The organism is Pseudoduganella sp. R-34 (genome assembly GCF_049904655.1).
In the GTDB taxonomy this organism is placed as follows: Bacteria; Pseudomonadota; Gammaproteobacteria; order Burkholderiales; family Burkholderiaceae_D; genus Rugamonas.
Window position 1 is genome coordinate 5,204,427 of record NZ_CP184572.1, and the last position, 114,439, is coordinate 5,318,865.

A 114,439-nucleotide genomic window follows, 5' to 3' on the forward strand; every position below is an offset into this window, starting at 1 on the left:
GCGGCTTGATGTACAGGCCGACACGGTAGCCGCCTTGCAGCAGGATCGATTCCAGCATGGCGCAGGTCGAGCCCTTGCCGTTGGTGCCGGCCACCATGATGACCGGGCACTTGAAGGCAAGCGCCATGCGTTCCTTGACGGCGCGCACGCGGTCCAGGCCCATGTTGATGACGGTTTCGGCATGGCGCGACTCGATCAGCGCAAGCCATTCAGGGAGGGTATTCGGGAGATTGGACATTATCGCCAGGGAGGGATTTTTGGGCGCGCAGCGCAGGAGGCTGCGCGCGCCGGTGATACTTAAAACTCGACGTAAAGCTTAGGCCAGCACTTCCGCGGCCTGGTTCTGCATCAGCGCCAGCAGGCGTGCGATTTCTTCGCGCATCTGGCGGCGGTCCACGATCATGTCGATCGCGCCCTTGGTCAGCAGGAACTCGGAACGCTGGAAGCCTTCCGGCAGCTTTTCACGCACGGTATTCTCGATCACGCGCGGGCCGGCAAAGCCGATCAGCGCCTTCGGCTCGGCCATCACCACGTCGCCCATGAAGGCGAACGATGCCGACACGCCGCCCATGGTCGGGTCGGTCAGCACGGAGATGAACGGCAGCTTCTTCTCGGCCAGCTTGGTCAGCATGGCAGTGGTTTTTGCCATCTGCATCAGCGACAGCAGGCCTTCCTGCATACGTGCGCCGCCGGTGGCGGTCACGCAGATGAACGGCACCTTCTGCTCCAGCGCCACCTGGGCCGCGCGGGCAAAGCGTTCGCCCACCACGGAACCCATGGAGCCGCCCATGAATTCGAATTCGAAGCAAGCCACCACAACCGGCAGGCTCATGATCGAGCCGCCCATCGCGATCAGGGCGTCGGTTTCACCGGTGGCTTCCATCGCCTGCTTCAGGCGATCAGGGTATTTCTTGCTGTCCTTGAACTTCAGCGTATCGACCGGCAGGGTCTCCTGGCCGATTTCATAACGGCCGCCGGCGTCCAGCAGTGCATCCAGGCGCTCGCGGGCGCGGATACGCATGTGGTGGTCGCACTTGGGGCAGACGTGCAGGTTCGACTCGAGGTCGGTACGGTACAGCACTGCCTCGCAGGATGGGCATTTCACCCACAGGCCTTCAGGCATTGTCTTGCGAGCGGCAGCTTCCGAGCGCTGGATGCGCGGTGGCAGCAATTTTTCCAACCAGCTCATAAATTTCTCCTCTTGCACTAACTTAGGCCGGAAGTGTAGCCGGTTCTGCCTGTCCTGTCGAACAAAACAGGCAGAACATTGCTCTCAAATCAACGGTTTTCGTCGAGTGCCTGGCGAATGCCGGAAACGAACGATCGTACTGATTTTGCAGCATTTTCCGGGCCGGCCGCTTCGATTTCCTGGATGATGCGGCTGCCGATCACCACCGCATCGGCCACCGAAGCCACAGCCTTGGCCGTGGCGCCGTCGCGGATGCCGAAACCGACGCCCAACGGCAGCTGGACGTGCTTGCGGATCATGTCCAGCCGGCGCGCCACGTCTTCGGTATCGATATGGCCGGCGCCGGTGACGCCCTTCAGCGACACATAGTACGTGAAACCGCTGCCGACGCGCGCCACTTGCTGCACGCGCTGCTCGGTCGACGTCGGGGCCAGCAGGAAGATCAGGTCCTGCCCTGCCGCGCGCATCTTGGCGGCGAATTCCTCGCATTCTTCCGGGGGGTAATCGACCACGATCGCGCCATCGGCACCGGCGGCGCGGCTGGCGTCGATGTAGGCGTCGGCGCCGAGGCGCTCGATCGGGTTGGCGTAGCCCATCAGGACGACTGGGGTGGTCGTGTTGGTTTTGCGGAATTCGCGCACGAAGTCGAAGCAGTCGCGGATGCCGACGCCGTTGGCCAGCGCACGCTCGCAGGCGCGCTGGATCACGGGACCTTCGGCCATCGGGTCGGAGAATGGGATGCCGAGTTCGAGAATGTCGGCGCCACCCTCGACCAGGGCGTGCATCAGTTCCACGGTTTTGCCGGGCTGCGGGTCGCCTGCGGTGATGAAGGTGACCAGGGCTTTCTTGTTTTGCGCTTTCAGGGCGGCGAAGGTTTGTGCGATACGAGTCATGTTTTTTCCTTTCAAACCGGTAAGGCAGTGTCTGACCCACGGGGTCAGACACTGGTACGCGGCGGTCGCTGGCCAGGTGCCTGACCCTGCGGGTCAGGCACCGGTTTACCGGTTTTAGAACTGCAGGCCGGCGCGCTGGGCGACGGTGTGCATATCCTTGTCCCCCCGGCCCGACAGGTTGGCCAGGATGATCTTGTCCTTCGTCAGTGTCGCCGCCAGCTTGGCCGCATAGGCCAGCGCATGCGAAGACTCCAGCGCAGGAATGATCCCCTCGATATGGCAGCAATCATGGAAAGCCTGCAGCGCCTCATCATCGGTGATCGACACATACTGCGCACGTCCCGAATCCTTCAGGTAGGAGTGCTCAGGGCCCACGCCCGGATAATCCAGGCCCGCCGACACCGAGTGCGTCTCGATAATCTGCCCGCCCTCGTCCTGCAGCAGGTAAGTGCGGTTGCCGTGCAAAACGCCCGGATAGCCGGCCGTCAGCGAAGCAGCGTGCTTGCCGGTGTCCAGCCCCTCGCCTGCCGCCTCCACGCCCACCAGCGCCGTCGCAGCCTGGTCGATATAAGGATAGAAAATACCCATCGCATTCGAGCCGCCGCCGATGCAGGCCACCACATAATCCGGCTGGCGCCCGGTCATCTCAGGCATCTGCTGCAGGCACTCCTCGCCGATCACGGACTGGAAGTCGCGCACCATCATCGGATACGGATGCGGACCCGCCACCGTGCCGATGATGTAGAAAGTGTTTTCAATATTGGTGACCCAGTCGCGCATCGCCTCGTTTAGCGCATCTTTCAGGGTCTTGGAGCCGGATTCCACCGGCACCACGGTCGCGCCCAGGAGCTTCATGCGATACACGTTCTGCGCCTGGCGTTTCACGTCCTCGCTGCCCATGTACACGACGCATTCCAGGCCGAAGCGCGCGCAGATGGTGGCGGTAGCCACGCCATGCTGCCCGGCGCCGGTTTCGGCGATGATGCGCGGCTTGCCCATGCGCTTGGCCAACAAGGCCTGGCCGATCACGTTGTTGATCTTGTGCGCGCCGGTGTGGTTCAGGTCTTCGCGCTTGAAGAAGATCTGCGCGCCGCCCAGTTGCTCGGACCAGCGCTTGGCGTGATACACAGGCGATGGACGGCCGACGAAGTGCTTCAGCTCATAGCGGAACTCTTCAAGGAACAGTTCGTCCTTGCTGTAGCGGTCATAGGCTTCGCGCAGTTCGGCCAGCGCGTAGCTCAGGGTTTCGGCAACGAAGGAGCCGCCGTAAGGGCCGAAATGGCCGGTGGCGTCAGGCAGGTGGTAAGACGAGGCGTGGAACAGGTGCGCAGGAGGCGCATCAACCGGGGTTTTCATGGTGCGGATCTTTCTCAATAGTGGCATCTGCTGCCCGCACGCCGCGGATGAAGTCCGCGATCAGGCGAGCATCTTTGATACCCTTGGCGCGCTCGACGCCACTTGAGACGTCAACCGCGTAAGGGCGAACGCTGGCCACTGCGCCAGTCACATTTTGCACGCTCAAGCCACCACTCAAAACGGCCCGATGCGCGAGATCTTTTGGGATTAGGGACCAATCGAAAACCTTTCCTGCGCCGCCATATGCATCCACGAAGGTGTCGAGCAGGAGGCCCGAGAACAAGCCACTGGATGCGCGGCAAAGTTGCTCATATTCTAGCAGCTCAGCGCCGCTTGTGTCGGGTTTGACGCGGAAGACACGCACAAATGCCCTGCCCGCCGCACGCGCCGCTTGCGCGCACTGCTCCGCGGTCTCATCGCCATGGAATTGCAAAAGTGACACTGGCGCGACTGCCACGGTGTCAGCCACCTGCTGCGCCGTGTGATTGACGAACAGGCCGACCGGCGTCACGAAGGGCGGCAGCAGCGCAATCAACTCGGCCGCGCGGGCGGGCGCCACATAGCGCGGGCTCTTCTCGTAAAACACAAAACCCACCGCATCGGCGCCTGCAGCGACAGCTGCCTGGACGTCTTCTTCGCGGGTCAGGCCGCAGATCTTGATGCGCGTGCGTGGCATGTGTGAATTTCCTCAGAAAGCAGGCAGGATGCTGGGCTCCTCGTACGGCAAGCCCCATTTTGCGTCGTATTCGATCCGGGACAGGTACAGCCCGTCCGGCATGAAGGTCGGCGCCGCCTTGGTGCGGTCCTTCCCTTCCAGCAGTTCTCCCATCCAGTCGGTATTTTCCCGTCCCTGGCCAACGTAGACCAGCGAGCCGACCAGGTTGCGCACCATATGGTGCAGGAAGGCGTTGGCGCGCAGCGTGAACAGGATCATGTCGCCGTGGCGCTCGATCTCGATCATCTGCATTTCCTTGACCGGCGTTTTGGCCTGGCACATGGAGGCGCGGAAGGCCGTGAAGTCGTGGGTGCCGATCAGCGGCTTGACGGCTTCGCGCATGCGCTCCACGTCCAGCTTCCAGTGGGTGAAGCCGGCGCGGCCTGCCAGCAGCGGCGAACGCACCTGGTGGTTGTACAGCAGGTAATGATAAGTACGGGACCGGGCGCTGAAGCGCGAATGGAATTCCTGCTCCGGCGTCGGCGCTTCCGGCAGGTAGCGCGCCCAGCGCACGCCGATCGATTCGGGCAGGAAGGCATTGATGCCGCGCACCCAGGCGTGTTCGGCGCGATCGAGTTCGGTGTCGAAATGCACCACCTGGTTCAAGGCGTGCACGCCGGCGTCGGTGCGGCCGGCGCAGGTTGTGCCCAGCCTGACGCAGGCGAAACGCTCGATGGCTTCCTCCAGCTTGTTCTGCACGGTCTGGCCGTGCGGCTGGATCTGGTAGCCAAGCCAGTCGGCGCCGTTGTACTGAACCCCTAATGCAATGCGTTTCAAAATAAAAAATGCCCGGTCAGATTGATCTGTGACCGGGCATTATACGGCGAATCAGGGATTAGCCGAGCTGGGCGCGCATTGCCGAAGCACGGGAGACCTGGTCGTCGCTGCCGCCGCGGATCACTTCATCCAGCAGCTCGCGGGCGCCTTCCTTGTCGCCGATTTCCTGGTAAGCCACAGCCAGGTCCAGCTTGGTGTCCATTTCCATGTGGAGGGCGGACATTTCTTCCTCGTTCTTCGGTGCCTCGGCCACTTGGGCCGCGCCGCCGAGATCAAGGTCGATGCCGGACAGGTCGAAGTCCGCTGCTGCCGGCGCCGGTGCCGCGGCAGGTGCGGCTTCCATTGGCAGGTCCAGCGCAAAGTCGGCCACCGACAGCGGTGCTTCTTCCACCGGCGCTGCTGCTGGCGCGCTTGCCGCAGGCAGCGAAAAGTCCATGCTGCTCAGGTCTGCCAGCGGATCGGCTGCCGGTGCCGCCGGCTTGGACTCGCTTGGCAGGTCCAGGTTGAAGTCCATGCCGATATCGGCCATCGCATCAGGCACTGGGGCTGCTTCCACCGTTTCCACCTTGGCAGCCGGGGTATCCAGGCCCAGGTCGAAAGACAGGTCCTGTACTTCTTCCGCAGCCGGGACAGGCGCCGGCGCAGCTTCAGCCACGACTGGCGCCGCAGGTGCAGGCTCGTCGAAGCTCAGGCCACCGAGGTCGAAGTCCAGGGTGTTGCTGTCGGCAGCTTTCGGGCTTGGTTTGGATTCTTCAGCCAGGGACGGCAGCGCACCTGCGTCGCGGTCCAGGTCAAAGTCCATCACGCTGGCAGCAGCCGGTGCGGCGTCCTGGCTCAGGTCCAGGTCCAGGCCATCGGCAGCAGTTTTGGCTGGTGCAGCGGGCTCAGCAAACATCGCAGCGAAGTCGTTGAGCTCATTCGACTCGCTGGCTACGAAAGGGGCTGCACCGGCGGCAGCGGCGGCGCCGCCCATGCCGGCAGCGGCCTTGGCTTGCGCTGCACTGACGTACAGTGGATTGTCAGGATCGATGCTGACACCCAGCGCAGCAGCTTGCGCCCACTCATCGCCCACGCCTTTGGTCATCGAGTACAGCTCGCTGGCCTGGGTTTCGAAGGAACGTGCATCCTTGCGGCCGGCATAGATTTCCAGCAGCTTCAGGCGCACTGGGTGGCGTTCCGGATGGACGCGCAGCGCCTCCTTCAGGATTTCCTCTGCCTGGGCATCGCGGCCGTAAGCGATGTACACATCGGCTTCCGCCACCGGATCGACTTCATTGGTATCGAGCTGGCTGGCCGAAGGTGCGAAGTTGGAGTTGAACACGCTGTTGCTGGTGTCCACGCTCTGGCCGCCGGTTTCGGCGAACAGCGAGTGCGCGGTGGTGCCAGGATCGCCCAGCACGCTGGCTGCTTCCGTATTCGGCAGCGCCAGTTCTTCGGCAGCTTTGCGGCGGCGGACCACCATCAGCGCTGCGATGCCCAGCAGCGCAGCAACGCCGGCGCCGATCACCTTAATGTTCTCCATGATCATGTCGACCAGGCCCGGCTCGACCTTCGCAGGAGGAGGCGCAGCTACGGAACGCTTCGGCTTGGCTGGCTTCTCTGGTGCGGCTTCCGCCGGCGCCGAGGCTTCCGGAGCCGGTGCCGTAGCTGCTGGAACTGGAGCCGGGGCTGGAGCGGATGCAGCAGGCGCAGGCGTCGGTTCGGACAGCTTGACAGCCGGGCTGGCAGCCGGTGCCGCGGCCGCCGGCGCAGGGGCTGGAGCGGGTGCCGGCGCGCTGGCCTTCGCTTGCGCGCTGGCGGCTGCCTTGCTCTTCACCTCCATCAGCTTCTCGAGATTGTTGACGTTCTTTTCCAGCTCCTTCACGCGGGCGCTGGCGTCCGCCATCTGGCGGTCCTTGGCGATCTTGTCTTCCACCGCGCCGGTCTTGCCTGGCTTGCTGGAAGTTTCGCCTGCCTTGGACAGTTTCAGCTGGTCTTTCGACTCGGTGACGGCAGTCGGGCGTTCCTTGACCTGGGCGGTGATCTTGCCGGTCTGGCTTTGCTGGGATTCCGCTTCCTTGGACGGAGTCGCCGCAGCCACCTGGCCTGCCAGCTTGGAGCGGTAGGCGTTGAAGTCGGCAGCATGCGCCACCACCACGCCGTGGGCTTCGCCCTGGCTGGTGCCCTTGACGGTGCTGGCATCCGGCACGGACAGGATGGTGCCGGACTTCAGGCGGTTCATGTTGGAGCCGTTGAACGCATCCGGATTGGCGCGGTACAGCGCAACCAGCATCATGTCCAGCGACACGTCGGCCGGTTTCAGGCGGCCGGCGATCTTGCCCAGCGTATCGCCCTTCTTGACTTGATAGCTGTCAGCGGCACCGTCCTGGGCGGCAGCGGCGCGCGGCGCAGCGGCCGGCTCCGGTGCACGCGACGGGGCGGCCGCTGCCGACGGCGCGGCGCTTGGCGCAGCTGCTTGGGCCGGTGCTGCAGCAGCAGGCGCGGCCGCAGGGGCCGCTGCCGGCTTGGCGGCAGGACGCGAACGCTGCGCCGCCACTTGCGCCGAATTGGTCGTGCGCAGGTCGGCCGGGTCCAGCAGGAAGGTGTACTCGCGTACCAGGCGACCGTTAGTCCAGGTCAATTCCAGCAGCATGTCAACGAAAGGCTCGTTGATCGGCTGGGACGAAGTAATGCGGATAAATTGGCGCGAGCCACGGGCTTCGACCTCGAAGCGCAGGCTGAGCAATGCCGAATTGAAGTCGATATTGGCGGCACGGAAGGCATCCACCGAGGCCAGCTTGGCCACCAGTTCGGATGCTTCTTCAGGGGTAACGGCAGTCAATTCGATTTCGGCGCGCAGCGGCTGCCCCAGCGAGGAGAGCACAGTGAGCTTGCCAAGGCCTGCTGCGTTGACGGAAATAGGTGCGAGCACTGCACCGCTGAGCATGGCAGCGGTCAGTGTTTTCAACGCGAACGAAGCGACCTTGGAAGGTTTTTGAACAGGCATAGTGAGCGACGAAAAATGGTTAACGTGGAAACAAAGTTACTTTTCCAGAGGTCTCAACATAACATCATGCTTTGGAGCATGCAAGCATTGTCCCACTATTCTTCCTTTAAAGGAACTATTCTGTTTCGTTCATGCCGAAAATATTCCTTCGCCCAAAGAAAAAGCCGGAATTTCCTTTGAAATCCGGCTTTTAGAAAATACTGTTTAACTTGTTTATTATTCAGTAGTTATTAGCTGATTAATAACAGTTTATTTATCCAATACGATGCGCAGCATGCGGCGCAGCGGCTCGGCCGCGCCCCACAGCAGCTGGTCGCCCACCGTGAAGGCCGACAGGTAGTCGCCGCCCATCGACATCTTGCGCACGCGGCCGACCGGGATCGTCAGGCTGCCGGTGACGGCGGCCGGGGTCAGTTCCTTGACCGAGGCCTCGCGGGTGTTCGGCACGAACTTCACCCACTGGTTGTCCTTGGCGATGATGTCGTTGATCTCGTCCAGCGGCACATCCTTGCGCAGCTTGATGGTCAGCGCCTGGCTGTGGCAGCGCATGGCGCCGATGCGCACGCACAGGCCGTCGACCGGGATCGCGGAGGCGGAGAAGCCTTCGCCGCGGCCCAGGATCTTGTTGGTCTCGGCGCCGCCCTTCCACTCTTCCTTCGACTGGCCGTTGCCCAGGTCCTTGTCGATCCACGGGATCAGGTTGCCGCCCAGCGGCACGCCGAACTGCTTGGTTTCTTCCGGCGACAGGCCGTGCTGGGTGGCCAGCACCTGCTTGTCGATTTCCAGGATGGCGGAAGCCGGGTTGTCCAGCAGGTGCTTGACGGAGGCGTTGATGGTGCCGTACTGGGTCAGCAGCTCGCGCATGTGCTGGGCGCCGCCACCCGATGCCGCCTGGTAGGTCATGGAGGTCATCCACTCCACCAGGTCCTGCTTGAACAGGCCGCCCAGGCCCATCAGCATGCAGGACACGGTGCAGTTGCCGCCGATGAAGTTCTTCACGCCCTTGGCCATCGCGTCCTTGATCACGTTCAGGTTGACCGGATCGAGCACGATCACAGCGTCCTTGTCCATGCGCAGGGTCGACGCGGCGTCGATCCAGTAGCCGTTCCAGCCCGCTGCGCGCAGCTTCGGGAATACCTCGGTGGTGTAGTCGCCGCCCTGGCAGGAGATGATGATCTCGCAGCGTTTCAGTTCGTCGATGTTGGTGGCGTCCTTCAGGGTAGTCTCGTTCTTCGCCATCTTCGGCGCAGCGCCGCCGGTGTTCGAAGTGGAGAAGAATACCGGCTCGATATGGGCAAAGTCGCCCTCTTCCTGCATGCGCTGCATCAGGACCGAACCGACCATGCCGCGCCAACCAACCAGACCTACGAGTTTCATTTTGCTTTCCTTTGGGGTTAATTCGTTTCAATTCTAAACCGGTACCCCGGTGTCTGACCCTGCGGGTCGGACACTGGTTTACCGGTTCTAGAGCGCCGCCACCACCGCATCGCCCATCTGCTCGGTGCCCACCTTGTTGGTGCCCTCTTCGTAGATGTCAGGCGTGCGCAGGCCTTGGGCCAGCACCTTCTTGACTGCGTTTTCGATGCGGTCGGCCTGCTCCGCGCGATTCAGGGAGTAGCGCAGCATCATGGCGGCCGACAGGATCGTGGCCAGCGGGTTGGCGACGCCCTTGCCCGCGATATCGGGAGCCGAGCCGTGCGATGGTTCATACAGGCCCTTGTTGTTGGCGTCCAGCGAAGCCGATGGCAGCATGCCGATCGAGCCGGTCAGCATGGCCGCGGCGTCGGAGAGGATGTCGCCGAACATATTGCCGGTGACGATGACGTCGAATTTCTTCGGCGCTCGCACCAGCTGCATGGCGGCGTTGTCGACGTACATATGGTCCAGCGCCACGTCCGGGTATTCCTTGTGCACGTCGGTGACGATGTCCTTCCAGAACTGGAAGGTCTCCAGCACGTTGGCCTTGTCGACCGAAGTCAGGCGCTTGGCGCGCTTTTGCGCCGCCTGGAACGCCACGTGGGCGATGCGGCGGATCTCGCCTTCCGCATAGCGCATGGTGTCGAAGCCTTCGCGCTGGCCCTTGAACGGGCCGTCCGGGCATTCGCGCACGCCGCGCGGCTGGCCGAAGTAGATGTCGCCGGTCAGTTCGCGCACGATCAGGATGTCCAGGCCCGACACCACTTCCGGCTTGAGCGTCGAAGCGCCGGCCAGTTCAGGGTACAGGATGGCAGGGCGCAGGTTGCCGAACAGGCCGAGGTTCTTGCGCAGGCCCAGGATCGCCTGCTCCGGGCGCAGCTGACGCTCCAGCGTGTCGTACTTCCAGTCGCCGACGGCGCCGAACAGCACGGCGTCGGCCGCCTTGGCCAGCGCCAGGGTGTCTTCCGGCAGCGGGTGGCCCTTGGCTTCGTAGCCGGCGCCGCCCACCGGCGCGGTTTCCATCTCAAACTTTTCGTCGAGCGCGTTCAGGACCTTGACGGCCTGGCTGACGATTTCCGGGCCGATGCCATCGCCCGGCAGGATTGCGATTTTCATTATTCGATCTTCTGTTAGATAACGTTGGCCAGCCAGGGCTGGCTTGCAAGACGGCGCTCCTCGAACGCGCGGATCTCGTCGGCATGGCGCAGGGTCAGGCCGATATCGTCGAGACCATTCATCAGGCAGTATTTGCGGAAGGCGTCGATCTCGAAGGGATAGGAGACGGAGCCGTTGCTGGTGCCGACACGCTGCTGTTCAAGGTCCACTACCAGGCGGTAACCCGGGAAGGCCTTGACTTCGTTGAACAGATGATCGATCTGCGCTTCAGTGAGGACGACCGGCAGCAGGCCGTTCTTGAAGCAGTTGTTGAAGAAGATGTCCGCAAAGCTTGGCGCGAGGATGGCGCGGAAACCGTACTGGTCGAGCGCCCACGGCGCGTGTTCGCGCGAGGAGCCGCAGCCGAAGTTCTTGCGGGTCAAAAGAATCGAGGCGCCCTGGTAGCGCGGCTGGTTCAGCACGAAGTCCGGGTTGAGCGGGCGTTTGCTGTTGTCCATGCCCGGTTCGCCGTGGTCCAGGTAGCGCCACTCGTCAAACAGGTTGGGGCCGAAGCCGGTGCGATGGATCGACTTCAGGAATTGTTTCGGGATGATCGCGTCGGTATCGACGTTGGCGCGGTCAAGGGGTGCAACTAGACCTTCGTAGACGGTAAATTTTTCCATGATTCTCAACGAGGTGGCGACAGCGGGCCGGCATGCTCGGCGCAGCCCGCAGTGCGGCGGTTATTTACTGCCCGCGCCTTCCATTTTCTGGCCGACTTTCTGGACATCCTTGCCGAAGCCTGCAACGGTATTGCAACCGGTCAGGGCGAAGGCGGTGATAGCAATGGCGATGGCGAATAGTTTCTTCATGATGTGTCTCTGGCAGGTTATGGTTAGCGGATGGATCGAACATCCACAAAATGGCCGGCGATACCGGCAGCCGCCGCCATGGCGGGAGACACCAGGTGGGTGCGTCCGCCCTGGCCTTGACGGCCTTCAAAGTTACGATTGGAAGTGGACGCGCAGCGCTCGCCCGGATCGAGGCGGTCGGCGTTCATGGCCAGGCACATTGAGCAACCCGGCTCGCGCCACTCAAAGCCGGCGGCCTTGAAGATCGCATCCAGGCCTTCACGTTCGGCCTGCTCTTTCACCAGGCCGGAACCCGGCACCACCATCGCCAGCTTCACGTTGGAGGCGCGCTGCTTGCCGCGCACGACAGCAGCGGCGGCACGCAGGTCTTCGATGCGCGAGTTGGTGCAGGAGCCGATGAACACCTTGTCGATGCGGATGTCTTCGATGCGGGTGTTAGGCGTCAGGTTCATGTACACCAGGGCCTTTTCCATGGCGTCGCGCTTGACCGGGTCTTTTTCCTGGTCAGGATCGGGTACGCGGCCGTCGATTGAAGTCACCTGCTCCGGCGAAGTGCCCCAGGTCACCTGCGGCAGGATCTGGGCCGCATCCAGCGTCACCACGAAGTCGAACTTGGCGCCCGGGTCGGAATGCAGGGTGCGCCAATAGGCCACCGCCTGTTCCCATTGCGGACCTACCGGCGAATAAGGACGGCCCTTGACGTAGTTGATGGTGGTCTCGTCGACAGCGACCATGCCGGCGCGCGCGCCCGCCTCGATCGCCATGTTGCAGACGGTCATGCGGCCTTCCATCGACAGCGAGCGGATCGCCGAGCCGGCGAATTCGATCGCATAGCCGGTGCCGCCCGCAGTGCCGATCTTGCCGATCACGGCCAGCACGATGTCCTTGGCGGTCACGCCGGCCGGCAGCACGCCGTCGACCTGCACCAGCATGGACTTGGACTTCTTGGCCAGCAGGGTCTGGGTCGCCAGCACGTGCTCCACTTCCGAGGTGCCGATGCCGTGCGCCAGCGCGCCGAACGCGCCGTGGGTCGACGTGTGCGAGTCGCCGCACACCACGGTCATGCCCGGCAGGGTCGCGCCCTGCTCCGGCCCGATGACGTGCACGATGCCCTGGCGCTTGTCGTTCATGTTGAAATAGGTCATGCCGACCGACCTGGTGTTCTTGTCCAGGGTTTCCACCTGCAGGCGCGAGACCGGGTCTTCGATGCCGTGCGAACGGTCCGTGGTCGGAACGTTATGGTCGGCCACGGCCAGGTTGGCCGACAGGCGCCATGGCTGGCGGCCGGCGTCGCGCAAGCCGTCGAATGCCTGCGGGCTGGTCACTTCGTGGACCAGGTGGCGGTCGATGTACAGGAGGGCGGTGCCGTCTTCCTCAGTGCGTACTACGTGGGATTCCCAGAGTTTGTCGTAAAGCGTTTTCATGATGCTGCCGTAATAGGTGATCCGTTTGATTATGCCATATTTTGTGCAATGCAAAACCCGGCTGTTTTCCGCCTTGTGAGCAATCCAACGTAGATTTCGAGCGATGGCGCCAAATAAAAAAAGCCCGCAGCCCCTTTTTGGGAGGCTGCAGGCTTGTGTTTTCTTTATTTTTCGAAGGAGGCTTTAGGCCGCCATTCGTACACTTCCCCTGCAACCGTCCATCAGGAACGATAGGCCAACCACTAGGACCAGGTCGCCCTCCGCGGAACGCGCGGTACCGGTAATGCCGTCCACCGACAGCGCGGTCATCGGTTTGATGACCAGGTCGGCAGTGCCGTCCACGGCCGCTACGGCCAGGATGTATGGCTGCGGCGAGTTGATGACGATGCCCACGCGCTCCGAGCACGGCTCGTAGCCCAGCGCACCGGCCAGCGAACGCACCGGCAGCGGACGGCCCTGGTCCTTGAGGACTGGCGCGCCGCCCACTTCCATGAATACTTCCGGCAGTTCGACCACGCGCTCGACCACCGCCATCGGCAGCGCCAGCAGCGCGCCCGAGGTAGAGACCAGCATGGTCGGCACGATCGACAGCTCGATCGGCAGGCGGATGGCGAACTTGGTGCCCTTGCCCAGTTGCGATTCGATGTGGATGGCGCCACGGTTCTTTTCCACGGCGGTCTTGACCACGTCCATGCCGACGCCGCGGCCGGACACTGAGGACGCCACTTCCTTGGTCGAAAAGCCCGGCAGGAACACCAGCTGGTAGGACTCGTCGTCCGACAGGTTGGCGCTTGGCGAGATCAGCCCCTTTTCCGCTGCCTTGCGGCGCAGCGCCACCGGGTCCATGCCCTTGCCGTCGTCCTGCAGCACGATCATGACGGAGTTGGCCTCCTGCCACGCCTTCAGGGAGATGTAGGCTTTCGGCGGCTTGCCGATGGCCATGCGGGCGTCAGGCGCTTCCACGCCGTGGTCCAGCGCGTTGCGCAGCATGTGCACCAGCGGGTCGTACAGGCTGTCCACCACTACGCGGTCCACCTCGGTTTCCGCGCCTTCGATGGTCAGCTCGACTTCCTTGCCCAGGTCCTTCGCCAGTTCGCGCACCAGGCGCGGGAATTTCTGGAACAAGCGGCCGACCGGCTGCATGCGGGTCGCCAGCGTGGCGCGCTGCAGTTCGGTGGAATAGCGCGAAGCGCGTTCCAGCGTCTCGGTCAGGGCCGACATCAGGGTCGCAGCCTGGCCTTCGAATTTGAATTGCTGCAGGCGCTCCAGCAACACGGCTGCCTGGTTGGCGGCCTGCACCGACTCGCCGGCCACTTCGAGCAGCGCGTCGAGCTTGACGGCGTCGATACGGATCGATTCTTCCTTGGCCGGCGCGCTGGTCGGCTTGGCTTCGCCGGCCGGACGTTCGCGCACTTCCGGCGCCGCAGCGGGCGTGGCGGCCGGCGCACCGGCTGCGGCGTGGGCCGCAGCCACGCCTTCGGCACGCGCATCGACAGCAGGCCGCACGTAGGTGCCAGGTGGCACCACGGCTTCGTACATGCCTTCCCAGTCAAGGCCATCGGCCGACGGCGCGGCAGCTGGCGCAGCGCCCGGTGCGGCGGCGGCAGGGGCAGCCGCGGGAGCGGCGGCAACCGGCGCGGCGGCCGGCTTGGCCTTGCCCGCAGCGGAGCTGGCCTTGCCCTCGATCGCATCCTTCAGGATCGCTTCCAGGTCGGCCGGCATCGGCGCCAGCTGGTCCGGCGCGGTGCCGTTATTCAGGTCGGTCAGCTGGTCGGCCACGAAGCCGGAAGCCTGCAGCGCCGCTTCGATCGACAGCGGCGTGACCGGCGCAGCGCCGGTGCGCAGCGCATCGAACAGGTTCTCGGTCAGGTGGCAGGCCGACACCAGCGCCCCCAGGTTCATGAAGCCCGCGCCGCCCTTGATGGTGTGGAACGAGCGGAAAACTGCGTTCAGCGTTTCCTTGTTGTCGGGGTCACGTTCGAGGCGCAGCAAGTGCTCTTCGACGTTGACGGCCAAGTCCATGGCCTCGACAACGAACTCCTTGAGCATATCGTCCATTAGAACCCCAGGTCGGCAAGCAGGTCATCGACGCTGTCCTGATTCAGGGCTTCCGATGGGACGGATGGACCCGACATCAGCGACACCTCTTTCTGCGCAATCTTCTCGCGCACATCGGCCGGCGCATTGTCCTTCAACAGTTGCGCCAGCTCGGACTCGACCTTCTTGGTGATGGCGACGACCTTCTTGATCAACTGGCCGGTGATGTCCTGGAAGTCCTGGGCCATCATGATTTCCAGCAGGCGGGCTTTCTCCGCCTCCGTTGCTTGCGCTACCTTGCTGGCAAAAGCGCGCGAATCGCCCGCCAGGGCCTTGAAGTCCTCAATGCTCAGCTTGCCTGCGAACAGGTCGGCCCAGCGGTCTTCCATTTCCTTGGCCTGCTTGGACAGTACTTCCTGCGCCGGCATGCCGTCGTCCAGGGTATTCAAGACCTTGTTGGCAGCCTGCTCGGTCAGCGAGGCGACATATTCCAGGCGGTCCTGCGCGTCCACGATCTGGGTCGACGCTTCAGTCAGGGCCTTGTCGTAGCCCAGTTCACGCAGCGAGTCGTGCAGCAGGCGCACAATGCCGCCCAGGCGCTCGAACATGCCCTCGGCGTGCTCGCCGCCTTCCGCGGGCGTCTCGCCCGCCGGGGCCGGGGCCGCTGCCGGCGCTGCGGCAGGGGCTGCCGCTTTGCTGGACGCTGCTACGGAATCAAACAGGCTTTCCAGGTCATCAGAATCGCCCGACTCGGATGCCGCAGCGGCCGGAGCCGGCGCTGGAGCAGGTGCAGGCGCATTGGCCCGTTGCGCGGATACTTCCTCAAATAATGCATCGAAATCATCAGCGGCGTCGGTCATAATTCCTGCTTCTCCATTACGTTTCAAATTGCCAAAACATTGTCAAATTTAACGCTCGGCAATAAATTGGGTTCTCTCGCGAGTGTAACAGGGGCAGCCCCCACAGTTCAATCTCTTAGGTGAAGCCGGATGGCCCTCCAAGTGTACTGTTGTATTTGCGGATCGTGTGAAATACACGCTGCAAGCCCCTGAAATAACGGGAATTTGCGCCATCTGCGATGTTCTCGTGACAGTTTCTTGATAATTATCAACTCTTTACAGCAGAACAATACTGGCAAACGGGGCTACAATGAAGGCAGGAACTGGCTCTTTTAAATAGTTAAAGGAGGCTGAGATATGTATCGGAAAATCCTGATTACGACGGACGGCTCGGCCGTTTCCAGCAAGACCGCTTGCGCCGGGGTCGAATTTGCCCAGCAGCTCGGGGCGGAAGTGCTGGCCCTGTTCGTGGCACCGGAATACCAGTACCCGATTTACGTGGAGATCATCCCGCCCAGCTATCCGAGCGAGGAAGAGTACCGGGCGGCAATGCAGCGCGCCGGCAATGAGCATGTTCAGTCTATCCTCGAGTCTTGCGCGAAAAAAGGCGTGCGGGCGGAAGGCATGACAGCTTTTGCCGAAAGTGCTGCACTGAAGATCGTGGACGTGGCCAACCAGTGCGGCTGCGACCTGATCTTCATCGGTTCGCATGGCCGCAGCGGCTGGGGTCACCTGCTGCTGGGCAGCGTGACCAACAAGGTGCTGTCCCATACCAAGATCCCGGTGCTGGTGCACCGGCTGATCAAAGACCCGCGCCCGGCCTGAACGGCCTGGCGTTACGACGCGCTCCGGCCTGCCGGGCTGGGGCGTGAAGACCAGTATTGCTAACTATTGAGGAACCATGATTCGAATTGTCATTGCCGACGACCACACCATCATGCGCGAAGGGCTCAAGCGCATTCTTGACGGGGCACCCGACATCGACATCGTAGGCGAAGCCATCGACGGCTTCGAAGTCCTCACCCACATCCGCCAGGGCGGCTTCGACCTGCTGCTGCTCGACCTGTCCATGCCAGGGCGCAGCGGCGTTGACCTGATCCGCCAGATCCGCAGCGAATCGCCCAAGCTTGCCATCCTCATCCTCACCATGCACGAGGAAGAGCAGTACGCGGTGCGCGCCATCCGCGCCGGCGCCCAAGGCTACCTGACCAAGGAAAGCGCCGGCACCCAGCTGGTGGGCGCCATCCGCAAGGTTGCCTCTGGCCGGCCCTATATCTCCACCGAAGTGGCCGAGCAACTGGCGCTGAATATCATGCAGCCAGCCGAAACCCTGCTGCACAAACAGCTTTCCGACCGCGAGTTCGAGGTGTTTTCGCTACTGGTGTCGGGAAAATCCATCACTGAAATCGCCAACGGCCTGCATTTGAGCGTCAAGACCGTGAGCACCCACAAGACCCGCATCATGCAGAAGATGGGCATGGCTTCGCTCTCAGAAATGGTTCAGTACGCAGTGGCGCACAAGCTGCTGACCCCGTTCAAGGCATGATTGACAAGGTTGATTTTAGGATAATTCCTACATCGCCCCACTACCCTCCTACGGGTATATTCAGCAACGACTGATATTTTTCCCACATTCACGTTGGCATACTGAAACCATTCCGTTTGGGAACCAGGAGATCAGCATGCTCTCAACGCAACCCGTGTCCCATGAGGCCGGCCGTCAGCGGCAAGGCCGTTTGTGGTCCAACCTGAAAGAAGTGTGCGAACTGCTGCACTTGCCGCCGGTATCGCTCAATTCTGAAGAGCTGCTGTTCCAGCATGTGCAGTTCAAGACCGGCCAGCGCGTGCATACGATTGGCCAGCCGTTCGACATGCTGTACGTGGTGAATTCCGGCTTCATGAAAACGGTGCTGATTGACGAGTTCGGCAACGAGCAGGTGCTGGCCTTCCCGATGAAGGGCGACCTGATGGGCGTAGACGGCATCCACAGCAAGACTTACGCCTCGGAGGCGGTGGCGCTGTCGGACTGCGACCTGATCCTGCTGCCGTTCAAGAAGCTGACCACGCTGGGCCGCACCCACGTGGAGTTGGAGAATTTGATGTACGGCGTGATGAGCCGCGAACTGGTGCGCGAGCAAGCCATGATCGGCATGCTGGGCGCCCTGAGCGCGGAGGCGCGGGTGGCGCGCTTCCTGGTCACGCTATCGGAAAAGTTTTCGCAGATGGGTTATTCGAGCAAGCTGTTCAACCTGCGCATGACGCGCCATGAGATCGGCAGCTACCTCGGATTGACGCTGGAAACGGTCAGCCGCACCCTGTCAGCCTTCAACGAGATCGGGCTGATCAGCGTGGACCAGCGCACCATCGGCATCAAGGATGTCGACGCCCTGAAATCGCTGCGTCGCCTGCCGCCATCGCGCACGCGCAGCAAGCTGCCGTCGCGCGCCAAAGCCGCCGCCAGCGAAGCTGCCGTGCCGCTGCTGGCGACTTTGTAAAGAGTACTACTCACCCAGCTTTGGCCCGCTTCGGCGGGCCTCTTTTTTTCTTCAATAATTTATTTGACAAGCTTTGCCGACCTGAGCATAATGCAAATGCGAATCATTCTTATCTGAGGAAAAATAACAATGTCTACTGCCACTATCGACGCCCCCAAACCCAAGGCTGCTGTCGCCCCTGCCGCGCAGCAGCCGACCCAGCCCCTGCGCCGCTACACCACCGCCGGCCTGATGGAAGATCAGCGCGAAATCGAAATTGAACATGCCGGCCGCATCTACCGTCTTCGCATCACGCAGTTGAACAAGCTGATCCTGACTGCCTGAAGCTTACCCTCCCCAATCGCCAGCCAGCCGTCACACGCGGCAGCCAGCCACCCCTGAAACTTTGGAGTGAATCATGGCTATCGACCGCAACGACCCGATCTTCACGCACAGCGCCGCTGCCCGGCAGCCGGAACTGATGCTGTCCGCCGTGCTGCACCTGATGTCCCACTATACGGCCAACGCCGCCGACAATGGCGGCTGCGTCAAGCTGGCATCGGTCATCGAGCGCCACCTGAAAGCGCTGGCGGCGCTGCCGGACCTCTCGCCCGTGCTGCGCGCCACCTGCCAGCAACTGTGCGAACAGTGGGGCGCCGTGGTCGAACATGCCCGTCCTCCGCAGGAACGCGCCAATTTCCTGGCGCGCCTGATCGGCCGCCCCCGCCCTGCCCCGCTGGCGGCCTGAGGGCCATCATGTGCGACAAGCACGACACTCCAGCCGCCAAGGCCGCGGCGGCCGAACCGGCGCGCCGCCGCCGCATCTGGGACCTGCCCCACACCTGCCACTGCCCCCTGGTCGGCGTCGGCCTGCCGCTTGGCGTGCTGCGCAAGATCGTCACCAAGGCAGTCGGCGGCAAGGTGCTGGCCGACGACTATGAAGTCCACGTTGGCGCCGTCAGCGAATGCAGCAACCGCAACCGCCTGTCCGAAGCCGTGCAGAAGGAATTGGAACGCCGCTATGCAGTGGTGATCCAGCGCTTCCGCCACGCCCGCGACACAGCGGCCCTGGAAGCGTTGTGGGAAGCTGCGGTCGCCAGCGGCGACGTGCCGGGCCCGTTCTGGGCCGGCCTGAGCCACCCGCACTGCACGCTCGAACTGCAGGAACACATGTGCCGCGACCTGCACATGATCCAGCACCAGGCCGGCGCCGCCACGCGCGCCGACATCAGCCGCCTGCAGGCGCTTGAACAATCGAATGCCGCGCTGGAGCGCGAACTGGCACGCCAGCAGCAGCGCAGCGCCACCTGGCAAGCCGAGCGCCACGCCGAACAGGAAGCCCATGCAGCCGCCATGATGCAGCTGCGCGCGCAACTGGTAGGCCGCGACAGCGTGCTCGCCTCGCTGCGCCAGCAACTGGAAGAACTGCACGCCACCGTTCCCGGCCTCGCCACGCGCGAACGCCTGGCGCGCCAACTGGCCGACACCGAGCAACGCGTGCATGACTTGCGCGCCGAAGCCGCCGCCGCCCGCGCCGAAGCCAGCGCCCTGGAACGCCAGCTCAGCGAAGCACGCGCCGCCTTGGCCGCAGCCGCGGCGCAATCATCGCCCGCCATGCCGGCAGCCGCCACCGCCGCAACGGGCGGGCCGGCTGTCCGTGCGGGCACCACCTCGCAACGCATCACGCTGCACGGACTGCTGGCCGAGCGCGTGCTGTGCGTAGGCGGCCGCGCCGGCAATGTGGCCGGCTACCGCAGCGTGATCGAAGAAGCCGGCGCCGAATTCCTGCACCACGACGGCGGCCTGGAAGACAACGTCGCCCGCCTCGAGACCAGCATGGCCGCAGCCGACCTGGTGATCTGCCAGACCGCCTGCATCAGCCACAGCGCCTACTGGCGCGTGAAAGACTTCTGCAAGCGGCACCAGAAGCGCTGCATCTTCGTCGACAACCCCAGCGTCACCACCCTCCAGCGCGCGCTGGAACCACAATAAAAGTCGGGGTCAGGTCTGGCAATCCGCCATTCCGCTGCGCGGAATGGCGGATTGCCAGACCTGACCCCGACTTTTAAAAAGAAACGCCCCGGCGCTTGCGCGCACGGGGCGTTTTGCTACTTGCTACTGAGGGCGGCGATTAGAAGGTGTAATTGCCGGTCAGGTAGAAGGTGCGGCCCATTGGGTCGGCGTAGCGTGGGTCGAAGCCAACCTGGTGGCCCGAGGAGTTACGCAGGGACAGCGGTGGGTTGCGGTCGGCCAGGTTCTTGATGCCGGCGCGCAGCGCCAGTTGCTTGTTGACAGCCCACTTGCCTTGCCAGTCGAAGGTCAGGTGCGACGGCACGTGGATGCGCACATCTTCGGAGGCGTTGGTACCCAGGTTCCACACAGTGGTCTTGGCATCGGTGTAGCCGTTGCGGTAGTTGGCGATGATCGAGTTGCTGAACGCGCCGGTTTCCAGGGTGTTGGTCCAACGTACAACGTGGCGGAACGACACGGCATTGTTGATGCCGAAGAAGTTCATGCTGTTGGTCCACTGATCGTCAGTGCCTGGCTTGGTGTAGTCAGACTTGATCAGGTAGGTGCCTGCCAGGGTCGACGAGAAGCGACCGAAACCGAAGTTGTGGCGGCCGGTCATGTCCCAGTCGATACCCTGGTTGTGGGTCTTGCCGATGTTGATCGACAGGCGCTGGAAGGCGTAGGACGTCTTGCCGCTTGCCACTTCGGTGAAGGTGGTGAACAGCTGCGGGTAGTCCGCGCCACCGTTGGCAAATGCCAGTTGCTCCGATACCGACGATACGGCGTCGCGAATCTTCACGTCCCACAGGTCGGCGCCGGCGGAGAACCAGTTTGCTGGCTCGACGCGGAAACCAACGGTGAACTGCTTCGACTTCTCAGGCTTCAGGTTCACGTTGCCACCCGACATAACCGGGTATTGCTCCAGGGCGCCAGATTTGCACAGGCTGCTGTTGCCTTGCACGTTCGGGCAAGCATACTTGGACGCGGTCACGCCTGCCGGCACCAGCGGCTGGCCGATGTTCAGCATGTCAGGTGCCTTGAAGCCGGTACCGTAGGAAGCGCGCACCACGGTGATGGAGTTCGGCTGCCAACGGGTGCTCAGCTTGTAGGTTACAGCCGATTCCTTCTTGCCCATCTCGGTGCCGGTTACGCCATTGTCGATCGCGGTGTAGGCGTCGTAACGCACGGCGCCGGTCACTTCAAAGGACTTCACCACTGGCACCAGCAACTCGGTGAACAGACCGTAGGTCTTGCGGGTCATGTCGTAAGTCGCAGGGCTGCTCAGGTTGTAGATCAGACCATTCTTGGCAGCATCGCTCGGGGTTTGCTCGTAGTGGTAGCGACGCAGGTCACCGCCCAGTGCGATCGAGCTGGAGCCGCCGCCCAGGCCCAGGTCGAACAGCTCGCGCGATGCGCGGCCATCGATGCCGGTCATGGTGGTCGATGCATTGCGGATCGCGCCGCGGTAGGTCGAACCATCGATCAGCGCGCGGGTAGCGTCGCTTACCGGGCCCAGCGGTGCGAACGGATCGAGGGAACCGTTGGCCATCATGCTGCGGAACTCTTTGTTCAGTTGGTAGCCGCCAACATAGCGCTCTTCGTACTTATTGCGCGACCAGGTCAGGCCACTGCTGAAGTTCCAGGCGCCGATGTCGCCTTCCAGGCCGGTCACAAAGTGCTGGGTGTCGGTCACGGTCTGGCTATCGCGGGTGCCCCAGTCGAAGCTGCGGTAGGTCGCGTTCACTGGCGAGACGCCCGGCTTGGTCACCGCCAGGTTGGCTTGCTGGGCTGGGGTCAGGAAAGGCTGTACGTAGTTGGTGTAGAACGCCGAACTGACTGGCACCGAAATCGGCATGGCGTTAGGCGCGATACGTGCGGTCAGGTCGAAGCGGCCAATGACGGTTTCAGCGAACAGGTTGACGTTGTCGGTCAGCTTGAAGGTGGCGTTACCGAAGAAGGTGTCGCGCTTGCTTTGCGGGACGATTTCAACGGTCGAACCGGAGTCGAAGCCGCAAGTCTGCTGGTTGGTCGGCACCACCACGTTCATTGGTGCGCACTTGCCGTTCTTCAGCAGGTATGGGTTGAAGGTGGTGCTGGTCTTGTCGTTGAAGTCGACGGTGACGTTGCCCGGCACAGCGGAGCTGCTGGTGCGGTCCATGACGTAGCTGTTGCCGTTGTAATTGAACGGAACGAACGAGGTCTTGGCGAATTCACGCTCGGTTGCGCGCAGCTGGGTGCGCTCGTCGTGGCGGTAGGTACCCATCAGGGCCAGGCGGCCACCCAGCAGGTCGTTGCTGCCGAAAGTGATCGCGGCATCAGTCTGGCGACCGGAGCTGCTTTCGAACGGCTGGGAGAAGTTGGCTTCCAGGTTTACGCCATTGAAGTTCTTCTTCATGATGAAGTTGATCACGCCGGCGATCGCGTCGGAACCGTACAGTGCGGATGCGCCGTCGGTCAGGATCTCAACGCGCTCGATCGCGCTCATCGGGATGGCGTTCAGGTTGACGGTCGAGCCATCATTTTGCGGAGCAATGCGGCGACCGTTCAGCAGGACCAGGGTGTAGCTCTCGCCGATATCGTGGATGGACGCGGAGACGCGGCCACCGGAGTTGGAGCCGGCAGCAGTTGCTTCAATGGAGAAGCCCTGCATTGCTGGCAGGGCCTGGATCAGTTCGGCAACGGTGTTGGCGCCGGTCTTCTTGATCGTTTCGGCGGACAGGCGCTGCACTGGCAGTGCGCCTTCGACGGCGATACGCTTGATCGCGGAACCGGTGATTTCAACGCGCTGCATTGGCGCTTCTTGCGCGGCGGCGTGGCCGGCAGCAATCAGGGCCAGGGCGGACATTGCCAGGCGCACGGAACGCACACCGACTTTTTCTTGGAAAGCCATTCTCTACTCCTTCGGGTTTCTAAAAACGTTCGAATGAGCAAAGTTTCTTTTTTGCATTTTGCTCACCGACCGCGGATTATGGGGGGAGCAAACAAGCAATTTCATGCCGGAGTATTACATTTCTAAAAGTTAAAGGGAAAATTCGCAAGATAGCGAAAGTATCGGAATTAAATTTGCCAAAAAACTGTGCAAATGTAGTTTTAACACAACAACACTAGAATCTTATTCAATCCAAATGGATTTCTATCAACCAGAACTTGCAACATCCGAGAAAGGTGTGCTTGTAATGAATTGTACTGATACTTAATTGAAATGTATTTATACTTGACTGAAAGAAAAAAACGCCCCGACGCTGACGCGCGCGGGGCGTTTTTGCAACTGCCTGGCTGACTTAGAAGGTATAGCCGCCGGTCAGGTAGAAAGTACGGCCCAGCGGATCGGCGTAGCGTGGGTCGAAGCCAACCTGGTGGCCGGACGAAGCGCGCAGCGAGAACGGTGGGTTGCGGTCGGCGATGTTCTTGATGCCGGCGCGCAGCAGCACGTTGCTGTTGACCTTCCACTTGCCCTGCCAGTCGAAGGTCAGGTGCGACGGTACGTGCACGCGGAAAGTTTCCAGCTGGTTGGTGGCAACGTTGCGGCTGGTCGCTTCGGCGTCGGTGTAGCCGTTGCGGTAGTTGGCCACCAGCGAGTTGGAGAACGCGCCGGTATCGAGGGTGGTCGACAGGCGGACGATGTGGCGGAACGACACGGCATCGTTGACGCCAAAGTAGTTCATGCTGTTCACCCAGTCGTTGTCCGTACCTGGCTTGGTGTAGTCGGACTTGATCAGGTAAGTGCCGTTCAGGGTGGTGGTCAGCTTACCGAACGAGAAGTTGTGGCGATAAGTGGTGTCCCAGTCGATACCCTGGTTGTGGGTCTTGCCGATGTTGATCGACAGGGTCTTCTTGGCCCAGTAGGTCTGGCCGTTGCCCGGATCGACGAAAGTGGTGAACAGTTCGCGGTACTTGACCGGATCGCCGAAGATCAGCGCTTCCGACACGCTCGACACGGCGTCGCGGATCTTCACATCCCACAGGTCAGCCTGCACCGAGAAGTTGCTGGTCGGTTCGAAACGGAAGCCGATGGTGAACTGCTTGGACTTCTCTGGCTTCAGGTTTTCGTTACCGCCGGACAGCACGTTGTACTGGCGCTTGCCCACCTGGCAGTAGTCCGCATTCTCGGCCTTCAGATTGGCAGGGCAGTCCCACGAGTTGGAGGTGAAGCCGGCCGACACCAGCGGCTGGCCGATATCGAGCATGGAAGGAGCCTTGAAGCCGGTGCCGTACGAACCGCGCATCAGGAACGATGGCGTAGGCTGCCAGCGCGCCGACACCTTGTAAGTGGTGGACGATTCCTTTTTGCCCATGTCGCGGTTAGCCAGGTTGTTCTTGACTGCTTCGAAGGTATCGTAGCGTGCGGCGCCGTTCACCTCGAGGCCCTTGATCACTGGCACGTTAACTTCGCCGAATACGCCGTAGTTGTTACGCTCCATGTCGTAGGCTGGCGATGCGCTGAAGCCGAAGATGTCCGAGCTGGTGGCGTGCGGGGTCTGCTGGTAGTGGTAGTTGCGGTAGTCGCCGCCCAGTGCAATCTGCGCGGCGCCCGCTGGCAACTGGAACAGTTCGTGCGAAGCTTTCGCATCGATGCCCTTCAGGGTGGTCGAGGCATCGCGGATCGAACCGTTGAACACCGAGTTGGAGATCAGCTGCTTGGTCGCATCGGATTGGCCGCCAATGCCCAGGAACGGGTCGAACTGGTTCTTGGCCAGCATGTCGCGGAATTCGGTGTTCTTGACGTAGCCGCCAACATAGCGCTCATCGATAGCGTTCCGGGACCAGGTCAGGCCGGTGCCGAAGCCCCAGGAACCGATTTCGCCTTCAGCGCCGAGCACCAGGTTCTTGGACGTGGTGATGGTTTCGCTGTCGCGGGTGCCCCAGTCGTAGGTACGGTAGCTGGCGGTCACGCTCTTGATATCGGTATCTTGCGCAGCGGTGATATATGGACGTACGTAGGTGTTGTACAGCGGCGAGCCCTTGGCGATCGAGACCGAAGCGGTGTTCGGCGCGATGCGCGCGGTGAGGTCCAGGCGCGAGTATGCCGCTTCCACGAATACATTGATCTTGTCGGTGGCTTTCACGGTAGCCTTGCCGAAGAAGCTGTCGCGGCTGTTTTCAGGCACGATCTCGATGGTTTGCACGAAATCGAAACCGCAGTTCTGCACCAGGGCGGTATTGCTCAACGAGAGCTGGTTCATGGCGGCGCACTGGCCGTTTTTCTTCTGGTACGGGTTAAAGCCGATTGGCGCGGCGCCGGACTTGAAGGTGGCCGACACGTTGGCAGGGATGGCTGCCGGGCTGGTGCGGTCGTAGATATAGCTGTTGCCATTCCAGTTGAACGGCACGTAGGCGGTGTCGGCGAAATCGCGGTCCAGCGCGCGCACCTGCTTGGTTTCGTCCTTGCGGTAGGTCAGCAGCACATTGTAGCGGTCCGAATCCAGGTCGCCCATGCCGTAGGTCAGGTTGAAATTGCTGGTGCGGCCTGCGCTCGATTGGGTGGGCTGGCTGTGGGTGGCTTCGATATTGAAGCCCTGGTAGTTCTTCTTCAGGTTGAAGTTGATGACGCCGGCAATCGCGTCGGAGCCGTACAGGGCGGACGCGCCGTCAGTCAGGATGTCGACGCTCTCAACCGCGCTCATTGGGATGGCGTTCAGGTTGATGGTCGAGCCGGAACCTTGCGGGGCAATGCGGCGGCCGTTCAGCAGTACCAGGGTGTAGCTGGCGCCAATATCGTGGATCGAAGCGGTCACGTTGCCGCCGGAATTGGTGCCTGCTGCAATGGCGGCAACCTGGAAGCCCTGCATGGCGGGCAGTGCCTGGATCAGGTCGGCGACGTTGGCCGCGCCGGATTTGGCGATCTGCTCGGCGTTCAGGCGCTGTACTGGCAGCGAGCCTTCCGCATTGATACGCTTGATGGCGGAACCGGTGATCTCAACGCGCTGGATTGGCGTTTCCTGCGCAATGGCAGCGCCAGCGGCAAACACGGCCAGGGCCGACAAGGCCAGGCGTACCGAGCGCACGCCAATTTTCTCCTGGAAAAACATTCCCTACTCCCCTTTTGTTTATGGATGAACAGACTTCACTTTGAAAGTCGGCTCGGGAATTATGAGAGCTAAGCTGTTACCAAGAATTCATACTTGTTACAAGTTTGAAATATTGAGAGAAAATTTGAAGCACCGATCGATCGTCCGAATTTAATTCGACAAAATCAAAGCCCTTCGTTGTTTGGACGCGACAGTAAAAAATTATTAATTAATAGACATCACGCCGATAGCGGCCGGAACTTGCCATTTGAACCACAACTGTTTCCGTTAATATCTCGCGCAGGGCACGATCCACGCCGGCCGCCATGCCTTCCAGGCTACCGCACACGTAGATTGCCGCGCCCTCGTCCACCCAGGCGCGCACGGTGGCGGCGTGCCTCAGCAGCAGGTCCTGCACGTACTCCTTGCCAAGCGGGCCGCGCGACCAGGCCAGGTCCAGGCGCGGCAGCATGCCTTCATGCTGCCAAGCGTCCAGTTCATCGTGGTAGAAGGCGTCATGCGCCGGGTCGCGTTCGCCAAACAGCAGCCAGTTGCGCGACTGGCCGGCCGCGGCACGCGCCTTCAGGTGGCCCCGCAGTCCGGCGATGCCGCTGCCATTGCCGATCAGGATCAGCGGGCGCGCGGCATTTGCCTCGAGCCGGAAACGGCGGTGCTCGCGCAGGCGCAGGCGCACCATGGCGCCCGCCTCGGCCTGCTGCGTCAGCCAGCCCGAGGCCAGGCCGTGGCTGCCGTCGCCATGGCGGTGCAGGCGCACCAGCAGGTGCACCCTGCCATCGGGCGGGATAGAGGCGATCGAATATTCGCGCGGGCGATCGGGATCGGCTGGCGCCGCGACCTGCACCAGGTCGCCCGATTGCCAGGCCGGCAGCGGCTGGCCTGGCATCGGCTCCAGTTCAAGGTGGTAGATCGGCGCACCGGCGCTGCCAGGATTAAGCTGGCGCCGCTCGGCCAGGCGCCATTCCGCGAAATCGGGCGCATCCCAGTCCGGCGCATCGCTGGTGCCTGCCAGGTGGCTCAATTGCTGGCGCCAGGCCGCGATGGCGGGCGCGGCGCTGCGGTCGACTTCGATGCGCGGGAACAGCGCTTGCGCGCCGCGTTCCGCCAGCCAGGCGTCGAGCGCGCGGCCGAAGCCGCAAAAGCTGCCATAGGCGCTGTCGCCCAGCGCCAGCACGGCGTAATGCATGCGCCCCAGCTGGAGGTCGCTGCGCGCCATCAGGCGCTGTGCAAAGCGCGCTGCGGCGTCGGGCGGATCGCCTTCGCCGTAGGTCGACGCCAGGAACAGCACGCGTTCGGCCGCCTGCAGCGTCGCCGCGTCGAGTTCGTCGAAGGCGCACAACTGGTTCGCAATGCCGGCCACGCGCAGGGTTTCGCTGGTCTGGCGCGCCAGCAGCTCGGCATTGCCGGTCTGGCTGGCGTAGGCCACCAGCCAGGGCGAGTCGCCCGCCGCCGCGCGCGCAGCCTGCGTAGCAGCGCGGGCGCGCCGCGCGCGCAGCCAGGGCAGCAGGCATACCAGGCCATAGCCGGCAATCATGGCGGCTGTCAGGCCGAGGCGGGTCGGGTCGTTCGTCAGGATCATTCTTCTTCAAGCATTTTCTGGAAGCGGCTGCTGAGGATTTCGCGCAGCCCCTTCCGTTCGCGCAGCAGGAAGCGCGCGGCCAGGCCCCTGCGTTCTGCCAGTGCCAGCCCTTGTTCAGGGCCAAGCACCGTCAGCGCGGTGGACCAGGCATCGGCGGCCATCGCGCTTTCGTGCACCACCGTGACCGAAGCCAGCGCATTGGAGATCGGCATGCCGTTGCGCGGATCGATGGTATGCGGTCGCCGCTCGGCATCCTGCATGAAATACTTGCGGTAGTCGCCGGAGGTGGCGACGGCCAGCCCATGCAGCGCGACGGCGATTTCACCCGCGCGGCTGGCGCCTGGCGCCGGCGGTTCTTCCAGCGCTACCCACCAGGGCTGGCCATCGGGCTTGAAGCCGGCGCCGCGCAGCTCGCCGCCGACTTCAACCAGATAGTGGCGGCAGCCCTGGGCTTCGAGGTATTGCGCCAGCCTGTCCACGCCGAAGCCCTTGGCCACTGCCGACAAATCAAGCTGCACCCCGCCGGGCTGGAAGGCGCGCTTGCGCGCGGCATCCAGTTCCACCGTGCGACCCGCCATGCCGGCGCGCACGGTCGCCACATCGCGTGCACTGGGCGGCACGAAACCGGCTTCGTCATGGCGGCCGGTCGGGCCGAAGCCCCACAGGTTCACCAGCAGGCCGGCGCAGGGATCGCAGGCGCCCCCGGTCTCGCGCGCAACCTCGAGCGCGTATTTCAGCACTTCGAAAAAGCCGGCTGGCAGCACATGCCAGGTACAGGCGCCGGCGCGGTTGAAGCGGCCCAGGTCGGAGGCCGGATCCCAATGGCTCATCTCGCGCACCACCTGGTCCAGCTGCTCCTGCAAGCCGGACTGCAGGCCGGCGGCCCGCAGCGGCACGCCGGCGGCCATGGCGCCAGGCGTCAGCGCTACCCGCGCCGACCAAGTGGTCCCCATGCTGGCGCCGCCGAAATCGACGATGCCCGCCCCCGCCGGCGCTGGCTCGGCGGAGATGGTGGGCGGCAGCAGTACCCGGCGCACCTGCTTACTGCGGCAGTACTTCCACCGTCGCTGCGTAAGTCACGCGGCGCGGCGGCATCTGGCGCGGCCCCGGCTGCTGGCCGGCTTGCGGCGCGGCGGCTGCAGGCCAGCTGCTGGACACCAGGTACATGCCCGCTTCCGGAATCTTGAAGCTGATCTCGCCCTTGGCATCGGTCGCCATGCGGATCTCGCCCAGCGTGCCGCGATAGCGCACGCCACCCGGAATCAGGCTGAAGGCCTGGTTGGCCGCCGGCTTGCCGTCCAGCAGGAAGCGCCAGGTGGCCTGCTCGCCCGCGCGCATATCGTTCGGGTGCGTCACCGGCACCAGTTCCAGGCCAACGCCGCTCGGCTTGAACACCGCTTCATCGGTCTTGTTGGCGCTGACGAAGGTCTCCAGCCGGCTGGCTGTGCGCGACACATTGAGTTCTTCCGCATTGGCCGGCACGTTGGCCGCCAGTTCCGCCTCGGAACCGCGCCAGCGCTTCATTTCGCCATTGACCTTCCAGCTCGCCATGACAGACTGGCTCACCAGCGCGATCTTGTAAGTGCCCGGCTTGGCCATCTTCACATCGAAGGTGGAACGCAGGCGGCCGGTCAGCGCGTTCAGCATCTCAACCTTGGCGCCATCAGGGCCGGTAATCGAAATGCCGTCGAGCTTCAGCGGCTGGTGGTCGACGTCGAACAGGCCTTCGGAAATCGCGGCGTCCACGGTCACCCAAGGCTCCTTGGAATCAACCAGGGAAGACGAAGGCAGCAGCCACGGCTTGTGCGCCTGTGCACTGAAAGCGGCGCCGGCCAGTGCCAGCGCGATCAGGGATTTGCTCAGCTTCATGGCGGCTCCTTATGGTTTGACTTGCACGGTCACGTCGCCCAGTTCTTCCTTGCCCTTGGCGGAGAAGGACTGCGCCGACTTGGGCGGCCATGCCACCGGCACTTTCACCAGCTCGCGGCCGCCCGCTTCGCGCGCAGCTTCCACCACCAGCTGGTAATTGCCGGCCGGGAGCTTGTTCAACGCATCTTTCGCGACCGGGAAGCTCAGCGAAACTTCGCCCGGTGCGCGGGTGGCGCCGCTCACGCCATCCATCGGCATTTCGACGTCGCGGCCCACCTTGCGCCACCACTGGCGCATATCCTTCAGCCACTTGGTACCGGCATTGTCCTTCTTCTTCACGTCGTACAGCACGGCCAGGTTGGTCACGACCTTCTGGTCCGCGTTCTCCAGCCAGGCCGCCACATATGGGCGGTGGTATTCAGCGACGTTCAGTTGCGGGAGTTCGAATTTCAGCGTCAGGTCGGCCGCCATCGCGGACGCGCTCACCAGCGGCAAGCCGACGGCGATGGAATAGCGAAGTTTCATACAGAGGTCCTTAATGAATGTAGAGCAAAGCGATAACACAGGGAATAACGACACCCAGGCCAACCATCGGCCAGGTGAACGGCCGCTTGGCCGCGTGGAATTTCAGGATCAGCAAACCGGTAATGCAGAACACCAGGCAGGCCGCCGCAAAGATATCGATGAACCAGTTCCAGGCCGCACCGGTATTGCGGCCCTTGTGGACGTCGTTCAACCACGAAATCCAGCCGCGGTCCGTGTTTTCGAATTCCGCAGCGCCATCCTCCAGGCCGATGCGCACCCAGGCATCGCCGCCCGCCTTCGGCATCGGCAGGTAAACTTCGTCGGCCGACCATTCGGCCTCGCGCCCGCCGGCCTTGATGGACCACGTTTCGCGCAGCCAGCGCTCGCCCGCTTCCGGCAACGGCGCTTTTTCGCCGTCGTGCTTTTCGGCGAAGGCATGCAGTTCGCCGACCAGGGAGTCTGGCGCCGTGGCCTGCTTGCGCACCACAGACGGCTTGGCCTCGATCTGGCTGGCGTGATTCAGGGTGATGCCGGTGATCGCAAACAGGAACATGCCGAGCAGGCACATGGCCGAACTGACCCAATGCCATTCGTGCAGGAGTTTGAGCCAAACTGCGCGCTTGGCCTGGATTTCTGGACTGCCCAAGTTGTTACTTTCCATAAGTGAATACCGGATGATAATGCACCGGGCTTGCCAATGCAATTGAGAATCGTTATCATTTACATTGCTTTACATACCCGCTATCGCCAGCCACCTCCAGTTTGACGGATGCAGCCAGCCGCCAAACATCAACTGCATCAAATCTGGAGAGAATTTTGACCATCCGTAGCCGCAAGCACACGCTGGCCGCCCAGCCGCTGCTGAACCAATCCCTGCTCGCCATGGCCGCCATCGGCCTGCCCCTGTCCGTCCAGGCCCAGGCACAAGAAAAGACCATGGCCGAAGTCAAGGTCGAAGCCGCCGCCGACGTCGCATACAAGGCCGACCGCGCGTCTTCGCCAAAACTGACTGCCCCGCTGGTGGACACCCCGCAAACCATTACCGTCATCAAGAAGGAATTGCTGCAGGAGCAAGGCGCTGCGTCCGTGATGGAAGCACTCCAGAACACGCCGGGCATTACCCTGCAACTGGGCGAAAACGGCAACACCAGTGCCGGCGATACCTTCCAGATGCGCGGCTTCTCGGCCCAGTCCTCGATCTTCGTCGACGGCATCCGCGACCTGGGCGCCGTCTCGCGCGACGCCTTCAACCTGGAACAGGTGGAAGTGGTGAAGGGCCCGGCCGGCGCCGACATCGGCCGCGGTGCGGCCGCCGGCTATATCAACCTGGTCTCCAAGACGCCGGTACGCGAGGATGCCGTTTCCGGCACCGTCGCCTTCACCCAGGGCGGCGTCAAGCGCCTGACCGCCGACGTGCAGCGCGCCTTCGGCAGCAGCGGCGCCTTCCGCCTGAACCTGATGGGTTCCGACGGCTCGCAAAAAGGCAGCCGCGCACTGGACCGTGAAAGCCACGGCATCGCGCCTTCCGTCGCCTGGGGCCTGGGCATGCCAACCCGCCTCTACCTGTACTCGCAGCACATCCGCCAGGACAACGTACCTGACGGCGCGATCCCGAGCGTGGGCATGGCCGGCTTCTACAATGGCACCTATCCATGGCTGGCGAAAGCGCAGCGCGTCGACCGCAACAACTGGTACGGCCTGGATGGCGACTATGAGGATGTGAAGGCCGACATGGTGACCGCCAAAGTCGAACACGACCTGACGCCGAAGACCAAGCTGACCAACACCACCCGCTATGGAAAATCCAAAATGGACCGCATCCTGAGCGGCGTGAACGCCGTCACGGCGCTGGATCCGGCCAACCCGGCCAGCTGGACCGTCGCACGCACGCGCCAGAGCGTGCTGCAGGAAAACCGTATCCTGGCCAATACCACCAACATCGTGTCGGAGTTCGATGCCTTCGGCGTGCAGCACACCATCTCGACCGGTCTCGAGTTGCTGAACGAAGAACAGTTCACCCCGACCCGCGTCGGCCTCGGCACCGCCAGCGCTGCCAACCTGTACAACCCGAACCCGAAAGATCCGCTGACCGGCTTCGCTCCTTATCTGAACGGCGCGTTCAGCAAAGGCGAAACCACCACCGTCGGCGCCTACCTGTTCGACACCATCAAGCTGAACGAACAATGGCTGGTGAACGCAGGCCTGCGCTACGAGCGCTACGACACGGAGACCAATAGCGCCACCGTGACCGCGCCAAGCACCGTGCCGGTCGCCGCCCACCTGGAAAAGTCCGGCAACCTGAGCAGCTACAAGACCGGCCTGGTCTACAAGCCAACGGCCGATGGCAGCATCTACCTGGCCTATGCCAACTCGAAGACCCCGCCGGGCAGCGCCAACCTTTCGCTGGCGGCCCAGGGCACGAACGCCAACATCAACAGCGCTGCCCTGAAGCCGCAAACCACGACCAACGTGGAACTGGGTACCAAGTGGGACGTGATCCAGAAGCAGCTGGCCCTGACCGCCACCCTCTACCGCACCACCAACAAGGATGAAATCCCGGTCAAGATCGATGAAGTGACCAACACCTGGGGCCAGTTGGGCAAGCGCCAGGTGCAAGGCGTGGAGCTGGGCGCCGTCGGCCAGGTTACCAAGGCCTGGAGCGTGATCGCCGGCGTCGCTTTCATGGACACCGAGATCAAGGAAAGCAATACCGGCGCCGGCAACAATGGCCTGGGCGCGGCAACTCGCTGGTCGCCGAAAAAGACCGCTACCCTGTGGACCAACTACAAGCTGAACGACAAGCTGAGCTTGGGCGGCGGCGCGCGCTACACCGGTACCCAGTACCGCCTGGTCGATCCGACCGGCGACGCGGCCAAGACCAATATGCCGTCGATGCCATCCTACACCGTAGTCGATGCCATGGCGGCCTACCAGCTGTCGAAGAACGTGTCGCTGCAGCTGAACGTGTACAACGTGTTCGACAAGTTCTACCTCTCCAGCCTGAACAACGGCGGCTCACGCTTTGTGATCGGTGCCCCGCGTATTGCCAAGGCGACCGCATCCTTCCAGTTCTAAGGATCGCGGCAAAAAGAAAGGCGGGCTCGCAGCCCGCCTTTTTTATTCAAACGCCGGAACTTGCATCCGGCCCTGGCGCACCGCCTTCGGTGCCCAATCCACTGCCGCCCTGCCGCGAACCGCTTTCCGTAGCACTTTGCCGGTTACCCGGCAAAGGTCGGTCGGCGCGGCGGATCTGCCCTTCCGGAACCTCGGCGTTGGCTATTTCCGGATGCTCTGTATCGACCAGCACAAAGTTTTGCTGGTTCTCCGTGTCCTTACTGGGTTTGTCAGGCCTTCCCATGCTGGCCTCCTTACATCAATGAAACTTAGTACTTATCGCCACCCTGCTTGTTGCCCTGGTAGTCCTGCTGGTAGTCCTTGCTGAACTCTTGCTGGCCCTGGCTGGGTTGCTGCTCGGTACGGCTGGCGTTGCCACGCGAACCGCTCTGGCGGTTGCCATCGTTCTTGTGGCTCATGCTGCCGGCGCGGCGTGCTTCCTCGGAAGTGAATTCGTGTGCCGTGCCCTTCTGGTGGGCTGCGCGGCCGCCTTCGGAAGCAATTTCCCTCTGGCGTTGTGGGTCCATGGAGGCAAAGCCACGTGCACTTTGCTTGCTGCCGGAAGGACTGTCCTGCCGGTTGCCGCGTTTGTCGCCTGGATTGTTCGAAGCCATGATTCGTCCCCCTGCTTGGTTCGGTGGAAAAGACCCCCGCCCCTTACCGTAGGCGCGGGAGAACTCATGTTAGTGCAAGCACTGTACAGGTAATATAGGACGTTCAGCGCGACAAATGTAGGATATCGCCTACCTTTTTTCTATTGGGAAAACCGCATCATCGGCCACAACATACACCCTGTCCGTGGTTTCCGGAATCAAAGAGTGCCCGCCAGTAAAGGCGCCAAAGGCCGGCAAGATGGCGCGCGTAGTGCCAAGCAGAAAGCAAGGCAAGCGCAACGACTCGCGCGCGGTGCGTAGGTGAAACACGGGATGCACGTGGCCAGCAACGGCATAGCCTTCGCAAGCCACATCGGGATGGTGGCACAGGGCGAACGGGCCGCAGGCATACGGCTCGTCGGCCATCGTTACGTCGAGCAGCGTGGATGGATCGCCCGCGTGCCAGTCATGGTTGCCGCGCACCAGCAGCAGCGCCAGATCGCGATGCCGGCTGCGCCAATCTAGCATGGCCTGCAATGTTGCCGGCGCCTGCGCGGCCCTCGCGTGCAGGAAGTCGCCGAGAAAAATGATGCGTTGCGTGTCATGCGTCGTTAGCAAGGTTTCGAGCACGGCAAGGTTTTCGCTTGTCGTCCCGCGCGGCACCGGTACGCCCAGCGCGCGGAAGCTGGCCGCTTTGCCGAAATGGACGTCCGCCACCATCAAGGTTTTCGCAGCCGGCCAGTACAGTGCCTTTTGCGGCAACAGCAGCACGCGCTCGCCTGCCAGTTCGGTTGCGACGGAATTCATGGACCGGCGGCCTTTTCCAGCTCACGCAGCATGCGGGCGACGCGATCGGACAGCCTTTCGGTCGTCAGCTTCTCGCGGAAGCGTTCCACCATCAACGCGAAGCCGAACGGCGTGGCGCGGCGCACTTCATGGAAGCTGGGCCGGCGCCGCTGCAAGTCCTGCAGCGTGGCACGCAAGCGCCCCAGTTCAAGCTCTTGCTCGAGCACTTCGCGCTGGGCCTGCGTCAGCAGCAGGTTGTTGGCGTCGTGCTTGCGAAAGACTTCAAAGAACAAGGACGAAGAGGCCTGCAATTGGCGATTGCTTTTCGGCTGGCCCGGAAAGCCCTGGAAGATCAATCCGGCGATGCGCGCAATCTCGCGGAACCGCCGCTGCGACAACTCGCTGGCATTCAGGCTGGCCAACACATCTTCCAGCAAGTTCTCCGTCGTGAAGGCGCCGCCCTCGTCCAGTGCCTCGCGCCACGGCAGCGCCTCCGGCGCCAGCAATTCAAAACCGTAATCGTTGACGGCGATCGAAAACGTCGCGGGCCGCGCGCGGGCAATGCGATACGCCAGCAACGACGCCAGGCCGATGTGCACCGAGCGCCCGGCGAAGGGATAGACGAACAGATGGTGTCCCTCCCTGCTTTCCATCGCCTCGATCACGGTAGTATCCGGTGTTGGGAGCGCCGACCAGCGCTGCTGGATATCGAGCAGCGGCTTGATGGCCTGCATTTCCGGTCCCGCGTAGCAGCCCTCCGTGGCACGCCGCAACTGCTCTAGCGCGGCGTGCGCCAGCTCGGACGACAATGGCATCTTGCCGCCCTGCCAGCGCGGCACAGCGCCCTTGGCTCCCGTAGCGCGCCGCACGAAGGCCGTCATTTCATGCATGCGCACGAATTCGAGAATGCGGCCGCCGAACAGGAAGTGGTCGCCTTTGGCCAGGCGTGCAATGAAGCCTTCCTCCACGCTGCCAAGCGCGGAGCCGTTCATGTATTTCACCTGCACCGTCGCTTCCGAAACAATGGTGCCGATGCCCATCCGATGGCGGCGCGCGATGGCTGCATCGGGCACGCGGTAAATGCCCTCCTCGTCCGCCAGCACACGGCGGTATTCGGGATAGGCGGACAGGCTTTGCCCGCCGCGCGCCACGAAGTCCAGGGCCCATTGCCATTCCTCCTGGCTTAGCGCGCGATAAGACCATGCCGTTCGCACTTCGGCCAGCAGTTCCTCACTGCGGAAGCCGCCGCCCAGCGCCACCGTCACGAGGTGCTGGACCAGCACATCCAGCGGCTTTTCCGGCGGCGGCCGGGGTTCCACCCGGCGTTCGCGCACCGCCTCGATGGCGCCTGCAGCCTCCAGCAGTTCCAGGCTATGCGTCGGCACCAGCGTCGCGCGCGAAGTGCGGCCTGGCGCGTGCCCCGAGCGTCCGGCGCGCTGCAGCAGGCGCGCGATGCCTTTGGCGCTGCCGATCTGCAGTACCCGCTCCACCGGCAGGAAGTCGACGCCAAGGTCGAGGCTCGATGTACAGACCACGGCTTTGAGCTTGCCCTGTTTGAGACCCTGCTCTACCCATTCGCGCACTTCCTTGTCGAGCGAACCATGATGCAGGGCCAGGACGCCCGCCCACTCGGGTCTCGCATCGAGCAGGTTCTGGTACCAAAGTTCGGCCTGGGAGCGGGTGTTGCAGAACACCAGCGTGCTGGCGTGTTGCGCGATCTCGTTGGCGACCGGTTCCAGCATCTGCAAGCCCAGGTGGCCGGCCCAGGGAAAGCGCGATGGATGGTCGGGCACCAGGGTATCGACCAGAACCTCCTTGCGCAGGTGGTCTTCGACGATTGCCCCATGCGGCGCCAGCACGTCGCGCGCCTGCTGCAGGTTGCCAAGGGTGGCCGACAGGCCCCACACCACCAAGGCAGGCTGCCAGCTGCGCAACCGCGCCAGCGCAAGCTGGGCTTGCACGCCGCGCTTGTTGCCCATCAACTCATGCCATTCGTCGACCACCAGCATGTCCAGTTGCGCAAACAGTTCGCTCGCTTCCGGGCGGCTAAGCAGGACGCTGAGGCTTTCCGGCGTCGTGACCAGCGCATGCGGCAGGAGGCGCGCTTGCCTGGCTCGGGTTCCACTGTCGGTGTCGCCGGTGCGCGATTCGATTTGCCAGGCGGGCAACAAGTCGGCGGCGGAGGTCTGCAGCGCGCGCAGGGTGTCTGCCGCAAGCGCCCGCATCGGCGTGACCCAGAGCAGGCGCAAGCCGGGCTTGCGACTGGCCCTCGCGCGCTGCAAAGCCGCCAGCCAGACGGCCAGCGTCTTGCCGGAGCCGGTCGTGGCATGCAGCAGGCCGGACTCGCCGCGCCGTGCCGCATCCCATACCTCGCGCTGGAAAGGAAAGACCGACCAGCCGCGCGCTGCAAGCCATTCCTCCACTATCTCGCGTGAAGGGCCTGCCGGTGAGCCGGAGGCAGGCAGCCGTGCGGGCATTGACGCCTCGCCGGGTGGCACTGGAGGCTGGTGGCGCGGCAAGGGCCGCGGACGGGGGAAGGCAGGACTCATGGCGGCGCCTGTGCCAGCAGGCCGCGCAAAGTGTCGAGCGTATCGGCATCCTCGACGGCCTTGTCGTCGCGCCGCCGCAGGATGCGCGGGAAACGCACCGCAATGCCAGACTTGTGGCGCGGCGACAACGCAATGCCTTCGAACCCGATCTCGAACACCATGGTCGGCCGCACGCTGCGCACCGGCCCGAAGCGCTCGACGGTCGTGCGGCGCACTGCGTTATCCACCTGCGCGATTTCGGCATCGGTCAGGCCGGAGTAGGCCTTGGCAAATGGCACCAGCTTGCGCTCGCCCTCCCCGTCGCTGTCCCATACCGCAAACGTATAGTCGGTGTACAGCGAAGCGCGCCGGCCATGTCCGGCCTGTGCATAGACCAGTACCGCATCAACGCTGAAAGGGTCGATCTTCCACTTCCACCAGGTGCCCACGTCCTTGGTGCGGCCGACGCCATACTGAGCATCCTTCGCTTTGAGCATCATGCCTTCCACGCCCCGTGCCCGCGATTCCGTGCGGACCTGCGCCAGTTGCCCCCAGTCCTCCGCCAGCACCAGCGGCGACAGGCGCAGCTGCGGCTGCGCTACCTGCGCCACCAGCTGCTCCAGCAAGGCGCGCCGCTCGTACTGCGGCAACTGGCGAACGTCGACGCCGTCGAGCTCCAGCAAATCATACGCCACCAGTACTGCAGGAAGTTCGGCCAGCAGCTTCGCGCTGAGCAGCTTGCGACCGATGCGCTTCTGCAGCGCTGCGAAAGGCGCCGGCGCATCGCCTTGCGGCCAGACAAGGATTTCGCCATCGATCACCGTGCCCTGCGGCAGGTGCAGGGACGCCAGTTCAGGGAAGCGTTCAGTGATCAGGTCCTCGCCGCGCGACCACAGGAAATTCAGTCCTGCGCGTGACACAAGCTGCGTGCGCATGCCGTCGTATTTCCACTCGACCTGCCAGGCCGCCAGGTCGCCCAGCGTAGCGGGATCGGCCTGCAAGGCATGGGCCAGGAAAAATGGGTAGGGCTGCCCGCCGCGCTCCGCATGCTCGGTCGCGGACGGCGCCGCAATCAGCTGCAGGAAGCCTTGCGCCGTCGGCCGCACCCTGCCATCGGTCCAGCCCATGAGCCGCTGCGCCACCAGCTTGCTGTCCACCGCTGCGATGGCGCTGAGCGCACGGGTGACCAGCAGGCGCGACACGCCAACACGGAAACCGCCGCCGATCAGTTTCACCAGCAGGAACCGTTCGCGGGTCTCCAGTTCGTCCCAATAGCGGAACAGGGCGGCCCGCACCTCGTCCGGTGCAGCACCGCGCAAAGGCGCGATGCGCTGCTCGATCCACTCCGCCAGGCCGACCTCGCTCTCCAGGTTTGGCGCCGGCAGGATGTGGGCGATCGTCTCTGCCAGGTCGCCGACCGCGTTGTAGCACTCATCAAACAGCCATTCATCCAGTCCCGCATACTCCGTCGCATACTGGCGCAGCAACTTGACCGGGACCGCTTGCCGCGGCTTGCCGCCGGCCAGGAAATACACGGCCCACGCCGCATTCTCCGGTGCTGCCTTGCTGAAATAGGCTTGCAGCGCTTCCAGCTTGCGCTTGGTGGACGTGGTTTCATCCAGTTCCGCATACAGGCGGGCAAACTCACGCATCGCCCGCCTCCCCTGCCTCCTCGTCGCCGTATTCGGTATCGAAGCCCTTGGCGTCATAGCCGTTCTGGCACAGCCAGCGCACCATGACTGGAATCGAGCCATGCGTGACGATCACCCGTTGCGCCCCGGTGGCGCGAATGGCTTGCATCAAGCCCGGCCAGTCGGCATGGTCGGACAGCACGAAACCGCGGTCTACCGCCCGCCGCCGGCGCGCGCCGCGCAATTGCATCCAGCCGCTGGCAAAGGCATCGCTGAAATCACCGAAGCGGCGTATCCACGGCGACCCGGCAGCCGATGGCGGCGCCAGCACGAGCGCCTGGCGCAGCGCTGCCTTGTCCGCATCGCCCACCATCACCGTCGGCGGCAGCGCAACGCCGCCCTCGCGATAGATCCGGTTCAAGGGCTCCACCGCTCCGTGGCAGACAACGGGACCAATCGAAGGATCGAGCCCGCTCAGGATGCGCTGCGCCTTGCCAAACGCGTAGCACAGCATGACGCTGCATCGCCCTTCTTGCGCATTGCGGCGCCACCAGGCATTCATGTCGTCGAAAATCGCCTGCTGCGCCTGCCAGCGGTAGATTGGCAGGCCGAAAGTGGACTCCGTGATGAAGCAGTGGCAGCGCACCGGTTCGAACGTCGCACAGGTGACATCCGGCTCCACCTTGTAGTCGCCCGAGGCAACCCATACCTCGCCCTGGCATTCCATGCGCACTTGCGCCGAGCCGAGGACATGCCCGGCCGGGTGTAGCGAGATGCGCACGCCATGGTGCTCCAGCGCCTCGCCATATTCGAGACCCTGGACGTTTACCTGGCCCAGGCGAGCGCGCAAGATGCCGATGCCCGGCGCGGCGCACAGGTAGTGCGCGTGACCGGGACGTGCATGGTCGCCATGGCCATGCGTGATCACGGCGCGTTCCACCGGGCGCCAGGGGTCGATATAGAAGCCGCCCGGCACGCAATACAGGCCCTCTCTGCGCACGACTACCATGTCGGCCATCGCTACCCTCCTGAGTCGATTGTCGGCGGCGACCTGCAGTTATCGCAGGTACCGCAGCGCTCTATGCCGGCTGACTCATCGCCGAAATAGTCGAGCAGAAGCTTCCAGCGGCAGAAGCCGCTCTGCGCGTAAGACACCATCTGCGCCAGCGCCTCGCGGTCGTGCTCCTGCTTCTCGCGATAGCGTTCCGCCAGGCGCTCAAGGTCGACCGGGCGCGGCGCCTCGCCTGCCGCCCGGTATTGCAGCTTGCGATCCTGTTTCAGCCAGCCGCCTTCCTTCAACAGCTTGAGCGCGACCTGGCTGCGCTTGTCGCGCGGCCGCTCGCCGCCTGATGCAGCATCATACGCCGCGCGCAGCAAGGCCGCGTCGGGATAGCTGCGCGCAAGGAAGAACTGCTGCACGCGCTTGTCCTCGTGGAAGTACAGCAAGGTGCATTCGGCCGACTCGCGGTCGCGCCCTGCCCGCCCCGCCTCCTGGTAGTATGCTTCCAGGCTGGCCGGCACCTGCAGGTGGATCACGAAGCGGATGTCGGACTTGTCGATGCCCATGCCAAAGGCATTGGTCGCCACCATGACGCGGCGCGCGCCGGACATGAACATTTCCTGGTTCTGGCGGCGCTCGGCGGCATTCAATTTGCCGTGATAGAGCGTTACGCTTTCGCCGGCTCCCTCCAGCGCGGCCAGCATGTCTTGTGCGGCCTTGATGGTAGCGGCATACACAATGCCGCTGCCCGGCGTGTCGCGCACCAGGCGCAACGCCTCGGCCGCCCGTTCGTCGGCATTGGTCACCTGGCGCACGGCCAGGTGCAGGTTGGGCCGGTAGATGCCGGTGTTCACAATGCGCATTTCCGGCGCGCCAAGCTGGCGCCGAATGTCGTCCACCACTTCGTCGGTGGCAGTGGCGGTCAGCGCCAGCACCGGCGGCCGTCCCAGCGCATCGAGAGCCGCACCGATATCGAGGTAAGCCGGCCGGAAATCATGGCCCCAGCGCGAGATGCAGTGGGCTTCATCGACCACCACCAGGCCAATGTCGGCCTTGTGCAGCAGGGACATGAACTCCGGCGTCGCCAACCGCTCCGGCGTGCAGAACACAATGCGCTCCTCGTTGTTGCGCAAGCCTTGCAATGCTTCCTGCTGCTCGTCAGCCGGCACTTTGCTGTTGAGCTGCGCGGCCTCGATGCCGATATCATCGAGCTTCTCGGCCTGGTCCTTCATCAGGGAAATCAGCGGCGAGACGACCACTGTGCTGCCTTTCAGGATCGAGGCGGGGATCTGGTAGCACAGCGACTTGCCGCTGCCGGTCGGCATGATGGCAAGCGTGTCATGCCCCGCCAGCACGCTGTCGATCACTTGTCGCTGGCCAGCGCGCAAACGGTCAACGCCGAACACGTCGCGCAGCAGGGTGCGGATTTGATGATGAGTAGCCATGGCCGCAACTTAGCGCGATTGCTGGTAAGATGTCGGCGTCCTAAGTAACATACCGAGCGGCAAAATGTCTTTCTCCCTTAGCGAAACCACCTACAGCACTGACACTCCCGAAGCCAAACGCGCCATGTACGAAGACTTGCGCGCGCAACTGGGCGGACTGGTGCACGGCGAACATGACTGGATCGCCAACACTGCCAATGCCAGCTCGCTGGTGTTCAACACCATGCCGGGCTTGAACTGGGCGGGTTTCTATTTCATGCAGGGTCCGGATGAACTGGTGCTCGGCCCGTTCCAGGGCAAGCCAGCCTGCATCCGCATCAGGAAGGGCCGTGGCGTATGCGGCAGCACTGTCGAAAAGCGCGCCACCAGCGTAGTGGAAGACGTGCATGCCTTCCCGGGCCATATCGCCTGCGATGCTGCCTCGCGCTCCGAGCTGGTGGTGCCGATCTTCGGCAAGGACGGCGAAGTGATCGGCGTGTTCGACCTCGACAGCCCTCTGCCGGGCCGCTTTGACGCTGTCGACGCTGAAGGCATTGAATCGCTGGTCCGCATCCTCGAACAAAGCCGCGCCTGATCCATCTCAAGAACCGTGGCGGCGCGCTTTGCATCGAAGCTGCCGTTCACGGTTGACGAGCTCTCGATTTCGATGTTGAGCCTTGGGCAAGCATGTGGCCAGTTTTACGCCAATGCTGGCCAGTACACCCAGCGTTCCAATCGTTTCCAGCAATGCGTCAAGCATGGTTGCCTCCCAGGCAGGCCTTCACAAAGAACATCAAGGTGATGCAGAACGTGGTGAGCAGCGTGAATGCGCGGATTACCTCAGCTGGTGCGCGGCGCCCGGCGCGAGCGCCGCCATAGCCGCCGATGACCGCGCCGGCCAGCATGGCCAGCGTGAGCGGCCAATGCACTGCATGTGCAAACATGAATGCAGCCACCGCCACGCCATTGGCTGCGCTGACCAGCAGCGTGCGCGGCGCATTCAACTCCTTCAGGTCGCGCTTGTCGATCAGGCCCCACATGGCCATCATCATGATCCCGACCGCGCCGCCAAAATAACCGCCGTACACGCCGAGGGCGAACTGCAGCGCCAGCACCGCAGGCGCGCCCACCTGCCAGCGCGCTCGCAGTGCCGCACCAAGGCGCCGCCCGAACGCCAGCGCAATCGACGCCAACAGCAGGAGCCATGGCAGCACAAAGGTAAATGCCGCTGATGAAGTCCGCAACAGCAGCAGGGCTCCGGCCAAGCCGCCGCACAGCGTTGTCGCCAGCATCAGTCGCAGTGGGACGCCGCCGACCGGCTGCAAGCCGTCGCGGTAGGCCCAGGCGCTGGCCAGCCCGCCCGGGAACAAGGCTACCGTGCTGGAAGCATTCGCCTGAACCGGTGGCACGCCAGCGGCGATCAGTGCCGGCAGGCTGACAAATGAGCCTCCGCCCGCCAGCGCGTTCATCGCTCCAGCCAGCATCCCCGCGGAAAAAGTCAGAATCATCGAATCCATGCCGCCGATGTTAGACGGCCGGCCCGCTGCCCGCAATCTGGCAATTCCGGTGCTACACTTCGGAAATTCCGAATGCTGGAGACTTGGCAATGCGCTTCGACCTGACCGATATGCGGCTCTTCCTCACTGTCGTGGAATGCGGCAGCCTGACCCAGGGTGCACGCAGCATGCACCTGGCGCTGGCCTCGGTCAGCGAGCGCATCGCCGGCATGGAGGCGGCGCTGGGCGCGCCGCTGCTCGAGCGCAACCGCCGCGGCGTGCGGGCCACGGCGGCGGGCGAAGCATTCGAGCGCCATGCACGTTCCATCCTGGGCCAGGTCGAACAGATGCGCGGCGACCTGCGCACCTACGCCACTGGCCTGAAGGGCCGTATCAGGGTGCTGTCGAACTCCGCCGCCATGGCTGCTTTCCTGCCGCCGCACCTGTGCCGCTTCCTGGCCACGCACCGCGACCTCTCGATCGACTTGCTGGAGCGGCCCAGCGCCGAGATCGTCCAGTCCATGGTGGACCGGCGCGCCGACCTTGGCATCGTGGCAGACATCACCGACTTCGGCCCGCTGCAGACCCACCTGATCGCCAGCGACCAGCTGGTCGTCGTCACCCACCGCCGTCACCGGGTGGCGCGGCAAGGCGATGCGACCTTTGCCGACATCCTTGGCGAAGCGATCGTCGGCATCGCGGACACCGCGCTGGAAACCCACCTGGCGGAGCGCGCTTCGCGCCTGGGGCGCCAGCTCGACTACCGCATCCAGCTGCGCAATATCGAGCACGTGGCGCTGCACGTCGAAGCGGGTATCGGCATCTCGATCATGTCCAGCGCGCTGGCCCGGCAAATCCGGCGCGACCTTGCCGTGGTGCGCCTCTCCGAACCATGGGCCACGCGCCGGCTCTTTCTCTGCGCGCGGGATTTTTCAGCCTTGACGCCGCACGCCGGCCTGCTGGCCAAACAGTTGCTGGAGGATGCGCCGCCGGGCGCTTCAGGCCAGTAGCGCCACGCCCATCGAGCGCGCTTCGGCAGCGGCAACGTCAAGGAGCTCGGCAAGGTCGGGGAAGCTTTCCAGGCATTGCACGATGTCGGAGCGCCGCACCAGGTAATCGTCCTGCGGCGCAGGCAGCGGCGACAGCACGGGGCACAGGTGACGCGCCAGCAGCAGGGTATCGCGCAGGCCGGCGGGCGGCAGGCTGATGGCGCCATCGCGCAGCGAAATGATGGCGGCGCCGACTGCCTCCGGCACCTGCAGCTTGCGCAGCACTTCGCGCGCCACGATTTCCTGCACCGGTCCCAGGCGGTGCCCCATGTCATCCAGCAAGCCGGGAACCTGGTCTGCTTGGGACAGCAGGAAGAAATTACCGGCCTCATGCACAATGCCGGCGAACAGCGCCGTGTCGGGATCGGTGCTGGTGATATGGCGCGCCACCTGGTATGCGATGGCCGCCACGTGCGCGGAATACTTCCACAATTGCTCGGCGCGTTCGCGCAACTGCGGGTCGCGGATGCGGGCGCCGAACTGGCGCACCACCATGGCAGCGGCCAGCGAGTACAGGTTGCGGTAGCCAAGTCGCATCACGGCAGCGCGCGCACTGGTGATGGGCGGCGCGCCATGGCGCCGGAACACCGCGGCATTGGCCAGGGCGACAGCGCGCGTCGCCAGCACCGGTTCGCCCAGCACCTTGCGCGCTATCTCATCGTCGTGGCAATCAGGATCAGCCAAGGCAAGCTGCAATGCCAGTGCGGCATTGACGCTGGTGGGGAATACCAGTTCCCCACGCTGCACTTCCGAAATAATGGTGGCTAAGTCCCTGAGCTTTTCCATGCAAGAAATTATACCGAGGCCGCCCGCAACGCGCGCACATTGCTCGGCATGCGGCGCGAAGCAGCCGCCTTGCGCACCACCGGTGCGGCCGCATCTTCATTCCCCAGCGTGAAGATGCTGATCGATTTCACCAGCATCTGCGCCTGCTCCTGCAGGCTGGCCGACGCGGCTGCGGTCTGTTCCACCAGCGCCGCGTTTTGCTGCGTGGTGTCGTCCATCTGCGTCACGGCCATATTGATTTGCTCGATACCATTGCCCTGTTCGGCCGATGCGGTAGCGATCTCCTGCATGATGGCGGTAATGCTCTGCACGCTCTTCAGCACCTCCTGCATTGCCAGGCCGGCTTCGCCGACCAGGCGGTTGCCGGTCTCGACCCGGTCCACGCTGTGGTTGATCAAATCCTTGATTTCCTTGGCCGCCGAGGCCGAACGCTGCGCCAGGTTGCGCACCTCGGAAGCCACTACCGCAAAGCCGCGCCCCTGCTCGCCGGCGCGCGCCGCTTCCACCGCGGCGTTCAGGGCAAGGATATTGGTCTGGAAAGCGATGCCATCAATCACGCCAATGATGTCCACGATCTTGCGCGAGCTGTCATTGATTTCGCCCATGGTCTGCACCACTTGCGACACCACTTCGCCGCCCTTGCCGGCCACGCCGGCCGCGCTGTGCACCAACTGGTTGGCCTGGCGCGCGTTATCGGCATTTTGCTTGACGGTGGAAGTCAGTTCTTCCATTGAAGATGCGGTTTCTTCCAAGTTGGAGGCCTGCGATTCCAGCCGCGACGACACATCGGCATTGCCGGTGGCGATATCGCGGCTGGCCGCATTGATCTGGTCGACACTGGCGCGCACATCGGACACGATGCCGCGCAAGCTCTCGCTCATGGACTTGAGGGAACGCAGCAACTGCCCTACTTCATTGGGCGGACCAACATCGATGTCGTTATCGAGCTTGCCTTTCGCCACTTCGTCCGCCACCGCAATGGCATTTTGCAGCGGCACCGTCACCGAGCGGGCGATCAGCATGCAGATCCAGGCAGCCAGGGAAAACAACAGCACCATCGATACAACCATGATCCAGCGCTGCTCGGTGAAGCCCTTGATTTTCTGTGACAGCATGGCGTCGATCTCTTTCGCAGCAACTTCGTTGACGGCAAACTGCATATCAATTGCCGCCGTGGTCTTGGCCACCCACTCTTCGCCGGAATAGGTCAGCGGATCGGCTTTCACGATCTGCTCCGTGCCCAGGTCGACGATCTTGCGTGCTGCATCGCCCGCCTCGCGCAACTGCGCCCCAAGCTTGGCCTCAATGGCAGGATTTGCGGCGGCGGCCTTGCCGAAGGCCGTCAGGGTCTGGTCCAGGCGATCGGTCACGCGCGACATGATGGCTGCCTGCTGCATGCGGTCCTCGGGCGTGGCTTCCTTTTTCGCCAGCAGGCCGGCGCCCTTGGCGCGCGTCTTGCCGGTTTCTTCGGTCAGCCATGGCAACTGGTAGAACATCGACTGGATGAGCTGGTAAGTATCCTTGTCGGGATCGAGGCTCAGGCCGTACGCGTCGCCAATCAGCTCGTTCACCTTGAGCAGCTTGGGCACCAGGCCGGTATGGCCCGCATAGCTTTGCGGCACGGTGATCTTGCCCTCAGCTACATTGTTGCGCAGCGTCTCCCACTCCTGCTTGGCGGCAGCGAAGGCGTCGATGATGGCTTTGTCGCCCAGCTTTGCCGCCGCCTTCTCCAGCCGGCCATACGCCGCGTCCGCCTCAGCCTGTTTGGCGCGGCGCTTTTCCGCCACGCTGGTCACGCCGCCCAGCACCAATGCCGACAGGCCGCGATGCTGCTGCGTGTACTGCACAACCTTCAGTCCATCCACCACGATCGGCAAGCCTTCATGCTCACCTTCATATGCAGCGAGAACCTTGCCAGCCTCGCTCATGTAGAGGAATGCAGGAATGATAGCCAGCAGTGCAGCAATCAGGCCGAGGATCATGAACTTGTGGCTCAGCTTGAGCTGGCCGAGAAGAGAGGTAGGATTCATGGCAGTTTCCCAAAGAAAAGTTCAGTAAAAGGTGCGTTACAGCACCGCGATACCTCTTGCTTTGATCATATGCCGATTTATGGCCCCACGTTACAATTCGTGAGAATTAACGACAAAAATCTCTTTCTCCATCACCATTTGTGTTGCAGGCGCGCGAAACAATTGCCATTGAAGAATTTAACTTTCATGATGCAAGTGCAAGCGCTTTGTTATAGTGCCCTTATGAAATTTATTACGCCGCTGTTGACGCTGATTGTTACGCTGCTCTTGCCAGTCGCGCAGGCAGAAACCGTCACCGTCTACACCAGCGCTAACTTTGCCCCGCTCGTCATCGATGGCACCCGAGGTATCTATTACGAAGCAATCGACTACCTGAACAAACAGGCCACGGACGGCACCAGCTACCGGCTGGCCTACCTGCCGCGCAAGCGCTTGCAGATGCGGCTGGAAGACGGCACGCTGGACGGCATCGTTATTGGCATGATGCCCCAATGGTTCGATGACGTCGCACAGAAGAAATACCTGTGGACCACGGCTTTCGCCATCGACCATTTCGTGCTGGTGTCGCGCATCGACCATCCGGTGCAGATGGATGCCGGGCAAGGGCTGGCCGGCAAATCGATTGGCTTGACGCTGGGCTACGTCTACCCGGGCATTGAGGAATGGATCCAGCGCCACGGCTTGCTGCGCCAGGATGCCATCAGCGAGGAAATCAACCTGGAGAAGCTGCGCCGCGGCCGCATTGATTGCGTGGCCGTTTCGGAATCGGCGGCGCGCTATTTCGTACGGCTGCATGGCTTGCACGGCAGCCTGACTTTCGTGGATTTGCCGGGCCGCGCGACGGAGCGCCGCTTCCTTGTGCCGCTGGGACGCAATGACCTGTTCGACAAGGTTGCTCCCATCGTCAAGCGCATGCGCGAAGATCCGCAATGGCTGCGCATGACGTCGAAGTATCAGTAAGTGAATTTCACCTGCACGCCGTAGCTGCGCGGTTCGTTGACGACACCGGTGAAGTTGTTGAAGTCGATGGCTGCCACCGCCACGAGCCTGTTCGCCGCGTTGCGTACGAAAGCCGCTACCTCGAAGCGTTCGCCCCTGTCCCGGTAGCCAAGCCGCAGCCCGCCGTCCAGCAGCGGGCGCGCCTTGTACTCCACCGCCTCGTACAGGAAGAAATTGTATTTGCCGCGATAGGCCCAGTCGGCATACGCGAACAATTCACCGTTGCGCCAGGGCCGGCTGTAGCGCAGCGTGGCATTGGCGATCCAGCGCGGTGAACGCGGCAGCGGATTGCCGTCGATGAAGACGTTGTTGGGCGCCGTGCCGCGCGGATCGAGCACCGTGCAGCCATTGCCGCAGGGGAGCACGAACAGGCCGGCATCGCGGATACTGGTGGCGTTGTAGCTGGCGCCCACACTGGCTGTCCATTCGCTGTTGGGACGCATCAGCCATTCGACTTCGGCGCCCTGCCCGCGCACCCTGGCCGCGTTGACCAGGCGGTTCTGGTTGACGACGCCGCTGCCGGCCGTAAGCTGCATGTCGTCGATCGTGTAGCGGAACACGGCCAGGCCGAGGCGCGCGCGGCGCTGCATGAGATCCTGCTTCCAGCCCGCTTCCCAACTGCGGGCTTGCTCGGCGCGCGCGACGGACAGGCTGTTGCCGAACAGGATGCGGCCCTGGATCGACGGTGCGCGGTAGCCGGTCGCAAGGCGCGCGTACACATGGCTGTCCGGCGACAGGGCCTGGGTGGCGCCGAGATCCCAGCTGAAGTCGTTGCCGCGCGGAGCGGCTTCCAGCCTGGCGATCGGCGACGCGCCGGGCGCCGCTTGCGGGCGCGCGGCGACGAAGTCCTTGCGGTCCTTGGTGTAGCGCAGGCCGGCGCGCAGCAGCAGGCCCGGGCGCGCGCGCCACGACACGGCGCCGAAGGCGGCCAGCGAACGGCTGTCCTGCTCCTGCCAGGCGTAGGCGTTCTGGCGATTGCCGTTGAAGGTGTCGAAGCTGAAGCTGTCGACCCTGATCTTCTCGCTGAAGCCGTACACGCCGGCCAGCCAGCTCCATACCTGCGCCGGATCGGACTCGAGCCGGACCTCCTGCGTCAACTGCCTGTGCTTCGGCAACGCGTCGGCGGTCTCGGACGGGAAAGGAATGCGGCCCGGTCCCATGGGAGGATGCGCCAGCGAGCCAAAGCCGGCGTCGACGTCGGCACGGCTGTAGAAGCGCGCCCGCTCCCAGCCCGAGATGGCATGCAGGGAAAGGCCGTCGAACTGCCAGCGCAGGCGCAGGCTGGCACCGTTGGTTTTCAGGGACTGATGGTTCATGCCGTCGGTCGGCAGGCTGGCGTAATCAAAGCCCGGCGCCAGTGCGTTGCTGCCCTTTTGCAGGATATTGGCGCGGAACAGCGTGGCACGTCCTCCCATGCGGCGCCCGTGCCCGTTCAACAGCGCGCTGAAGGCGGAGTTCGGCTGGTACAGCAGCTGTACCCGCGCGGCATTGTCATGATAGCCCTCGAATTCCGTGGTGGCTGCGTTGGGGCGGTCGTTGAAGACACGGTTGCCGCGGTGCTGGCTAAGCAGCGACACGCGCAGCGCCAGCGTTTCGCCCAGCGGCGTATTGAATGCGCCATCCAGGTTGCGCATCTCGTCACTGCCGTAAGCGGCATTGGCGTAGCCTTCGGTCCTGAAGGCAGGCCGCACCGAATCGAACTTCACCACGCCAGCCGGCGCATTGCGCCCGAACAGGCTGCCCTGCGGCCCGCGCAGCAGTTCCACTTGCTGCAGGTCGAACAGGGGGAAGGACTTGAGCAGCGGATTCTCCTGCACGACGTCGTCGTACACGATGCCGACCGGTTGCGCGGCGTTCAGGTCGAAGTCGGTATTGCCCAGGCCGCGCAGGTAGAAACGCGGGAACGATCGGCCAAAGTCGGATTCGATGTGCAGGCTGGGCATGCGCGATGCCAGGTAGCGCAAGTCGCGGCCGCTGGCGGCCAGCACGTCGAGCGCTTCTCCGCCAAGGACCGACACGTTGAACGGGACTTCCTGCAGCGGCTCGGCGCGGCGTTGCGCCGTGACGTAGACGCTGGGCAGCGCGCCATCCTGCGCCTGCTGCGCCAAGGCCGGCGGCAACGCCGCCAGGCCAGCCACACCGATCGCCCACCATGCGCGCATGCTGCCTCCCGTGTGGCTTCATGCTAGCAGAGATAGCTGATCATGGCATAATGATAGTTTCAATTTGACCATCTCCTGGCAATGCGTGCGCTGCTGCGGTCCTCTCTGTTCGCCTGCCTGCTGGCTGCAGGCACTATGGCATCGGCGCAACAACGGCCGGGTGTAGTCTCGTTCCAGCGCGTCGCCATGCCGGACCAGGTGCCGGCCCACCTCAGCACCGTGATGGCGCAGGACGCCCAGGGCATGCTGTGGATCGGCACCCAGGACGGTCTGGTGCGCTACGACGGCTACGGCTACAAGGTATTCCGCCCGCACCCCGGCGATCCCGCATCAATCGGCGGCAGCTACATCCGCGCCTTGCACGCTGCGCGCGATGGAAGGCTGTGGATCGGCACCATCAGCGGCGGCCTGTCGGTGTTCGATCCGCGCACCGAACGCTTTACCCAGTACCGGCACGACCCGCAACGCAAGGACAGCCTGGCCAACGATCGCGTGGAAGGCATCGCGGAACTGGCCGGCGGCGTGCTCTGGCTGGCCACCGACAACGGCTTGTCGGTCCTTGATCCCGCCAGCGGCCGCTTCACTCAATACCGCCACGTGGAGGGCGACAGCAACAGCCTGGCCAACAACCAGCTGCGCTCCGTCCTGCTGGACCGCGAAGGCCGCCTGTGGGTGGCCAGCGACGCCGGCTTGCAGCGCTGGCTGGGCGACGACCGCTTCTCGGCGCCGGTCGGCCCGGCCAATGCGATCCGCCTGTTCCAGGACGGCCGTGGCCGCATCTGGATCGGCAGCTCGCGCCAGGGCGCCGCCGTGTACGATCCTGCCAGCGGCCAGTTGCATGCACTGGCAGGGCTGAGCCACTTCTGGATCTATAGCATTGCCGAACCGCTGCCGGGCGAAATCTGGCTCGGCACTTTCGGCAAAGGCATCGACGTGATCGACGGCGCCAGCCTGGCCGTGGTCGACCGCTTGCAATACGACAGCACCAGCACGTCCAGCATCGGCAACGATCGCATTGGCGCGCTGCTGGTCGACCGTTCCGGCCTGGCCTGGGCCGGCACCTGGGGCGGCGGCATTGCGCACCACGATCCCGCCAGCCGCGCCTTCCTCAAGCTGCGGCACAGCCCATCCAACCCGCTGGGCCCGAGCCACCCGGCCATCGTGCGCGCGCTGGAAGCGGCCGACGGCAGGCTGTGGCTCGGCACCAATGGTAATGGCGTCGACGTGCTCGATGCCAACGGCCGGCTGGCGGCAGGCTTCCGCCCCGACGCCAGCCGCGGCGACGCGCTGTCAGACGGCGCCATTTCCTGCCTGGCCCAGGGGCCCGATGGCAGCATGTGGGTGGCGACACTGGATGGCACGCTGCACCGCCAGCGCCCCGGCCAGCAAGGCTTCCAGCGCTTCGGCAGCGCGCATGGCTTGCCGGGCGGCCCGATCCGCACCATGGTTTTTGGCGCCGACGGCGCGCTGTGGGCCGGCGCCCAGCAAGGCCTGGCACGCATCGGCAAGGACGGTGCCGTGAGCGCCTGGCGCCACCAGCCCGACGATCCAGGCAGCCTGTCCGGGCGCGAAGTCGAAGCGCTCGCCTTCACGCCGGACGGAACGCTGTGGATCGGTACCAATGACGGCCTGAATGCATTCGACACCAGGAGCGGCAAGGCGCGCCGCATTGTGCGCGATCCGGCGCGCGCCGACAGCCTGCCCGACAACTGGGTGCCGGACCTGATGGTCGACAAGGACGGCCAGCTCTGGCTGGCCACCCAGTCCGGCGCTGCCATCCTGCGCTCCTTCGACGGCCAGGCCGCGCACTTCGACGTGCTGTCAACGCGCCTGAAACTGCCGCCCCACCCGCCCGAGTCGCTGCTGCAGGACGCGCAAGGCCAGGTGTGGCTGGGCAGCCGCGTGCGCATCGACCCGCTGACCTGGCGCTGGCGCAGCTTCGACCGCGCCGACGGCAATGAATTCCGCACCTTGTATTACGCCAGCCGCGCGCGCATGCGCAACGGCGACCTGCTGTTTGGTTCGCCGGAAGGCTTGCTGCGCGTGCGCCCGCATATGCTGCGGCGCTGGGAATACCAGCCTGCCGTGAGCGCGACCGCACTGACCATCGACGGCGTCGAGCAGCCCGGCGCCGGCGTGCTCGCCGAGCGCACGCTGTCGCCCAGCCAGCGCGACCTGCGCCTGGAGTTTGCCGCGCCCGACTTCAGCGCGCCGGAACAGCAGCAATACCGCTACCGCCTGGACGGCTACGACGCCGGCTGGGTCAATGTCGATGCGCGCCAGCGCGTGGCCGCCTATTCCCACCTGCCGCCGGGCGACTACCAGCTACGGGTCCAGGCCAGCAACCGCGCCGGCCACTGGAGCCCGCAGGAATGGGCGCTCAAGCTGCACGTGCAGCCGGCCTTCTACCAGACGTGGTGGTTCCGTACTTCCATGTGGGTGCTGGGCGCACTGGGCGTGGCCTTCCTGTTCCGCCTGCGGCTGCACACCTTGCGCCGCCGCGGCGAACGCCTGGAGCGCCTGGTGGCCGAGCGTACCGCCGCCCTGGAAGCGGCTTCGCGCCGGCTGGAGCAAGCCAGCCTGACCGACCCGCTGACCGGACTGCACAACCGGCGCTACCTGGAACAGACCATCCAGGCCGACTTCGACCTGGCGGCGCGCCGCCATCGCAGCCTGCCGCCCGAGCCGCATGCCGACCTGGTGCTGTTCATGCTCGACCTCGACCACTTCAAGCGCGTCAACGACCAGCACGGCCATGCCGCCGGCGACGCCGTGCTGCAGCAGACGGCCAGGCTGCTGCGCGACTGCATGCGCAGCTCCGACCACATCGTGCGCTGGGGCGGCGAGGAGTTCCTGCTGGTGGCGCGCTTCATCGACCGCAACGACGCCACCGCGCTGGCGGAAAAGATCCGCTTGGCCATCGCCGCCCACGAATTCCTGATTCCCGGCGGCCAGGTGCTGCGCAAGACCGTCTCGATCGGCTTTGCCACCTTCCCCGGCATGCCGGGCCGCCCCAGCGCGCTGACGCCGGAATCGCTGCAGCGCCTGGCCGATGCCGCCCTGTACGCCGCCAAGCATACCTGGCGCGACGCCTGGGTCGGGGTGCAGGCGCGCAGCGGGGAAGCCGGCCTGTCGCGCTTCCTGGCCGACCCGAGCAGCGCGGTGGAAGCCGGCGACGTGACGCTGCTGGTGCCGCAGCAGCGCGGCCGCGTGGTGGGCATTAACCCGGGTTAATTACGCGCGGACCACGCCTCGCTAAGCTGTCCTCTTTCAAGGAGGAAGACATGTCATTGCAAGCGAACGCGCGGCTGATCGAACGCTATTTCGAAGAAGTCTGGAACCAGGGCAAAGTCGAGGTGCTCGACGAACTGCTGACCAGCGACTACCGCAACCACAGTCCGGGCCTGCCCGATCCGCAACCCGGGCCGGCGGGCCTCAAGCCCATTGTGCTGATGATGCGCAGCGGGATTCCCGACCTGCATTACGCCATCGTAGACCTGGTGGTCGCAGCAGACCGCGTAGCGGCCTACGTCCACATGACCGGCACGCACACCGGCAGCTTGTTCGGCATCGAACCGACTGGCAAATCGATCGACGTGCGGCAGATGCAGATCGAATGGATCAGGGATGGACGCATCTGCCAGCACTGGCGCATCACCGAAGACTTGAAGATGATGCGCCAGCTCGGCGTCATTCTATAATCGCCTGCATGGAACATTTGACGCTGGTGCGCGCATTGCGCCGACTGGAACAGGCTGCCGGCCTGCAGTTGCCCGAGGTGGAGCAACTGGCCGCCTCCGTGCAGCTGCTGCAACTGCGCGAGCGCGAGTTCGCGTTCCACGAAGGCGATGCCTGCCCGCGCCTGTTCGCTGTGCGCACCGGCCTGCTCAAGCAGTTCTACACCACGGCCGACGGCAAGGAGTGGATCAAGAGTTTCACGGTGGAAGACGAGCTGTTTGCCTGTCCGATTGGATTCCAGCCGGGCGGGCGAACCAGCTTTGGCGCGGCGGCGCTGGAGGCCAGCGTGCTGGAGGTCATCGACTGGCGCCTGCTGGACGACCTGGGTGGGCGCCACCTGGCATGGCAGAAAGCGATCCGTTTCGGCTTCCAGGCTTTGACTCAGCTGAAAATGGTGCGCGAGCGCGACCTGTTGATGTACTCTCCGGAACAGATGTACCAGCACTTGCTGGAAAGGCGCGCCGGGCTGGTGCAGCGCGTGCCGCAGAAGGAATTGGCCGCTTATCTCGGCGTGACGCCCGTGGGCCTGAACCGGATTGCGCGCCGGCTCGAATGAAGGTTTAGAAACCCACTTCGCCGACCACCCGCAAGTCCATTTGCACTTCGCTGTGCACGGCGATGCGCCCGATATGGGCTGGATGGAAAAGCACTTGCTGCAACGCCGCCAGCATCGCTGCTTTCTCTTCCTCATTGGCGTCGCTGTGAACCAGATGTACACGTATCACATCGCCCATGTCGTTGATCCAGAAGCGCACCGTGATGTTGCCGCTGGCAGCCCCCGGCAACACCAGCCAGCGACGCCTGGCCAGGCCACTGGCCACGGAAGGCTGCTCGGTCAATTCATCCTGGAGGAAATAGCGCGGCGTAAACGCCGGTTCCGCCGACGGTTCGGCCTGCGCCAGGGGCGCGGCTGGCGCGGCCGGAGCCGGCGCTGGTCGTTGCACCGCCCCACTGCCACGAGCCGGCGCCAATGCCGGCGCCGGCAGCAAGGTAAGCACCAGCATGGGGGAGGCAGGCTGCGGCGCGGATTCACCAGGCGTGCCCTGCCTGCCCACGCTGGCCAGGACAGCCAGGTGGGCCAGGACAGTCAGCAGCAAGGCCAAAGCATTCGCCCTGCCTGCCGCCCGGGTATTACTTGACCAGTTCACGCCACTGCAGTCGCCTGGTGACAGGCTCGCCATTGTTTGAGTCACCGTCGCCGCCCCCGCTGTGCGACGGGGTATTCAATGGAATCGACTTCGGACGCTTGCCGTCGGCAGTAATGGCGAAGACCACCGCCTTGTCGTTCGACAGCCTGCTGAGGGTCGTGCCGACCACAGGCGACACCAGCCTGGTGCCGACGGGCACATCGCGTTTGGCACCCGCGGTGCTGAACTGGTACAACCAGCTGTAACCACCAGGCTGGCAAGCCGACGCTGTTGGCACCACGCTCGGCACAAGGAAAATGCCGTCAAACACATGCGGGTCGATGGCAACGCGCTCGCCCTTGCTTGGCAATTCAAGGTACCAGCCCTTGTCCTTGTCCCAGTCAACCGCTTTATCCGTGGTGCCCTTGCGGGTATCCGCGCCTTGATCCATGGTCTGAACGGCCAGCGATTCCAGCTTGATTGGGCCGTCCGTCACCACATCCTTGACGGCGGCAACGATTTGCGTAGGCATGCTCCCCTCGGGAACCACCAGGTCGGAGGCGCCCAGGAAGCGCCCTGTGCCGAAATACACGATGATGGTGCCGTCGCCGCGACGGGTCAGGTCCGGTGCAGCCGTGATCGGCCGGGTGTTACCCAGTTCCATCACCTTGGTGGCGGTGCGCTGCTTCAGGTTGAAACGCCACAGATTGCCCTGCAGGTCACCACCGTAAGCCCTGTCTTCCGTGTTGTCCGTGTAGAAGTCCTTTACAGCGGCAATATTGATGCGCGCCAGCCCGCTTGGGTTCAGCCTATCACCGGCGCCGGTGGAGATATCCACGACATTCTTCGGATCGGCCAGGTCAAGGATGAACACGTGGCCCTGTCCATCGCCGTCATACTTGCCGTTTTCCGCGATGTTGTTGTAGCCGGAGGTCAGCACCGCCACCCATTTGCCTTCGAGCTTGGTCACTTGCGCAGGGCCAAAGCTGTACCCCAGGTTAGGGTTGTCGTCAGCCGTGTAGGTCCACAATACTTTCGGCGGCTGCTTGGGGTTGGTGATGTCAAGCGCATAGTAACCGCGGCCGCCCTTGCCCATCGCGCCGATCAGGATAGTCATCCACTCCTTGCCGATCTTGACGTCGGACACGATGATCGCGCCGTCCAGGTAGTAGCGGTGGCGATCGGCGTAATCCTTGTTGGCCAGCTGCCACAGGTCCGGCAGCACCATCGGCGGAATGTAAGCCCAGCGCTCTTCACCGGTTTTTGCATCAAAGGCGTGCAGCATGCCATCGTTGGCGGCAGCGTAGACGATGGCGTCCCGGTCCGTTTTCGTGTACGCGGCGTAGCCCTCGTCCAGGAAGCCGAACGGCGGATTCTTGACGTAGATTGGCTGCGAATGGATGAAGTCGCCAAGCACCTTGTCGCGCTCGCGGTACAGGCGCATGCCATCCTTGTCCAATGGATCCTGGCCGCGCAGGAAGTTCACCAGGGTCGTTTCATCAGCCGCTTCGACTTGCTTGCTGGTCCAATTCTTAAATTGGCTCAGCGACCGCTGCACCGACTTCGAGAAGAACGCCAACTGGCTCTTATCCAAGTTTGCGGCCTTGAATGGCACCAGCCTGTTGCTGGCGTCCGAGGTCCAGATGGTACGGCTGTCGCTGCCGTCCGACGCGAACCTGCTACGCAGCAGCGTCCCAGCCTGCCACTTCGGGTCGCCGGTAATTTCGCCGGTCTGGACGTTGATCGCATAGGCGCTCAGCTCGCCATCCCAGAGCTGGGTTCGATAATTCGCCAGATAGATGAAATTATCGCCTTCGACCGGGTTCAGGTTACTGGTCGCCGCGGCTGCGCCGCTGCCGTCCGACTGGCCGATACTGCCCAAGGCCTGGTGCAGGCTTTCCTGCAAGGTGGTCGGGTCCTTGGCACTGAAATAGCTTCCACGGCCGCTGACGGCGGCATGCCATAAGTCGTCGATCGCGGTCGGGTCGTTAGGCAATGGTGCTGGCCATTCCTTGGTGCCCCCTTGCAGGATCTTATAGTAGTCGCCCGTCTTTGCAGTCTTGTAGTCCTTGCTGTAAGCCAGCGTACCATCCACGCCCAGGCCAAGGGTAAAGGTGGTCATGTGCTGGTGGTTGGCGACATCGTTGATGTTCTTGTTGCCGCCGGCGCTGGGGACGATGTTCTCCATGTCCGGACGCAGGTCGTTGTTGTAGTAGTAAAACGCAATGTCAGCCAACGACACCTGGTCACCTGGGTTGTTCCTGGTACCGTCACCGGCTTTGTATGGCGCGTATGACGGCCGCGGCGCTTTTTTGATGTCGCCGTCCTGGTCCTTCAACAGCGTGCTCTTTGGGTCGTCAGTGTAGAGCGCCTGATTCCCGTTCCAGTAGCCGTCCGTTGCCAGGATGACGAAGTTGCGTTGGCAAGCAGCCTCGATCGGGTCATTTTTCCCATCCGGGAACGCGTCGTTCTTGCCAAACTTGTACAGACGGCCGACCTCGTTCAGGGCGTTACGCAATGGCGTGCTGGTATTGGGGTAGAGCTTGTACAGTTCGTCAAAGAAGGTCTGCTTGTGCACACCCTCAAAAGGCGCGATCGGCACTGCAATGGTCTTGTTATCGATCGTCATCATCCCAAGGCGCGTATGGAAATAGCTTGGGTCGGTCTTGTCTTCCGCCATCGACTTGGGATTTCCCCGTACGTCCTTGAATGCCAGGCCAATGGCCGTCTTGGTCATCTGGGTCCGGGTCCGGTACCAGGCATACCACGTCGCGAAATTGGTCATCTCGTTATCGTAGCTGCAGCTGACGCCGGGGCAATCGGTGCGCGTGGGCGCTTTCGGGTAGCTGCTACGGGTCGGAACAATGTCGACCCGTTCCCATTTGCCGAACACAACGGTCTTGTAAGTGTTGTCACGCAGGTCCGCACAATTTGTGGCGGAATTATCCGTGCACCATTTGACGGTCACATTGTAGTAATAGGGCGCGCCCTTCACTTCCTTCGCAACCGAGTAATCTCCGGTCGGATAGGCGTAGCTGGTCCCCTCGACTGCACGCTTGCAGTCCTTTTCCTTGGACGACGAATCAGGGCACCAGACACGATCGGGATAGCTGGCTTTCACGCTGCCGTACGTCTGCAAATTGACGGTCTCGTTAGGCCCCTGCGACTTGCAATCGATGGTTCGCCCTGTATAGGGATTGGTGACCCCGCAAGGGTACTCTCTATACAGCGGTTCCGAATACGTCTTATCGATATCCTGGATGCCATAGCCGTCGCTCGGGATGTTCGACCATGGCGCCAAGTATTCAGTCCGGTGCTCAGTGGTCGCATCGGCCAGGCGTTTGCCGTCGGCCGTGGTCGGCCAGTCATAACGCACCGCCGGGTTGTAGTAGACCTTGTTGAAAGCGCTGGCCGCAAAAGGCGGATCACCGTCATGGCAGATCACTGCCAGGCTGCCATTGGAGTAACGGCAAAACGTCAGGTAGCTGCCGTTCGACTGCACGCGCACATAGTCGGGCATGTAGCTCCACAGCATGCTGCCCGAGTTGTCCAGGTCGAGCATGATGTTAGGCAAGAGCTGCACGGTGGTGGAGTTTGCCAACGGCTTGTCTGCCAGGTCGGTGCTGGCAGCACGCGACAAGGCGGCGCCCAGCACGCTGCCGGTGAACAGTGCCGCCAGCATCAATTGTTTAAAGAGTGGCCTCATTGATAGGTCTCGCATACTCATTGTGAAATAATTGCCTGCACGAAGCTGACGTTGGAACGCGGCCCGGCAACCCGCACCGTGATCCGGTACAGTCCAAACGGTGACGAACGACCGTTGCTGCTGTTGCCTGGCGATGTCTGGTAAGTCAGCATCGGAAGCAGAATGCCAACGCTGTCGTCAGTCGGCCCCCCTGCCGTATCGCGAGGCGTGCTGGCGCAAATGGCCGGATCCAGCACACCAGCCGTTTGACACATGCGGTGGATCACGTAGGACACCTGGTTGCCGGCCGAGTCGACCGGCAGTTTCTTGACGAGCGTGGCTTTGCTCCAGTCGAGGTCATCGTCTGCGTCCACCGTGTTATTACCTGTCAGGTCCAGGTCGTCCTGGCTGCTGGCCGAATAACCCTCGCTGTCATGGTCCTCGTTAAGTAACTTGGGGTTGCCATGCAGCCAAGCAATGGCCGCCTCCACGCCGGCGTCGGCGCTGATGGACGCACTCTGCTTGAACGCCAGGTTGCCGGCAACCAGGGACGAGCCATCGACCGAGCGCATCATGGCCAGCCCGGCCAGGGTCATGGCCACCAGCACGATGAGCGCCATGATCAGGGCCACCCCCTCCTGCTGGCGGCGCCACGCGGAAATGACTACGGATTTCATATTTTCCCCCAGATCACGTTACGCAGCGGGATGACCGTTTCAAACACGCGATAACGGTAGCAACCCCAGTCGCTTGGATATTTATCAGTTTTGAATGCGGCCCAGCTGGACGACAAGGCGGTGGTCGCTGTGCAACCTTTGTCGGCGCTCTTGGGCCGCTCATACTGGACACCACGCGTGACCATGGCAACGCGGATCGCCTTGATGCGCTGCCAGTCGGTCCAGGAAGGTTCCTTCCATGGCGAGGAGGCGGCGCTGACCCAGGTGTCAATCGTCTGGCTGCCCGCCGGGGCGACGCCATACTCAGCCTGCATGTCCACCACTTCGGACATGACCAGCTCATTCGTGACGGCCGGCGCTTGCGAGTTATCGCTGCGTTCCAGCTGCTTGGTGGCAGTATTGACCGAGTAGGTCTTGCGGAAAATCGGGTGGCCATTGGCCGGCTTGAAACAAGTGACGCTCGCGCCTGCGGGATATTTCGGCCAGGCATTCGCTCCGCTTTCGAAATACGATGCCGGCGGATTGTAGCTTCCGCCAGCGCCAGAATTATGCTGCAGCTTCGAGGCTTGGGCCTGGACCTCGGTGATCTTCATGATGGTGCAGTTGCCTGCCTGCGATACCAGCGCAAGGTCGCCATCCTGGCAGACAGCGGCATTGCCCACGTCCAGTTCTGCCGACGGCTGCGGCATCGCCCTGCGTATCGTAGTGCTGCCGGATGGCTGATAAGAGGACTGGCTTGGATCGGCAAAATACTGGACCGAAATGCTGTCCGGCCCATCGCCGCCATCCTTGATCAATGCCGGCGCAAAATTCACATCGGTCAGCGCGCCTTCCTTGCCGCCGCAGTCCGCGCTTTTGTCGCAATAGGCAAAGATGTTGCTGCAGCCGACGTAGGATTTGGGGCTGGCGGTCATGCCCCAGCCAGCCATCTTGGTATCGCGCTCCAGCATGTACAGCGCAATCGCGCCATTGGCCTGGGCGTCGCCGCCGCTGGTGGTGGTGCGCTTGCGCGCTTCGTTATTGGTGAAGGCCTGGGCCACGATCAAGGTGCCCAACATGCCGACGACGAGACCCACCATGATCTCGACCATCGTAAAGCCTCTCTGGGAGCTCTGCATCATTTTCCTCATCCGTTGATCTGCGCCACCGCCTGGTAGCTGTGGGCCTTGGATTCGCCAGGACTTTTCCAGCTGATGGTGACGGTCACCTGCCTGCCGTTGAGCGCCACCGTACGCTTGCCCGCTGGCAGGGTTGTCACCGGCACGTCAGTTCCCACGTAGGCGGTCCAGTCGTCGGGATGCACCCACATCTCGCCCAATATCTGGTTGGCAGCAAAGCTGGCCTCCAGGCGGTACTTGGAGTCGGTAACCTGGCGCGTCGCCGAGGCTTGCATCCAGAGGAAGGCAAGAATGCCGAACGAGAAAACCAGGATGGCCGCCAACGCTTCAAGCAATACGATGCCATCCTGGCGGCCAGGTGTTAAATTGCGAATCATGGGATTACTCCTTAAGTACAGCCCTGGGGGGTGCCATTCAGTTTGCTGTCCGGATCGCACATGCGAACCTGGCCGCCGGAGCCAACCGTCACCACATAGCGGCGCGCGTAACTGGCCTTGGCGTTGGTAACGTCAATGCGGCTGATTTCGGTGCCTGCGGCAGCGCTAACCCGTCCGAAACTGTCGAACGTGACCACGGCGGTCTTGTCGAGGCCGGCGCCGGCAGCCAGCACACCGGCAAAGGTGTCAGGCTTGAGCGGTCGCGGAAGGGCATCGGTGGTGACGCCAACCCGTGCGTTGCCGCCGCCTTCTTCCGGCGCGCGTTTCTGGATCTCCGCCGGACAGAGGTTGGCGTTCACGCAGCCAACCGTCCAGGCCACCTTGCCATCCGCGTCGGTCAGGCTGAAGCGCACCTGCGTGCTGCGCCGCAGGGCTTCGGTGCGCGCCAGTTGCAAACCGTTCAGCACGGATTCCGCGGCAGTCCGGTTTTGCGCATCCTGGATCATGCGGGAAAAACTCGGCATTGCGAGCGCCAGCAGGATGCCGAGCACGCTGATGGCCACCAACAACTCGATCAGGGTCACGCCATTTTGCTTACGCATCAGCAGCGCCCGCCCTTGGCGGTTACCCAGCACGAGTCGGAACCAGTCCATCCGGTCGGCGCCGTCGTCTTCTTGGCATTAGCCTCGTTCAGCTCATAGGTAAAACCGGCCATCGGCCCCTTGCCTGTGGCCTTCAATTGATAGCTCATGCCGTCGGCAGCGATGGTGCAGGTAAAGGTGAAATCAGGGCTCGTCGGCGGTGCCGCTGCTGCCCCATCGGCGCAGGCGCCGGCGTAGGTACGGGTGTCCTGGAAGAACTGTTCCAGTCTGATGCGCATGTCCGACAATCCATTGGTGGCCTGCGGAATGTGGCCGCGAATGATATAGTCTTTATAAGATGGCAACGCCACGGCCGCGAGGATGGCGATGATGGCCATCGTGATGAGGGCTTCGATCAGGGTAAAACCGCTGTTGCGATTATTGAATACACGTTTCACAAGGATTCCTTAAGCAGCAGAACATATCTTGCCGAAAAATAATTTGACGGAAGTTTAACTGCATTTGGGCAAGAAGTCCCGCACAATACGTTGCCAGAATGCATCATTAGAGCGGTTTATCTATGAAACCGGGCGGCTGTCGCACACCCGCCCCGTGGGGTAAAATGCAACGTTTTACCGCGCCCGGCGCGACGCCCGAACGAAATTCCGAAAAATGACCACCCTGCCCTCAGAAATCAATCCTGACGCCGTCAAGAACAGCCCGGCCGAAAAAGTCACGCCAATGATGCAGCAGTACCTGCGCATCAAGGCCGATTACCCGAACATGCTGGTGTTCTACCGCATGGGCGATTTTTACGAGCTGTTCTTCGACGATGCCGAGAAGGCGTCGCGCGTGCTGGGCATTACGCTGACGGCGCGCGGCACCCAGAACGGCGTGCCGATCAAGATGGCGGGCGTGCCTTTCCATTCGCTGGATGGCTACCTGGCCAAGCTGGTCAAGGTCGGCGAGTCCTGTGCGATCGCGGAGCAGATCGGCGACCCGGCACTGGCCAAGGGCCCGGTCGAGCGCAAGGTGGTGCGCGTGGTCACGCCGGGCACCCTGACCGATTCGGACCTGCTGCCGGAAAAGTCGGAGCGCCCACTGCTGGCCATGACCATGATCAGCAACCGCAAGGTGGTCACTTGCGGCCTGGCCTGGCTGTCGCTGGCCTCCGGTGCGCTGCGCCTGATGGAATTCTCCGGCGACCAGCGCAGCGTCAACACGCGCCTGGGACAGGAGCTGGAGCGCATCGCGCCGGCTGAAATCCTGCGCGGCGACGACGCCGACATGTTCGACGACATCGCGATCTGCCACGTCAACAACGTGCCGGCCTGGCACTTCGACGTGGTGCACGGCCACAAGGCCCTGCTCGACCAGCTGGCTGTCGCCACCCTGACCGGCTTTGGCGCCGAAGGCCTGGGCGCGGCATTCGGTGCAGCCGGCGCCCTGCTGCGCTATGCGCAATCGACCCAGGGCCGCGGCCTGCAGCACGTCAAGAGCCTTTCCTGCGAAACGGAAAACGAATACATCGGCCTGGACGCCGCAACGCGCCGCAACCTGGAGCTGACGGAAACCATTCGCGGCCAGGAATCGCCTACCCTGTTCTCGCTGCTGGACCACTGCCGCACCGCCATGGGTTCGCGCCTGCTGCGCCACTGGCTGCACCATGCGAAGCGCGACCAGGCCGTGGCGCGCGCGCGCCACGACGCCATCGCAGCCCTGATGCAGCACGACACCACAGGCTCGCTGGCCTACCACCTGGCGCAGGTGCCGGATATCGAACGCATCACCACCCGCGTGGCCCTGCTGTCGGCACGCCCGCGCGACCTGTCGGCCCTGCGCGACGGCCTGCAGCAACTGCCGAAACTGCAGCACGCCATGCTGCGCGCCCTGGGCCACGACAATGCGCAAGGCCTGCTGGCCAAGCTGCACTTCGGCTTGAATGAACCGAAGGAATGCGTGGACCTGCTGGTGCGCGCCATCATGCCGGAACCGGCCACCATGGTGCGCGACGGCGGCGTGATCGCGCGCGGCTACGATGCGGAGCTGGACGAACTGCGCGGCCTGTCCGAAAACGCCGGCCAGTTCCTGGTCGACCTGGAAACCCGCGAACGCGAACGCACCGGCATCGCCAACCTGCGCGTCGAATACAACCGCGTGCACGGCTTCTACATCGAAGTCACCAACGGCCAGGCAGACAAGGTGCCGGAAGACTACCGCCGCCGCCAGACCCTGAAGAACTGCGAGCGTTACATCACGCCGGAACTGAAGGCCTTTGAAGACAAAGCCCTGTCGGCACAGGACCGCGCCCTGGCGCGCGAGAAGATGCTGTACGACGAGCTGCTGGCCGCCCTGGCCCCGTTCATCGGCCCGCTGCAGTCCATCGCCCAGGCCCTGGCCCAGGTCGACACCTTGTGTGCACTGGCCGAACACGCGCTGCGCAACAACTGGTGCGCACCGAACCTGGTGGCCGAGCCGTGCATCCATATCGTGGAAGGCCGCCACCCGGTGGTGGAAAACCAGATCGAGCGCTTCATAGCCAACGACTGCAAATTCATGGCCGACCGCCGCCTGCTGCTGATCACCGGCCCGAACATGGGCGGTAAATCGACCTTCATGCGCCAGGTCGCCCTGATTACCCTTCTGGCCTACGTGGGCAGCTATGTGCCGGCCGCCAGCGCCACCATCGGCCCGATCGACCGCGTGTTCACCCGTATCGGCGCGACCGACGACCTGGCCGGCGGCCGTTCCACCTTCATGGTGGAGATGACGGAAGCAGCGACCATCCTGAACGGCGCCACCGAGCATTCGCTGGTGCTGATGGACGAAATCGGCCGCGGCACCTCGACCTTCGACGGCCTGGCGCTGGCGTGGGCGATTGCGCGCCACCTGATCGAAAGCAGCCGCAGCTTCACCCTGTTCGCGACCCACTACTTCGAACTGACCCAGTTGCCGGAAGCGCATCCGACCGCCGCCAACGTCCACCTGTCTGCCGTGGAGCACAAGGATTCCATCGTCTTCCTGCACGCGGTGCAGAACGGCCCGGCCTCGCAAAGCTACGGCTTGCAGGTGGCGCAGCTGGCCGGCGTGCCGCAGCCGGTGATCAAGGCCGCCCGCAAGCACCTGGCGCGCCTGGAAGCGCAAGCGCTGGACGCCACGCCGCAACTCGACCTGTTCGCCGCGCCGGTGGCCGATGCTAACGACGACGCGGCGCCCGCGGCTGCTCCTGCGGCCGATCCACGTGCCGAGGAACTGCTGGCAGCGCTGGACGACATCGATCCGGACGCCATGACTCCGCGCGAAGCGCTGGACCGCCTGTACCAGCTCAAGCGCCTGGCGCAGGCATGAAACGGCGGCTCGTCCTAAGTTCGCTGGCCGGTGGGGCCGCGCTGGCCGCCGCCATGCTTGCCATGCCTGCGGCGATGGCACGCAACGACAAGGCCGCGCCACGCAAAGGCGAATTCTCGTTCGCCCTGCTCGGCCACAACTTCCCCAAGGGCGAAGGCGACGCCGAGTTCCGCCGCATGCTGGCGGAAGCAAGCCGCAACGAGCCCGCATTCCTGATTGCCACTGGCCTCAAGTCCGCCAGTGAGCCCTGTTCCGACAGCCTGTACCAGGAGCGCCGCGACCTGATGAGCAGCGCCGAGCGCCCCTTGGTGTTGCTGCCGGCAGGCAGCGACTGGACCGAGTGCCGCAATTCGAATGGCAAGTCGAACGCCATCGAACGCCTCAACCGCATTCGCGAACTGTTCTTCCGCGAGCCCGAAGCACTCGGCAAGGGCAAGCTGCCGCTGAACCGCCAGTCCAGCATCGCCAAGTTCCGCGACTACGCCGAAAACACGTATTGGGAGTACGAGAACGTCCTGTTCGTCACCCTCAACGTGCCGGCCAGGAACAACCACTACCTGGTCGAAGCGGGCCGCAACAGCGAATATGAAGACCGCATGGTGGCCAACCGCGGCTGGCTGCACCGCGCCTTCCTGCACGCCAAGCGCAAGAATATCGCCGGCATCGTGCTGGTGATGGATGGCGACATCGGCGCCCATGTGGAACAAGGTTTTTTTGAACGGCTGGCGCAAAAGCGCGACGGCTTTACCGAAATCCGCCGCATCGTGCGCTCGCAGGCCGACAAATATCCGGGGCAGTTGCTGCTGGTGGATAACCGCAAGCAGGACAAGGCCGCCCCGGCAATCGAATGGAACAAGAACGTCGGCCATCTCGCGTTGGGTGCCGAATGGGTCACGCTGCGCGTGATACCGGGCAGTGCGGCGCTGTTCGTCCTGGGCAGCGAGTGACGTAAAAAAGCCCCGCTGTGCGGGGCTTGGGACCTTAGTGGATCGGGTGGCTGCGGAAGTGATCGCCTTCCTCGCCATCGTCGCCTTCATCGTCGCCGTCGTGGTGGTGATGGCCATGCGGGCCATGCACGTGCTCGTGGGCGATTTCTTCTTCGGTGGCGGCGCGCACGTCGATCACTTTCAGCTCGAAGCGCAGGGCCATGCCGGCCAGCGGATGGTTGCCGTCCAGGACCACTTTATCTTCGGCGATTTCAGTCACGGTGAAAATCATTGCGTCATCGTCTTCGCCGCCTTCAGGCAGGCCTTCGAACTGCATGCCGATTTCCAGCGGCTCCGGCAGGCGCGCACGCTCTTCCACTTTCAGCAGGTTCGGATCGTAATCGCCAAAGGCGTCTTCCGGTTCAATCTGGATCGTGGTGGCGTAGCCGTTTTCCTTGCCGTCCAGTTCTTCTTCGATTTTCGGCAGGGTGTTCTCGTAGCCACCGTGCAGGTAGACCATAGGCTGGCGACCGTCTTCGATCAGATTGTTCTGTGCGTCGGACAGTTTGTACTCCACCGTCACAACGGTATTCTTGGCGATCTTCATTGAGCTTCCTTTCATATCTAAGCTGGAAGGATTATACCGCTTGCTATAATCGGCCCCATGAAAAAACTGACACTCCTGGGCGACATCACGCCCGAACAATTCCTGCGCGATTACTGGCACAAGAAGCCGCTGCTGATCCGCCAGGCCATTCCCGGCTTCAAACCCCTGCTGCCTTTCGACAAGCTGGCTGAACTGGCCACCAAGGACTACGTGGAAAGCCGCCTGGTCACCAAGAAAGACGGTAGCTGGGACATGCAGCACGGCCCCCTGAAAGAACTGCCTTCGCGCAAAGAACGCGCATGGACCATGCTGGTACAGGGCGTCAACCTGCAGGACGACCAGGCGGATGCGCTGCTGCGCCAGTTCCGCTTCCTGCCCGATGCGCGCCTGGACGACCTGATGGTGAGCTTCGCCACCGATGGCGGCGGCGTCGGCCCCCACTTCGATTCCTACGACGTGTTCCTGCTGCAGGCCGAAGGCCAGCGCCGCTGGAAGATCAGCGCGCAGAAGGACCTGACCCTGGTCGAAGGCCTGCCGCTGAAGATCCTGAAGAAATTCAAGGCCACCGAGGAATTCGTTCTGGAACCGGGCGACATGCTCTACCTGCCGCCGCACTACGCCCACGATGGCGAAGCAATCGGCGACTGCCAGACCTATTCGATCGGGTTCCGCTCCCCGTCCTACCAGGAACTGGGCGAAGCCTTCCTGCAATTCATGGCCGACTCCATCGACCTGCCGGGCCGTTATGCGGACCCGGACCTGGAGCCGACCAGCAAACCTGCTGAAATCCCGAAAGCCATGCTGGGCAAACTGGCCGACGAATTGAACAAGGTCAGCTTCACCGAAGACGATTTCGCCATTTTCCTCGGCGAGTACCTGTCCGAACCAAAGCATAACGTCTTCTTCCAGCCCCTTGAAAAGCCGCTAACTGCCGGCAAATTCCAGCAATCAGCTGAGAAAAAAGGCGTTTCCCTCTCGCGCAAGACGCAAATGCTTTATCGCGGCAAGAATGTCTTCATCAACGGCGAGTCCTTTGCCATGAACAAGTCCGACAAGGCGACGCTGGAAACCCTGGCCAATACCCGCGGCCTGGACGGCGCAGCAGTGGCCGCAGCTTCCGAAGACGTGCTGGAAGCGCTCTTCGCCTGGTACACCGACGGCTGGCTGGAACTGAACAAATAATCGGAGATAGCATGGAGAAGCAGCTTTTTGACAATCGTACCCAATTCCAGTCCCTGCTACTGGACTGCATCTCCCGAGGCCGCCTGACGCTGCAGATGTTCGACCCGGACTATGCCTGGTGGCAGCTGGGCCATTCGAAGACTGACGCCCTGCTGCGCCACTTCCTGCAGCACAAAGGCCGCATCCAGCTGGTCGCCCACAGCAATGGCCATCTGGAGCGCAATGAACCGCGCTTCCTGAAGCTGCTGGAAGATTACAGCCACCAGATTGAATGCCGCCTGACCAGCCGCAGCATCAGCACCCTGACCGATTCCTTCTGCGTGGCGGACGGCGTGCACATCGTGCGCCGCTTCCATTGCGACCACTTCCGTGGCGAAGCGGATTTTGATGCTCCATCGTCAACCCAAACCAGTTTGGAGCGTTATGAAGCTATCTGGGCCGAAACCCAGCCGGGCCTGAGACCAGGAACGACTGGATTGTAAGCCGGAAAAATGTAAAATGCTGCGGTTCGAGGTATGACGGTAATCGCTGCAGTTGCCAGCAGATCGGCGCGGGAAAAAAATATTGCGCTTTCGCAAAATAGTTGTGTAAACCGCCCGATTTGCTATTGCGACGCAGCAGAAAACGCTATAATATCCGGTGTGTTTCCGTGTCTGGTCGACCTTTTTCTGAAGGTTGGAAGGGCCGACGAAACGCCGTACGAGCGATAATTACCGGTAATTATTCATCGCAACATTGTTTAATTTTTGTTGTTATTTAAGGAAAACAAATGAAAAAATCCCTGCTGATCGCCTCCCTGCTGGCTGTTGCCCTGGCTGCTTGCTCCAAGAAAGAAGAAGCTCCTGCTGCTCCAGTAGCAACCCCAGAAGCAGCTGCTCCAGCAGCCGCTCCTGCAGCTCCAGCAGCTGACGCAGCTGCTCCTGCTGCTGCTCCAGCCGCTGACGCTGCTGCTGCTGCCGCTTCCGCTGCTACCGACGCTGCTGCTGCTGCTTCCGCAGCTGCTTCGGCTGCTTCGGCTGCTGCTTCCGCTGCTTCCGCTGCTGCTAAGTAATTCCTGCGCAGGGAAAAAAACCAGCCTTCGGGCTGGTTTTTTTTCGCCTATAGTTTTATGAAAGTCGGGGTCAGGTCTGGCAATCGGACATTAATGTCCGATTGCCAGACCTGACCCCGACTTTTAATAAAAAAGCCGGCTTGCGCCGGCTTTTGATTTATTGGCTTCCACCCTTATTTCAGCTGCTCTTGCAGCAGGGTCAGGATTTTCTGCCCGACCGGCGAAGCTTCTGGCTTGTTCTGGTTATTCCACACCGAAACCTGGGTGGTGTTGACCGAATCCGAACGCACCGAGATGCGATAGCGCTGCGCTTCCTTCTCTTTATCCGATGCGCCGAAGCTGAACAGCTTGCTGAACCAGCCGCGGGTATCGGTGGCATCGTTCACGAAGCGCACGAAGTACACACCCTGCACGCGGTCGCGGTCTTCCACGGTGAAGCCGGCACGGTCCAGCGCCAGGCCCACGCGGCGCCAGGTACGCTCGAAGCCTTCGTCGGTCTTGATGAAGGCATCGGCGCCCTCGCCCACCAGCACGGCGTGCTGCGCCTGGACTGCCGCATTGTCGACCGAAGTACGCGCGGTCGCCTCGTCGGTCGTGCCACCCAGCTTGGTCATCAGCTTGGCCAGGAAGATCGCTTCCAGGTTCGGGTCGCTATTGCGGTTGGTCCACATGGTCGACTCGTTCTGCGCGCCGGTCACGACTTCCTTGGTGCCACGATGGCTGATGTAGATCTCGGTTCCGCCGGCTGGATTGCGCTCCAGGCGGGTGCGGTACTTGTCGCGCTCGCCGCTCGAGTACAGGCCGTCGAAGACCTTGCCGATCGTGCTGCGGATGAAGTCCTGCGGGATCTTGGCGCGGTTTTCATTCCATTCGGTTTCCATCACGCCGGCAGTGGCATCATCCACCGCCAAGGTGAAGCCCGACTCTTCCCAGAACGTTTTCAGCTGCGGCCACAGGGCTTCGGGGGTCTGCTGCACCACCAGCCAGCGCTGGTTGCCGGAACGCTCGACGCGCACGGCGCTGTTGCCGGTGCTCGCCACTTCGTTGCTGCTTGCCGCTGCGCCTGGGGTGGTTCCGCGCGCAGCCTGGTAGCCGGAAGCAGTCGCCACGCCGCGGTCATTGCTTGGCAGCGAATAGCGGTTGTCCTTCGACAGCTGGGTCAGGTCCGGCGGCACGTCCAGCGTGCTGGCCTTCTTGGCCGATTTGTAATCTACCTTGGTTTCGCCGACAACGGACTGCACCATGCCGCAACCGGTCAGGCTCAGCATCAGGGCGCCAACGACGAGCCCGCGCTGCGGGGTCTGGGAAACGATCTTGCGAATAGTCATGTGAAAAAGAAGATTAGTTCAGCACACCGGATTCACGCAGGGCAGCGCGGACGGTCTCGTGATACTGCTCTGCCAGCGACACCAGCGGCAGGCGGATACCATTCGGCATCTTGCCCATTTCCGCCAGCGCCCACTTGACCGGCACCGGGTTCGGTTCGATGAACAGGTGCTGATGCAGCGGGAGCAGTTGGTTGTTGATGGCAGTTGCCTTGGCGGCATCGCCAGCCATCGCGGCTTCGCACAGCTCGTGCATCTGGCGCGGCGCCACATTGGCCGTCACCGAGATATTACCCTTGCCGCCGGCCATCATCAGGGCGATGGCGGTCGGATCGTCGCCGGAATACACAGCGAAATCGGCCGGCGCGCGGCGCAGCAGGTCGTAGCCGCGGGCGATATTGCCGGTCGCGTCCTTGACGCCGATGATGTTCTTGATCTTGGCCAGGCGCAGGATGGTGTCATTGCTCATGTCGGCAACGGTGCGGCCCGGTACGTTGTACAGGATCACCGGCAGGTCCACCGCTTCAGCGATGGCCTTGAAGTGCTGGTACATGCCTTCCTGGGTTGGGCGGTTGTAGTAAGGAACCACTTGCAGCGAGGCGTCGGCGCCGGCGTTCTTGGCGAAACGGGTCAGCTCGATGGCTTCCGCGGTGGAATTGCCGCCGGAACCGGCGATCACCGGGATACGGCCGCCAACGCGCTCCACGGCAGCCTTGATCAGCTCGCAATGCTCGGCCACGCTGACAGTGGCGGATTCGCCGGTGGTGCCGACGATGACAATGGCGTCCGTGCCTTCGGCGATATGCCAGTCGATCAGCGCGTTCAGGCCTGGATAGTCGAGGCTGCCGTCCGCGTGCATCGGGGTTACGATTGCTACAATGCTACCCTTAATCATAGGAAACCAATTGCAATAAGAATTAAAACGACGATTGTAGAGCATACCCTGCACCCGTGGTGCATTTTGGTCGCTCAAAATGACGGCAACAGCGCCGCCTCCCTTGGAAACTCCCCTTTCACGGCACAAATCCTCTGCACCATGCCCGGTTTCGGAGTATTAACGACGCCATCTTCGAATGCGATGACACGCAAACCATGCATTCTAGCCAATTCCAACAATTCTCCCGGCTGTAACAAAAAGGCCGGGTTTGATGGTTTGCCGAAGGCCGCATTGCCATCGGCGAAAGTCTCGTAAATCAGCATGCCGTTCGGCGCCAGGCTGCCCAGCATATCGGCCAGTAGCGGACGGTGCAGGTAGTTGGTAACGACGATGCCGGCAAAGCGCGCCGGGCCAAAGGGCCAGCAGGCGCCCTCCTCTTCCAGGTCGATCTGGCTGGTGACGATGCCGGCGCCGGCCGCGGCAGCCAGCGCCTCCCCGTCGCGATCCACCGCCACCACGGCGTGGCCAAGCGCAGCCAGGTGGCGCGAGTGGCGCCCGCTGCCGCAAGCCAGGTCCAATACCTCGCCATTGGGCACCAGCGGCGCAAATCGTTCCACCCAAGCTGAAGGTGGGGTTAAAACATCAGCCATAACTCAATCCCATTGCTTCGCGCACATCGCGCATCGTTTCCTGCGCCAACTTGCGCGCTGCTTCATTGCCGTCCGCCACGATGGCGCGCACCAGGGACGGGTCGTCCAGGTAAGGCTGCGCACGCTCGTGCATCGGCTCCTGCTCTTTGACAATGGCATCGATGACCGGCTGCTTGCATTCGATACAGCCGATACCGGCCGATTTGCAACCCTTCTGCACCCATTCCTGGGTCGGGCCGTCCGAATACACCACGTGGAATTGCCACACCGGGCAACGCTCCGGCTCGCCCGCATCGGTGCGGCGCACGCGCGCAGGGTCGGTTGGCATGGTGCGGATCTTCTTCGTCACCGATTCCTTGTCCTCACGCAGAGCGATCGCGTTACCGTAGCTCTTGGACATCTTGCGGCCGTCCAGGCCCGGCAGGCGGCTGGCCTCAGTCAGCTTCGCTTGCGGCTCAACCAGGATCAGCTTGCGCGCGCCTTCGAGATAGCCGAACAGGCGCTCGCGGTCGATCATCGACAGGTTTTGCGCATCATCCAGCATGGCTTTCGCCTGTTCCAGTGCGGCGTCGTCACCCTCTTGCTGATAGGCGGTGCGCAATTCGTTGTACAGCTTGGCACGCTTGCTGCCCAGCTTCTTGACCGCGTCCTGCGCCTTTTCCTCGAAGCCCTTCTCTTTGCCGTACAGGTGGTTAAAGCGGCGCGCGATCTCGCGCATCATTTCGACGTGCGGCACCTGGTCGTCGCCAACCGGCACTTCGCTGGCGCGGTAGATCAGCACGTCGGCAGCCTGCAGCAGCGGGTAACCGAGGAAGCCATAGGTTTGCAAGTCCTTGTTGGCCAGGTTGTCGATCTGGTCCTTGTAAGTTGGCACGCGCTCCAGCCAGCCGAGCGGCGTGGCCATCGACAGCAGCAGGTGCAGCTCGGCGTGCTCCGGGATTTTCGACTGGATGAACAGCGTGGCCTGGGTGGGGTCGATACCGGCGGCGAGCCAGTCCACCAGCATGTCCCAGGTGGATTTTTCGATGATGGACGGGTCGTCGTAATGCGTGGTCAGCGCGTGCCAGTCGGCCACGAAGAACAGGCAAGGCTGCTCGGACTGCATCCTGATCCAGTTCTTCAGCGCGCCATGGTAGTGGCCAAGGTGCATGCTGCCCGTCGGGCGCATGCCGGAAACGACGCGGTCGGGGTACATGGTGTCAGCTCAGGAATGGTCGGAACGGCAGTTCGATCAAGGTCATCACAATTCCCACCAGTGCTCCTACCATAGCGCGGAATGGGCCGGTGTTCAGCAGGAGGATAATGCCGATGAAAATGATCGGTCCCAAGCGCTCGATGCTGGCGAATTTATACGCCAGGTCGCGTGGAAGCAGCGAAGTCACGATTCGGCCGCCATCAAGCGGTGGTATCGGGATCAGGTTAAAGGCGCACATAACTGAGTTCGCAATAACACCAGCCTTGCACACTTCAATCGGAAAACGCTCGGTTACGCCCAAATTGATCATCAACACGAGCAACAGCATCCAACCGAGACCCATTGCAAAATTAGCTGCAGGCCCTGCAGCGGCTACAAAGCCCATTTGCTTCTTCGGATTGCGCAGGCGATTGAAGTCGACCGGGACCGGCTTGGCGTATCCGAATGCCATATTCAGCGGCGACAGCAAAAGAAGAACCGGCAAAATGATAGTGCCGAACAAGTCAATATGACGCATCGGATTTGGTGTCAGACGGCCCAGCTTTTCGGCAGTGTTATCGCCAAAGTAGCGGGCCACATAACCGTGCGCAGCTTCGTGTAGAGAAATCGCAAATAGGACAGGGATCGCGTAGACCGCAATGTTGCGGATAACCTGGTCAAAATCGTTCATAACTGGGATTCTATCAGAGGGCTTCGACCGCTCCGCCAGCCACCTGCACTGGGGGCGAATTGAGGAATGAAGGGTTCAAAGTCCGAGGGCGGCGCAGTCGCCGCAGCCGCGCCGGATCAGTTCTGGCTCGTCGCCAGTCAGGTCCACCACGGTGGTCGGCTCGAAGCTGCAGGCGCCACCGTCAATCACCAGTTCGACCTGCTTGCCAAGCCGCTCCAGCACCATATCCGGGTCGGTGAGCGGTTCGTCGTCATCCGGCAGGATCAGTGTGGTGCCCAGCAGCGGTTGCCCCAATTCTTCCATCAGCATTTCGGTGATGGTGTTTTTCGGCACCCGCAAGCCGATGGTCTTGCGCGAGGGGTGCGACAGGCGGCGCGGCACTTCGCGCGTCGCTTCCAGGATGAAGGTGTACGGGCCGGGCGTCACTGCCTTCATCAGGCGGAATTGTTTGTTGTCGACCCGGGCGTAGGTGCTGATCTCGCTCAGGTCGCGGCATAACAGGGTCAGGTGGTGCTTCTCGTCGATGCCGCGGATGCGGCGCAGCTTTTCCACCGCCGCCTTATCGTCCAGGTGACACACCAGCGCATAGCAGGAATCGGTCGGCAGGGCGACAATGCCCCCGCCGTGGATGATTTGCGCCGCTTGCTTGATCAGGCGCAGTTGCGGATTGTCTGGGTGTACCTGGAAGAATTGGGTCATGTTTTAGCGCAGCTGTTGCAGGGCTGCGATGCGTTCTTCAATCGGAGGATGGCTGGAGAACAGCGCCGCCCAGCCACTCGGCGAGGTGATGCCCGATGCCGCCATCCCTTGCGGCAGTTCGCCCGGATGTACGCCGCCCAGGCGCGCCAATGCATGCTGCATCGGCACCGTGGAACCCAGCAAACGCGCTGAACCGGCATCAGCACGGAATTCACGCTGGCGCGAGAACCAGGCAACAATCATCGAGGCGACCAGGCCAAACAGCAGCTCGCACACGAAGACGGTGACCATATAGCCAATCCCCGGGCCGCGGCGCTCTTCATCCTTGTTCAGCATGCCGTCCACCACCGAGCCGACGATACGTGCGAGGAACACCACGAAGGTATTCACCACGCCCTGGATCAGGGTGAGCGTCACCATGTCGCCATTCGCGATGTGCGCCACCTCGTGGCCCAGCACAGCCTCGACTTCTTCCTTGTTCATCGACTGCAGCAAGCCGGTGGAAACCGCCACCAGCGCGTCATTCTTGAAAGCGCCCGTGGCAAAGGCATTGGCGTCGCCTTCATACACGGCCACTTCCGGGCGGCCGATCCCAGCCTTGTCCGCCAGGGCATGTACGGTAGTGACCAGCCACTGCTCAGTGGAATCCTGCGGCTGCTCGATGACACGCGCGCCGGTCGACCATTTGGCCATGGGCTTGGACATCAGCAGCGAAATGATCGAGCCGGTGAAGCCAACCACCACGGAAAACGCGAGCAAGCCGCCCATGCTGGTGCCGGAGCCAGGGCGTCCGATGCCCAGCAGCGACAAGACAATCGACAGTACTACGACAACCGCAAGGTTGGTGGCAATAAAAAGGATGATGCGTTTCATAGAGTGGGCCTCCGGACAACTTTACCGAACGTTAATCTATGGTCAGCAGTAGGGATTTACAAGCCCCCGAGTTCAGAACCAGTCGTGCCACACCGGCGTCACATTGCCAGGCAGCGGCGGCAGCAAGCGAAAATCTACCCGTGCCTCGCCTGGCGCATGGAAATCGGTCCCGCGCGAAGCCAAAAAGCCATAGCTATTGGCCAGGTTGGCATATTTCGGATATTGGTCCGGCGTATGCGAGCCGGTGACGACCTCGATCGCCGTCCCGCCAAGCTGCTTGAACTCATCGAACAGGATACCTTCCTGCATCGGCGTAAATTTATAGCGCCCCGGATGCGCAATCACCGCGATCCCGCCCGCGCCCAGGATCCAGCCCACTGCATCCTGCAGCGTTGCCCAGCGATGTTCAACATACCCCGGCTTGCCCGGCGACAGGTACTTGCGGAACACTTCCGACACCGACGAACAAACGCCCTGCTCCACCAGGAAGCGGGCGAAGTGCGTGCGCGACATCAAGGCCGGGTTATCGACGTAAGTCAGCGCGCCTTCATAGGCGCCAGGAATGCCCGCCAGCTCAAGCTGACGCCCGATCTCGCGGCCGCGATTGTCGCGTCCCGAGCGGGTCTCTTCCAGCCCCTTCACCAGCGCGGGGTTGTTTTCATCGATTTGCAGGCCGACGATATGCACCGTCTCACTGGCCCAGGTAATGGAAATTTCCACTCCCGTCACGAAGCGCATCCCGTAAAGCTGCGCGGCTGCGCGAGCAGCAGCGACACCGCCCACTTCATCATGGTCTGTCAGGGCCCAGACATTCACGCCCGCCTTATGGGCATGCTCGGCCACTGCCGCAGGGGGCAGCACACCGTCGGACACGTTCGAATGGCAATGGAGGTCTACGTTCAGCATACTGGTTGCAATGTTGCGAAGGTTTCATTGTACGCTGAAAGCTCAGGCCAGGAATTCCTCCAGCATTTCCGCCAGCATTTCCGGCTGGTCGTGATGCAGCATATGGCCGGCATCGGGCATCATTTTCGGCGTCACCCGCGCCAGGTGGCCCAGACGGCGGTCGATTTCGGCGCGCGCCTCGTCCTTGGGGCCCATCCACAGCCACATATTGGTGTCTTCCGCCTCCACCCACAGTACCGGCGCCGTGATTTTCTTCCAGCAGGCCAGCACTTCTTCAACGCGGTACAGCGAAGGGCCGGGGCGCTTGTGCACCGGGTCGCCCAGGATTTCCCAGCGGCCGTCGGCATTCTGGGCCGACCAGTGGCTGGCCAGGAAAGCGGCACGTTCGTCCGACAGGCGCGGGTTGGTTTTTTGCAGGCGAGCCGCCACGGCCGCCTGCGAGTCGTAGGTGCGCATTTCAGGCTCCACCAGCAGTTCATCGAGCCATTTGCGCATGCGCGACGGCGCCTGCTCCGGCACGGTCGCTTTCAGGCCGAAGCCTTCCAGGTTGACCAGGCGGCGGATGCGTTCCGGGCGCACACCCGCGTACAAACTGACAACATTGCCGCCCATGCTGTGGCCCAGCAGGTTGACTTCCCCCTCCGGCTGGTAATGACGCAGGATGGCATCCAGGTCAGCCACATAGTCGGGGAACCAGTAGGTATCCGTGCCATTGCGTTCGGTCAGGCCAAAACCGCGCCAGTCCGGCGCGATCACATGCCAGTCGCCCTTCAGGCAGTCGACCACGAACTGGAAGCTGGCGCCCACATCCATCCAGCCATGCACCATGAAGACCTTGGGCGCACCTTCTCGCCCCCAGTGCAGCACGTGGGTACGCTTGCCGCGCACGTCGATAAAGTCGGAACGGGATGGAATCATGGTGCCTGCCTCGAAATGGGTGAAACAGAATAATAGCACGACCGTTCTAAAATCTGCTTGGCGTACAATAGCGCCACTTCCCTCCTACCGGACCATCCATGACAATTTACCAGCTTGGCGAACATGCGCCAGAGATTGATGCTTCCGCTTTCGTGGCGGAGAATGCGACCTTGATCGGCAAGGTGACCTTGCACGCGAACAGCTCCGTCTGGTTCGGCGCAACCATCCGCGGCGATAACGAGCGCATCACAATCGGTGAAAACAGTAATGTGCAGGAAGGTACGGTGATGCACACCGACATGGGCTACCCGCTCACGGTGGGCAAGGATGTGACCATCGGCCACCAGGCCATGCTGCATGGCTGCACCATCGGCGACGGATCGCTGATCGGCATCCAGGCGGTAATACTGAACGGCGCAAGGATCGGCAAGGGTTGCCTGGTCGGCGCCGGCGCCCTGGTCACCGAGGGCAAGGAATTTCCCGACAACTCGCTGATCGTGGGCGCTCCCGCCAAGGTGGTGCGCCAGCTGACAGAGGAAGACGTGGCGCGCCTGATCGGCAGCGCCGACAGCTATGTCAAACGTGGCCAGCTGTTCAAGTCGCAACTGAAAAAGATTGGATAAAAACAATGACGAACACCCCCGATACCCTGCAGAAGTTTGTTTTTGAAGACGCCGCCGTGCGCGGTGAGCTGGTCGATATCTCCGCCACCTGGCGCGAAATCGTCGCCCGCCACCACTACCCGGTCGCGGTCAAGCGCCTGCTGGGGCAAATGGTGTCGGCGGCCGCCCTGCTGTCGGCCAACCTCAAGTTCAACGGCTCGCTGATCATGCAACTGCACGGCGATGGCCCGGTACGCCTGCTGGTGGTGGAATGCGATTCCGACCTGCGCATGCGCGCCACCGCCAAGATGAATGCCGAATTCGCGATTGCGGAAGATGCCGGCCTGCAGGCGCTGGTTAATGCCCAGGGCCACGGCCGCTTCGTGATCACACTGGACCCAGCCGAGAAAGTGCCAGGCCAGCAGCCATACCAGGGCATCGTGCCGCTGGACGGCGACGACGTGGCAACCGTGATCGAACATTACATGCTGCGTTCCGAGCAGCTCGACACCAAGCTGTGGCTGGCGGCCGACGACCAGGTTTCGCGCGGCCTGCTGCTGCAAAAGCTGCCGCTGCATGGCGGCAAAGCCGAAGCCACCGCGCACGCCGCCGAAGTATCTCAGGAAACCTGGAACCGCGTGGTGATGCTGGGCGACACGCTGAAGGAAGCGGAGATGCTGGAGCACGGCATCGATGTACTGCAGAAGCGCCTGTTCTGGGAAGAGACCCTGCGCGTGTTCGAGCCGTTGCATCCGCAATTCCACTGCTCCTGCACCCGTGAAAAGGTCGGCAATATGCTGAAGATGCTGGGCCAGCAGGAAGTGGAAGACGCCCTGTCCGAGCAAGGCAAGCTGGGTATCAACTGCGACTTCTGCGGCAAGCACTACGAGTACGACGCCGTCGACTGCGCCCAGCTCTTCGTCACCGACGCCCCCGCCGAAGCCCTGATCCACGGCTCGGAAGCCAAGCACTAAACCGGTGAAGCGGTGTCTGACCCGCAGGGTCAGACACCAGGCCCGTGGCCGCCGCGTTCCAGTGTCTGCCCCCGCGGGTCGGACACTTAGAGCGCCCGCGTCAAATCCACCCACGCTTGCGGCTGCGGCTTGGCGCGCTCGCGAACCCCGAAGAACGTCACCACCAGCTCCCCGTCCTTGTCGAAGAACTCGACCGACGTCACGCCCGCCCGCTGCACCACGTACCCGCTCTTGAGCGCAGTCTCGCGAATGTGCAGGTTGAACTCCGGATCGAGCACGTTATACCAGTCACCGCTCGCAGCTGTCTTGCTGATCTTGCCGCTGTAAATCTGTGTCGCCGCGCCATTCCCCAGGAAAGCCATGATCGGCAGCTGCTGCTTCGCTGATTCGTCCAGCAGCTTGCGTAAAGCCTGCGGGCCAATCTTCTGAGCCAAGCCTTCCGGCGCCAGTCGCAATGCCTGCTCACGGCTCATTTTGAACTCGCTGACGATGCGGTTGAACTGGTGAACATCGGTCATTTCCTTCCATGCGAGCTGGAATTCCTTCACGTCTACCGCGCTATCAGCCAATTCCGCCGCCTTCGGCGCAGCAGCAACAATCTTCAGCTCCCCCGTCTGCTGCGGATGCCTGAAGTCCGCCACAATCTTGTCGAACACCGCCACGCCGGCCTCGCTCTTTACGTAGACCTTGTGCGCCGCATTGCCCTGCGCATCAAAGAACTGCAGGCTGCGGCTGGTCGTACCATCGCGCCCCGGCTGCACCACCGCGAATGCATGCTTCCAGTTCGCGAAATGGAAGCGCATGTCGATCTCACCGCCCAGGTAGCCGCCGGCCACTGCGCGGAAGCGCTCCTTGTCGCTGAACGATTCCGGCTTGGCCTTGGTCGCGACGCCGGTGCGTTCCAGCACGCCGTTCTCATTGCGGGTCAGAGCCAGAACGGTGCCAAGGTCCAGCGCGCGGATCATGATGTCGTTCACCGCGTGGTCCGCATCCGACAGTCGCGTCACGGTCTTGCCGATGCCAGTCGCCAGCAGCTCCGCTTCGGAAGTCCCCAGCGTGCGCGCCGCGTCGCGGATCTGCAGCTTGGGCTGCTCGGCACGCAGCGTGGTCCAGCGATCGGCCAGTGACGCCGCGCTTACAGTCCCGGCAGCAATTGCGATGAGGCCGGTCAACACCAGCAGAGCGTATATCTTCTTCGTCTTCATGTTCTTCTCCTTATCAGTACATCAGTTTGAAATTGACGGCTACGTGACGGCCAGGGCGCGCCTGTCGTTCGATCTCGGCCTGCGTGGCTGCCGTGGTGCCGGCAGCCAGCGTGCGTACGGCTGCGTAGTCCCAGTACTTCTTGTCGCCCAGGTTGTAGATGCCGGCGTTTAGTTCCGCATGTTTGCCAAGCTTCCAGTAGCCGGCCAGGTCGACCACCGTTGCAGCAGGGACAGCGAAATAAGCTGCCGGCTGCGACTGCGCTGCGGCCACCTCGGTCTCCGCCTGCTTGCCACGCGTGTGGAAGGCCGTCAGCGACGCGCCGCCGCGCTTCTGCGGGTCATCCCATGCCAGACTGGCCGTGGTTTTGTAGGGCTGGATCGAGTTCATGCCGGCCTTCTTGCCGGTGCGCTGGTTCTCCAGCGAGCCGCGCGATGCGCCGGACGCCAGCGAGGCGCTGAAGCCTTGCAGCGCGGGCGTCAGCTTGCCGAGCTCCGCGACCGCAGAGAGCTCGCCACCCCAACTGCGCGCATTGCCGATATTCTCCGGCCGGAACAGGCCAAAAGTGATGGTCGGGAAATTGATCGGATCGGCCGGCTGGGCCACGTACTCGATGAAGTCCTTGTAGCGGTTGTAAAAAGTCGATGCGCTCACGGTCAGCCAGCCTGCCGCCCGGCCGCGCATGCCAAGTTCGAAGGCATTGCTGCTTTCCTTGCCCAGGTTCGGGTTGCCCAGTGTCGCGTAGCCATTGCCGGCACCGGTGTAGCTGAACGAGTCATAGGTGCCGGTGCGTTCCGCGGCGGTCGGCATGCGATAGCCACGCGTGAATTTGCCGTACACGTCGAAGTCAGGCGTCACCGCTACCGTCAGGCCGAGGCTCGGCGACAGGTAGCTGTCGCTGTCCTCCTTGATCTCCTTCGCCGCACCCGGTACTGCGATCACATAGCGCTGAAGGTTCTTCGGCTCGAGCTTGCGGTATTCCGCGCGCAAGCCCGGCGTCAGTGTGGCACGCAGGCCACCCAGGGGGAACACGTATTCGCCGCGCACGAAGGCCGACAGCTTCAAGGTGTCCATGTCCGCCATGCGGTTCTTGTTGGTGACCTGATGCGCGCCGGTCGCAAGCACCACGCGGTCCTCGCGCCAGGGGCGGCGCGATTCCTGGTCCTCCACTGTCGCACCAAACGCAAGGCTGTCGCTGCCGAACTGTCGCGTGGCGTTGGCCGCCAGCCCTTTGCTCTTATTGAGGAATGCGGTGTCAATGCTGCGCGCGTAGCGTTGAGAGCCAACGACGTAGGCCGCATTGGTGTGATCCTCCACCCGGGCATCCTGCACGTAGGCACGGCTCTCCACCAGCCACGGGCCTACTGCCAGTTCATGCTCCACGCTGATGCGATTGCGGCGCGTGCGGGACGATTGCATGGCGCCTTGCGGATAAGAGGCGCCCAGCTTGTTGTCGAACGCTCGATCATGTTCGGCGCGGAAGCCGTCAAAGGTGAAACCCAGCTTCTGGCCCGGTGCCAGGCGCCACGCCAGCTTCGCCAGCAGCGCGTCCGAATTCCAGTCGTCCGGATTGGGCGCCACACTGCCTTCGCTTTCTGTCTGTTCGCCGCTGCGGTGCACGGCCACAGCCAGTGCCTGCAAGTCGCCAAATTGCCCCGCACCGGTCAGCGCATGAAGGCGCGCATTGTTGGCGCCATGGTAGCCAGCCTTGTATTCCGCGTACGCCGGCTTGTCGGCGCTGACGTAATCCGACGGCGACTTGGTCACGAACGATACCTTGCCGCCCAGGCCCTCGCTGCCGCTATCGGCCGACGTGCTGCCTGCGCCAATCCGCACTTCGCGAAAAGTCTCTGGGTCAAAGTAATCACGTCCCACGCCGAAGCTGTTCAGCGTCGAGCTGTCTGGCCGTGGCGCGGCATCAGGCAGCGCAATGCCATCGAGGTCGAGGCCTATGCGGTTGCCTTCCACGCCGCGGATATTGAAGCCGGTATTGCCGGCGCCATCCCAGACATTGGCGCCGCCGCTCAGGGCAGCCGGCACGGTGACCAGCGTTTCGTAGCGGGCAATCTGCGACATGTCGGTCACGCCGCGTTTATCCAGTTCGCGCGCGTCGATGGTCTTGGTTTCTTCAGGCTTGGCGGTGACGAGGATTTCGCCGAGGCGGGTCGTCTCTTGTGCCTGGGCGTGCGCGCCCAAGGCAGCAGCGAGCAACAGCGCAAGGCGCTGTGGCCGCAATACGGATGCATTCATGATGTTCCAGTCGTGAGTCAGTCAAATGCTGGCTCAAGGCTGGCACGGGGAATCTGTATTTTAATGCGAATAATTCTCATTCGCAAGAGACGTTCCGCCAGGGGCGGAATTTTGGAGTATCCTGAGCGCCTTCTGTTTTTCCCAGGGAATCCAATGCTGCCTATCCGTCTTTCGACCGCAGTTCTTGCCGCCAGCCTGCTGGCCTCTCCTCTCGCTTTCACCCCGGCCCTGGCAGCACCGGCCGCCAAACAGCAAGCCGGCCAAGCCAGCCGCCAACTGGCGCAACTGGCCAATGACTTCCACGTCGCCCGCGCCCACTTCGACCCGCTGCTGTTTGCAACCGCCAACGGCGACCCGCGCTACAACGACCAGATCGGCATGGCGATCTCGCCTTCCGTTCGCGCCAAGCAGTTCGCCACTTATCGCCAGATGCAAAAGCGCCTCGCGAAAATCCCACGCGCGCAACTGGCCAGCCAGGAGCAGATGACACTGGACCTGCTGGCTTACGAACTCGATGCCGCGCTGGCCCTGGCGCCGTTCCCTGAACACCTGCTGCCGCTGAACCACTTCGACAACATCCCCAGCACCCTGGCGAATTACGCCGGCGGCACCGGTTCGCAGCCGCTGGGCACCGTCAAGCAGTACCAGGACTACCTGAGCCGCGTACGCCAACTGGCACCGTGGATCGACCAGGCCATCGCCAATATGCGTGAAGGCATCAAGCAGGGCATCGTGCAGCCTAAGCCGATCACGCAAGCGATGCTGCCGCAAATGGCCGCCCTGCGCAGCGCAACCGCGGAAGCCAGCGTGTACTACTCGCCGATCAAGCGCATGCCCGCTGAGTTCAGCGCCGCCGACAAGGAACGCCTCACGCGCGACTACCGCGCCGCCGTGGAAAAGCTGAACCCAGCGCTGGAACGCCTGGTAAAATTCCTGGAATCGGAATACCTGCCTGCCAGCCGTGACAGTACCGGCTGGAGCGCCCTGCCGAACGGCGCTGCATGGTACAAGGCCCGTATCAACGACAGCACCACCCTGCCGCTCACCCCGCAAGAAGTCCACGACCTCGGCCTGAAAGAAGTCGCCCGCATCAGCGCACAAATGCAAACCCTGATGGGCAAGCTCGGTTACGACGGCCCTGCGCAAGCCTTCCCGCAATGGGTGCGCGACCAGAAACAGTTCAAGCCCTTCACCACCGAAGCGGAAGTACTGGCCGAGTACCGCAAGATCTACGACACGGTGCAAACCAAGCTGCCTGCTTATTTCACCCTGGTGCCGAAATCAAAGCTGGTTGTCGACCTGGAGCCCGAACTGACGCGCGCTACGGCCTCCGACCATTACACCCCGCCTGCGGCCGACGGCTCGCACCCTGGCGTATTCTGGGCCGTGGTCAACGACCCGAAAGACTACAGCCGCACCGGCATGGCCAGCCTGCTGCTCCACGAAGGCGTGCCGGGCCATCACTTCCACGCCGCCCTGTTGAAGGAAATGCCGCTGCCCGACTTCCGCATGTTCAGCACCGAAAACCAGAACAACGCCGCCTACACCGAGGGCTGGGCCCTGTACTCGGAAACCCTGGGCAAGGACTTCGGCCTGTACGAAGACCCGGTCTGGTACTACGGCCACCTGAACGCCGAAATGCTGCGCGCAGTGCGCCTGGTGGTCGACACTGGCATGCACTCCCTGGGCTGGAGCCGCGAAAAAGCCATCGCCTACATGGTGGAGAAACAGGGCGTCTCCGACACCCGCGCCAAAAACCAGATCGAGCGTTATATGGTCTGGCCAGCGCAAGCCCTGAGCTACAAGATTGGTTCGCTGAAAATCCTGGAACTGCGCGACAAGGCGCAACATGAATTGGGCGCCAAATTCAGCTACCCGGCTTTCCACGCAATCGTCTTGGGCGAAGGCACCTTGCCGTTGCCCCTGCTGGAGAAACGCGTCAACGCGTGGATCGAGCAAACCAAACGTTGAGATCAGGTATTTGGCTCTCAATTGCTGACCAATACCTGAAATCTCTAAATCCATCCAATTAAGTATTGTTTCAAGCGATGCCCAAAATCTTGGAATCACGCGGACGCCTTGTGGAAAACGTGGAAGGACGGCCTTCCAATTATTTGGGCATACGGTCCAGACATGCCAGCGGAGGAGACGCGTCGCGCTATCCCCTGGCTGACCGTCGTACGTTGGGAATATAACGGATGCGAAAACAATGGCATGCCTCCGGCGGAGGAGAACAAACGAATGATGATGCTTGAGTCGGCACTTGGACGTATCGAGCGTCCGCATTTTTGTGTTGAAAGCTATCGCCGGGTCGGTGCTGGGGTGAGGGAATTTGTGTACTACATCGCAGACCGTGACAAATTCCTTGCCGAACTCAATGGCCACGTTGCCGGCGAAGCGCGTTTCCCGATAGAGATCAAATTCTACAAAGACGAAACATGGTCCGAACTACGAGATCTCATCAAAGACTTCAATACTGCCAGCGCCGCGAGCTGAGTACACTGAGAGTTGAGATATCGAGATCGTTAAACCTAACTGGAAGTATTTTATGTTCGAACGGATGAAAAAAAGGTTCAAAAGCAGTCGAAAGCCGAGCCAAGAACGAATGAAGGGCTGAGCAGTTCTCTACCTTTCAGTAATGACGAAGGTCGCGTTCTCGCTGGTGAGTATGCGATGTGGTTTCCGACCCCGGAAGAGAGTCTGTTTTCCAATTCGTCAGCGCTTGGGCAGATAGAAAGGCTGTATCTGGCATGTAGTGGGATTGAAGAGGTCCTGTATGCGGCGATCCTCTGTCGCATTGGAGCGATAGATGGCAAAGTCACACAACTGGCGCTTCCGGAAGACGGTGCTATCTTTCCGGTCTTAAGTACGTTGCACTTGGAAGAGTGGAAGCAGAGCAACGGGGGCGTATCTATTGAACGACAGTCTTCGCCCTATTATTCTGGATTAGATTGGTGGACGATGATGAAGCGAGCTGCGTCTGAGATAGAAGCTCGACATGAGCCACTACTTGGAGTAGGCAAGATTTTGTACCAAAGCCATCAGCTTGAAGGCGAGTCAGCCGGACCAAGCTGCTAACTCACAGCGATCCCTGAGAATGGATGTGGCGGAACCGGCGGTTAAGGCTTCGAATCGGCGGGGGCCGGCCTGGCCTGGTCCTTGCCCAGGATCTGAACGTAGATTTCGTTCTGCTTGATCATGCTTAGCTCGAAGCGGGCACGTTCTTCGACGGCGCCGGTGCCGTCCTTCAGGTCGTTCACTTCAGAGGCCAGCTTGGCATTACGCTGACGCAGGCCTTCGTTTTTTTCCTGCGCCACCGCGACCTCTTTCTCCAGCTCCGCCACGCGTAGCCAGCCGCCCTTCCCCAGCCAAAGCGGGTATTGGATCAGCAAGAGCAACAGGGCAAGGGCTACAGAAATCAGGCGCATTGGGTCAAAACTGAACCGGCCGGGGAGTCCCGGCCGGTGGGATTGCAATTACTTCAGATTATAGAACGCATCGCGGCCTGGGTAGGAAGCGATATCGCCCAGGTCTTCTTCAATGCGCAGCAGCTGGTTGTACTTGGCCATGCGGTCCGAACGGGACATGGAGCCAGTCTTGATCTGCAGCGCGTTGGTGCCGACAGCGATATCGGCGATGGTCGAATCTTCGGTTTCGCCGGAACGGTGCGAGATCACGGCGGTGTAGCCGGCGCGCTTGGCCATTTCAATGGCGGCGAAGGTTTCAGTCAGGGTGCCGATCTGGTTGATCTTGATCAGGATCGAGTTGGCGATGTCCTTCTGGATGCCTTCTTTCAGGATCTTGGTGTTGGTGACGAACAGGTCGTCGCCTACCAGCTGCACTTTCTTGCCCAGGGCCTGGGTCAGGTGTGCCCAGCCGGCCCAGTCGCCTTCGTGCATCGCGTCTTCGATCGAGATGATCGGGTACTTGTCGCACCAGGTGGCCAGCAGGTTGGTGAACTCTTCAGCCGACAGCACCATGCCTTCGCCTTCCAGGTGGTACTTGCCGTCCTTGTAGAACTCGGACGCAGCGCAATCCAGGCCGATGGCGATCTGGGTCCCTGCTTCGTAGCCGGCTTCTTCGATCGCTTGCATGATCAGCTTGATCGCTTCTTCGTGCGAAGCCAGCGAAGGAGCGAAGCCGCCTTCGTCGCCTACGGCGGTGTTCATGCCGTTCTTATGGAGGATCTTCTTCAGGGTGTGGAACACTTCGGCGCCGTAACGCACGGCTTCCTTGAAGGATGGAGCGCCCACCGGGATGATCATGAATTCCTGGATGTCCAGGTTGTTGTCGGCGTGCGCGCCGCCGTTGATCACGTTCATCATCGGCACTGGCATCTGCATTGCGCCCGAGCCGCCGAAGTAGCGGTACAGCGGCAGGCCGGCTTCTTCGGCTGCGGCCTTGGCGACAGCCATCGACACTGCCAGCATGGCGTTTGCGCCCAGGCGGGACTTGTTCTCGGTGCCGTCCAGTTCGATCAGGGTGCGGTCCAGGAAAGCCTGCTCATTGGCGTCCAGGCCCATGATGGCTTCCGAGATCTCGGTATTGATGTTTTCGCAGGCTTTCAGCACGCCCTTGCCGAAGTAGCGCTTGGCATCGCCGTCGCGCAATTCGATTGCTTCGCGCGAACCGGTGGATGCGCCGGACGGCACTGCGGCACGGCCCATGACGCCGGATTCCAGCAGGACGTCGCATTCCACGGTCGGATTGCCGCGCGAATCAATTACTTCGCGGCCGATGATGTCAACGATTGCACTCATGTGTTTTCTCCAAAGTTAAAGCGAATATCGGGGGCAAAATTGTTGCAAGAATAACAGACGGGACTAGAACCGGTAAACCGGTGTCAGACCCACGGGGTCTGACACCTGCATGTCGTAGCCGCTGACTGCGGATTTGATGGTGTCTGACCCTGCGGGTCAGACACCGGTCTACCGGTTTCGAAAAAAAAGCCGCAACAAGTTGCGGCCTTTCCGGGCAAATCTTAGTTGAAGTTGGATTCGAGGAAGCCAGCCTTCTTGGTGACGCGATCCAGTTCGATCAGAACGGACAGCAGTTCTTTCATGCGGCCGAGCGGCACGGCATTTGGGCCGTCCGACAGCGCTTGTGCAGGAACCGGGTGGGTTTCCATGAACAGGCCGGCCACGCCCACTGCCACGGCAGCGCGCGACAGCACAGGCACCATGTCGCGCATGCCGCCCGACGAGCCGCCCTGGCCGCCCGGCAGCTGCACCGAGTGGGTGGCGTCGAACACCACCGGTGCGCCGGTTTCGCGCATGATGGCCAGCGAACGCATGTCCGACACCAGGTTGTTGTAGCCGAAGGAAGCGCCGCGCTCGCATGCCATGAAGTTGTCTTCATTCAGGCCCTTGGCCTTGGCGGCGGCGCGTGCCTTGTCGATCACGTTCTTCATTTCGTGCGGCGACAGGAACTGGCCCTTCTTGATGTTCACCGGCAGGCCGGATTCGGCGCAGGCGGTGATGAAGTCGGTCTGGCGGCACAGGAAGGCCGGGGTCTGGATCACGTCGACCACGGACGACACGGCGGCGATTTCTTCCACGGTGTGCACGTCGGTCAACACCGGCACTTCCAGCTCGCGCTTCACGTCGCCCAGGATTTCCAGCCCCTTTTCCATGCCCGGACCGCGGTACGAGGTACCGGAGGTGCGGTTGGCCTTGTCGAAGGACGACTTGTAGATGAACGGGATGCCCAGTTCAGCAGTCATTTCCTTCAGCGCGCCGGCGGTGTCGAACGCCATCTGGCGCGACTCGATCACGCAGGTGCCGGCGATCAGGAAGAATGGTTTGTCCAGGCCTACATCGAATCCACACAGCTTCATGCGACGTTCTCCTTGGTTTCGACTGCCTTCAGGGCCGGCTTGCCTGCGGCGGCTTTATGCGCCAGGGCGGCCTTGATGAAGGAGGTGAACAGCGGGTGGCCGTCACGCGGGGTCGATTTGAATTCAGGGTGGTACTGCACGCCCATATACCATGGGTGGGCGTTGGCACCAGTGCGCGGCAGTTCCATGATCTCGCACAGGTTCTCGTTCGGGGTGCGCGCTGCCACCACCAGGCCGGCTTCTTCAACACGGGCCAGGTAATGGTTGTTCGCTTCGTAGCGGTGACGGTGACGCTCGGTCACCACGCTGCCGTAGATCTCGGAGGCCAGGGTGCCCGGCTTCACTTCGCAGGTCTGCGCGCCCAGGCGCATGGTGCCGCCCAGGTCGGAATTGGCGTCGCGCTTTTCGATCTTGCCGTCTTCGTTCTGCCATTCGTCGATCAGGGCCACCAGCGGCTGCTCGGTGTCCGGCTCGAACTCGGTGGAATTGGCCTTGCTGAAGCCGGCCATGTGGCGCGCGTATTCGATCAGCGCCACCTGCATGCCCAGGCAGATGCCCAGGTAAGGCACCTTGGATTCACGGGCGAATTGCGCCGCCTTGATCTTGCCTTCCACGCCGCGCTTGCCGAAGCCGCCCGGCACCAGGATCGCGTCGAACTTGGCCAGCTCGGCGACGCCCTTGGTCTCGATCTCTTCGGAATCGATGTACTCGATGTTCACGCGCGACTCGGTGTGCAGGCCGGCGTGGCGCAGTGCTTCGGTCAGCGACTTGTAGGATTCGGTCAGTTCGACGTACTTGCCCACCATGCCGATCGACACTTCCGCCTTCGGATTTTCCAGGTTGTGGATCAGCTTTGCCCACATGGACAGGTCGGCCGGCGCCGGGTTCAGGTCCAGCGCCTCGCAGATGATCGCATCCAGACCCTGGTCGTGCAGCATCTGCGGCACTTTGTAGATGGTGTCCACGTCCCATACCGAGATCACGGCGCGTTCTTCGATGTTCGAGAACAGCGAGATCTTCGCCACTTCGTCTTCCGGAATCTTGCGGTCGGCGCGGCACAGCAGTGCGTTCGGAGAGATACCGATTTCGCGCAGCTTCTGTACCGAGTGCTGGGTAGGCTTGGTTTTCAGTTCGCCTGCCGATGCGATGTACGGCACCAGGGTCAGGTGAACGAAAGCGGAATTCTTGCGGCCGGCGCGCAGCGACAGCTGGCGGGCGGCTTCCAGGAATGGCAGCGATTCGATATCGCCGACGGTGCCGCCGATTTCGCACAGGGCGACATCGTAGCCTTCCGCGCCACGGCGGATGTAATCCTGAATTTCATTGGTGATGTGCGGGATCACCTGCACGGTCTTGCCCAGGTACTCGCCGCGGCGTTCCTTGCGGATCACCGATTCGTAGATCTGGCCGGTGGTGAAGTTGTTCACCTTGCGCATGCGAGTCGAGATGAAACGCTCGTAGTGACCGAGGTCCAGGTCAGTCTCAGCACCATCATCGGTAACGAATACTTCACCGTGCTGCATTGGGCTCATGGTGCCTGGGTCCACGTTGATGTACGGGTCCAGCTTGAGCATGGTGACTTTGAGGCCACGCGATTCGAGGATCGCGGCGAGGGAGGCGGCGGCAATCCCTTTACCAAGGGACGACACAACGCCACCAGTGACGAAGACAAATTTGGTCATTGCGAGATCGGCGCCGGGGAGGCGCGCAGCGGGAAATTGAAATTATAGCCTATTTTGACCCCGAATGCGTGCGGCACCGAACAGACCCTGGCCCCACCGGGAAGCAACAATATCTTTATTTCAACAGGAGGCCACCATGAGTCTGGATCGCGACGAATATGGCAATTATGTCGACACTGGCCACCAGGGTCCAGGTCCCCGCCTGATGGGCGCGGACACCCTGATCGGCGACCATGTCCATAACCTGCAGAATGAACACCTGGGCACGGTCAAGGAGATCATGCTCGACATGCAAACCGGGCATATCGCCTATGTGGTGATGGCGTCCGGCGGCGTGCTGGGCATCGGGGAAAAGCTGTTTGCGGTGCCGTTCGAAGCGCTGTCGCTCGACACCTCCAACCACCGCATGACGCTGAATATCGAGAAGGAGCGCATCGAACAGGCGCCCGGCTTCGATAAGAACCATTGGCCGGACATGGCCAACCAGACCTGGGCGACTGAGCTGCACAACTTCTACGGCACCAGCAGCACGACCAGCGGCCCGAGTCATCTGGACCAGAGCTCCCGCTAAAGCTCCAGCCGCATCGGGACAAACCTGATGCCATGCATTTCCGCCACCGGGCCGGTAGCCGTGAAGCCCAGGTGGCGGTACATGGCTTCGGCAAAGGTCGAGGAATTGACGGTGAAGTTGCCAGGGTTGCCGCGCGCCAGCGCACCGTCGCGCGCTAGCTCCCACAGGCGCTTGCCCACGCCCCGCCCGTGCCACGGCGCCCCTACATAAAGGCTGAACAGGTGCGAGTTATCGCGCACAGCGACCACGCCGGCCAGCACGTCACCGTCGAAAGCCAGCTGGTAGCGGTAGTTCTCGTCTTGCAGGTTGCGGCGGATGATATCCGGCGACAGCGATACCAGGAATTCTTCCGCCCCGCTGCCATCGGCTTCAATGGTCAGGTAGGGCTGCAGCGACAGGATCAGCACACTGATCGCCGATGCATCATCGGCCAATGCTGGCCGAATCTCAAACTCCCGGGACAATGTTCTCTCCTTCCACCAGCACGTAGCGGCCGTCACCGAATTTGTAGCGCGCCATTCCGGTGACGTCCTTGCGCTTGCGCACCGCAGTTTCCGGTGCGTTTTCCGGCTTATCCTCCTCGTGTCCGCTAAAGCGCACGACCAGGTCGTCATAAGCCGAGCCTTCGCGCTTTTCGAACTGCCATTTTCCGACGACCGACCAGCAATGCGTCCGGTCCTCTCCGCAGTCGCCGTCATTGTTGGAGAACATTGATACGCCATTGTCGGTGAGGTCGTGCATGGAGCCGTCGCTCAAGTCGAAAATGGACAGGGAGCCGATCTCGTTGCCCATCCATACCCCGCCGTGCATCACGATAAATCCGGGTTTCCCCACGCCCAGGGTTACCCACTGGACTTCGTCAAAGCGCCCGCTTGAACCAAGCGCCGCAATGTTTTCATGCCGCGCGTCGACCTGCCACTTGTCGCCATCTTTGCGCAACACGTAGGCGCTGAGCAGACCGGGCGAGCTGTGACCAGTCATCACCTCGCCATCATCGCCCAGCAATTCCGCATTTGCCACGACAACTACCCGCCCCTCCGGCAATTCCTGCATGGCGACCGGTTGCAGCAGGTACTTGCCCGTTTCGTTGCGCTGCTCAGGATCGGGCATATCGACTTCCATATAAGCCACTTGCTCGTTCCGACCGCCGTATACGACGCGCAGCAATTCCATCATACGCAGGACTTTCGGGTCGACCGGCTTTTTCTCCTCCGCCACCACTTGAGAGGCCTGTGCAGGCGCGGGTTCGGGCGCCGCCTGGAGCGCCTCTTTTTTGGCGCAGGCAGCGAGAATCAGCGCTGCGCAGAACAATGCCAGCTTATTCAACATCAGATGCTTCCGCAGGATTTTCGCCGCTGGCGAGGAGCATGCCCTTCTCGCTCAGGGAATAGCGCGCAGTTGATTTGACCTTGCGCTGGTCGCGCGGCCCGAGGGCGGCGATGTATTCTTCATAAGACGGCTCGGCTCCGGCAGCGTTTGCCTGCGCGTCGGCCTTTTGCCTGGCCTCTTCCGAACGTAGTTCGTCTACGCCTGTGAAGGCAATTTCCAGATCCGCAAAGGCCTGCCCCTGCTTCTGCACCAGGCGCCATTCTCCGCTGATATTCCAGCAATGCGGGCGTTCGCCTTCGCAGTCGCCGTCATTGTCCGAGTGGACGAGGATTTGCTTGCTGGCCAGGGTGCGCATGTCTTTCGCTGTCAAGTCGAACAGCGCCAGCGAACTCACGGACTGGCCGCGATTGCCGCTTTGGCCGACGATTGCAAAACCAGGCTTGCCGGGCCCCAGCGTCACCCAAGTCAGTTCTCCGGCAAAACCATTGCTGCCCATGTCGGCGAGCGATTCGTGGCGCCGGGTGACACTCCATTTACCATCGAGCTTGTCCAGCAAGTAGGCGCTGATGGTCGCCTGCAGCGCCATATCGCGCATGCCCGGTTCAGGACTGTCGGGAGGAATTTCGCTGATGACCAAAGCCGCCTTGCCGCCCCCCAGGTCTTTAAAGCCCAGTATCTCGCGGCCGTTGACAAGCGCGGCATCGCCGAACACAGCACGCGACAAGGCTTTCTCAAGATCCTGTTCTTCGTTGGGAGCGGCCGCTGCCAGGTCTTTCGGGGCAGCCGGTTTGGTTTCCGGAATTCGCTGGCAAGCTGCCAGCAGGCATACAGCAAGAAGTGATATCAATTTTCCATTCATGCAAAAATTTTATCACCATCCGCCCACGCACATTGTCATCAAAACTCACTGGAAGTCGCGGCTGGCGGTTGGAAGGCGGCCTAGCAGGTGGGACAAGTCGACCAGGCGCCGCGCAACCAGGTGGCGCACGATGCCTTCCTGCTGCCACACGCCATATACGCCAAGCAGCGAAGAGCCCAGCACTTCGCGCCGGTATTTTTCCACCATATCGGGCCAGACGATCACGTTGACGTAGCCGGTTTCGTCCTCGATGGTGACGAACAGCACGCCCTTGGCAGTACCGGGCCGCTGGCGGCCAGTGACGATGCCAGCACCGCGCGCCAGCTGGTTGTTGCTGAAGGTGTTCAGCACCTCGGCCGGCAGGAAGCGCTTGGCCAGCAGCGCCGGGCGCAGCAGCGCCAGCGGATGGCGGCCCAGCGTCAAGCCTTGCGAACGGTAGTCGCCAAGGATTTCTTCGCCCTCGGTTGGCGGCACCAGTTGCGGAGTTTCCTCCTCCACTTCGGTCGGGCGCAGCAAATCCTTGTCCGGCACAGCGCCCGCCGCATCCCACAGCGCCTGGCGGCGATTGCCGGCCAGCGAGCGCAAGGCATTGCCGCCGGCCAGTACTTGCAGGTCGTGGCGATTGAGGTCGGCGCGCCGCGCCAGTTCAGTCACGCTGGCAAAAGGCTTGATCGCGCGCGTTTCTTCGATACGCAGCGCGGCTTCGACGCGCATGCCGCGCAGCAGTGCCATGCCGAGCCGCACCGCTGGCTGCGCCTCCCCTGCCTGCTCTTCCAGCGAAGATTCCCACCCGCTGCAAGTGATGTCGACCGGCCGCACCTCAATGCCATGGCGCTTTGCATCCTGCACCAGTTGCGAAGGCGAATAAAAGCCCATCGGCTGGCTGTTCAGCAGCGCACACAGGAAGGCGGCCGGTTCGTGGCACTTGATCCACGAGCTCACATACGTCAGCCATGCAAAGCTGGCTGCGTGCGATTCGGGGAAGCCGTATTCGCCGAAGCCTTGAATCTGCTGGCAGATCTGCAGGGCAAAGGCTTCGTCATAGCCACGATCCACCATGCCTGACACGATGCGCGTCTGGTATTTTTCCAGGCCGCCCTTGCGCTTCCACGCGGCCATCGAGCGCCGTAACTGATCCGCTTCGCCTGGCGTGAAACCGGCGGCATCGATCACCACCTGCATCACCTGCTCCTGGAAGATCGGAACGCCCAGCGTGCGGCCAAGCGCTTTCTCCAGTCCCGGCGGGTAATCAACCTTTGCCTTGCCCATGCGCCGCTGCAGATAAGGGTGCACCATGCCGCCCTGGATCGGGCCGGGTCGCACGATGGCTACTTCAATCACCAGGTCGTAGAACACTTGCGGTTTCAGGCGCGGCAGCATGCTCATCTGCGCCCGCGATTCGATCTGGAACACGCCAATGGTGTCGGCCTGGCAGATCATCTCGTAGGTCGCGCGGTCTTCGCGCGGCACATCCTGCATGGTGAAGATTTCACCTCGGCGCGCACTGACCAGGTCAAAGGCGCGGCGCAACGCGGACAGCATGCCCAGTGCCAGCACGTCCACTTTCAGCAGGCCCAGTTCTTCCAGGTCGTCCTTGTCCCACTGGATCACGCTACGCTCTTCCATGGCCGCGTTCTCGATCGGCACCAGCCGTGACAGCTTGTCCTGCGAGATGACGAAGCCGCCGACGTGCTGCGACAGGTGACGCGGGAAGCTGAGGAATTGCAGCGCCAGGTGGGCCCATTGGTGCGCCACCGGCGATTCCGGATCCAGCCCGCATTCGGCAAAGCGCTCCATCAGCTCGTGCTTGCGGTCAAACCAACGGTGCGACTTGGCGACCTTCTCGACAATTTCCAGGTCGACGCCGAGCGCCTTGCCGCTGTCGCGCAGCGCGCTCTTGGTGCGATAGCAAATGACTGTCGCGGCCAGCGCAGTGCGGTGACGGCCGTATTTGCGGTAGATGTACTGAATGACATCTTCCCGCCGCTGGTGCTCGAAGTCGACGTCGATGTCGGGCGGCTCGTCGCGCTCGATCGACATGAAGCGCCCCACCACGCTGTTGCCCAGCGCAGGGTCGACTTCGGTAATTCCCAGGCAGTAGCAGACGGCCGAATTGGCAGCCGAGCCCCGTCCCTGGCACAGGATTTCCTGTGAGCGCGCATAGCGCACAATGTCGTACACCGTGAGGAAAAAGTACTCGTACTTCAGTTGCGCAGCCAGCGCCAGCTCTTCCTCGATCTGGTTTTGCACATTGGCCGGCACGCCGGCCGGATAGCGGCGGTGGGCGCCGATATAGGTTTCCTGGCGCAGGAAGCTGGATGGCGTATGGCCAGGCGGAATCAGCTCATTCGGATATTCGTAGCGCAGCTCTTCCAGCGAGAACTTGCACATATCGGCAATGCGCATGGTCTCCTCCAGCGCCTCCGCCGGATAGACGTTGGCCAGCCGCAGCCGCGAGCGCAGATGCTGCTCGGCGTTCTGCCCCAGCTCATAACCGCACTCGCTGACCGGCTTGCCGAGCCGCACCGCCGTCAAGGTGTCGTGCAACGGCTTGCGCGAGCGCACATGCATGCACACGTGCCCGGCCGCGACCACCGGCAAGACATGCTGCAGCGAGACTTCCTCGATCGCCGCGCCGTGCGCCTCGTCGAAGGCGCGGCCCAACATGGTCGTGGCGAGCCAGGTGCGCTCGCCAAAAGTGGCCGCCATCCAGGAAGCCTGCTGGTGCAGGCGCTCCACCTCGGCCGGGTATTCCGGCAGCAGGAGCAGCAGGCAATCCGGCAGGCCGCGCAAATGTTCGCGCTCCGGCGGCGGATTGGCGAAATCGTCCGGATGCAGTTCGTAGCTCCCCTTGTCGGCACGCATGCGGCCAAGGGTGATCATTTCCGAGAGATTGCCGTAGCCATTGCGGTTGGTGGCCAGCGCCAGCAGGGAGAGCGCGCGCCTGCCATCGGCATGCGTCAGGTGGAAATGGGCGCCAATCAGCAGCTTCAGGCCGGCCTGCTTGGCCTCGCCATGCGCGCGTACCACGCCGGCCAGCGAACATTCGTCCGTGATGGCCAGCGCGCCATAGCCGAGTTTTACCGCGCGCTCGACCAGCTCTTCAGCATGGGAGGCGCCATGCAAGAATGAAAAATTTGTCAGGCAAAACAGCTCCGCATAGGCGGGCAGCCCGGCGCGTGATGACTGTATATCCATACAGTATTCTACACTGACTCCAGCCATCCGTGCCACCCGCCTCGCCGCCGTTTCCCTCACCGTCCCTCCCGGCGGCGCTATGGACTACGTAGGATCCGCAGCCGTGGCGTAGTTGCAACGTAAACTTGTCATTTGTGAACGCTGTACAAATGAAGTTCAGCTAGAATCAAAGGCAATTTTTCCCAGGAGCAAAAAATTGTCAAGTCCTTCGATTCTGCGTAAAGCCGTTCTGACCGCCCTGTATGGTGCGAGTGCCCTGTCTGCCCTGCCTGTGGCGGCACAAACCCAGGCCGATTCCGGCGACATGACCGTGGTCAATGTGGTCGGTTCGCGCCGCGCGACCAGTTCCCTGACCGATACCGTGGCGCCGGTCGATGTCATCTCCCTGACCAAGGCTTCCGAGCAAGGCGCGCAGTTCGACCTGGCACAGACCCTGACCTTCATTTCCCCATCGTTCAATTCGACCCGCCAGACCGGCGCGGACGGCGCCGACCTGGTGGACTCCGCAGCGCTGCGCGGCCTGAGCTCGGACCAGACCCTGGTGCTGGTGAACGGCAAGCGCCGCCACACCTCCTCCCTGGTCAACATCTTCGGCGCGCGCAACCGCGGCGCCACCGGTACCGACATGAACGCCATCCCCGTGATGGCGATCAAGGACGTGCAAGTGCTGCGCGACGGCGCCGCTGCCCAATACGGCTCCGACGCGATTGCCGGCGTGATGGACATCGGACTGAAAAAGAACGTGGGCTGCGAATCGGCGGTCGGCTACGGCCAGTACGGCGCCGGCGACGGCAAGAACTGGCTGGCATCGGCCTACTGCGGCTTCGCCGTGGCAGGCGGCACCGTCGGCATCACCGGCGAATACCTGGACCGCGGCCGCTCCAACCGCGCCGAGGACGGCAACCCGCGTACCATCGGCGATTCCAAGTCCAAGAACAAGACCGTCTACGTCAACGGCGAAATCCCGGCCGGCCCTGGCCGCGTCTACTTCACCGGCGGCGTACAGCAGCGCGACGCTTCCAGCGGCGCCTGGGCGCGCAACGGCACCGACGACATCCCGACCCGCAACTCGGCCGCCATGTACCCGAACGGCTTCGTCCCGTTCATCAACGGCGACCTGGACGACCGCTACGCCATCTTCGGCTACAAGCAGAAGGTCGGCGACTGGAATGCCGACCTGTCGCAAACCTACGGCTACAACCGCCTGAAGTACAACATCAGCAACACGCTGAACGCCTCCATCGCCAACCTGGACCTGCTGAACGGCGGCCAGGGCATCAGCCCAAGCTCCTTCAATGCCGGCGGCTTCTCCTTCCAGCAGTCGACCACCAATTTCGACATGAATCGCTACTTCGAAGGCCTGGTTGGCGAAGGCCTGAACGTGGCGTTCGGCGCCGAATACCGCGCCGAGAAATACAAGATCTTTGCCGGGGAACCTGGTTCCTACATCGATGCCGACGGCGTGGGCATCGGCGGCAATGCCGGCAGTCAGGGCTTCCCGGGCTTTCGTCCTGGCGACGCGACCGACGCCAAGCGCCATAGCAATGCCGCCTACATCGACCTGGAAGCGGACCTGACCCAGAAAGCCCGCCTGCAAGGCGCCCTGCGCTGGGAGAAGTACAGCGACTTCGGCTCCACCGTCACCGGCAAGATCGCCGGCAGCTACCGCGTCGCCGATCCTGTGCTGCTGCGTGCATCGGCATCGACCGGTTTCCGCGCACCATCGCTGCAACAGGCTTACTTCTCTTCGACCTACACCGACTTCGTGGGCGGCGTGCCAACCGATATCTCGATCACGCCGGCCGTGGGTCCGGTAGGCAAGGTGGCCGGCCTCGATCCCCTGAAGGAAGAGAAATCGCGCAGCTTCACCCTGGGCGCCACCTGGACGCCGAACTCGGACCTGTCGGTCACCGCCGACCTGTACCACATCAAGATCAAGGACCGCATCGTGCTGTCCGGCCAGTTCAACCAGGAGAACTACCCTGCCCTGGCGGACAGGCTGGCGACAATGGGCGTGGGCGCCGCGCAATTCTTCGTCAACTCGGTCGACACCAAGACCCAGGGCCTGGACCTGACCGCATCGCACAAGAGCACTGTGTTCGGCAACAAGCTGACCACCTTCCTGGCCGCCAACTTCAGCAAGACCGAAGTGACCGACATCCATGCCCCGGCCGCGCTGCAAGGCTTTGAAGACGTGTTGCTGTCCGAACGCGAACGCCTGTTCCTGGAACAGGGCGGCCCGCGCCGCAAGGCCACCCTGGGCTTCGACTACGTGACCGGCGCGCTGGAGACCAACTTCAAGATCATCCACTTCGGCCCGCAGACCCTGGGTACCTGGAGCGGCACCGCAGCCGGCGTGCCGAACCAGAAATACGAAGCGAAGACTTCGGCCGACCTGGGCTTCACCTACGCCTTCAGCAAGAATGCCAAGCTCAGTTTCGGCGCCGCCAACATCTTCGACGTACACCCGACGCCGCAAGATCCGAACGAAACCGACAACGGCTTCAAGTACGAGAGCGTGCAGTTCGGCCTGAACGGTGTCGCGTATTTCGCACGCCTGCACGTGAAGTTCTAAGCGCCACTACGGCCCGGCCCGTGTCACCTTTGGGGTGTGACCCCAAGGTGTGACACGGGCTCTTGCGTATGGTTTGATGTAGCGCAAAGACTGCTGCGGTCAGTTGATGCAATGTGGAATCACATTCCACTCGGAGGAGGTGCTATGGCTGCAATGACGATCCACCTGGCTGGCGACGTTATTTCTGCAATCGCCAAATGGGCGCCGATAGAGCATATGTCGGCGGAAGAATTCATCCTCAGCGCCGTTTCCGAAAAGTGCGCGAAAGCGACCGCGCTGGAGGAAGTGGAGAGCTTCTGGCGCGACCTCGCCCTCCCCTTGCCCTCCCTACCTGTTCGAAATTAGGGCCAGCTCGGCGCCCATGTTCGCAATCGCCGCGCCAGTGTAGGTATCCGTGAAATAAGGATCGGCGAACAGCGTGCCTGCTTCTGCCTTGCCGCGCAAATGCGCGAGGATCTGCGCGCGCTGGCTGTTGTAGCGTTCTTCCGGCACATGGGCGTATTCGGCGCGGATGCCGCGCGCATAGGCTTGGTACACCTCGGCTTCCTGGCCGAGGATGGCCAGGTCGACCGACAGCATGGTGTCTTTCAGCGGATGCGCAATCGCGCCGCCCTGGAAGTGGTCGGTGGCACGGACCAGCGTCGCCACTTCGTCGGCGCGCGCGGCGTCCGGCTCCAGGCCGCTGCCCAGCCACAGGCGTGCGCTGGCTTCTTCATTCGTGATGTCGCCGGCGCCGTGGGCATACACGGCGTCGTGGAACCAGAAGGCGGCTTTGACCAGTGCCACGTCGGCTGGCGCCGCGCCGGTATTGGCGGCCCAGGCGCGAATCTCCGCCAGGCCGTGCACCAGGTGGTCGAGGTTGTGGTAATGGCGGTCGGCGCCGCCGTAGGCCGACGCGCCGGTCACGCGGTCAAACCAGTCGGCAGAATGGGGGCGCTCGCGCCACAGGCTGTCCCACTCCTTGCGCAGCCAGGCCAGGATCCAGGCCTGGTACGCCGGCGCGGGGACGAATTTCTTCATGGTCCAGTTCCAGCCCACCGGGCCTTCCAGCGCCTTGACGAAGCTGGAGCTCACCGAACCCAGGTCGCGCGGCGGCATCACGAACAGCGTCTTGGCGCCGCCGATCACTTCCACATTGGTTTGTTGGATCAGGTTTTCGTAATCGAAATCGGCGGTGCTGCGAATGCCGCGGATCAGGTAGTCGACGCCGTTGCGCTTGGCCACGCGCGCCGTGTATTCGCTCTTGACGATCTGCACGCTGACATTGCCCCAGCCCCGCTCCGCGCAACTGGCCAGCACGATGGCCTTGCGTTCGTCGGCCGAGAATTTGGGCGCCTTGGTGGAGTTCTCGGACAGGAAGACGACCACTTCTTCCGCGAGTGAACGCGCTTCGCCAATGACCCACATATGGCCGTTGGTGATAGGGTCCAGAGTCCCCGAGAAACCGATCTTCTGCATGCCCTGCTCCGCTTGTCGAAAACAACATTCTAGCGCGGGGCAAACTCCACCGTCACTTTCAGGCCGCCAAGGCGCTCCGAGGCGTCCAGCGCCAGCTTCGCACCATGCCGTTCGGCGATGGCGCGGATGATGGCCAGGCCAAGTCCGCTGCCCTGCGCTTCGCTGCCCGGCACGCGGTAGAAGCGGTTGAACACGCGCTCGCGTTCTTCCGCTGCGATGCCGGGGCCGCTGTCTTCCACCACCAGCCGCGGCCCGCCTCCGCCCGCTTCCCCCGCGCCCAGTACCGAGACGTCGACCGTGCCGCCGGCCGGCGTGTACTTGACCGCGTTGTCGACCAGGTTGCGCAGCAGGATCACCAGCGCGTCGCCCTGCCCTTGCACCGTCGCCTCGTCGGCCTGCTCCAGCCCAAGGTCGATATTGCGCGCTTGCGCCGCGCCAGCCATGTCGCCCACCGCGCGCTTGGCCAGGTCGGTCAGGCTGACCGGCTCCAGCTTGGCGTCGGCCGCTTCGGTGCGCGCCAGCACCAGCAATTGCTCGACCAGGCGCGATGCCCGTTCCACGCCAGCGGACAGGCGGCCGATCGCCACGTCGCGCGCTTCGCTGCAGTCGGCGCGGGCCAGGCTGAGGATTTGCAGCTTGAGCGCGGCCAGCGGCGTGCGCAGCTCGTGCGCGGCGTCGGCCACGAAGTTCTGCTGCGCTTCGAAGGCTGTCTGTACGCGGGAGAACAACAGGTTCAGTTCCTGCACCAGCGGCCGCACCTCGTCGGGAAGGTCGGCATCGGACACTTCGGACAGGTCATCGGCCTTGCGCGAGGCCAGTTGCCGCTGCACGCGCGCCACCGGCGCCAGCGAACCGGAGACCACCCACCACACCACCAGCATCAGCACCGGCGCCATCAGCGCGATCGGCCCCACGGTGCGCAGCGCCAGCGTTCCCGCCATGCGCTTGCGCACCGCCAGGTCCTGGGCGATCTGGATGGTCTGGGTCGCGGTCTGCGCCGAGAACACGCGGTAAGTCGTGCCATTGGCGCGCACATTGGAGAAGCCCAGCACCGCGCGCTGCGGCAGTTCGGCGCGCGACAGCGAACGGAATACCTGGATGCCGTCCGGCGTCCACACCTGCACCACCATCTCGTCGTTGCCGGGATCGTTGGGGTCGCGGTTGCCGGTGGCCGCCATCGGCGCATTGGAGCGCAGCGACATGGCCATCTGCTGCATGTGGTAGTCGAAGATCTGGTCGGCGTCGTTCAGCGCGGAGCTGTAGGCGATCATCGCCTGCGCCACGGCCGCCATGGTGATCGCCGCCAGCAAGAACCATAGCAGGCGCCCACGCAGCGAGTGCGTGACGTTGACCTTCGGGACCGCCATCATCATGCTTTAGGCACCATGTAGCCGAGGCCGCGCACGTTCTGGATCAGTTCCGACCCGAGCTTCTTGCGCAAGCCGTGGATGTACACTTCAACCGCATTGGAATTGACTTCGTCCTTCCAGCTGTACAGCTTTTCTTCCAGCTGGGCGCGCGACAGCACGATGCCGGGGCGCGCGATCAGCGCTTCCAGCACCGCCCATTCGCGGGCCGACAGGCTGACCGGCTGGCCGTTGGCAATCACTTCGCGCGTTTGCGGGTTGATCGACACGCCCTTGTGCTCGAACACCGGTTCGGCCCGGCCGGCCGCGCGGCGCAGCAAGGCGCGGATACGCGCCAGCAGCTCGTCCAGGTCGTAAGGCTTGAGCACATAGTCGTCGGCGCCGGCATCCAGGCCGGCAATGCGCTGCTCGACCGCGTCGCGCGCGGTAGCCACCAGCACCGGCGTCAGCTCCTTGCGCGCACGCATCGAGCGCAGGACTTCCAGCCCGTCCTTCTTCGGCAGGCCCAGGTCCAGCAGCACCAGGTCGTAGGTTTGGGTCTGCAGGGCCGTGTCGGCCATGGCGCCATCCTTGACCCAGTCGACGGCGTAGTGCTCTGCCCTGAGCAGGTCGAGCACTACCTCGCCGATCATCGTGTCATCTTCTACCAGCAGGAGGCGCATTGTCTTACCTTTCTTGTTTTGTTAGCCGAGGCGCACCGGGATAAAGATGCGGTCCTCGCCGCGCTGGATCAGCAGCGCTACGGATTTCGTCGATTTTGCCACGAGGTCGCGCACATCGTTGACAGAAGTGACAGGACGGCCATTCACCGACAGCAGCACGTCGCCCGGCTGCACGCCGGCGCTGGCAGCCGCGCCGCCGGCATCCTCGATCAGCAGGCCCGATGCCAGGCCCGATTCACGGCGTTCCAGCGGGTCGAGCTGGCGCAGCGACAGGCCGAGGCGCAGCTTGGCGGCTGCTTCATCGTTCTGCACCGCCGCCACATTACGCTCGGAAGCATTGCCCAGCTTGCCTTCCAGCGTGATGGTCTTACCCTGGCGCCAGACCTCGAGCGCTACTTTATCACCTGGCATGGCCAGGCCCACCAACGCCGGCAGGTCGCCCGAGGCGATAATCTTCTGGCCATTCATCTTGCGGATCACGTCGCCCGCCTTCAGGCCGAGCTTGTCGGCCGGGCCGCCGCGCTCGACGTTCGACACCAGCGCGCCTTCCGGCGACTCCAGGTCGAAGGAATCGGCAAAGCCCTGGTTCACTTCCTGCACCATCACGCCCAGGCGCGCATGCACCACCTTGCCGGTCTTGACCACCTGGTCGCGCACGCGGGTCGCCACGTCGATCGGGATCGAGAAGGACAGGCCCTGGTAGCCGCCGCTCTGGCTGTAGATCTGCGAGTTAATGCCGATCACTTCGCCCTTGGTGTTGAACAGCGGGCCGCCCGAGTTGCCAGGGTTGATCGCTACGTCGGTCTGGATGAAGGGCACGTTGGAGTCGTCCGGCAGGGAGCGGCCCTTGGCGCTCACCACGCCGGCGGTCACCGTGTTTTCCAGGCCGAACGGGGAACCGATCGCCAGCACCCACTCGCCCACCTTCACGTCGGTGGAGCGGCCCAGCGGCACGACCGGCAGGTTCTTGGCCTCGATTTTCAGCACGGCCACGTCGGTTTTCGGGTCGGAACCCAGTACCTTGGCGCGGAATTCGCGGCGGTCGGTCAGCTTGACCGTCACCTCGCTGGCGTCGCGCACCACGTGGGCATTGGTCAGGATAATGCCGTCGGCGCTGACGATGAAACCGGAACCGACGCCGTGGGTCGGGCTGGGCGCCCCGCCACGGCCACGCTGGCCGGGAGACTGGAAGCGGCGGAAGAATTCGTAGAACGGATCGTTTTCAGCATCGTCGTCGCCACGGAACTGCGCCTTGGTGGTGCCGGTGGTGCTGATATTCACCACGGCCGGTCCATTGCGCGACGCGATCACGCTGAAGTCAGGCAGCGAGATCATCGGCGCGGGCACCGGTGCCGGCGCGCCCTGGGCAGCATTGGCCGGGACGGTGGCGGTGATGGCGGGTTGCGGCGAAGCGAAGGCCTGGCTCTGCTGGACAGCGATGGCTGCACCGGCACCGATAACACCGGCGGTGGCCAGGGCAAGGAACATGGTGGTGGCGTTGCGCATGATTAAACTCCTGAAGAAGATTGCTTTCTCAACGGCTCTAATATGCGGCATCAAACTTAGACGCGTCTTAATGCAAAAAAGGCCGGAAATCCGGCCTTTTCGGGGTGCTACGCGCGCTTAGGCGGCAGCTTTCTGCTCCAGGGCAGTGTGGTTGACGACGCCGTCGATCGCGATCTTGCGAGGCTTCAGTGCCTCGGGCACTTCACGCACCAGTTCGATGGTGAGCATGCCGTTGTCGAAGGAAGCGCCGGTCACCTTCACGTGGTTGGCGAGCTGGAAGCGCTGTTCGAAGTCGCGAAAGGCGATGCCACGGTGCAGGAAGGTCTTTTCCTGGCCGTCTTTCTGCTTGCGGCCAATCACCACAAGGGAATCGCGCTCGGAAGTAATGTCTATCTCGCTACGATCGAAGCCGGCCAGCGCCATCACGATTCGGTACTGGTCTTCCGACACCAGTTCGATATTGTACGGAGGGTAGCTGGGCTGGTCGCCGCGATGCGAGTCGTTCAGCATCTGGGCCAGGCGGTCAAAGCCGATAGCGGAACGATACAGTGGGGTCAGGTCAAAAGTACGCATTTTCATATCCTTTCAAGGTTAAGCGATATAAGGTCCGGCGGTCCCCGGCTGGGCAACCGCTGAATCCGATATAGGAGCCCCAAAAAGGATTTCAAGACCTTTTTTTCACGTTACGTTCCGAAACAATTTGACCACCCCTGCGTGCTAAACTCGCCCGTCACACTTTCCCCATTGAAATAAATGAAACTGTTTGCCAAGTCCGCTCTCGCCCTGCTGCTGGGCGCCGCCTTCAGCGCCCACGCCGGCCAGGCGATCCCTGCCCCGGCCGACCAGCCTTATCCAGGCACCATCGTGATGAAGGTCGATGCCTCGAATACCGCCCAGAATATCTACCGCATCCAGCAGACCATTCCCGCCAAGGCGGGCAAGATGACGCTGCTGTTCCCGCAGTGGGTGACGGCCCAGCATGGCCCGACCGGTGCGCTGAACCAGTTCGCCGGCTTCAAGGTAAGCGCCAACGGCAAGACCCTGGCCTGGCGCCGCGACAACGTGAACGTGTACGCTTTCCACATCGACGTGCCCGCAGGCGCCAAATCGATCGACGTGGAATACCAGCACCTGGCGCCGACCGAAAGTGCGCAGGGCCGCACTTCGATCACGCCTGACATGCTGGGCATCCAGTGGCAGTCGCTGACCATGTACCCGGCCGGCTACGCCACCCGCCGCATCCCGATCCAGGCCGCGCTGACGCTGCCGGCGGGCTGGCAATACGGCTCCGCGCTGGAAGAAGCGGAACGCAAAGGCGACGTGGTGACCTTCAAGACCACCGACGTGGAAACCTTCGTCGACTCGCCGTTGTTCGCCGGCCGCTACTTCAAGCGCTTCGACCTTGATCCGGGCGCCAAGGCGCCGGTGCACCTGAACGTGGTAGCCGACAACGCGGAAGCGCTGGAAGCAAAGCCGGAGCAGATCGAACTGCACCGCAACCTGGTCAAGCAAGCCTACAAGGTATTCGGTTCCCAGCACTACAAGCACTACGACTTCCTGTTCGCGCTGAGCGACGAATTCGGCCGCGTTGGCCGCGAGCACCACCAGTCCAGCGAGAACGCGCTGAAGACCGACTACTTCACCGAGTGGAACAAGACCGAATCCGAACGCGGCCTGCTTCCGCATGAATTCACCCACTCCTGGAACGGCAAGTTCCGCCGCCCGAAAGGCCAGGACGTGCTGAACTTCAACCAGCCGCTGCAAAACGACCTGCTGTGGGTGTATGAGGGCCAGACAACCTACTACGGCGAAGTGCTGGCGGCACGTTCTGGCCTGATGAAGGGGGCCAGCATCAAGGACGTCATCGCTTCCACCGCCGCGCGCTACACCATCCAGAAGGGCCGGGAATGGCGTTCAGTGCAGGACACCACCTACGATCCGATCATCAACGCGCGCCGCCCTATCCCATGGTCGAACTACCAGCGCAGCGAGGACTACTACACCGAAGGCATGCTGATCTGGCTGGACGTGGACACCAAGATCCGCGAACTCTCTGGCGACAAGCGTTCGCTGGATGACTTCTCCACCAGGTTCTTCGGCGTGGAAGATGGCCGCGTGAACGCGCTGCACTACACTTTCGAGGACGTGGTCAAGGTGCTCAACAGCGTGCAGCCGCACGACTGGGCCACCTTCCTGCGCACCCGCATTGAAGACCTGGGCCCGGTGCCGATGGACGGCATTACCCGCGCCGGCTACAAGCTGGTCTTCGCGGAAAAGCAGACCGAGTTCCTGAAGGCGGCGGAAGACCGCAGCAAGTCCGCCGACTTCACCTACTCGCTCGGCTTCAACGTCGGCGGCGAAGGCAAGATCGAAAGCATCCAGTGGGACGGCGTAGGCTTCAAGGCTGGCCTGTCCGGCAACACCACCCTGCTGGCAGTCAATGGCCGGGCCTACAAGGCCGAGCTGCTGCGCAAGGCCATCACTGAAGCCAAGTCCAGCAAGCAGCCGATCGAACTGCTGGTGAAACACGGCCAGCAATACAGCACCGTGGCGCTGGCCTACTACGAGGGCCTGAAGTATCCGCGCCTGGAACGCATTGAAGGCACGCCCGACCGACTGGAAGCCATCCTGTCGCCGCGACAGTAAGTCACCCTGGTGCGGGCGCACTGCGGTGCGCCCGTTTTCCCTTGGCCGCGCTAGAGTGGTGGCCATCATGGTCACCGTCTACACATGGACTACGCCCAACGGGCGCAAGCCGCTGATACTGCTGGAAGAACTTGACCTGCCTTATGAGGTGGTGCCGGTCAACTTGCGCGAGCATGAACAGTTCGCCCCCGAATTCCTCGCCATTTCGCCCAACAACAAGATTCCCGCTTTGAAGGATGGCTCGCTCACGCTGTTCGAAAGCGGCGCGATCCTGACCTACCTCGCCGAAAAATACGATCGCTTTCTCGCTTCCGAGGGAACGCAACGCTACCGCACCTTGCAGTGGCTGCACTGGCAGGTTGGCGGCCTGGGCCCGATGCTGGGCCAACTGGGCTTCTTTGTGAAGGAAGGCATCGCGCTGCCGAAGGAACACTTCATCGCCGAGGCGGAGCGCTTGCTGAATGTGCTCGATCGCACCCTGGCCGGCAGCCCCTACGTGGCCGGCGATCACTACACGATTGCCGATATCGCCTGCTATCCCTGGACGGAAGCCGCCGCCTCCCACCTGGAACTGAACCTGTCCGGCAAGCCCGCCGTGCAGCGCTGGCTCGCCCAGGTCGGCGATCGCCCTGCCGTCAGGAAGGCGATGGCGTGGAAGCCTGGAAATCCTTGAGGTAGCGTGCGCTCCAGGCGGCAATCAGGCCCGCCACATACGCCGCATCCTCGCGAACGGTCAGCAGGTGGTCGGCCGTATCGAGCGAAATAAAGCTCTTGGGGTGTTTCGCTGCCGAGAAAATCTCCAGCGCATTGTTGATGCCGACCGTCGTATCGCCCGGCGCGTGCATGACGAGCAAAGCCTTGCGCATATTGGCGATCTTGTTGCGCAAGCTGTTCTCCGCCACGTCTTCCAGGAATTGCCGCTTGATGCGGAACGGCCGCCCGGCCAATTGCACCATGGCCTCGCCCTGCGCCGTGATCGCATCGACCTGGTCGCCGAACAAATGCGTGACGTGCACCGGGTCGCTCGGCGCGGCAATGGTGACCACGGCTTGCACCTCCGGCACGGTGCCGGCGAAAGCCAGCGTGGCAGCACCGCCCAGGCTATGCCCGATCAGGATGCGCGGCGCCTGGAATTCACGCCGGAGAAAGTCGGCAGCCGCCTGCAGGTCGGCCACATTGGAGGAGAAATTGGTGTTGGCAAAATCGCCTTCGCTGGCGCCCAGGCCGGTGAAGTCGAAGCGCAGCACGGCAATGCCACGTTCAGCCAGCGCCTGCGCAATGCGGCTGGCCGCGAAAACATCCTTGCCGCAGGTGAAGCAATGCGCAAACAGGGCGTAGGCACGTACGCCGCTCTCCGGAGAGTCCAGCCGTGCCGCCAGCAGTTGTCCGTTTGCGCCAGGGAATTCGAGTCGTTGTGCGTACATACGTCCCCCTTTCGTGATAATGATACGTCAGGCGAACAATCCATGCAGGTACCAGCGCGTTTCCTCGGTGCCAGGCGTGCGTTCGCGGTACACCCAGTAGTAGGCATGATCCTCGCCCTCGGCGATGAAATAGTCGCGAGTTTGCGTCTCGCTCCACCAGCCGGCTTCGATGCGTTCGGCGCTCGACACCATGCGCAGCGGCGAACAGTAGAACGGGCGATGGTCGCGCATCAGCAACTGGATCGGCTTGGGCAGCAGGAAGGCCGGGCGCGGCAAGGCGCGCGGCGGCATCTGGGCTGCCACGTCGGCCGGGCGTACCTTCTCATGCAGCGGCACCCAGCGGTTGGCCACTTCGGGCCTGTAGTCGGCCTTGGGATATGGCTGCAGCACGTTTTCCGCACCGAGGCGAGCCACCAGCACTTCGAACAGGCGCTGGCGCTCCTGCGGACTGCCGCCGGGATCGGGAAACAGCGAGTCGCTGAGCGGCGCCATCGGCTCGACCTGGGCCGCTTCCAGCGCCAGCCCGATCGCCGGTGCCGGCAGTTCCACCTTGGCCAGGCGTTCCTTCAGCAGGCGCACGATGTGTTCGTCGCGCCAGGTGGGTTCGGCCAGCACCACTTCCACCGGCGTCGGCGGGCAGGCTTCGCGGCCGCGTTCATGTTCCAGCAACAGGCGGATGCGCGAGACGGCGAACTGGTGGGCGCACAGCCAGCCGGTCAGCTGCTGCAGCAGGCGGCAGGCGCCGGCCAGCAGCAGGTCGGTGTTCTCGATGCGGCCGAACAGTTCCAGCTTGGCCTTGAAGCTGGGCGGCGCTGCCAGCCATTCGTGCATTTCAGGCGCCAGGCCCTGCGCGGCATCGAGCATGTCCAGCACTTCGATACCGCAGCGGCGCTGCAGGCCGGGGCGGGGCAGGCGCACCAGGTCGCCGATGCTGACACAACCAATACCGTCCAGCCAGCGCTGGTGGCGCTGCAGCGGCGGCAGCAAGCCTACCGGCAGGCGATGCAGGCGGCGATGCAGGCTATCGAGCTTGAGCGCGCGGCCGCCGCCAGCACGCGCCAGCAGCCAGGCGCCGCGCGCGGTGGGCGCCACGCCCAGCACGCCGCTGAAGCCGAGCTTTTGCAGGCTGCCCCGCACCAGGCGGCACAGGCGGCGGATGCCGCCGAACAGGCGCAGGCTGGCGCCCACGTCCAGCAGCAGGGTGGCGCCCTCGCCTTCCGCCACTTGCGGCGTGTATTGCAGCATGGCCATGGCGACTGCGTGCAGTGCTTCTTCTTCCTGCTGCGGGGCGCGTTCGTGCATCCGGACTTCCGGCGCCAGCATCAGGGCGCCGCTGCGGCGCATGCCGGGACGCACGCCCATCAGGTGGGCGCGGTAGGAAACCGCGAGCACGCTCTCCTGTTCCAGCACCACGCTGCACAGGTCATCCGACCAGTTCGGACAGAACACTTCGAGCGGTAGCCGGGGCAGGTAGAGGCCGATCCACAGGCGCATGACGTTGCAACAAGGTTGGGGTTAAGGGCAGGAATAGCGGCGTGTCGCGCTGCGGTCCCCGGCGTTTGACGAATTCGATACTGATGCCTCCGGGAGCCGGCCGCAGCGCCAGCCGCAACGGCGCGGGGGAGGAGTCCTGGGCGGCGGCAATCGGCCGCAGCAGGAAGAACAGCGCTTCGCCGCACTGGGCAGCCAGGTGCAGGCGGCGCAGCGATTCGTTGCGGATGTGCTGTTGCCACAGCAGCACCGCCCCGCAACTGCCGCTGCGCAGGATCTGCTCGGCCGCCCACAGGCTGTCGGCGGCCTTGCCGGTGTTGCGGATCCACAGCAGTTGCTCTGGGGGCAACTCAAAACCCAGGGCTTGAGGTGCGTACGGGGGCTGCAGCAGGGCCGCCGGACGGTTCAGCCTGGCCAGGGTGGATTTCAATAGGCGCAATTCGCCAACACCAGGTTGTTGAAGCAACAACTCGGTCAGGACACCCGTAGGCCAGCCGCCTCCAGGCAACTGGTGGGAGAGGACGGGAATGCCGGTATCCACACAGGACGTGGCTCCCTTGGTGAGCTGGGAGGCCAGCCAGAGGGCCGGGTGCAGGGGTTGGGGGTCAAAGAGCGCCATGCTGAACAATACTGTATATGCATACAGTATAATCCTACGAGCGCGAAGAGAAAACCTGTTTCAGCGTTCGGGCATCCAGCACGGCCTCGCTCCATTGGGCAAGCTGTTCAGGGCTGGCTTTGGCGAGGCGTTTCTGGACAGTTGGCGACAATGCCCCAAAGCGCCGATGCAGCTGGCGCTCAAGCAAGTCAATCGCTCCCTCGCGCCGTCCTTCCTGCCGCCCTTCTTGCCGCCCTTTTTGCTGCCCCTCCCGTAGCCCTTCTTGCCTGCACAACTGAAACATGGGGCTAATCCATTCCACGTCACGCCTCCTTTCCAGCCGGACGATGTTGCGTCGCAGTCGCTCTTGCAGTTCAGGCGGCAATGCCATCAATCCGTCTACCACTTTAAACAAATTAATGATACGCTGCCTGCGCCACCCGCGTTCGTACAACAATCTGACGACACGCCATTTCTCCGCATAGCGCCGTTGCGGCATCCCGTGCGTCCGTTGAGCAAGAAGGTGAGCTGCAGCAACCCAGGCAAAGATGCAGGAACACGCTGACTAACAGGTCGGCAATCAGGGTGCGTGGCCGGCCATCGCGGCGGAGTTCATTGAGTTCTTTGTCACGCAGGCACTGCGGCTGGCCCCAATCGATTTCATCCGAGAACTGAGGAAAAAAGAACGCCACGAAGTCCGCGAGGTCGCGCCTGAGTACGCTCTTCCATAGTGGGTCGAAAGTATCAGCCATCAAAACAGCCTATCCGCGCGCCGCTCCTTGGCATACCGGTTTGCGCAAGATATGGGCGGGTTAGCTAGCGGCTGATAGAATCGGCAATATTGCCAACTTAACTCCCGTCACCATGCAATTGATCGGCGCCCTCCTGTTTGCCCTTGCCCTGCTGCACACCTTTAGCGCGAAAGCGTTTGAACGGTTGTCGCACAAATTCCCGCGCCATGGCGGTTTGCTACACCTGCTGGGCGAAGTGGAAGTGGTGTTCGGCTTCTGGGCCATGGTGCTGCTGGTGGCGATGGCTTTCGTAGCCGGGCCGCAGAACGCCATCGCTTATGCAGAAACGCAGCAGTACACCGAGCCGCTGTTCGTGTTTGTGGTGATGGTGGTGGCGGCATCGCGGCCAGTGCTGGACTTCGTGCAGCGGCTGGTCAACACGCTGTCCGGCGGCCGTCCGCTGCTGCAGGCCTGGATGGGCCTTGCACTGGTACCTTTGGTTGGTTCGCTGATCACCGAACCGGCCGCAATGACACTCGCAGCCTTGATGCTGGCACCGCAAATCTTCCGCGATGGCGTACCGGAATGGCAGAAGTACGCCGCGCTCGGCGTGTTGTTCGTCAACGTCTCGATCGGTGGCACGCTGACCGCATATGCAGCGCCGCCTGTGCTGATGGTGGCGACAACGTGGCAATGGGATTCTGCCTTCATGGCCTCCCACTTCGGCTGGAAAGCCACGCTGGCAGTGCTGGTCAATGCCACTGCCGTCACCTGGCTGTTGCGCGAACACTTGCGCGTGCCGCGTGAAGCGCCTGCACCGAGTGCCCAGGCACACGCCCCGCTGTCGACCAGCATCATCCACCTGGCCTTCCTGGCTGCCGTGGTGCTGCTGGCGCATCATCCGGTCCTGTTCCTCGGCCTGTTCCTGTTCTTCCTCGGATTTACCGTGGCCTATCCGCAGCACCAGTCACCGCTGATCCTGAAAGAAGCCTTGCTGGTCGGCTTCTTCCTCGCCGGCCTGGTGGTGCTGGGCAGCATGCAGCAATGGTGGCTGCAACCAATTGTCGAAAGCCTGCAGCCACTGGCGCTCTTCTTCGGCGCGCTGGGCCTGACCGCCATCACCGACAATGCCGCCCTCACCTATCTCGGTTCGCTGATCGACGGCATCACGCCGCAAGCACAATACATGCTGGTGGCTGGCGCCGTTGCCGGCGGCGGCCTGACCGTGATCGCCAACGCACCGAATCCGGCCGGCGTTGCATTGCTACGAAAAGGATTCCGTGATGAATCGATCGGTGCACTTGGCTTGCTGGCGGGAGCCCTTGCGCCAACTGCAGTTGCTGCCATCGCGTTCTTCTTGTAGGACTACGCCGCGCTAGCGTAGCGCGCGCCTTGCACACGCGGCTTGGGCTATTCTGGCCTCACTCGATCACACTAATGAGGAGAGGCAGAATGAGCTATCTAGACCGCGACAAATTCGGCATCTATCGCGACCGTGACGATAATGATGGTCCAGGCCCACGCCTGATGGGCGCCGACACGCTGATGGGTGAAGACGTCTATAACCGCCAGGAAGAAGATCTTGGCGATATCAAGGAAATCATGCTCGACATGCAGACCGGCCAGATCGCTTATGCGGTACTGTCCTTCGGCGGCGTACTGGGCATGGGCGACAAGCTGTTTGCCGTGCCATGGCAGGCATTGCAGCTTGACACGGTGAACAAGCGCTTCGTGCTTGACTGCACCAAGGAAAAACTGGAGAACGCGCCGGGCTTCGACAAGGACCGCTGGCCAGACATGGCAAGCCCCGAATTCGGCACGCAGATCCATAATTTCTACGGCACCACCGCCACCGGCATGCGCACCTCGACCGGCAGCGTGATGGGCGCTGGCACCAGCACCATGCAAAGCTCGACCGGCGGCAGCAGCTATAGCGGCGGTTCGACCGGCAGCGAAAGCGGCAGCAAAGGTAATTATTGATTGGCAGGATTTGACTGCTTTCTGTCAGTCAAATCCATCACCTTCCGCAGACAATCGGCTGCTGATCCAACAGCCGATTGCCTGCCATGCGTTTATTGCTTGCCCTTCTCCTGTTCGTACTGTCCTGCGCCCACGCCGGCGAGTTACCGGAATACCAGCCGCGCCCAGGCCACGAACGCCCCGTGATCGCCATCCTCGGCGACAGCGTATCGACTGAAATCACCGACTTCCTCCTGCCCTACGGCGTACTGCAACGCGCCGGTGTCGCGCAAGTACTCGCCGTCGCGGCCGAAGGGCCGTTGATCACCATGAATACCGGCCTGCGCGTGCAGGCCGACCTCGATACCAGCGCCTTCGATCAGCGCTATCCGGAAGGTGCCGACTACGTGATCGTGCCTGCCATGCGGCGAGCACAGTTGGCGCCGATGCTGGCCTGGCTGCAGGCCCAGGCGGACAAGGGTGCCACCATAGCCAGCATCTGCGATGGCGCGCTGGTGGTTGCCAACAGCGGCTTGCTGAAAGGCCGGCGCGGCACCGCACATTGGGCCACCTACGAATATCGTCTCGAGAAATACCCGGGCACCGAATGGTTGCAGAATGTGCGCTACGTGGCCGATGCCAAGGTGATCTCCAGTGCCGGCATCAGCGCCGCCCAGCCGCTTTCGCTGGCCCTGGTGGAAGCCATTGCCGGCCGCGAAAAAGCCGCAGCCGTTGCCGCAGGCCTCGGCGTCGGCGACTGGAGCAGCCGCCATGACAGCGGCGCCTATGCCCCCAGGTTCGGCCACAACCTGTCCGTCTGGCTCACGCACTATACCGACCAGTGGCTGCATGGCGTGAACGACACCGGATTGCCATTGGCTGAAGGCTTCGACGAAATCGCCCTCGCCTATACCAGCGACGCCTACACCCGCACCCATCGCAGCCGCGTGCTGGCGGTCGGTGCCAGCGACGCGGCCGTGGCCAGCCGTCACGGTTTGAAAATATTGCCTGACCGCGTTGCTGGCGCCGCCGACGCGCCGGCTGTCATGCTGCCGGCTGCGGACGGCTCTCTCGACCGCGTACTGGCAAACATCGCTGACGCGTTTGGATCGCGCACCGCCCGGCGTGTTGCGCTGGAATTCGAATACCCCGGCTATCCGGTGAGGTAAACTGGCGGCATGCCGCCTCCTCGTTCCCGCCACATCGTCCTGCTCGCATATGAAGGCATGAACCTGCTGGACCTTACCGGTCCGCTGCAGGCTTTCGCCAGCGCCGCCCGCCGCCATTCGGCCGGCGGGGCGACTTTGTATGAACTTATCGTCGCCTCCGCCGAGGGCGGCCTGGTCGCCAGCAGCGCCGGACTAGCCTGCAGCACGGTCCCCATCTCCTCGCTCGAAACAACCGATATCGACACCTTGCTGGTGGCAGGCGGCTGCCCTGGAGACACCTACTTCGCCCCGCCGGTATTGGTGAACTGGATACGCCAGCGTGCTCCCTACGTGCGACGCCTGGCATCGGTCTGCACCGGCGCATTCATGCTCGCCGCTACCGGCTTGCTGGACGGGCGTCGCGTGGCAACGCATTGGGAGTGGGTCGGACGCCTGCGGCGCCAGCATCCCCTGGTACAGGTGGACGAGGACAAGATCTACATCCGCGACGGCCAGATATGGTCCTCGGCAGGCGTCAGCGCCGGCATCGACCTGGCGCTGGCATTGATCGAAGAAGACTACGGCCACCGCGTTGCCATCGAGACGGCCAGGCAAATGGTGGTGTTCATGAAGCGCGCCGGCGGCCAGTCTCAATTCAGCGCCCCCCTCTCAGCGCAAGCGCGGGAAGACGGCCGGTTTGCGGAACTGCATGCCTGGATGGGCGCCAACCTTCACGCAGACCTTTCGGTCGAACGCCTGGCGGAACAGGCAGCAATGAGCGCGCGCACCTTTGCGCGCGCTTATGTGGCGCAGACCGGCTCCACGCCGGCCGCCATGGTGGAATCCATGCGGCTGGAGGCGGCGCGGCGCGCGCTGGAAGACACAACGCAGCCGGTCAAGGCCATCGCCGCCGCTACCGGACACGGTAGCGAACAGAACCTGCGGCGCGTATTCCTGCGCCGCCTTGGCACCAGCCCGGGCGAGTATCGCAAGCGCTTCAGCGCTGCATCGACTCCCACACCTTCATCAGTCGCTTGACGGACACCGGCATGGGTGTCCGCAGCTCCTGAGCGAACAGCGATACGCGCAACTCTTCCAGCATCCAGCGGTACTCGACCAGTTTCGGGTCGGTGTTCTTGCCGGCCGACTTGTCGCGCATCAGGCGCTGGTAAGGCGCCGCGGCCTGGTTCCACTCGGCCATGGCCTTGGCGTCGCGCGCCGCATCGGCGCGCAGCTTTTCCAGGCGCACGTTCATCGCCTTCAGGTAGCGCGGGAAGTGCGACAGCTGCGAGAACTCGTTCTCGATCAGGAAGCGCTTGTGCACCAGGCCTTGCAGTTGCTGCTGCATGTCCTGCGCCACCTGCTGGTTGATGCCTTGCAGGCGCTTGGGCAGTCCGTGGTATTCGGTCAGCACTTGCGACACAAGACGGGCGATCTCGTTCACCAGCAATACGATGCGCGACTTGCCCTCGTCCTTGCGCTTGATGAAGCTCGCTTCGTCTACCGGCAGCGGGTCCTGCAGGCAGGCGATGTCGATGGCCTTGGCGATGATCTGGTCGCGCAGCTCTTCCTGCGTGCCCATGGACATGAACTGCATGCCCATCTGCTGCAGGTTGGGGATCGATTTCTCGACGAACTTGATCTGGTCGCGCATCTGCAGCATGAACAGGCGGCGCAGCCCGATGCGGTGAGTGCGCGCGGCCACATTCGGGTCGTCGAACACTTCCAGGTCGCAGTGCGTGCTTTTGTCCACCAGGGCCGGGAAGCCGATCAGGCTTAGCTTTCCTTGCGTGATTTCCAGCAGCTCCGGCAGCTCGCCAAAGCTCCAGGTGGTGATATTGGTGTGCTGCGACGCAGCGCTCGACGCGGCAGCAGCTGGCGCACTTGCCGCCGCGCTGGAGGGGCTTGCGCCGCGCGCAGCATCGGCTGCGATGCCGCCGTGCTTTGGCTTGGCGCTGCCGCCGCTGCCGATGCCGATGCCGCCGCCCGCAAGTTGTGCGAGTTGCGCGGCGGAGGCTGGCGTGTTGCCGCCTTCCGCCATGCGCTGGAAGCTCTGGCGGGCCTGCAGTCCGTACTCCGCCTGCAGCGTAGCCAGGTTGCGTCCCATGTCGAGCTGGCGGCCATGCTCGTCGACCACCTTGAAATTCATGAAGTGGTGCG

General features: G+C 62.8%; 100 protein-coding genes (2 of these 100 only partly in view). 31 read left to right on the forward strand and 69 right to left on the reverse strand.

Going from position 1 to position 114,439, the window contains the following annotated elements:
* The 14 genes from folC to ACN9MW_RS23960 form a co-directional block, all read right to left on the reverse strand.
* Positions 1-238, reverse strand: partial view of a bifunctional tetrahydrofolate synthase/dihydrofolate synthase gene (folC, locus tag ACN9MW_RS23895; RefSeq protein WP_426163395.1) — the start only. Its footprint begins 1,052 nt before the window's first position; only the first 238 of its 1,290 coding nucleotides appear in the window; its start codon is at positions 236-238; its stop codon lies beyond the left edge, outside the window.
* 78 nt (positions 239-316) lie between these two features.
* Entirely contained in the window at positions 317-1,189 is an 873-nt protein-coding gene (gene accD, locus ACN9MW_RS23900; protein WP_090439030.1) for an acetyl-CoA carboxylase, carboxyltransferase subunit beta, read from the reverse strand.
* 89 nt (positions 1,190-1,278) lie between these two features.
* Positions 1,279-2,082, reverse strand: coding sequence for a tryptophan synthase subunit alpha (gene trpA, locus ACN9MW_RS23905; protein WP_426163398.1), 804 nt, complete (start codon positions 2,080-2,082; stop codon positions 1,279-1,281).
* A 114-nt stretch (positions 2,083-2,196) separates the two neighbouring features.
* Positions 2,197-3,438 (reverse strand): tryptophan synthase subunit beta, encoded by a 1,242-nt coding sequence (trpB, locus tag ACN9MW_RS23910; RefSeq protein ID WP_426163401.1) that lies wholly within the window; start codon positions 3,436-3,438, stop codon positions 2,197-2,199.
* Positions 3,422-4,114, reverse strand: a complete 693-nt coding sequence (locus tag ACN9MW_RS23915; RefSeq protein WP_426163403.1) for a phosphoribosylanthranilate isomerase — start codon at positions 4,112-4,114, stop codon at positions 3,422-3,424. The genes trpB and ACN9MW_RS23915 overlap by 17 nt, the downstream gene beginning before the upstream one ends.
* Before the next feature lie 12 nt (positions 4,115-4,126).
* Complete coding sequence (gene truA / locus ACN9MW_RS23920) at positions 4,127-4,930, reverse strand: tRNA pseudouridine(38-40) synthase TruA (RefSeq protein ID WP_426163405.1); 804 nt, start codon at positions 4,928-4,930, stop codon at positions 4,127-4,129.
* 58 nt (positions 4,931-4,988) lie between these two features.
* Positions 4,989-7,916: a FimV/HubP family polar landmark protein gene (locus tag ACN9MW_RS23925; protein WP_426163408.1), complete on the reverse strand. Its 2,928-nt coding sequence runs from the start codon at positions 7,914-7,916 to the stop codon at positions 4,989-4,991.
* Between the two features lie 249 nt (positions 7,917-8,165).
* A complete protein-coding gene (asd, locus tag ACN9MW_RS23930) occupies positions 8,166-9,293 on the reverse strand; it encodes an aspartate-semialdehyde dehydrogenase (protein WP_426163411.1) in 1,128 nt (375 codons plus the stop codon).
* Between the two features lie 87 nt (positions 9,294-9,380).
* Positions 9,381-10,448 carry a 3-isopropylmalate dehydrogenase gene (gene leuB / locus ACN9MW_RS23935; protein ID WP_426163413.1) on the reverse strand — a complete coding sequence of 356 codons (1,068 nt, stop codon included), beginning with the start codon at positions 10,446-10,448 and terminating at the stop codon, positions 9,381-9,383.
* A 14-nt stretch (positions 10,449-10,462) separates the two neighbouring features.
* Positions 10,463-11,110 carry a 3-isopropylmalate dehydratase small subunit gene (gene leuD / locus ACN9MW_RS23940; protein WP_426163415.1) on the reverse strand — a complete coding sequence of 216 codons (648 nt, stop codon included), beginning with the start codon at positions 11,108-11,110 and terminating at the stop codon, positions 10,463-10,465.
* Positions 11,111-11,170: 60 nt separating this feature from the next.
* On the reverse strand, positions 11,171-11,299 hold the full coding sequence (locus tag ACN9MW_RS23945) for an entericidin A/B family lipoprotein (RefSeq protein ID WP_057259662.1): 129 nt from the start codon (positions 11,297-11,299) through the stop codon (positions 11,171-11,173).
* A gap of 23 nt (positions 11,300-11,322) precedes the next feature.
* Positions 11,323-12,726: a 3-isopropylmalate dehydratase large subunit gene (leuC, locus tag ACN9MW_RS23950; protein WP_426172286.1), complete on the reverse strand. Its 1,404-nt coding sequence runs from the start codon at positions 12,724-12,726 to the stop codon at positions 11,323-11,325.
* 180 nt (positions 12,727-12,906) lie between these two features.
* On the reverse strand, positions 12,907-14,781 hold the full coding sequence (locus tag ACN9MW_RS23955; protein ID WP_426163418.1) for a chemotaxis protein CheA: 1,875 nt from the start codon (positions 14,779-14,781) through the stop codon (positions 12,907-12,909).
* Positions 14,781-15,620, reverse strand: coding sequence for a protein phosphatase CheZ (locus ACN9MW_RS23960; protein ID WP_426163420.1), 840 nt, complete (start codon positions 15,618-15,620; stop codon positions 14,781-14,783). Before ACN9MW_RS23960 ends, ACN9MW_RS23955 begins: the two co-directional genes overlap by 1 nt.
* A 336-nt stretch (positions 15,621-15,956) precedes the next feature.
* Here ACN9MW_RS23960 and ACN9MW_RS23965 point away from each other — a divergent pair, with 336 nt between their 5' ends.
* The 6 genes from ACN9MW_RS23965 to ACN9MW_RS23990 all read left to right on the forward strand — a co-directional run bounded on the left by ACN9MW_RS23965 (position 15,957) and on the right by ACN9MW_RS23990 (position 20,065).
* Positions 15,957-16,424, forward strand: coding sequence for a universal stress protein (locus tag ACN9MW_RS23965; RefSeq protein WP_426163423.1), 468 nt, complete (start codon positions 15,957-15,959; stop codon positions 16,422-16,424).
* Between the two features lie 76 nt (positions 16,425-16,500).
* Positions 16,501-17,145, forward strand: coding sequence for a response regulator transcription factor (locus ACN9MW_RS23970; RefSeq protein ID WP_130310986.1), 645 nt, complete (start codon positions 16,501-16,503; stop codon positions 17,143-17,145).
* A gap of 136 nt (positions 17,146-17,281) precedes the next feature.
* Positions 17,282-18,094: a Crp/Fnr family transcriptional regulator gene (locus tag ACN9MW_RS23975; protein WP_426163427.1), complete on the forward strand. Its 813-nt coding sequence runs from the start codon at positions 17,282-17,284 to the stop codon at positions 18,092-18,094.
* Positions 18,095-18,223: 129 nt separating this feature from the next.
* Entirely contained in the window at positions 18,224-18,418 is a 195-nt protein-coding gene (gene hemP, locus ACN9MW_RS23980) for a hemin uptake protein HemP (RefSeq protein WP_426163429.1), read from the forward strand.
* Positions 18,419-18,491: 73 nt separating this feature from the next.
* Positions 18,492-18,821: a hypothetical protein gene (locus ACN9MW_RS23985; RefSeq protein ID WP_426163432.1), complete on the forward strand. Its 330-nt coding sequence runs from the start codon at positions 18,492-18,494 to the stop codon at positions 18,819-18,821.
* Positions 18,822-18,829: 8 nt separating this feature from the next.
* On the forward strand, positions 18,830-20,065 hold the full coding sequence (locus ACN9MW_RS23990) for a DUF2325 domain-containing protein (protein ID WP_426163435.1): 1,236 nt from the start codon (positions 18,830-18,832) through the stop codon (positions 20,063-20,065).
* A gap of 139 nt (positions 20,066-20,204) precedes the next feature.
* Here the strand turns inward: ACN9MW_RS23990 and ACN9MW_RS23995 are convergent, their stop codons facing one another.
* From ACN9MW_RS23995 to ACN9MW_RS24025, 7 genes are all read right to left on the reverse strand, one after another.
* Positions 20,205-22,973: a TonB-dependent receptor gene (locus ACN9MW_RS23995; protein ID WP_426163438.1), complete on the reverse strand. Its 2,769-nt coding sequence runs from the start codon at positions 22,971-22,973 to the stop codon at positions 20,205-20,207.
* A gap of 391 nt (positions 22,974-23,364) precedes the next feature.
* The gene (locus tag ACN9MW_RS24000; RefSeq protein WP_426163440.1) at positions 23,365-26,112 is read right to left on the reverse strand and encodes a TonB-dependent receptor domain-containing protein; all 2,748 of its coding nucleotides are present in this window, start codon (positions 26,110-26,112) and stop codon (positions 23,365-23,367) included.
* Between the two features lie 208 nt (positions 26,113-26,320).
* The gene (locus ACN9MW_RS24005) at positions 26,321-27,688 is read right to left on the reverse strand and encodes a sulfite reductase subunit alpha (protein WP_426163443.1); all 1,368 of its coding nucleotides are present in this window, start codon (positions 27,686-27,688) and stop codon (positions 26,321-26,323) included.
* Entirely contained in the window at positions 27,685-28,725 is a 1,041-nt protein-coding gene (locus ACN9MW_RS24010; protein WP_426163446.1) for an FAD:protein FMN transferase, read from the reverse strand. Before ACN9MW_RS24010 ends, ACN9MW_RS24005 begins: the two co-directional genes overlap by 4 nt.
* Positions 28,726-28,729: 4 nt before the next feature.
* On the reverse strand, positions 28,730-29,557 hold the full coding sequence (locus ACN9MW_RS24015) for a DUF4198 domain-containing protein (RefSeq protein WP_426163448.1): 828 nt from the start codon (positions 29,555-29,557) through the stop codon (positions 28,730-28,732).
* A gap of 9 nt (positions 29,558-29,566) precedes the next feature.
* Complete coding sequence (locus ACN9MW_RS24020; RefSeq protein WP_426163450.1) at positions 29,567-30,082, reverse strand: DUF2271 domain-containing protein; 516 nt, start codon at positions 30,080-30,082, stop codon at positions 29,567-29,569.
* Positions 30,083-30,092: 10 nt separating this feature from the next.
* The gene (locus tag ACN9MW_RS24025; protein WP_426163452.1) at positions 30,093-30,743 is read right to left on the reverse strand and encodes a PepSY-associated TM helix domain-containing protein; all 651 of its coding nucleotides are present in this window, start codon (positions 30,741-30,743) and stop codon (positions 30,093-30,095) included.
* A gap of 155 nt (positions 30,744-30,898) precedes the next feature.
* On the opposite strand from ACN9MW_RS24025, the gene ACN9MW_RS24030 reads away from it, so the two are divergent.
* A complete protein-coding gene (locus tag ACN9MW_RS24030; RefSeq protein ID WP_426163454.1) occupies positions 30,899-33,157 on the forward strand; it encodes a catecholate siderophore receptor Fiu in 2,259 nt (752 codons plus the stop codon).
* Positions 33,158-33,203: 46 nt separating this feature from the next.
* Here the strand turns inward: ACN9MW_RS24030 and ACN9MW_RS24035 are convergent, their stop codons facing one another.
* The 7 genes from ACN9MW_RS24035 to ACN9MW_RS24065 all read right to left on the reverse strand — a co-directional run bounded on the left by ACN9MW_RS24035 (position 33,204) and on the right by ACN9MW_RS24065 (position 41,179).
* Complete coding sequence (locus ACN9MW_RS24035) at positions 33,204-33,440, reverse strand: hypothetical protein (RefSeq protein WP_426163456.1); 237 nt, start codon at positions 33,438-33,440, stop codon at positions 33,204-33,206.
* A gap of 25 nt (positions 33,441-33,465) precedes the next feature.
* Entirely contained in the window at positions 33,466-33,810 is a 345-nt protein-coding gene (locus ACN9MW_RS24040) for a KGG domain-containing protein (protein ID WP_426163458.1), read from the reverse strand.
* Positions 33,811-33,939: 129 nt separating this feature from the next.
* Complete coding sequence (gene pdeM / locus ACN9MW_RS24045; protein WP_426163460.1) at positions 33,940-34,596, reverse strand: ligase-associated DNA damage response endonuclease PdeM; 657 nt, start codon at positions 34,594-34,596, stop codon at positions 33,940-33,942.
* A complete protein-coding gene (locus tag ACN9MW_RS24050; RefSeq protein ID WP_426163463.1) occupies positions 34,593-37,052 on the reverse strand; it encodes a ligase-associated DNA damage response DEXH box helicase in 2,460 nt (819 codons plus the stop codon). The genes pdeM and ACN9MW_RS24050 overlap by 4 nt, the downstream gene beginning before the upstream one ends.
* Before the next feature lie 68 nt (positions 37,053-37,120).
* A complete protein-coding gene (locus tag ACN9MW_RS24055; RefSeq protein WP_426163465.1) occupies positions 37,121-38,755 on the reverse strand; it encodes an ATP-dependent DNA ligase in 1,635 nt (544 codons plus the stop codon).
* Positions 38,748-39,752, reverse strand: coding sequence for a ligase-associated DNA damage response exonuclease (locus ACN9MW_RS24060; protein WP_426163467.1), 1,005 nt, complete (start codon positions 39,750-39,752; stop codon positions 38,748-38,750). Before ACN9MW_RS24060 ends, ACN9MW_RS24055 begins: the two co-directional genes overlap by 8 nt.
* A 2-nt stretch (positions 39,753-39,754) precedes the next feature.
* Positions 39,755-41,179 carry a RecQ family ATP-dependent DNA helicase gene (locus ACN9MW_RS24065; RefSeq protein WP_426163470.1) on the reverse strand — a complete coding sequence of 475 codons (1,425 nt, stop codon included), beginning with the start codon at positions 41,177-41,179 and terminating at the stop codon, positions 39,755-39,757.
* A 64-nt stretch (positions 41,180-41,243) separates the two neighbouring features.
* Here ACN9MW_RS24065 and ACN9MW_RS24070 point away from each other — a divergent pair, with 64 nt between their 5' ends.
* Positions 41,244-41,753: a GAF domain-containing protein gene (locus ACN9MW_RS24070; protein WP_426163473.1), complete on the forward strand. Its 510-nt coding sequence runs from the start codon at positions 41,244-41,246 to the stop codon at positions 41,751-41,753.
* Between the two features lie 157 nt (positions 41,754-41,910).
* Here the strand turns inward: ACN9MW_RS24070 and ACN9MW_RS24075 are convergent, their stop codons facing one another.
* On the reverse strand, positions 41,911-42,675 hold the full coding sequence (locus ACN9MW_RS24075; protein ID WP_426163475.1) for a sulfite exporter TauE/SafE family protein: 765 nt from the start codon (positions 42,673-42,675) through the stop codon (positions 41,911-41,913).
* Between the two features lie 89 nt (positions 42,676-42,764).
* Between ACN9MW_RS24075 and ACN9MW_RS24080 the strand changes: the two genes are divergently transcribed.
* The gene (locus tag ACN9MW_RS24080; protein WP_426163478.1) at positions 42,765-43,664 is read left to right on the forward strand and encodes a LysR family transcriptional regulator; all 900 of its coding nucleotides are present in this window, start codon (positions 42,765-42,767) and stop codon (positions 43,662-43,664) included.
* Here the strand turns inward: ACN9MW_RS24080 and ACN9MW_RS24085 are convergent.
* Complete coding sequence (locus ACN9MW_RS24085; protein ID WP_426163480.1) at positions 43,653-44,489, reverse strand: HDOD domain-containing protein; 837 nt, start codon at positions 44,487-44,489, stop codon at positions 43,653-43,655. The genes ACN9MW_RS24080 and ACN9MW_RS24085 overlap by 12 nt on opposite strands.
* A gap of 8 nt (positions 44,490-44,497) precedes the next feature.
* Positions 44,498-46,519, reverse strand: coding sequence for a methyl-accepting chemotaxis protein (locus ACN9MW_RS24090; RefSeq protein ID WP_426163482.1), 2,022 nt, complete (start codon positions 46,517-46,519; stop codon positions 44,498-44,500).
* Between the two features lie 222 nt (positions 46,520-46,741).
* Here ACN9MW_RS24090 and ACN9MW_RS24095 point away from each other — a divergent pair, with 222 nt between their 5' ends.
* Complete coding sequence (locus ACN9MW_RS24095) at positions 46,742-47,479, forward strand: substrate-binding periplasmic protein (RefSeq protein ID WP_426163485.1); 738 nt, start codon at positions 46,742-46,744, stop codon at positions 47,477-47,479.
* Here ACN9MW_RS24095 and ACN9MW_RS24100 read toward each other — a convergent pair.
* Positions 47,473-49,680 (reverse strand): TonB-dependent receptor, encoded by a 2,208-nt coding sequence (locus tag ACN9MW_RS24100; protein ID WP_426163488.1) that lies wholly within the window; start codon positions 49,678-49,680, stop codon positions 47,473-47,475. The two genes, ACN9MW_RS24095 and ACN9MW_RS24100, sit on opposite strands and share 7 nt — an antisense overlap.
* A 135-nt stretch (positions 49,681-49,815) precedes the next feature.
* Here ACN9MW_RS24100 and ACN9MW_RS24105 point away from each other — a divergent pair, with 135 nt between their 5' ends.
* The 3 genes from ACN9MW_RS24105 to ACN9MW_RS24115 are packed head-to-tail and all read left to right on the forward strand — an operon-like array spanning position 49,816 to position 53,974.
* A complete protein-coding gene (locus tag ACN9MW_RS24105) occupies positions 49,816-52,914 on the forward strand; it encodes a ligand-binding sensor domain-containing diguanylate cyclase (RefSeq protein WP_426163490.1) in 3,099 nt (1,032 codons plus the stop codon).
* A 50-nt stretch (positions 52,915-52,964) separates the two neighbouring features.
* Positions 52,965-53,381, forward strand: a complete 417-nt coding sequence (locus ACN9MW_RS24110) for an ester cyclase (protein ID WP_426163492.1) — start codon at positions 52,965-52,967, stop codon at positions 53,379-53,381.
* Positions 53,382-53,389: 8 nt separating this feature from the next.
* The gene (locus ACN9MW_RS24115) at positions 53,390-53,974 is read left to right on the forward strand and encodes a Crp/Fnr family transcriptional regulator (protein WP_426163494.1); all 585 of its coding nucleotides are present in this window, start codon (positions 53,390-53,392) and stop codon (positions 53,972-53,974) included.
* 4 nt (positions 53,975-53,978) lie between these two features.
* Here the strand turns inward: ACN9MW_RS24115 and ACN9MW_RS24120 are convergent, their stop codons facing one another.
* From ACN9MW_RS24120 to ACN9MW_RS24150, 7 genes are read right to left on the reverse strand one after another with little or no spacing between them, the layout of a single operon-like run.
* Positions 53,979-54,515 (reverse strand): hypothetical protein, encoded by a 537-nt coding sequence (locus ACN9MW_RS24120; protein WP_426163496.1) that lies wholly within the window; start codon positions 54,513-54,515, stop codon positions 53,979-53,981.
* A 34-nt stretch (positions 54,516-54,549) separates the two neighbouring features.
* Entirely contained in the window at positions 54,550-58,251 is a 3,702-nt protein-coding gene (locus tag ACN9MW_RS24125) for a pilus assembly protein (protein ID WP_426163498.1), read from the reverse strand.
* A 17-nt stretch (positions 58,252-58,268) separates the two neighbouring features.
* Complete coding sequence (locus ACN9MW_RS24130) at positions 58,269-58,907, reverse strand: pilus assembly PilX family protein (protein WP_426163500.1); 639 nt, start codon at positions 58,905-58,907, stop codon at positions 58,269-58,271.
* Positions 58,904-60,028, reverse strand: coding sequence for a PilW family protein (locus ACN9MW_RS24135; RefSeq protein WP_426163502.1), 1,125 nt, complete (start codon positions 60,026-60,028; stop codon positions 58,904-58,906). The genes ACN9MW_RS24130 and ACN9MW_RS24135 overlap by 4 nt, the downstream gene beginning before the upstream one ends.
* Positions 60,029-60,033: 5 nt before the next feature.
* Entirely contained in the window at positions 60,034-60,402 is a 369-nt protein-coding gene (locus ACN9MW_RS24140) for a type IV pilus modification PilV family protein (protein ID WP_426163504.1), read from the reverse strand.
* A gap of 11 nt (positions 60,403-60,413) precedes the next feature.
* Positions 60,414-61,004 (reverse strand): GspH/FimT family pseudopilin, encoded by a 591-nt coding sequence (locus ACN9MW_RS24145; RefSeq protein WP_426163506.1) that lies wholly within the window; start codon positions 61,002-61,004, stop codon positions 60,414-60,416.
* A complete protein-coding gene (locus ACN9MW_RS24150; protein ID WP_426163508.1) occupies positions 61,004-61,441 on the reverse strand; it encodes a type IV pilin protein in 438 nt (145 codons plus the stop codon). Before ACN9MW_RS24150 ends, ACN9MW_RS24145 begins: the two co-directional genes overlap by 1 nt.
* A 214-nt stretch (positions 61,442-61,655) precedes the next feature.
* On the opposite strand from ACN9MW_RS24150, the gene mutS reads away from it, so the two are divergent.
* The gene (gene mutS / locus ACN9MW_RS24155) at positions 61,656-64,331 is read left to right on the forward strand and encodes a DNA mismatch repair protein MutS (protein WP_426163510.1); all 2,676 of its coding nucleotides are present in this window, start codon (positions 61,656-61,658) and stop codon (positions 64,329-64,331) included.
* On the forward strand, positions 64,328-65,278 hold the full coding sequence (locus tag ACN9MW_RS24160; RefSeq protein WP_426163512.1) for a hypothetical protein: 951 nt from the start codon (positions 64,328-64,330) through the stop codon (positions 65,276-65,278). The genes mutS and ACN9MW_RS24160 overlap by 4 nt, the downstream gene beginning before the upstream one ends.
* A gap of 34 nt (positions 65,279-65,312) precedes the next feature.
* Here the strand turns inward: ACN9MW_RS24160 and ACN9MW_RS24165 are convergent, their stop codons facing one another.
* Positions 65,313-65,864 carry an FKBP-type peptidyl-prolyl cis-trans isomerase gene (locus ACN9MW_RS24165; RefSeq protein ID WP_426163514.1) on the reverse strand — a complete coding sequence of 184 codons (552 nt, stop codon included), beginning with the start codon at positions 65,862-65,864 and terminating at the stop codon, positions 65,313-65,315.
* Positions 65,865-65,921: 57 nt separating this feature from the next.
* On the opposite strand from ACN9MW_RS24165, the gene ACN9MW_RS24170 reads away from it, so the two are divergent.
* The 3 genes from ACN9MW_RS24170 (at position 65,922) to ACN9MW_RS24180 (ending at position 68,097) form a co-directional block, all read left to right on the forward strand.
* Complete coding sequence (locus ACN9MW_RS24170; protein WP_426163516.1) at positions 65,922-67,046, forward strand: JmjC domain-containing protein; 1,125 nt, start codon at positions 65,922-65,924, stop codon at positions 67,044-67,046.
* Between the two features lie 11 nt (positions 67,047-67,057).
* Positions 67,058-67,528: a hypothetical protein gene (locus tag ACN9MW_RS24175; protein ID WP_426163518.1), complete on the forward strand. Its 471-nt coding sequence runs from the start codon at positions 67,058-67,060 to the stop codon at positions 67,526-67,528.
* Between the two features lie 287 nt (positions 67,529-67,815).
* The gene (locus ACN9MW_RS24180; protein ID WP_426163520.1) at positions 67,816-68,097 is read left to right on the forward strand and encodes a hypothetical protein; all 282 of its coding nucleotides are present in this window, start codon (positions 67,816-67,818) and stop codon (positions 68,095-68,097) included.
* A gap of 173 nt (positions 68,098-68,270) precedes the next feature.
* Here ACN9MW_RS24180 and bamC read toward each other — a convergent pair whose 3' ends face one another.
* The 9 genes from bamC to ACN9MW_RS24225 all read right to left on the reverse strand — a co-directional run bounded on the left by bamC (position 68,271) and on the right by ACN9MW_RS24225 (position 76,210).
* A complete protein-coding gene (gene bamC, locus ACN9MW_RS24185) occupies positions 68,271-69,425 on the reverse strand; it encodes an outer membrane protein assembly factor BamC (RefSeq protein WP_426163522.1) in 1,155 nt (384 codons plus the stop codon).
* Between the two features lie 13 nt (positions 69,426-69,438).
* A complete protein-coding gene (gene dapA, locus ACN9MW_RS24190; RefSeq protein ID WP_426163524.1) occupies positions 69,439-70,317 on the reverse strand; it encodes a 4-hydroxy-tetrahydrodipicolinate synthase in 879 nt (292 codons plus the stop codon).
* Between the two features lie 74 nt (positions 70,318-70,391).
* Positions 70,392-70,949, reverse strand: a complete 558-nt coding sequence (locus ACN9MW_RS24195) for a class I SAM-dependent methyltransferase (protein WP_426163526.1) — start codon at positions 70,947-70,949, stop codon at positions 70,392-70,394.
* Positions 70,942-72,144, reverse strand: a complete 1,203-nt coding sequence (locus ACN9MW_RS24200) for a tryptophan--tRNA ligase (protein ID WP_426163528.1) — start codon at positions 72,142-72,144, stop codon at positions 70,942-70,944. Before ACN9MW_RS24200 ends, ACN9MW_RS24195 begins: the two co-directional genes overlap by 8 nt.
* Positions 72,145-72,148: 4 nt before the next feature.
* Positions 72,149-72,814, reverse strand: a complete 666-nt coding sequence (locus ACN9MW_RS24205) for a site-2 protease family protein (protein WP_426163530.1) — start codon at positions 72,812-72,814, stop codon at positions 72,149-72,151.
* A 75-nt stretch (positions 72,815-72,889) separates the two neighbouring features.
* Positions 72,890-73,513 carry an L-threonylcarbamoyladenylate synthase gene (locus ACN9MW_RS24210; protein WP_426163532.1) on the reverse strand — a complete coding sequence of 208 codons (624 nt, stop codon included), beginning with the start codon at positions 73,511-73,513 and terminating at the stop codon, positions 72,890-72,892.
* A 3-nt stretch (positions 73,514-73,516) separates the two neighbouring features.
* Complete coding sequence (gene htpX / locus ACN9MW_RS24215; RefSeq protein WP_426163534.1) at positions 73,517-74,386, reverse strand: protease HtpX; 870 nt, start codon at positions 74,384-74,386, stop codon at positions 73,517-73,519.
* A 72-nt stretch (positions 74,387-74,458) separates the two neighbouring features.
* Entirely contained in the window at positions 74,459-75,292 is an 834-nt protein-coding gene (locus tag ACN9MW_RS24220; protein WP_426163536.1) for a 3',5'-nucleoside bisphosphate phosphatase, read from the reverse strand.
* 42 nt (positions 75,293-75,334) lie between these two features.
* Positions 75,335-76,210: an alpha/beta fold hydrolase gene (locus ACN9MW_RS24225; RefSeq protein ID WP_426163538.1), complete on the reverse strand. Its 876-nt coding sequence runs from the start codon at positions 76,208-76,210 to the stop codon at positions 75,335-75,337.
* 98 nt (positions 76,211-76,308) lie between these two features.
* Here ACN9MW_RS24225 and ACN9MW_RS24230 point away from each other — a divergent pair, with 98 nt between their 5' ends.
* Together ACN9MW_RS24230 and hslO are read left to right on the forward strand one after the other, a co-directional pair.
* Positions 76,309-76,833, forward strand: a complete 525-nt coding sequence (locus tag ACN9MW_RS24230) for a gamma carbonic anhydrase family protein (RefSeq protein WP_426163540.1) — start codon at positions 76,309-76,311, stop codon at positions 76,831-76,833.
* A gap of 5 nt (positions 76,834-76,838) precedes the next feature.
* Positions 76,839-77,786, forward strand: a complete 948-nt coding sequence (gene hslO, locus ACN9MW_RS24235) for an Hsp33 family molecular chaperone HslO (protein WP_426163542.1) — start codon at positions 76,839-76,841, stop codon at positions 77,784-77,786.
* A gap of 86 nt (positions 77,787-77,872) precedes the next feature.
* On the opposite strand, the gene ACN9MW_RS24240 is transcribed toward hslO, so the two are convergent.
* Complete coding sequence (locus tag ACN9MW_RS24240) at positions 77,873-78,991, reverse strand: hemin-degrading factor (RefSeq protein WP_426163544.1); 1,119 nt, start codon at positions 78,989-78,991, stop codon at positions 77,873-77,875.
* A gap of 13 nt (positions 78,992-79,004) precedes the next feature.
* Positions 79,005-81,239, reverse strand: a complete 2,235-nt coding sequence (locus ACN9MW_RS24245) for a TonB-dependent receptor domain-containing protein (RefSeq protein ID WP_426163546.1) — start codon at positions 81,237-81,239, stop codon at positions 79,005-79,007.
* Between the two features lie 153 nt (positions 81,240-81,392).
* Between ACN9MW_RS24245 and ACN9MW_RS24250 the strand changes: the two genes are divergently transcribed.
* Both ACN9MW_RS24250 and ACN9MW_RS24255 read left to right on the forward strand, forming a co-directional pair.
* A complete protein-coding gene (locus ACN9MW_RS24250) occupies positions 81,393-83,210 on the forward strand; it encodes a DUF885 domain-containing protein (protein WP_426163548.1) in 1,818 nt (605 codons plus the stop codon).
* Positions 83,211-83,372: 162 nt separating this feature from the next.
* The gene (locus ACN9MW_RS24255; RefSeq protein WP_426172287.1) at positions 83,373-83,735 is read left to right on the forward strand and encodes a DUF695 domain-containing protein; all 363 of its coding nucleotides are present in this window, start codon (positions 83,373-83,375) and stop codon (positions 83,733-83,735) included.
* Between the two features lie 623 nt (positions 83,736-84,358).
* On the opposite strand, the gene ftsB is transcribed toward ACN9MW_RS24255, so the two are convergent.
* From ftsB to ACN9MW_RS24275, 4 genes are all read right to left on the reverse strand, one after another.
* The gene (gene ftsB / locus ACN9MW_RS24260) at positions 84,359-84,667 is read right to left on the reverse strand and encodes a cell division protein FtsB (RefSeq protein WP_426163550.1); all 309 of its coding nucleotides are present in this window, start codon (positions 84,665-84,667) and stop codon (positions 84,359-84,361) included.
* Positions 84,668-84,715: 48 nt separating this feature from the next.
* Positions 84,716-85,999, reverse strand: coding sequence for a phosphopyruvate hydratase (gene eno / locus ACN9MW_RS24265; RefSeq protein ID WP_426163552.1), 1,284 nt, complete (start codon positions 85,997-85,999; stop codon positions 84,716-84,718).
* Positions 86,000-86,220: 221 nt separating this feature from the next.
* Positions 86,221-87,075: a 3-deoxy-8-phosphooctulonate synthase gene (gene kdsA / locus ACN9MW_RS24270; protein WP_426163554.1), complete on the reverse strand. Its 855-nt coding sequence runs from the start codon at positions 87,073-87,075 to the stop codon at positions 86,221-86,223.
* The gene (locus ACN9MW_RS24275; RefSeq protein WP_426163556.1) at positions 87,072-88,757 is read right to left on the reverse strand and encodes a CTP synthase; all 1,686 of its coding nucleotides are present in this window, start codon (positions 88,755-88,757) and stop codon (positions 87,072-87,074) included. The genes kdsA and ACN9MW_RS24275 overlap by 4 nt, the downstream gene beginning before the upstream one ends.
* Before the next feature lie 136 nt (positions 88,758-88,893).
* On the opposite strand from ACN9MW_RS24275, the gene ACN9MW_RS24280 reads away from it, so the two are divergent.
* Positions 88,894-89,328, forward strand: a complete 435-nt coding sequence (locus tag ACN9MW_RS24280; RefSeq protein WP_426163558.1) for a PRC-barrel domain-containing protein — start codon at positions 88,894-88,896, stop codon at positions 89,326-89,328.
* Here ACN9MW_RS24280 and ACN9MW_RS24285 read toward each other — a convergent pair.
* From ACN9MW_RS24285 to ACN9MW_RS24300, 4 genes are read right to left on the reverse strand one after another with little or no spacing between them, the layout of a single operon-like run.
* The gene (locus ACN9MW_RS24285; RefSeq protein ID WP_426163560.1) at positions 89,325-89,792 is read right to left on the reverse strand and encodes a GNAT family N-acetyltransferase; all 468 of its coding nucleotides are present in this window, start codon (positions 89,790-89,792) and stop codon (positions 89,325-89,327) included. The genes ACN9MW_RS24280 and ACN9MW_RS24285 overlap by 4 nt on opposite strands.
* On the reverse strand, positions 89,776-90,657 hold the full coding sequence (locus ACN9MW_RS24290) for a hypothetical protein (protein WP_426163562.1): 882 nt from the start codon (positions 90,655-90,657) through the stop codon (positions 89,776-89,778). Before ACN9MW_RS24290 ends, ACN9MW_RS24285 begins: the two co-directional genes overlap by 17 nt.
* Positions 90,647-91,504 carry a hypothetical protein gene (locus tag ACN9MW_RS24295; protein ID WP_426163564.1) on the reverse strand — a complete coding sequence of 286 codons (858 nt, stop codon included), beginning with the start codon at positions 91,502-91,504 and terminating at the stop codon, positions 90,647-90,649. Before ACN9MW_RS24295 ends, ACN9MW_RS24290 begins: the two co-directional genes overlap by 11 nt.
* A gap of 57 nt (positions 91,505-91,561) precedes the next feature.
* Positions 91,562-94,714, reverse strand: coding sequence for an error-prone DNA polymerase (locus ACN9MW_RS24300; protein WP_426163566.1), 3,153 nt, complete (start codon positions 94,712-94,714; stop codon positions 91,562-91,564).
* Between the two features lie 196 nt (positions 94,715-94,910).
* Here ACN9MW_RS24300 and ACN9MW_RS24305 point away from each other — a divergent pair, with 196 nt between their 5' ends.
* Together ACN9MW_RS24305 and ACN9MW_RS24310 are read left to right on the forward strand one after the other, a co-directional pair.
* A complete protein-coding gene (locus ACN9MW_RS24305; RefSeq protein WP_426163569.1) occupies positions 94,911-97,289 on the forward strand; it encodes a TonB-dependent receptor plug domain-containing protein in 2,379 nt (792 codons plus the stop codon).
* A 144-nt stretch (positions 97,290-97,433) separates the two neighbouring features.
* Positions 97,434-97,634 carry a hypothetical protein gene (locus tag ACN9MW_RS24310; RefSeq protein WP_426163571.1) on the forward strand — a complete coding sequence of 67 codons (201 nt, stop codon included), beginning with the start codon at positions 97,434-97,436 and terminating at the stop codon, positions 97,632-97,634.
* On the opposite strand, the gene coaD is transcribed toward ACN9MW_RS24310, so the two are convergent.
* The 5 genes from coaD to ACN9MW_RS24335 form a co-directional block, all read right to left on the reverse strand.
* Entirely contained in the window at positions 97,617-98,747 is a 1,131-nt protein-coding gene (coaD, locus tag ACN9MW_RS24315) for a pantetheine-phosphate adenylyltransferase (RefSeq protein ID WP_426163573.1), read from the reverse strand. The genes ACN9MW_RS24310 and coaD overlap by 18 nt on opposite strands.
* 29 nt (positions 98,748-98,776) lie before the next feature.
* Positions 98,777-100,117, reverse strand: coding sequence for an ATP-binding protein (locus tag ACN9MW_RS24320; protein WP_426172288.1), 1,341 nt, complete (start codon positions 100,115-100,117; stop codon positions 98,777-98,779).
* Positions 100,117-100,776, reverse strand: coding sequence for a response regulator (locus tag ACN9MW_RS24325; RefSeq protein WP_057261227.1), 660 nt, complete (start codon positions 100,774-100,776; stop codon positions 100,117-100,119). The genes ACN9MW_RS24320 and ACN9MW_RS24325 overlap by 1 nt, the downstream gene beginning before the upstream one ends.
* Before the next feature lie 21 nt (positions 100,777-100,797).
* Positions 100,798-102,282 carry a DegQ family serine endoprotease gene (locus ACN9MW_RS24330; RefSeq protein ID WP_426163577.1) on the reverse strand — a complete coding sequence of 495 codons (1,485 nt, stop codon included), beginning with the start codon at positions 102,280-102,282 and terminating at the stop codon, positions 100,798-100,800.
* A gap of 117 nt (positions 102,283-102,399) precedes the next feature.
* Positions 102,400-102,855 carry an Hsp20 family protein gene (locus ACN9MW_RS24335; RefSeq protein WP_426163579.1) on the reverse strand — a complete coding sequence of 152 codons (456 nt, stop codon included), beginning with the start codon at positions 102,853-102,855 and terminating at the stop codon, positions 102,400-102,402.
* Positions 102,856-103,035: 180 nt separating this feature from the next.
* Here ACN9MW_RS24335 and ACN9MW_RS24340 point away from each other — a divergent pair, with 180 nt between their 5' ends.
* Both ACN9MW_RS24340 and ACN9MW_RS24345 read left to right on the forward strand, forming a co-directional pair.
* Positions 103,036-104,928 (forward strand): M61 family metallopeptidase, encoded by a 1,893-nt coding sequence (locus ACN9MW_RS24340; RefSeq protein WP_426163582.1) that lies wholly within the window; start codon positions 103,036-103,038, stop codon positions 104,926-104,928.
* A gap of 67 nt (positions 104,929-104,995) precedes the next feature.
* Positions 104,996-105,601: a glutathione S-transferase family protein gene (locus ACN9MW_RS24345; protein WP_426163584.1), complete on the forward strand. Its 606-nt coding sequence runs from the start codon at positions 104,996-104,998 to the stop codon at positions 105,599-105,601.
* On the opposite strand, the gene ACN9MW_RS24350 is transcribed toward ACN9MW_RS24345, so the two are convergent.
* The 4 genes from ACN9MW_RS24350 to ACN9MW_RS24365 are packed head-to-tail and all read right to left on the reverse strand — an operon-like array spanning position 105,564 to position 108,940.
* Positions 105,564-106,352 carry an alpha/beta hydrolase family protein gene (locus ACN9MW_RS24350; protein ID WP_426163586.1) on the reverse strand — a complete coding sequence of 263 codons (789 nt, stop codon included), beginning with the start codon at positions 106,350-106,352 and terminating at the stop codon, positions 105,564-105,566. The genes ACN9MW_RS24345 and ACN9MW_RS24350 overlap by 38 nt on opposite strands.
* A 27-nt stretch (positions 106,353-106,379) precedes the next feature.
* Positions 106,380-107,846, reverse strand: a complete 1,467-nt coding sequence (locus ACN9MW_RS24355; protein ID WP_426163588.1) for a Y-family DNA polymerase — start codon at positions 107,844-107,846, stop codon at positions 106,380-106,382.
* Positions 107,776-108,462 carry a translesion DNA synthesis-associated protein ImuA gene (imuA, locus tag ACN9MW_RS24360; RefSeq protein WP_426163590.1) on the reverse strand — a complete coding sequence of 229 codons (687 nt, stop codon included), beginning with the start codon at positions 108,460-108,462 and terminating at the stop codon, positions 107,776-107,778. The genes ACN9MW_RS24355 and imuA overlap by 71 nt, the downstream gene beginning before the upstream one ends.
* A 34-nt stretch (positions 108,463-108,496) precedes the next feature.
* Positions 108,497-108,940 (reverse strand): DUF4351 domain-containing protein, encoded by a 444-nt coding sequence (locus ACN9MW_RS24365; protein ID WP_426163592.1) that lies wholly within the window; start codon positions 108,938-108,940, stop codon positions 108,497-108,499.
* A gap of 365 nt (positions 108,941-109,305) precedes the next feature.
* Between ACN9MW_RS24365 and ACN9MW_RS24370 the strand changes: the two genes are divergently transcribed.
* From ACN9MW_RS24370 to ACN9MW_RS24385, 4 genes are all read left to right on the forward strand, one after another.
* Positions 109,306-110,535, forward strand: coding sequence for a putative Na+/H+ antiporter (locus ACN9MW_RS24370; RefSeq protein WP_426163594.1), 1,230 nt, complete (start codon positions 109,306-109,308; stop codon positions 110,533-110,535).
* An 89-nt stretch (positions 110,536-110,624) separates the two neighbouring features.
* Positions 110,625-111,152: a PRC-barrel domain-containing protein gene (locus ACN9MW_RS24375; protein WP_426163596.1), complete on the forward strand. Its 528-nt coding sequence runs from the start codon at positions 110,625-110,627 to the stop codon at positions 111,150-111,152.
* A gap of 86 nt (positions 111,153-111,238) precedes the next feature.
* Complete coding sequence (locus ACN9MW_RS24380; RefSeq protein ID WP_426163599.1) at positions 111,239-112,300, forward strand: DJ-1/PfpI family protein; 1,062 nt, start codon at positions 111,239-111,241, stop codon at positions 112,298-112,300.
* A 9-nt stretch (positions 112,301-112,309) separates the two neighbouring features.
* Positions 112,310-113,317, forward strand: a complete 1,008-nt coding sequence (locus ACN9MW_RS24385) for a GlxA family transcriptional regulator (RefSeq protein WP_426163601.1) — start codon at positions 112,310-112,312, stop codon at positions 113,315-113,317.
* On the opposite strand, the gene hrpA is transcribed toward ACN9MW_RS24385, so the two are convergent.
* Positions 113,277-114,439: the final stretch of an ATP-dependent RNA helicase HrpA gene (hrpA, locus tag ACN9MW_RS24390; protein WP_426163603.1), read on the reverse strand. Its footprint extends 3,076 nt past the window's final position; the window shows 1,163 of its 4,239 coding nt (coding positions 3,077-4,239); its start codon lies beyond the right edge, outside the window; its stop codon occupies positions 113,277-113,279. The genes ACN9MW_RS24385 and hrpA overlap by 41 nt on opposite strands.

Excerpts from the sequence above, each read along its gene's own strand:
- ACN9MW_RS24070 (WP_426163473.1), top strand. The coding sequence starts at position 41,244 with ATGTCTTTCTCCCTTAGCGAAACCACCTACAGCACTGACACTCCCGAA.
- ACN9MW_RS24350 (WP_426163586.1), bottom strand. The coding sequence starts at position 106,352 with ATGTACGCACAACGACTCGAATTCCCTGGCGCAAACGGACAACTGCTG.
- coaD (WP_426163573.1), bottom strand. The coding sequence starts at position 98,747 with ATGCAGAAGATCGGTTTCTCGGGGACTCTGGACCCTATCACCAACGGC.
- ACN9MW_RS24375 (WP_426163596.1), top strand. The coding sequence starts at position 110,625 with ATGAGCTATCTAGACCGCGACAAATTCGGCATCTATCGCGACCGTGAC.
- ACN9MW_RS24130 (WP_426163500.1), bottom strand. The coding sequence starts at position 58,907 with ATGAAATCCGTAGTCATTTCCGCGTGGCGCCGCCAGCAGGAGGGGGTG.
- ACN9MW_RS23955 (WP_426163418.1), bottom strand. The coding sequence starts at position 14,781 with ATGGACGATATGCTCAAGGAGTTCGTTGTCGAGGCCATGGACTTGGCC.
- ACN9MW_RS23985 (WP_426163432.1), top strand. The coding sequence starts at position 18,492 with ATGGCTATCGACCGCAACGACCCGATCTTCACGCACAGCGCCGCTGCC.
- ACN9MW_RS24300 (WP_426163566.1), bottom strand. The coding sequence starts at position 94,714 with ATGGATATACAGTCATCACGCGCCGGGCTGCCCGCCTATGCGGAGCTG.
- hslO (WP_426163542.1), top strand. The coding sequence starts at position 76,839 with ATGACGAACACCCCCGATACCCTGCAGAAGTTTGTTTTTGAAGACGCC.
- imuA (WP_426163590.1), bottom strand. The coding sequence starts at position 108,462 with ATGGCGCTCTTTGACCCCCAACCCCTGCACCCGGCCCTCTGGCTGGCC.
- ACN9MW_RS23960 (WP_426163420.1), bottom strand. The coding sequence starts at position 15,620 with ATGACCGACGCCGCTGATGATTTCGATGCATTATTTGAGGAAGTATCC.
- ACN9MW_RS24015 (WP_426163448.1), bottom strand. The coding sequence starts at position 29,557 with ATGAAGCTGAGCAAATCCCTGATCGCGCTGGCACTGGCCGGCGCCGCT.
- ACN9MW_RS24175 (WP_426163518.1), top strand. The coding sequence starts at position 67,058 with ATGGAGAAGCAGCTTTTTGACAATCGTACCCAATTCCAGTCCCTGCTA.
- ACN9MW_RS24310 (WP_426163571.1), top strand. The coding sequence starts at position 97,434 with ATGGCTGCAATGACGATCCACCTGGCTGGCGACGTTATTTCTGCAATC.
- ACN9MW_RS24035 (WP_426163456.1), bottom strand. The coding sequence starts at position 33,440 with ATGGGAAGGCCTGACAAACCCAGTAAGGACACGGAGAACCAGCAAAAC.
- ACN9MW_RS24370 (WP_426163594.1), top strand. The coding sequence starts at position 109,306 with ATGCAATTGATCGGCGCCCTCCTGTTTGCCCTTGCCCTGCTGCACACC.
- ACN9MW_RS24275 (WP_426163556.1), bottom strand. The coding sequence starts at position 88,757 with ATGACCAAATTTGTCTTCGTCACTGGTGGCGTTGTGTCGTCCCTTGGT.
- ACN9MW_RS24000 (WP_426163440.1), bottom strand. The coding sequence starts at position 26,112 with ATGTTTTTCCAGGAGAAAATTGGCGTGCGCTCGGTACGCCTGGCCTTG.
- ACN9MW_RS23965 (WP_426163423.1), top strand. The coding sequence starts at position 15,957 with ATGTATCGGAAAATCCTGATTACGACGGACGGCTCGGCCGTTTCCAGC.
- ACN9MW_RS24050 (WP_426163463.1), bottom strand. The coding sequence starts at position 37,052 with ATGCCCGCACGGCTGCCTGCCTCCGGCTCACCGGCAGGCCCTTCACGC.
- htpX (WP_426163534.1), bottom strand. The coding sequence starts at position 74,386 with ATGAAACGCATCATCCTTTTTATTGCCACCAACCTTGCGGTTGTCGTA.
- ACN9MW_RS24195 (WP_426163526.1), bottom strand. The coding sequence starts at position 70,949 with ATGGCTGATGTTTTAACCCCACCTTCAGCTTGGGTGGAACGATTTGCG.
- ACN9MW_RS24055 (WP_426163465.1), bottom strand. The coding sequence starts at position 38,755 with ATGCGTGAGTTTGCCCGCCTGTATGCGGAACTGGATGAAACCACGTCC.
- ACN9MW_RS23990 (WP_426163435.1), top strand. The coding sequence starts at position 18,830 with ATGTGCGACAAGCACGACACTCCAGCCGCCAAGGCCGCGGCGGCCGAA.
- trpA (WP_426163398.1), bottom strand. The coding sequence starts at position 2,082 with ATGACTCGTATCGCACAAACCTTCGCCGCCCTGAAAGCGCAAAACAAG.
- ACN9MW_RS24095 (WP_426163485.1), top strand. The coding sequence starts at position 46,742 with ATGAAATTTATTACGCCGCTGTTGACGCTGATTGTTACGCTGCTCTTG.
- ACN9MW_RS24320 (WP_426172288.1), bottom strand. The coding sequence starts at position 100,117 with ATGATGGCGGTCCCGAAGGTCAACGTCACGCACTCGCTGCGTGGGCGC.
- ACN9MW_RS24240 (WP_426163544.1), bottom strand. The coding sequence starts at position 78,991 with ATGAAGACGAAGAAGATATACGCTCTGCTGGTGTTGACCGGCCTCATC.
- ACN9MW_RS24210 (WP_426163532.1), bottom strand. The coding sequence starts at position 73,513 with ATGACCCAATTCTTCCAGGTACACCCAGACAATCCGCAACTGCGCCTG.
- ACN9MW_RS23970 (WP_130310986.1), top strand. The coding sequence starts at position 16,501 with ATGATTCGAATTGTCATTGCCGACGACCACACCATCATGCGCGAAGGG.
- ACN9MW_RS24290 (WP_426163562.1), bottom strand. The coding sequence starts at position 90,657 with ATGTTGAATAAGCTGGCATTGTTCTGCGCAGCGCTGATTCTCGCTGCC.
- ACN9MW_RS24380 (WP_426163599.1), top strand. The coding sequence starts at position 111,239 with ATGCGTTTATTGCTTGCCCTTCTCCTGTTCGTACTGTCCTGCGCCCAC.
- ACN9MW_RS24080 (WP_426163478.1), top strand. The coding sequence starts at position 42,765 with ATGCGCTTCGACCTGACCGATATGCGGCTCTTCCTCACTGTCGTGGAA.
- ACN9MW_RS24230 (WP_426163540.1), top strand. The coding sequence starts at position 76,309 with ATGACAATTTACCAGCTTGGCGAACATGCGCCAGAGATTGATGCTTCC.
- ACN9MW_RS24245 (WP_426163546.1), bottom strand. The coding sequence starts at position 81,239 with ATGAATGCATCCGTATTGCGGCCACAGCGCCTTGCGCTGTTGCTCGCT.
- ACN9MW_RS24025 (WP_426163452.1), bottom strand. The coding sequence starts at position 30,743 with ATGGAAAGTAACAACTTGGGCAGTCCAGAAATCCAGGCCAAGCGCGCA.
- ACN9MW_RS24180 (WP_426163520.1), top strand. The coding sequence starts at position 67,816 with ATGAAAAAATCCCTGCTGATCGCCTCCCTGCTGGCTGTTGCCCTGGCT.
- accD (WP_090439030.1), bottom strand. The coding sequence starts at position 1,189 with ATGAGCTGGTTGGAAAAATTGCTGCCACCGCGCATCCAGCGCTCGGAA.
- ACN9MW_RS24385 (WP_426163601.1), top strand. The coding sequence starts at position 112,310 with ATGCCGCCTCCTCGTTCCCGCCACATCGTCCTGCTCGCATATGAAGGC.
- ACN9MW_RS24280 (WP_426163558.1), top strand. The coding sequence starts at position 88,894 with ATGAGTCTGGATCGCGACGAATATGGCAATTATGTCGACACTGGCCAC.
- asd (WP_426163411.1), bottom strand. The coding sequence starts at position 9,293 with ATGAAACTCGTAGGTCTGGTTGGTTGGCGCGGCATGGTCGGTTCGGTC.
- ACN9MW_RS24220 (WP_426163536.1), bottom strand. The coding sequence starts at position 75,292 with ATGCTGAACGTAGACCTCCATTGCCATTCGAACGTGTCCGACGGTGTG.
- dapA (WP_426163524.1), bottom strand. The coding sequence starts at position 70,317 with ATGATTAAGGGTAGCATTGTAGCAATCGTAACCCCGATGCACGCGGAC.
- ACN9MW_RS24250 (WP_426163548.1), top strand. The coding sequence starts at position 81,393 with ATGCTGCCTATCCGTCTTTCGACCGCAGTTCTTGCCGCCAGCCTGCTG.
- ACN9MW_RS23975 (WP_426163427.1), top strand. The coding sequence starts at position 17,282 with ATGCTCTCAACGCAACCCGTGTCCCATGAGGCCGGCCGTCAGCGGCAA.
- ftsB (WP_426163550.1), bottom strand. The coding sequence starts at position 84,667 with ATGCGCCTGATTTCTGTAGCCCTTGCCCTGTTGCTCTTGCTGATCCAA.
- ACN9MW_RS24225 (WP_426163538.1), bottom strand. The coding sequence starts at position 76,210 with ATGATTCCATCCCGTTCCGACTTTATCGACGTGCGCGGCAAGCGTACC.
- ACN9MW_RS24060 (WP_426163467.1), bottom strand. The coding sequence starts at position 39,752 with ATGGCCGACATGGTAGTCGTGCGCAGAGAGGGCCTGTATTGCGTGCCG.
- ACN9MW_RS24100 (WP_426163488.1), bottom strand. The coding sequence starts at position 49,680 with ATGCGCGCATGGTGGGCGATCGGTGTGGCTGGCCTGGCGGCGTTGCCG.
- kdsA (WP_426163554.1), bottom strand. The coding sequence starts at position 87,075 with ATGAAGCTGTGTGGATTCGATGTAGGCCTGGACAAACCATTCTTCCTG.
- ACN9MW_RS24005 (WP_426163443.1), bottom strand. The coding sequence starts at position 27,688 with ATGATCCTGACGAACGACCCGACCCGCCTCGGCCTGACAGCCGCCATG.
- eno (WP_426163552.1), bottom strand. The coding sequence starts at position 85,999 with ATGAGTGCAATCGTTGACATCATCGGCCGCGAAGTAATTGATTCGCGC.
- ACN9MW_RS23945 (WP_057259662.1), bottom strand. The coding sequence starts at position 11,299 with ATGAAGAAACTATTCGCCATCGCCATTGCTATCACCGCCTTCGCCCTG.
- ACN9MW_RS24340 (WP_426163582.1), top strand. The coding sequence starts at position 103,036 with ATGAAACTGTTTGCCAAGTCCGCTCTCGCCCTGCTGCTGGGCGCCGCC.
- ACN9MW_RS23925 (WP_426163408.1), bottom strand. The coding sequence starts at position 7,916 with ATGCCTGTTCAAAAACCTTCCAAGGTCGCTTCGTTCGCGTTGAAAACA.
- leuB (WP_426163413.1), bottom strand. The coding sequence starts at position 10,448 with ATGAAAATCGCAATCCTGCCGGGCGATGGCATCGGCCCGGAAATCGTC.
- mutS (WP_426163510.1), top strand. The coding sequence starts at position 61,656 with ATGACCACCCTGCCCTCAGAAATCAATCCTGACGCCGTCAAGAACAGC.
- ACN9MW_RS24110 (WP_426163492.1), top strand. The coding sequence starts at position 52,965 with ATGTCATTGCAAGCGAACGCGCGGCTGATCGAACGCTATTTCGAAGAA.
- ACN9MW_RS24365 (WP_426163592.1), bottom strand. The coding sequence starts at position 108,940 with ATGCCGCAACGGCGCTATGCGGAGAAATGGCGTGTCGTCAGATTGTTG.
- pdeM (WP_426163460.1), bottom strand. The coding sequence starts at position 34,596 with ATGAATTCCGTCGCAACCGAACTGGCAGGCGAGCGCGTGCTGCTGTTG.
- ACN9MW_RS24335 (WP_426163579.1), bottom strand. The coding sequence starts at position 102,855 with ATGCGTACTTTTGACCTGACCCCACTGTATCGTTCCGCTATCGGCTTT.
- ACN9MW_RS24165 (WP_426163514.1), bottom strand. The coding sequence starts at position 65,864 with ATGAAGATCGCCAAGAATACCGTTGTGACGGTGGAGTACAAACTGTCC.
- ACN9MW_RS24090 (WP_426163482.1), bottom strand. The coding sequence starts at position 46,519 with ATGAATCCTACCTCTCTTCTCGGCCAGCTCAAGCTGAGCCACAAGTTC.
- ACN9MW_RS24085 (WP_426163480.1), bottom strand. The coding sequence starts at position 44,489 with ATGGAAAAGCTCAGGGACTTAGCCACCATTATTTCGGAAGTGCAGCGT.
- ACN9MW_RS24355 (WP_426163588.1), bottom strand. The coding sequence starts at position 107,846 with ATGCGCCTGTGGATCGGCCTCTACCTGCCCCGGCTACCGCTCGAAGTG.
- ACN9MW_RS24145 (WP_426163506.1), bottom strand. The coding sequence starts at position 61,004 with ATGCGTAAGCAAAATGGCGTGACCCTGATCGAGTTGTTGGTGGCCATC.
- ACN9MW_RS24040 (WP_426163458.1), bottom strand. The coding sequence starts at position 33,810 with ATGGCTTCGAACAATCCAGGCGACAAACGCGGCAACCGGCAGGACAGT.
- ACN9MW_RS24075 (WP_426163475.1), bottom strand. The coding sequence starts at position 42,675 with ATGGATTCGATGATTCTGACTTTTTCCGCGGGGATGCTGGCTGGAGCG.
- ACN9MW_RS24345 (WP_426163584.1), top strand. The coding sequence starts at position 104,996 with ATGGTCACCGTCTACACATGGACTACGCCCAACGGGCGCAAGCCGCTG.
- ACN9MW_RS23915 (WP_426163403.1), bottom strand. The coding sequence starts at position 4,114 with ATGCCACGCACGCGCATCAAGATCTGCGGCCTGACCCGCGAAGAAGAC.
- leuD (WP_426163415.1), bottom strand. The coding sequence starts at position 11,110 with ATGGAAAAATTTACCGTCTACGAAGGTCTAGTTGCACCCCTTGACCGC.
- ACN9MW_RS24325 (WP_057261227.1), bottom strand. The coding sequence starts at position 100,776 with ATGCGCCTCCTGCTGGTAGAAGATGACACGATGATCGGCGAGGTAGTG.
- hemP (WP_426163429.1), top strand. The coding sequence starts at position 18,224 with ATGTCTACTGCCACTATCGACGCCCCCAAACCCAAGGCTGCTGTCGCC.
- ACN9MW_RS24140 (WP_426163504.1), bottom strand. The coding sequence starts at position 60,402 with ATGATTCGCAATTTAACACCTGGCCGCCAGGATGGCATCGTATTGCTT.
- bamC (WP_426163522.1), bottom strand. The coding sequence starts at position 69,425 with ATGACTATTCGCAAGATCGTTTCCCAGACCCCGCAGCGCGGGCTCGTC.
- ACN9MW_RS24065 (WP_426163470.1), bottom strand. The coding sequence starts at position 41,179 with ATGGCTACTCATCATCAAATCCGCACCCTGCTGCGCGACGTGTTCGGC.
- ACN9MW_RS24255 (WP_426172287.1), top strand. The coding sequence starts at position 83,373 with ATGCCAGCGGAGGAGACGCGTCGCGCTATCCCCTGGCTGACCGTCGTA.
- ACN9MW_RS24170 (WP_426163516.1), top strand. The coding sequence starts at position 65,922 with ATGAAAAAACTGACACTCCTGGGCGACATCACGCCCGAACAATTCCTG.
- ACN9MW_RS24135 (WP_426163502.1), bottom strand. The coding sequence starts at position 60,028 with ATGATGCAGAGCTCCCAGAGAGGCTTTACGATGGTCGAGATCATGGTG.
- ACN9MW_RS23995 (WP_426163438.1), bottom strand. The coding sequence starts at position 22,973 with ATGGCTTTCCAAGAAAAAGTCGGTGTGCGTTCCGTGCGCCTGGCAATG.
- ACN9MW_RS24125 (WP_426163498.1), bottom strand. The coding sequence starts at position 58,251 with ATGAGGCCACTCTTTAAACAATTGATGCTGGCGGCACTGTTCACCGGC.
- ACN9MW_RS24160 (WP_426163512.1), top strand. The coding sequence starts at position 64,328 with ATGAAACGGCGGCTCGTCCTAAGTTCGCTGGCCGGTGGGGCCGCGCTG.
- ACN9MW_RS24205 (WP_426163530.1), bottom strand. The coding sequence starts at position 72,814 with ATGAACGATTTTGACCAGGTTATCCGCAACATTGCGGTCTACGCGATC.
- ACN9MW_RS24020 (WP_426163450.1), bottom strand. The coding sequence starts at position 30,082 with ATGAAACTTCGCTATTCCATCGCCGTCGGCTTGCCGCTGGTGAGCGCG.
- ACN9MW_RS24330 (WP_426163577.1), bottom strand. The coding sequence starts at position 102,282 with ATGCGCAACGCCACCACCATGTTCCTTGCCCTGGCCACCGCCGGTGTT.
- trpB (WP_426163401.1), bottom strand. The coding sequence starts at position 3,438 with ATGAAAACCCCGGTTGATGCGCCTCCTGCGCACCTGTTCCACGCCTCG.
- ACN9MW_RS24115 (WP_426163494.1), top strand. The coding sequence starts at position 53,390 with ATGGAACATTTGACGCTGGTGCGCGCATTGCGCCGACTGGAACAGGCT.
- ACN9MW_RS24105 (WP_426163490.1), top strand. The coding sequence starts at position 49,816 with ATGGCATCGGCGCAACAACGGCCGGGTGTAGTCTCGTTCCAGCGCGTC.
- ACN9MW_RS24200 (WP_426163528.1), bottom strand. The coding sequence starts at position 72,144 with ATGTACCCCGACCGCGTCGTTTCCGGCATGCGCCCGACGGGCAGCATG.